The organism is Streptomyces sp. NPDC040405 (genome assembly GCF_055595765.1).
In genome coordinates this window covers 56,752-169,680 of record NZ_JBVIVI010000007.1, presented here as the reverse complement: position 1 = coordinate 169,680, position 112,929 = coordinate 56,752, and the positions used below count along the sequence as shown (strand labels likewise).

The following is a 112,929-nucleotide window of genomic DNA, read 5'->3' as shown; positions in this document are numbered from 1 at the left end:
GGATCCCCACCGAGCTGCCCGGGGCGGCGCCTGCCGATACAAGACCGCGCGCCACGTCGGTGACTGCCGCGTCGAGTGCGCTGTAGGTCAGTTCGCTGTCTTCGAAGACGAACGCGGGCTTGTCCGGATGTTCTGCGGCGCGGGCGGCGAGGAGGCCGCCGACCGTGCCGTCGGCGAGATCGGAGTAGTTTTCCAGGCCCGGGGCGCCACTGCCCCGAACGGCGGTCGGCGTCATCCCAGCTCCTTCTTGGCCCGGGCCAGGAAGCCTTCCAGCGACGGGTCCCAGGCCGCTTCCGCGCCGGTCGTCACGAGAAACGTGTCAATCCCGAGCTCCCGGTACCTGCCGAGGGTGTCCAGGATGCGCTCCTCCGTGCCCACCAGTGCCTGGGAGTTGGCGAAGCCGCCCAGGAGCTTGGTCAGCCCGGTCCAGAAGCAGTCGTCGTGCAACTCGTGGTCGGTGAGCGCGAGCGCCCGTTGCCGCCCAACGGAGGTGTCGGTCGACGACGAGCGCAGGAAGGTCGGCGTTCCGGCGGCCTCGGCGATCTGGCGTTCCACGGCACGGGCCCGGGCCCAGGCGTCGTCGTCGGTGTCACCGATGAACAGGCGCAGGCTCAGCGAGAACCGCATCGGGCGGTCATACCTCTGGGCTGCCGCGGTGACCTGGTCGACGCGTTCCTTCGTGCCGGCGAACGGTTCCCCCCAGAGCATGTACAGGTCGGCGTGCCGGGCGCCGAAGTCCACGGCGTCGGCGCTCTCGCCCCCCATGAAGATCGGCACCTGCCCCTGCACCGGCTTGGTCTGCAGCTTCACCGCCTCGGCCGTGTAGTACTCGCCGTGGTGGTCGAAGGGCTCGGGTTCGGTCCAGGCGCGCCGCACGAGGTCCAGGTACTCGACCGCCCGCTGGTACCGTCCGGCCTTGGGCAGGTCATCCGACTCGCGTCGCAGATCCTTGTCGGAGCCACCGACGACCACATTGACGGCGAGCCTCCCGCGGGCCAGCACGTCGAGGGTGGCGAAGTAGCGCGCGGCGGCCACCGGCGCCATAACGCCGGGGCGATGCGCGACGATCGGCGAGAACTTCTCCGACGCCGCCAGCGCGAACGGTGCGGTGGCGTGGTTATGCGGCCAGGTGGAGGAGTATCCGACGAGGACCCGGTCGATGGCCTTCGAGCGGTCCAGTTCCTTGATCCTGGAGATCATTCGGTCGGGATCGGTCTCGCCGGCCTGAAGGGGCTGCAGCCCGGTGAAGAATTCGATCATGGTGTCCTCGGCTTTCTGCGTGGAATCCGTTACGGGACAAGGGCCGGCGGGCGCCAGCGACTTCGTGACCAGCCGCGGTTCGACTCGTAGTGCGACGACGTTGAGCACGTCGTCGAACACTGAGGCCGTCCAACCGCCGTGCGAAGGCGTCGAGGTCCTCAGAGACCTCCGGCCTCCTGGCGCAAGGCCGTGACCACCGCTTCGGGCACATCGATGGTGCCGCGCCGGAGCGTCTCGTCGCGGCGGGTCACCGAGCGGTCGAACGGCACCCGGACCGGGCCGCCGCCCTCGATGGGCCGAGTGGCGCGGACCGATTCCGCGAAGGCCGTGACCCGCCGGCGGTAGTCGCCCGGGTCGGTGAGCACGCCGGGATCGAACAGCACGGCGAAGAAGCCGCAGTCCGAAACACCGGCCGGGTCGGCGGCCGCGCCGGTCATCATGCCGAGCAGTTGGACGACCAGAGCGAGCCCCGAGCCCTTGTGACCGCCCCACACGCCGAACGCGCCCTCGAGCGCCGCGGCCGGGTCGAGCGTCGGGACCCCGGCCGCGTCGTAGGCGTGGCCGGGCGCCAGCTTCTCCCCGAGCCGCGCCTTCAGCCTCACCTCCCCGTACATCACGGTGGAGGTGCCGATGTCCCAGATGACCGGAGCCGGGGTGGCCGGGAAACCGAAGGCGATCGGGTTGGTGCCGAACCGGCCTTCAGTGCCGCCGTGCGGGGCCACCATCGCCGGCCCGCTGCCTGCGATCATCCCGGCGAGCCCGGCTGCCGCGGCCTTTTCGAGGTAGTACGAGAACATCCCGGTGTACCAGGTGTTGCGCGCGCCGACGACCGCGATTCCCTGGGCGCGGGCCTTCGCCACGGCAAGCTCCAGTGCGTGCATGCCGACGAGGTAGCCCACTTGGTCGCCGCCGTCCACGGTGGCGGACACCGGTGTCTCGGCCACGATCCGGATCGGCTGCGGCGGCGTCTCGGTTGTGCGATTTCGCTCCGCTATGGACAGCGCGCGGGCGAGCCCGCCGAAGGACAGCCCGCGCAGTTCGCAGTCGAGCAGGTGGTCGGCGATGGTCTCGACGTCGGTGGCGGAATAACCGCACGTGGTCAGCGCGGCCGCGACGAGTGCGCGGGCGTCGGGCAGGGGCAGAGTCGTCATGGGCCGACCTTCGCGGTGAGGGAACCTGGAATTCGCCCGTCCGTAAGCATGCTTGGACAATATAAGCATGCGAAGTCGAATACAAGCATGCTGATAGCGCAGCCTCGGGCGGGTTCGCACCAGCGTCAGGCCCGCACGTTGCTGTGCCGACCGGACGTGTCACGCGCCGTGTGTCGGGCCCCGGAGCGAGGTCACATCACGGCGTCGGTCCGAAGCGGGCCCGCGGTGATGCGGAGCGTCCGGACGCGGACGGGCTCTTCCCGGTCGAGGTAGAAGATGTGCATGAACGGGGCTCGCACCACCTGTTCCGGATCGCTCTTCTTGGCCATCGTCGCCTCGCCTCGCAGCAAGCGGACACCGTCGCCCGCGGCCCAGAACTCCAGGACCTCATGGGTGATGATCAGCGGCTCGTCGATCTTGACGAAGAATGCCTTGATGGCATCGACACCGCGGATGTGCTCGGTGCCGAAGAACAAGTCGGTGTCCTCGGTCAGCGGCGCGAAGCCCTCGTCGAACCCCAGGGTGTCGATGGCATCCATGAACTTCAGGACCCAGCCGGGCACGGCCGTCACGTGTGCGTTGTTCTCCATGGTGGTGGTCTCCTGGTCAGGCCGCGGCGGGCAGGGTGGCGAGGAAGGCGTCGATCTCGGCGTTGACGCCGTCGGGGTTCTCGCGGGCGGCGAGATGGGCGGTGTGCTGGAGCACACGGAAGGTGCTGCCCTCGATGGCGTCTGCCATTTTCCGCACCACGTGCACAGGGAACTGGCTGTCCTCCTCGCCGGCGATGATCAGGGCGGGCACGTTCCTGATGGTGTTCAGGCGGCGGTGCTCGTCCTTGCGGCCTATGAGGATGCTGCGCAGCGCCCACGCCACCGACTTCGGGTCGTCCCGCAACACGAACTTGGTGAACTCCGTGAACTCCGGGTTGGTGGCCTCGGCGGTGGGGCCGGCGAAGGCGGCGTGGGCGGCCTTGGCGGCCAGCGGCGGCATCTTCGAGTGCAGTGAGAGGTACGTGGCCAGTGCGGTGGCCCAGATGCTCTCGATCGTCGTGGGCAGGGAGGCGGTGCAGTTGATGCCGATCGCCGCCGCGGTCCGCTGCGGGTAGTGGGCCGGGAAGACCCCGGCGAGCATGCCGCCCCAGCTGTTGCCCACCAGGACGCACTTGTCGATGCCGAGCTCGTCGAGGATCTCGACGAGTGTGTCGGAGCAGTCCTTGAGATCAATGATCTTGCGCAGCGCGTCGGACTTGCCGTGTCCGGGGCTGTCGATGAGCACTACGCGGTGGGTCGGGGCGAAGTGCTCGTACTGGTACTGCCACATGGTGCCGTCCATCATCAGGCTCGGCCACAACACCATGGCGGGGCCGTCGGAACGGCCGCCGACGCGCACGTTGATCAGGCCCAGTGAGGTGGGGATCAGCTTCTCGGTAACCCCTTCGAGCCAGTTCGTGGTCATGATCAGTCCTCTCCGTGACCAAGGAGGCGTTCTGTCACTAGTAGCGTAACGCTACTAGTTTCAAAACGCCACTAGCCTTGGGTCGCCCCGGACGAGGTGATCAGTGGGACCTCGAATCGAGGTCGACCGGCGCTGCGGGAGCCGACCCCCTCCGCTGACCGGCACCTCCTTCCTCGGTGGTCGTCGGCCGCAGAGTCGAGGCCTCGACCGGCTGGTGACAGCTGCTGCACGCGAGGTACGGATTGGTCGGGTTGCCGCACGTCGTGTGCATCAGCGGGTGGTGCGTGATGTCGGTATCGGTCGCATGGGTTTCGGCCCAGCGTGTGATGGCTGCGATGGCGGGGACGACGAGTTCGCGGGCGCTGTCGGTGAGCGCGTACTCGTACCACGGTTTGTCGGAGCGGTAGGCGCGCTTGGTGAGCAGGCCCAGCTCGGTCAGGCTGTTGAGCCGCGCGGTGAGGATGTTCGCCGAGATGCCCAGGGCTCGCTTGAGTTCGCCGAAGCGGCCAACGCCGAAGAACACCTCCCGCAGGATCTGGTAGTTCCAGCGCTCGGAGATCGCGGCCAGGTACTCCTGCCCATGCTGGAAGGTGACGTGGTCCCCATGGTCGGGCACGGCTTCTCCTCTCCGGTGATCCCGGTAGTAGTTCTCAATCAAAAGTAGTCCCGTGATGTTACTAGTCTCGATCCGAGCCCCGGTGTCGTCTCGGGTGGACGTCGGATTCCACTGCTCCGGGCTGGATCTGCTTCTCGGGCCCCTCGCGCCCTCCCGGCGGGGGATTGATTTGTGCTGCGGGCCGGTGAGGGCTGTTCGCGCACACGCGGCGGTAGCCGCAGATCGAAACAGTCCCGCGCCCCTTCCGGGGCGGCGCGCCGTCCGCCGGCTACTCCCCAGGGAGTAATCCGCACCCGCCGTCGCCCCCGGCAGTACGCGTCACCTCGCCCTCCCGCCCGACGAAAGCCGTGGTTCTCACCGGAAGTCTGGGGACCGAAGCAGACGTCACCCGGAGGGAGATCGGCCAATGGGGGCCGGAGAGACAACCACGACGAGGACGGGACGCGGGCGAGCCGTTCCATGGGCGGTGCTCGGGCTGTGGATTGCCGTGCTCGCGCTCGTCGGGCCGTTCGCGGCGAAGCTCGCCGACGTGCAGCAGGACCGGGTCACCGACTACCTGCCGGCGAGCGCTGACTCGACGCAAGCGGCGAAGATCGAGGACAAGTTGCCCGGGGGCGAGACCACCGAGATGGTGCTCGTCTACCACCGGGACGGCGGGCTCAGCGCCGCCGACCGGGAGACCGCGGCCGGGCAGGTCGCGGAGATCACCCGGCAGCACGAGCTGATCGGCGGTGCTCCCAAGGGGGTTCCGTCCAAGGACGGCACGACCCTGATGTACCCGGTCGCCAGCAACGAGCCCGGGGCGAACGAGGAGCAGCGGGACAAGCTCGTCAACGACGTCCGCGAAGTCGCCCAGGGCGAAGGCGGGTTGAGCGTCGATGTGGGCGGCACCGGCCCGCTGGACATCGACTCCGGCGCGGTCTACGACTCGCTCGGCGGACCGCTGCTCTACACCACCATCGCCGTCGTCGCCGTACTGCTGATCCTGATCTACCGCAGCCCCGTGCTGTGGTTCGTGCCCCTCGTCGTCGCCGGGATCGCCGACTACATGTCGATGGGTATCGCCTACGGCCTCAACCAGGCCTTCGGCACGACCATCTCGGGGCAGAGTTCGGCTGTGATGACGATCCTCGTGTTCGGGGCGGGCACGGACTACGCGCTGCTGCTCGTCTCGCGCTACCGGGAGGAGCTGCGGCGCATCGAGCGACCGTACGAGGCCATGGTCGCCGCCCTGCGCGGCTGCGGGCCCGCCGTGCTCGCCTCCTCCGGCACCGTCGCCGCCGGACTGCTGTGCCTGCTCGCCGCCGACCTCAACAGCAGCCGGGGCATGGGCCCGCTCGGCACCGTCGGCGTGCTGTGCGCGCTGATCGCGATGATCACCCTGCTCCCCGCCATCCTCGTACTGCTCGGACGGCGTGTGTTCTGGCCGCTCGTGCCCGCCTTCGGGAGCATGCCCAAGCAGCGGCGGAGCCTGTTCTCGGCGATGGGCAGCTCTGCCGGACGCAGGCCGCTGACCGTACTCGCGAGCGGTGCCGTACTGCTCGGCGCCCTCGCCCTGGGCTCGCTCAACCTGCCGGGACCGGTCAAGCAGGAGGACTCCTTCGTCGACAAGCCGGAGTCCGTCGTCGCGATGAAGACCCTTGCCAAGGCCTATCCCGAGCAGGGCAGCCAGCCCATCGACGTGATCACCCCGCAGGGCCGCGCCGACGAGACCCTCGCGGCCGTCCGCGGCACCCCGGGAGTCGGCAGCGCGGAGAAGGGGCGTACGGGAGACGGCTGGACCGAGATCTCCGTCTTCGCGAAGAGCGCACCCCAGTCGGCGGGGGAGATCGCCACCATCAAGTCCCTGCGGGACGAACTGAAGGGCTCCTACGTCGGCGGGGACAGCGCCCAGCAGATCGACCTGGAGGACACCAACGCCCGGGACACGAAGATCGTCGTGCCGCTCGTCCTCGTCTCCGTGATGCTCATCCTGATCGGGCTGCTGCGGAGTCTGGTCGCACCGCTGCTCCTGGTGGTCGCGGTCGTCGCGGTGTGGGGCGCCTCCCTCGGGATCGGCGGGCTGGTCTTCGAATCGGTCCTCGGCTTCGAGGGCACCGATCCGGGGCTCGGACTGCTGTCCTTCGTGTTCCTGGTCGCCCTCGGCGTCGATTACGGCATCTTCCTCATGCACCGGATGAGGGAGGAGTCCCTGGCGGGAGCGGAACCGGCCGCGGCGGCACTCACCGCACTGCGCACCACCGGCGGCGTCATCGCCTCCGCCGGACTGGTCCTCGCCGCGACCTTCGCCGTGCTGATGAACATGGGCTTGGTGCAGCTGGTCCAGCTCGGCTTCGTGATCGCCGTCGGCGTCCTGCTCGACACCTTCCTCGTACGGACGTACCTGGTGACCAGCGCCAGCGTCGCCCTGGGCCGGAAGGTGTGGTGGCCGGGCGTGCTCTCACGGGAGCCCGAGCCGGCCGAACGGACCGGACCGGGCGGACCGGCCGAGCCGCCCCGGCAGCCGGAAACCGTCAGTGCACCCTGAGCACGCTGATCGTGCACCTTGATCCGGCGGGCCCGCCCGGGTGCCTCTCCTTCCGGAGGGGCGCCCGGGTTCCCGCACGAGTACCGGAAGATGGAGCCGTGGAAGAACGGGGAACGACCACAGGGGTACGCGAACGGTCGGCGGCGGAGACGGCGGCCGGTGGCGGCGGGCGGTCCCGTCGCGTCGCGCGCATCATGTCCGCCATCAACCGCGAACCGCTGACCGCACCGCACCGCACCCGCAACGACGCGGTCCTCGCGCTGGGCGTCGCCGTGCTCGCCGTAGCCATCGCCCTGATGGGCGGCGAAGGGATCCGGCCCGGCCATCTCAGCTGGAAGCTGCTGCTCGCCGGGTACGTGCCCCTCGTATGGCGGCGCCGCAGTCCGTTGTTGGCCCTGCTCGGGGTGGTGGCCTGCATGGCTCCGTACTACGCCTTCGACTACAACCCCGCCCCGCCCGTCCCCGCGACCGTCCTGGCGCTCTACACCGTCGCGGCGACCGGCGCCGTACGCCGCACGCTGCTCACCGGTGTCGCCGTCCTCGGCCCGACAGTGATCAGCAACGGCCTCACCAACCAGGACGGGGCGCTGGAGTCCCTGGAGATCTCCGGCTGGATCATCGCGGTCCTGTTCGTCGGTATCGCCGTCCGCTACTACCGCTTGTACGTCGCCTCCATCGTCGAGCGGGCCGAACGGGCCGAACGCACCCGGGAGGAGGAGGCCAGGCGCCGCGTCGCCGAGGAACGGCTGCGGATGGCCCGTGACCTGCACGACCTGCTCGCCCACAGCATCACGCTCATCGGTGTGCAGACGTCCGTGGCGGCCCACATCCTCACCGCCGACCCCGAGCGCCTCGACCGCAAGGCCGTCGCCCAGGCACTGGACGACATCGCGGGGACCTGCCGGACCGCCCGGGGGGAACTGCGTACGACGCTGGAGGTGCTGCGGGCGCATGACACGGTCGTGGGAGTGGGCGCGGATCTGGGAGCGGGGGCCGGTTCCGTGTCCGGTTCTGTTTCCGGGGCCGAGGACATGCGGGGGCCGCTGCCCGGGATCGACGGACTGGCCGGTCTCGCGGAGTCCGGCCGGGTGGCCGGGGCCAAGGTCGAAATGTCCGTCCGTGCGGACGGCATACCGCCCTCCGTGGGCGCCGTCGCCTACCGGATCGTGCAGGAGGCGCTCACCAACGCCGTACGTCACGGTGGCCGCGAGGACCTCACCGTGCGGGTGGATCTGTGGACCGCGGACGGCGCACTGCGGGTGAGTGTCAGGGACGACGGGACGGGCGGCGGGGTGGGCCCGTCCGACGGCCCGCCGGGGTTCGGGCTCGTCGGAATGCGGGAGCGGGCCCGTAGCGTGGGCGGCACACTGGACGCCGGTCCGGGGCCCGCCGAGGGCTTCGAGGTGACCGCCACACTGCCGCTGTCCCGGGAGGACGAGGGTCGATGACCATCCGCGTACTGCTGGCCGACGACCAGAACCTCGTACGGGCCTCCTTCGCGATGCTCGTCTCGTCGGCCGGGGACATGGAGGTCGTCGCCGAGGCGGGCACCGGGCGGGAGGCCGTGGCGCTGGCCCGGTCGGCGCGGGCCGATCTCATCGTGATGGACATCCGCATGCCCGACCTCGACGGGATCGAGGCGACCCGGCTCATCGCCGCCGACGAGGATCTCGCGGGGGTGAAGGTGCTCGTCCTGACGACGTACGAGACCGACGAGCACATCGTCGAGGCACTGCGGGCCGGGGCGTCCGGCTTCCTCGTGAAGGACATCAGGCCGGCCGAACTCCTCGACGCCATCCGGACGGTGGCCGCCGGGGAGTCCCTCCTCTCGCCCGGTCCCACCTCGCGGCTGATCGCCCGCTTTCTGCGCGCGCCGGACACCGCGACGACATCCGCGGTGGGCGGGCCGAGCGGGCTGTCCGAACGGGAACGGCAGGTGCTCGCGCTGGTCGCCCGCGGTCTCAACAACTCCGAGATCGCCGACGCGTTGGGACTCAGCCCGCTGACCGCGAAGACCCATGTCAGCCGGATCATGGGCAAGTTGGGGGCGCGGGACCGGGCACAGCTGGTGATCGTGGCGTACGAGTCGGGGCTTGTGATACCCGGGACTGTCTGAGTCCGGGCCGACTCCGGGTCGGGTGAGCGTCTGCCGACGCCGACCGCCCCGCGGATACTGCCGCCCGGCTGCTCGGCGGGGTTGTCGCCAATGCCGTCGCCGGGGCGTGACCACACCACTGGTGGATGTGTCCACACGCAAAACACCCCCCTGCCCTGCGTTTTCGCAGTTCAGGGGGGTGATACGAGCGGTAGCGGTGGGATTTGAACCCATCCACGTGACCCGTTTCACCTGCGGTTTTTCCGGAGATCGGGACAAAGTATCCCTCTTCGATGCTCCTGGACGCTGCTGAATCCGGTTGCATCCGGGGTTGGTGTGGACGTGTCCACAGGGCGGTCCAGTGCATGTGCTTCGCTGTCTGCGGGCCCATGTTCGGACGTTTGGCGAACCGGCCGTCACCTGAGTGTGGCACTCCTGCGCCCGGACGTGGGAGCCATGCACATGCCATCTAGATAACTGAGTGTAACGGCCGGGCGGCTGGAGGAATGGACTGGCGACCCAGCTGACCGCGACCGCCGCCAGAGCGAACCGCGGTCTCCTGGTCGAGGGCGGCGGCGTGCACAGCGGCCCGGCCCTTGTCCGGGCCGTTCTGCTGTGCGCTCACAGCAGATCCCCGAGAGAGTCCCGGATCTGGCTGACCCAGTCCTCGGCCACCGGCCGGAACGAGGCGGTCCCCGGGGTAGTGAAGACGACGGCGCCTAGCTAGGACTTGTCCGGTCGATCATGTGACTGTTTCGTGCCTGGGTCGTTGATGTGGCATGGGGCGGGGTGATCTGACGGATGCGGAGTGGGAACGGCTACGGCCGTTCCTGCCGGTCAGTAATCGGCGTTGTGGCAGGTGGCGGGATCACCGGCAGGTGATCGACGGGATCCTGCACCGCGTGCGAACCGGGGTGCAGTGGCGTGATCTGCCCGAACGGTTCGGGCCGTGGAAGACCGTTTATGAACGCCACCGGCTGTGGTCGGCCGACGGCACCTGGGAACGTCTGCTGCAGCAGGTCCAGGCCGCGGCCGACGCCGTCGGCGACATCGACTGGGACGTCGCGGTCGACTCGACCATCGTGCGCGCTCACCAGCACGCGGCCGGTGCCCGCACCGATCCGCCACCGGCCACCGCGTCAAGGGGGGCCGAAACGGCAGAACACCAGGTCGAGCCGCCGTGGCAGAGCCTGCTCGCCCGCCTGGTGGAGGTGGTGCAGGAGGTGAGGGCCTGGGCCGCTCGCGCGGCGGGCTCACCAGCAAGCTCCACCTGAGCGCCGACGGCCGCTGCCGCCCACTGTCCCTGATCGTCGCCGGTGGACAGCGGGCCGACTGCACCCAGTTCCAGCCGGTGCTGGAGAAGATCCGCGTCCCACGGCCGGGGCCGGGCAGACCGCGCACGAAGCCCGACAGCCTCGCCGCGGACAAGGCCTACAGCAACGGGCCCTGCCGCGATTACCTGCGAGGCCGGGGCATCCGGCACACCATCCCAGAGAAGTCCGACAGCCAGGCCGCCCGCTTACGCAAAGGCTCACGCGGCGGACGGTCACCCGGCTTCGACAAGGAGCGGTACAAGAAGCGCAACACGGTCGAGCGGGCGATCAACAGGTTGAAGCAGTGCAGGGCCGTGGCCACTCGCTACGACAAACGCGGCTACGTCTTCCTCGGCACTGCCACTACAGCCGCCCTGGTCATCTGGCTTCGCACGTGATCGCCCGGACAAGTCCTAGTCGCCACTCTGTCGCACCGGCCTTGGGCGGATCGAGTCTCGCGCAGCTCTGTGGGGGCTGCTGTGCGGCTCTGTGCACTTCTGGGCTGTCACGACGCAGTGACTGTCCGTTCTCGGCCATTGTTGCCACAGGGCCCGCGTGGGTCGCGCGAAGAGCTAGGGCTGCGGCGAATCTCGTTCGCTGCCTGGCCCTGACCTGCAAGGATGCGCATTTCTCCCGCAACGTGGAGCAGTGTGGTCGATTCTGGATGTGTTCGAATAACGGATGTATTTGTGCGACACTCGAACGCTTTTGGTCGTTGTTTGACATGATCATCGCCGCGTACCGGCGGTGTGTGGATATCTTCATTCAGCGATCGCAAGCACGACAGCGCTGCACCCGGGGGGGAGAAGGCGAACAGTGCTTCCTCCGTCACGCCTGCATGGGCTTATGCCATGTACAGGACATAGGACGAGAGAATGAAGACGAACAGCAAGGTTGTCGGTCTCCTCGCAGGAGCGATGTTGCTGGGATTCGCCGGCGCCGTCCCGGCCCAGGCCGAGGGCAGCCGCACCACCTTCTTCACCGCCTGGCACCCCGGCAACGAGTCCTCGCGCTGGAAGGACAACAACAACGACAGCGTCAGCACCTCGGTGACCCTCAGCGGCTGCAGCACTGATGGCGGCAGCGGGTTCAGATTCGCTGACCTCAAGCTGTGGAAGGTCCGCGATCTTCTTCCCGACGACAACAAGCCCGCAGCAACTCCTGCGGGAAGTCGGCCTGGGGTGACCAGTCCTCCGGTAGCTACTACTTCGAGCTGTTCGGATTCGGCAGCGGGAACACCATGAGTGCCAGGAAGGTCGTCATTCGCTACTAGAACCAGCAGCCTGTAAGGCCCGTCTTCGCTGGTGCCCGGGTACAAGGCGCGATCCTTGTACCCGGGCACCAGACTGCCTTCGTTTTCTCTCTACCGCAGCCGCCTCGGATGTTCAGGCGGCGGAATGTGCGACTCATGGCCTTGGAATTCCGTAGCGTCACCTTCCGGTACAACCGGAACACGACCGTGCTAGACGGGTTCGACCTGCGCATCGACAGCCCGGCGACCGTACTGCTGGGCCCCAACGGGGCAGGCAAGTCCACGCTGATGGCGCTGGCCGCCTCCCAGCTCAAGCCCCTCAGCGGAACAGTCGGCTGGAAGGACCGCAGCCCGGCAAACCGCAAGGACCTGACGACGTACCGCAAGGCAGTCGCCTGGCTGCCGCAGCAGATCACGCCCGTCCCAGGTCTGACCGTACGCGAACAGGTCGCCTACGCCGGCTGGCTCAAGGGCATGAACCGCACCGACGCCTGGAACGCCTCCGCCGCCACCCTCGCCCGGGTGGGACTGAGCAAGCTCGCCGAACGCCGCAGCCACCAGGTCTCCGGCGGCCAACTGCGCCGCATGGGCATCGCCGGAGCCCTCACCCACCACAGCGAACTCATCCTCATGGACGAGCCCACCGCCGGCCTTGACCCCACCCAACGCAAGGTCTTCCGCTCCTTACTCGAGCAACTCGCCGACGACGTCCACATCATCGTCTCCACCCACCAGACCGAAGACCTCGCCGACATCTACCAGCACGTGATCGTCCTGGACCACGGCACCGTCCGCTTCCACGGCACCACCACCCAATTCCACGCCACCACCGATAGCGGCCAAGGCCCACGCGAACGCGCGGAAGCGGCCTACGCCCAACTCGTCGGCGAGGAGATCTGACCCGTGCTGCTACGCACCGTTCTCCGCCTCTCATCGGGTACCCGTCTCCTTCCGTTCCTGGTCGGCTTCGTCGTCATCGCTCTCGGTGACAACCTCTCCGAGTGGGTCACCCCCCACTACTGGCTTTCCGTCACCGGCAGCGCCAGCCTCGCCCTGACCTTCGTCGGACCCACGTGCGCCGCGGCCGGGGCCTGGGAAGGAAGCCGGATCAAACGCGCACGCCTCTCCGACCAGAGCACTGTCCGCTCACCACTGGCCATCGCCTTTCCCCTCCTGCTGCCCGTATGGGCCATGGGCGTGATCGCCATGGTTACGGCCCTGCTGGTCTCCGCGACGGCCGCAAACGTCGGCATCGGCATGCCGAACCTCGGCATCCTGGCCGCAGAAGCCATGCTGCTCGCAGCCAACACCTTGGTCGGCTACCTCCTTGGTCGTCTGTGGGCGCCCGCCATCGCCGTCCCGGCCACACTGATCACCAGCTTCGTCGCCAACGCCTACCCGGCCTCCTGGAGCATCCTGTGGATCCGCCACCTCATCGGTGGAGGACTCAGCGACTGCTGCGCGCTCGACCAGAGTCTCGACTCAGCAGCGGTGCTGAGCGCGGTCGTGTTCGGAGCGGGTATCTGCATGGCCGCCGCGGTGCTCATTCATCACGGCAAGACCATTCCGGCCATACTCGCGGCGTCCGCGCTGGTCACCGCTGGGTCCGCGCTCGGTGCGACCGCTTCACACGGTATGGGCGCCGATCCGGTGATCTCCCGGCCAACCAGCGGACTCGTTTGCGACCAGGGTCGGCCCCGGATCTGCCTATGGCCCGAGATGGACAGCCAAGCCGCAATGATCCGTGCGGAGGGGCGTAAGGCCGCCGACAAGCTCCGCCAGGCCGGAGTCACAGTGCCCGCCACGCTGACCATGGCCGACCGACCCGGCCGCAACGAGGCCAAGCTCGCCATCGGGCCCGACACCAATGCTGCTGCTGTACTCACCGACGTGGCGGCAGGGCTGCTCCCGCAATCCCCCACATGCGCGGATGACGGTGAACCTTACCCGGCCGCGGACGCCTACGGCCCTGTCGGGGCATGGCTCTCCCTCACCGCCGGCGCTTCGACCGACACCCTCATGCAGCGAGTCACACCGCCGGAACTGGCCCTCGCCCAGCGCGTCATCAAGCAGCCTCGAAGGGTCCAGCTCGCCTGGTACGACCGCAACACCCGGGCCATGCGAGCCTGCAACGTGCGCCCTCACCTGGCCCTCGACGGGAGCGACACATGATCTGGTGGGTCAAGGCCCGCGCCGTTCCCGCACTGGCTATGTCCATCGTCGCGACCACAGCGGTGGGATTACTCATGGGCAACGCCGAGCTTCCCGTACCGGTGCTGACCGGCCAGTCCGGACACTTCCTCGTCGGCCACCTCATCACCCTGCTGCCGGCGATCACGCTGCTCCACGGCATCGGACGTGGAGACCAGCGCACCGAAAGCGTCGCCTGCCGCCCCCTGCGCAGATGGGATGCCGCACTCGGCTCCACCGCCGCCGCCACCGGGGCAGGGACGGCAATCCTGTGCTACGCCCTTGGGGCCGATCGCATCTCCCTGGTACTGGGGCGCAACATCGCCGGATACATCGGCCTGGCGCTGCTGCTGTTCCCGTTCCTCGGCCACCGCCTGGCAGCCGTTACCGTCTCCGTCGTTCCACTGCTGTGCGCCGCGACCGGCTGGAGCGGCGGCCGCCCCGAGCCATGGGCGTGGATGCTTTACCCAGCCAACTCCCTGGCCGCTCCGCTCATCACCGCAGTCGTCGTCCTGACGGGCATTCTCGTATGCCTTACACGACAACACCCGCTGCGGTTCGCTGCATAGCTGTCCGCCCCGTAGGACGGGTCTCGCGTCGCCCCGCCCAGCCAGGATGTAGGGCAAGCGTTCCCGGAGACCGGGGGCGGCAGGTCTACGGTGTGCCGGTGAGCACCAGTAATGCACCGCAGCGAGGACATTGTGGTACCCGCGCTGACGGGACTTGCAGGGGCCGTTCTGGCGCTCGCTGGCGCCATGCGAACCGCTCACGATGCTCGGTGTCCGGAAGATGTCCGCCGTTGGTGTCCGAGGGGCGAGTTCTGTCCAAAAGAGCCACAGTTGAGCGCAGGTGGTCTACTATTTCACCTTTGGTGATCTAGGGGGCGGGATGCAGACAACGTCATTGCGCAAGGGGGAGAACACGGCGCTGATGGTGGGGCCGGTGGTGTTGTCGGTGGTGGTTCAGGGGCTGGCTGCGGATGTCTCGGCGCTGTTGCTGGGAGCGGATGGCAAAGTGCGCAGCGACAACGACCTGGTTTTCTACAATCACCGGGCCCAAGACGGTGTGTCGCTCGTCGGCTCGGCGGTCACTGCCGACTTGGCGCGCGTGCCGGGCAGTGTGGACCGTGTGGTGGTCGTGGCGAGCGCCGATCCGTTGCAGCCGGGCGCGGTCTTCACGCGCGCACCGCAGTTGACAGTCATCCAGTCAGGCTCGTCAGCCCTGTCGTTCATCTCACCGGACTTCACGTCGGGGGAGACCGTCGTGGTGCTGGCGGAGGTGTACCGCCGCGGCGGAGGCTGGAGGGTGCGTGCCGTGGGACAGGGCTACGCCTCCGGCCTGGCCGGTCTGGCCACCGACTACGGCGTTGATGTCGAATCCGACGAGCCGGTCGCGCCCTCTGCGCCTCTCCCTGCCCAGGCGTGCGGGACTGCGGGTTCTGCACGGCCTATGGCGGATTTGTCGAAAGTGGAGCGGCAAGCCCCCGGTCTGCTGACTCCCGCACGCCAGGCCAGCCAGGTACTCGTGGACCGGGGAATCGCGGACCGGCGAGCGGCGGTCTACCTGATTTTGGATCACGACTGGCATATGGAGGAGCTGTACGAGTCGTTCGCGGTGCAGGCCTTCGCCGAGCGGATGCTTGCGCTGTCGGCCAACCTCGACGACGACGGCACCGTCCCCGTGATCTTCTCCAGCGGGCAGGAGCCCTTCTTGGAAGAGATCCGGCTTGACAACTACCGCGGCCACATCGGGCAACTGCATACCCAGGTCGACTGGGGCTGGGGCAACGTCGCCGAAGCGATGCGTCGTGCGGTAGGCCACTACCAAGAATCGGGCGCCAGGGTTCCCGCCTTCATTGTCACCCAGGTCGGCGACGAGCCCTGGGACAAAGCCGAGGTCCGCTCACTGCTCCAGAACACTGCTTCACTCGGGGTTTTCTGGCTCTTCGTTGGGTTCGGCCGCGGCAAGCTTGCCTTCTACAAGAACCTCAACGCCTCCGTCTCGGCCACCTTCACGAACGTTGCCTTCTACGACGCGAGCAAGAACCCGGGATCCGTGCCAGGCGACAGGTTCTACACCGGTCTCGTTGATGCCTTCGCCGCCTGGATCCGACCGTGACCAGCAGCCTTGCCCAGCGAGCCAGTCTGGCTCAGCAGCGACCACAGAATCGCTGCCCAGTACGTGGCCGCGCTCAACAACCGCCTATCGGAGTAGCCAGTGTCCGTCCAGACTCAGTCTCTACCTCGTCGGTTGAACAAGCTCATCACCTCTGATCAGGCCGTCTTCGATCTGCGATGCTACTTCGGCATCGATCTGCAGCCAGGCGCCGTGCCTTTCACAGGAAGCCGTTTTGAGTACCTGGCCGGCGGGGGAGACTACCCGTCAACCGCAAACGTAGTGACCGCCGATGACCTCATCGCGGTGCAGACCTTGTCGGTCAGGATTCCGGTGCAGGTTTCTCTGGACCTCCTGGAACGCGACCTTGGTGATCAGATGTCCAAGCTGCTGCGCAGCATCCCTGGCGACGTTGACATGGCCGAAGTCGAGGTTGCCGAGCTGGCCCCTGGATCGCCGGCTGACGCCGCCTGGCACCTTCTCAACGCTCAGACCGGAATCGGGTGGGTCACGGCCGGCAAACTCCTCGCCCGCAAGCGCCCACGTCTCCTGCCCGTCTATGACCGGGTCGTTCGCTGCATCCTTGGCCGGCCCAAGTGCTTCTGGCTCGACCTGCATGCTGCGCTGCGGACCGACGACTTCGACCTGCACCGCAAGCTGATGGATTTGCGCCAGTCGGCCGGTGTGCCGGATACCGTCAGCGCTCTACGGGTCTGTGACGTCGTGCTTTGGATGCGCCACCACGGGGAGCATCGAGAAGCGGCGGGCTGCGCCTGGGAACGACCAGGCCGTACGCACGGCCTCCACGGCTAACGCGGTTGTCAGCGCTGTGCGCCACCATCGGCGTATGGTCCCTCGCGACTGGCTACGCGTCAGAAAATGGAGCCCGCGCTGAAACGCTCGGTAGGTGGCCCTCCGCTCCCGGTACGTCTGGGCCCGACAGCGTCATCGGTCACCCCGTCGTCTCAGGATGCTTCCCTGATGGCAGTCCAGCCAGCGCGGTTGAACTTTTTGTCCCCTGGAGCGGCCAGGGCGGGCCGCGACTCCCCATCGACCTGCTGCGCGGCACGGACGGTCGCCGCCGAGCTCATCTTCCAGTCATCCCCCTCCCATTCGGCCGCCATGAGAGTGCGGGTGTAGGAGCTGTGCTCCTTCTCGATCGCCCCGGCTTTCATGGTGACGCGGGCGAGGATGTAAACGCTGACCTCGTCCTTCGAATCCTCGATGACCTTGAAGCCGACAGTGCGAACACGTGAATAGGCGCCTGGCGGCATGTCGCCCTTGGCCGGTATCCCGAACTTCTCACGCAAGGCTGCATCCGTCTGGACGGCCCGCTGCTTGACCTTCTGTTCGTTCGCTGGCGTCTGGTCGGCCGCGGCCAGGTAGGAGTCGTAGGCCCGCATCTGCTCGTCCACCATGTCCCGGCTGCCTTCCGCGGTTGTTGAGTTCGCGGCGGACAGCATGCTGACGGCGCCCTCGACACTGTGCGGGAACAGAACTTCGTTGTCGTTGCTGTCGGTACGATGGCCGCGCGGCAGCACCGCCCGTTTCCCCGGCTCGGTCCACTCGTCGGGTGCGCTGTAGCCCGGCTTGGACTGGTGCGGCGAAGCAGTGGCGCCGCCGCTTTTCTCACCTTTGCTCGATGCCTCGGTGCCGTCGTCTCCACTAGATGCCGCACAGGCGGTCAGGGCGAGTACGGCAGTGGCAACGCCGCTGGTGCCCCAGATCATCGCCCGATTCGCCCCGTTCATACGCGACATCAGCACAACACTCCCTTAACCATCGAGATCAAGATCAGTGAACCGGACAACACGATGTCAGCTACACCGCCGCTCATCCAATTGAACGCCTCGCTTCCGCTGCGCCGCCGACCGTGGCCGATCGCCCGGCCATCGGTCGTGAATCCATCGGCCGCCTGCTGGCCACGTTCTCACCTGGCGGGTCTTCCGGGCTTGCTGTGGGACCCGCGGGGCCGGATCCCACGGTAAGCACCATCATCGACAGCCGTTTCAGCAGGTCAGTTGGGGTCAGACGGGCTCACGTGTCGGGACACGTCCACACAACTGGTGGACGTGTCCACACGCAAAACACCCCTCTGCCTGCGTTTCCGCAGGTCAGAGGGGCGATTCGAGCGGTAGCGGTGGGATTTGAACCCACGGAGGAGTTGCCCCCTCACGCGCTTTCGAGGCGCGCTCCTTCGGCCGCTCGGACACGCTACCGAGGCAGAGCCTAGCGGACGAAGGGCCGAGATCCGAAATCGGTTCCGGGTGGGGGTGGACCAGGGGGTGGTCAGTGGGTGCGGAAGAAGGCGGTGAGGGGGGCCGCGCACTCTTCGGGGAGGACGTCGTGGATGACCTCGGGGCGGTGGTTGAGGCGGCGGTCGCGGACGATGTCCCAGAGGGAGCCGACGGCGCCCGCCTTTTCGTCGATCGCGCCGTAGACCACGCGGTCGAGCCGGGACAGCACGATGGCGCCCGCGCACATGGCGCACGGCTCCAGGGTCACCACCAGGGTGCACCCGGTCAGCCGCCAGCCGCCGAGGCGGCGGGCCGCGGCGCGGAGGGCGAGGACCTCGGCGTGGGCCGTGGGGTCGCCGTGGGCCTCGCGCTCGTTGCGGCCGCGGCCGAGCACCGTGCCGTCCGGGCCGAGCACGACGGCGCCGACCGGGACATCCCCCGTCTCGGGTGCCCGTACGGCCTCCTCCAGCGCGAGGCGCATCGGCGCGCGCCAGGGGTCACGCAGGGGGTCGGGGTCGGGTCCGGGCAGGATGCCGGTCAGCGGATCGGTCATGACACCAGTGTGGCGGCGGTCAGCGCACCGCCTCCAGGCCCTCCATGCCGCAGCCCAGCATGTCGGCGATCGATTCGAGGGCGTCCCCGTCGAGGGACTTCAGCTCCTTCTCCTCCATGCCCAGGTCGGTCAGGATGTCGCCGTCGCCGAGCGGGCCGACCGGAACCGGCGCGTCGGGGTCGGTGTCGTCGTCCTCGTCGGGCTCGCCGTCCTCGGTGCCGTCCAGGTCGACGAGGCTGTCCAGGTCGTCGTCGGGGTCCCGGCCGAGCAGCTCGTCGGTGAGCATCGACCCGTACGAGGTGCGGGCGGCCGCGGCCGCGTCCGATACGTAGATGTGCGGGTCCTCCTCGCCGTCCACGCGGACGACGCCGAACCACGCGTCTTCGTGCTCGATGAAGGCCAGAACCGTGTCGTCGTCCTTGGCGGCCCCACGAGCCAGTTCGATCAAATCGGTCAGAGTCTCCACGTCATCGAGCTCTGTGTCGCTCGCTTCCCACCCTTCTGCGGTGCGCGCGAGCAATGCGGCGAAGTACACCGTGACTCTCCCACTGGTCATAGGCGTGCCGGGGCGGGCGGGACAGTGTCCCGCCCCAATCGGAATCGTGGCAGAAACCATCGCTTCGCGAGAGGTCTTCCGCGCTGCGTCGTGCACCAGTCCAAAGAGATGTGGCTCACGTGAAACGAAACGGACCGACCTGATCGCTCCATCGGCGGTGCGCCGGGTTCGGGTACATCAGCGGAACGTACGCAGCAGTATCGCCTCACGCATACGGGCGGCGCGGGTCAGCCGCGGCCGCACGCGGTCGCGCACCTGCCGGGCCTCGTTCAGCGCGCGCAGGAAGCTGTCTCGACGGCGGCGGCGGTCCGCGGCGCTCTCGCGTCCGGGCACGGCGCCCATCGTCCTGCCGGTGGGCATATCGGTGTCGGCCATGGCCTCACCCCTCGGGCCGAGGTCTTCGTCCGGGCGTCGGGCCCGGGCGCTCCTGCCCACTTTCCCCCGAAACAGCGGTTTGATGCCAGCACAGCGGCAGACTGTCCGCGCGCGCCGGGGTTACCGGCGGGAGCCGCGGGCGGACGGCTCGGTTAGTGTCGGTGCCATGCGGATCCATGTCGTCGACCACCCGTTGGTGGCGCACAAACTCACCACGCTGCGCGACAAGCGCACCGACTCCCCCACCTTCCGGCGGCTCGCCGACGAGCTGGTGACCCTGCTCGCCTACGAGGCGACGCGCGATGTGCGGACCGAGCGGGTCGACATCGAGACGCCGGTGACGGCGACGACCGGGGTGCGGCTGTCGCATCCGCGCCCCATGGTGGTGCCGATCCTGCGGGCGGGCCTCGGGATGCTCGACGGCATGGTGCGGCTGCTGCCGACGGCCGAGGTGGGCTTCCTCGGCATGATCCGCGACGAGGAGACGCTGCAGGCGTCCACGTACGCCACCCGGATGCCCGACGACCTCTCGGGCCGTCAGGTGTACGTGCTGGACCCGATGCTGGCGACCGGCGGGACGCTCGTCGCGGCGATCCGGGAACTCATATCGCGGGGCGCCGACGACGTCACCGCCCTGTGTCTGCTGGCGGCGCCCGAGGGCGTCGAGGTGATGGAGCGCGAGCTCGCCGGCGCGCCCGTGACCGTGGTCACCGCGTCCATCGACGAGCGGCTCAACGAGCACGGGTACATCGTGCCGGGGCTCGGCGACGCGGGCGACCGGATGTACGGGACCGCGGGCTAGCGAGACACCCCCGGTACCCGCCCGGGCTCGCTCAGCAGGGCGAGCCCGACGGGCGGGGCGAGGGCTTGGTCAGCGCGGTGAGCGCCTTGGTGGCGTCCTTCTGCCCGACCAGGTCCTTGAACTCCGAGCCGATGATCAGATCGACGTCCTTGCCGCGGCGGCCGTCGTTCTTGGTCTGGGTCCCGGCGAGCTGGGTGGAGAGCACCCGGAAGGCGCCGTCCGTGGAGCCCGGTGCGCCCAGGAGTATCCCCGGGCCCTTGACCTTCTTGTCGTACGCGTTCGGGGCGTTCCCCACGTCCCCGATCTTGAAGCCGCGCTTCTTCAGCTCGTCGGCGGTGTCCTTCGCGAGCCCCGAGCGCTTGGTCGCGTTGTAGACGTTGACGGTGATGTCGGAGGGCTTCGGCAGCTTCTTCGCCGCCGTACGGGACGACGACCCGGAGCCCTGGTCGTGGCCCTTGCCCGGCTCGCGCTTGCAGTCCGCGCTGCCGCGCGCCGCGCGCACCGTGTCGCCGCCCTTGCCGCCGCCACCGGAGAAGACGTCGATGAGCTGAAGCGTTCCCCAGCCGACCAGGCCGAGCGCCACGACGGAGCCGAGGGCCGCGAACACCAGGCGCCGGCGGCTCCGGGGCCGACGCATGCGCGGGTAACGGTCGCCCGTGATGCGGTACTTTCCGCCCATGCCGGGAGGGGTCAGCATGCTCATATGCGCAGCGTAGTGCGACCTGGTGACGATGCCTACTAAATGATCAATGGTTGGTGTGCAGTCCAACCCGAAAGGGCCAACGCGAAGGCCCCCCGACCCCGTGCGGGGGTGGCGTCAGTCGAGCTCCAGGACGCGCGCGTGCAGCACCTGGCGCTGCTGGAGCGCCGCGCGCACCGCGCGGTGCAGCCCGTCCTCCAGGTAGAGGTCGCCGTCCCACTTCACGACGTGGGCGAAGAGGTCCCCGTAGAACGTCGAGTCCTCGGCGAGCAACGTCTCCAGGTCGAGCTGCTGCTTCGTCGTGACCAGTTGGTCAAGACGTACCGGGCGTGGGGCGACATCCGCCCACTGGCGGGTGCTTTCCCGGCCGTGGTCGGGATAGGGCCGACCGTTTCCGATGCGCTTGAAGATCACACGGAAAGCCTACCGGGCAAGCGGCTTCCGGCGCAGCCAAGGCGCGGGAGTACCAGGCCCGGGGCCCGGGAGGGGGCTTCGGGGCGCGCTGGCAAAAGGGTGGAATTTTCTCGAAAAGGGACTAGTCGCCCAAGGAGGTCAGGAGTAACCTTAAAAGCAGCCTGCGGGGCGAGCGAGGGAGCTCGACCGGAGAGGCGTTCAGGACAGAGGACTTTGGTTCTCCGGAGCGCTTCGCTGATGGCCGGGCTGAGAGGCCGGAAGGTCGGGGAGACCGGAAGGCGACCTCCAGCACCTGATCCGGACAATGCCGGCGAAGGGAGCCCACCTCGCAGGTTTTGTGCTGCCCGATCCCTTGCCCGATCCCTTTCGGAAGCGCCCGGTTGCGGCGGCTTCTCGCGTGCTCAAGCATGGCTGCATGCGCTGTCTGGTCACCGGGGCCACCGGCTACATCGGCGGCAGGCTCGTGCCCGAGCTGCTGGCCGCGGGGCATGAGGTGCGCTGTGTGGTCCGCTCCCCGGGGAAGCTCCGCGATCACCCCTGGGCGGGGGAGGTCGAGACCGTACGCGGCGATGTGACCGACGAGGAGTCCGTCGGGGCGGCCATGGCGGGCGTGGACGTCGCGTACTACCTGGTGCACGCGCTGGGCGGCGGGCCCGGCTTCGAGGAGACCGACCGGCGCGCCGCCCGCGTCTTCGGCGAGCGGGCGCGGGCCGCCGGGGTCCGGCGGATCGTCTACCTCGGCGGGCTGACCCCGGCCGGGGTCCCGGACCGGGACCTCTCCCCCCATCTGCGCTCCCGCGCCGAAGTGGGGCGCGCGCTCCTGGACTCCGGGGTGCCGACCGCGGTGCTACGGGCCGGAGTCATCATCGGGTCGGGCTCGGCGTCGTTCGAAATGCTGCGCTATCTGACCGAACGGCTTCCGCTCATGGTCACCCCGCGCTGGGTACGTACCCGCACCCAGCCGATCGCCGTCCGCGATGTGCTCCGGCTGCTCGTCGGCTGCGCCGCGCTGCCGTACGAGGTGAGCCGGGCCTTCGACATCGGCGGCCCCGACGTCCTCACCTACCGGGACATGATGCGGCGGTACGCGGCCGTCGCCGGGCTGCCCCGGCGCGCCATCCTGCCGGTGCCGGTGCTCAGCCCGCGGCTCTCCAGCCTCTGGGTCGGCCTGATCACCCCCGTACCCGGCACCCTCGCCCGGCCCCTCGTGGAGTCCCTGCGGCACGAGGTGGTCTGCGCCGAGCGGGACATCTCGGACTACGTACCCGAGCCGCCGGGCGGCCTCCTCGGCGTGGACCGGGCCCTGGAGCTGGCCCTTCGGCGGATCGGCGAGGCCGACGTGGCCACCCGCTGGTCCTCCGCCGCCACCCCCGGCGCGCCCAGCGACCCGCTGCCCACCGACCCCGACTGGGCGGGCGGCACCCTCTACACCGACCACCGCCGTCGCGCCGTGAACGCCTCCCCGCAGGACGTGTGGCGGGTCGTGGAGGGGATCGGCGGCGAGAACGGCTGGTACGCGCTCCCCCTCGCCTGGGCGCTGCGCGGCTGGATCGACAGGCTGATGGGCGGCGTCGGTCTGCGCCGCGGCCGCCGCGACGCGGCCCGGCTGCGGGTCGGGGACAGCCTCGACTTCTGGCGGGTCGAGGAGGTCCTGCCGCCCCGTCTGCTGCGGCTGCGGGCCGAGATGCGGCTGCCGGGGCTGGCATGGCTGGAGATGCGGGTGGAGCGGGACGCGGCGGGCGGGACCGTCTTCCGCCAGCGCGCCGTCTTCCACCCGCACGGGCTGGCCGGGCACCTCTACTGGTGGGGCGTCTCGCCGTTCCACGCGCTGGTGTTCGGCGGGCTGGCCCGCAAGATCGCCGCCAAGGCCGAGTCGTCCGTATGCCGTTGACCGGGCGGCGGTGCTCGCTCAAGGTCGCGGCGGCCACCTAGCGCAGGCCGTCCGCGGCGATGGGGAGGTGGCGGGGGCCGCGGAGGACGGCGTTGCGGCGGTAGGGCGGCGGGTCTTCGAGCAGGCGGGGGTTCTCCAGGCGCTGGGCAAGCGCGGTCAGGGCCAACTGGGCCTCCAGCCGGGCCAGCGGGGCGCCGAAGCAGCTGTGGATGCCACTGCCGAAGCCCAGGTGCTGGTTGTCGCGGCGCTGCGGGTCGAAGCGGTCGGGGTCGAGGAAGCGCTGGGGGTCGCGGTTGCCGGAGGCCAGGACGAGCCAGACGGAGGCGCCCTTGGGGATGGTGACCCCGGCGATGTCGATGTCCGAGAGCGGGGTGCGCTGGGGGAGCAACTGGACGGGCGGGTCGTAGCGCAGCAGCTCCTCGACCAGGGGGACGGCCAGATGGGGCTTGGCGCGCAGCCGGGCCAGGACGTCGGGGTTGCGGAGCAGGACGAGCATGCCGTTGGTGATCAGGTTGACGGTGGTCTCGTGGCCCGCGACCAGCAGCAGCGCGGCGGTGCTCAGCAGCTCCGTATGGCTCATCGGGCCCTCCGGGCCGTGCCCGGCGACTAGGGCGGAGAGCATGTCGTCGCCGGGGGAGCGGCGGCGCTCCTCGATCAGTTCGGAGAGGTAGCGGCCGAGTTCGGTGCGGGCCCGCTGGGTGACGCGGCGGCGTTCCGCGGCGTCCTGCTCGGGGTCCGGGTCGAGGCTCGCGGCGAGGGTGTCGGCCCAGGTGTGGAAGCGCGGTTCGTCCTCGCGCGGCACGCCCAGCAGCCGGCAGATGACGGTGACCGGGAAGGGGTACGAGAAGTGGTCGACGAGGTCGATGCGGTCCCGGTCCTGGAAGCCGTCGATCAGTTCGTCGACGATGCGGGACAGCTCGCCGCGCATGGCGTGGATCCGCCGGGGGGTGTGCGGCGGGCCGAAGGGGGTCATGGCCAGGCGGCGCAGCCGGTCGTGTTCGGGCGGGTCGAGCTTCAGGAAGGCGGGCGGCAGCCCGGGGTCGTCCTCCTCGGCCCCGGCCGGTTCCCCGGCGGCCTGCGGGTCGAGGTTGCGCGCGTCGGAGCTGATGCGCGGGTCGTGCAGGAGGGCGTGGATCTCCCAGTAGGTGCTGACGATGTACGGGCCGTCCTCCTCGTGCACCACGGGTGTTTTGCGCAGTTCCGCGTAGATCGGGTACGGGTCGGCGCGGTTGGCGTAGTCGGTGATCTTCCGCAGGAGGGGGCCGTGGGCCATGGCGGAGTCCTTCCGGGGATCGGGCCGGGGAGCGGGGCGGTCACACGCGCGCGGGGGTGAAGGCGATCCGCCGGTCGGCGGGCGAGTAGCCGCTGAGCGTGACGGTCGGGCCGTGGGTGGGCAGCGTGGGGTCCGGGAAGTCGGCCGGGACCGGCCGCAGCCCTTCGGCGCGGCGGTCGACGGTGGTGAACGGCGGCGGGAAGGGGGCGGCTGTCTCGATCAGCCGCTGGTAGAACGCCAGCCACTTGCTCTGGTCGAAGGTGACGGCGGCGATGACGCGCCCCTGGTATCCGTAGACCGCCGTGAAGCGGTGCTCGGCGAGCGACCCCTGCGCGATCAGGATCTCCTCGCCCAGCGACGGCACCCCGACCGACTTGATGTTCACCCCGAACTGGGAGGACCAGAAGGCCGGGACCCACAGATGCGGCCGTCGGTCGGCGCTCGCGCTGATCATGTTGTGGGCGGCGGTCTCGGCCTGGGCGACCGCGTTGCCCCAGTGCTCCAGGGACAGGAACTGGTAGCCGAAGAGCGGATGCGGGGAGCGGGCCACGTCCCCGGCCGTGAAGACGTCGTCGGTGACGATGCCGCGCACGTCGAAGGCGCGGCAGCCCGCGTCGCAGGCGATGCCGCGCGGCCCGGCGCCGAGCCCGGAACCGGCCAGCCATTCGGTGTTGCGGGTGATGCCGAGGGAGACGACCGCGACATCGGCGTCGAGGGCGGTGCCGTCGGACAGATGGGCCCGCCGCAGCCGCCCGGCGGCGTCGCCCTCCAGCGCGGTGACCATGACGCCGCAGCGCAGGTCCACGCCGTGGGCGCGCTGGAGGTCGGCGGCGACCTCGCCGAGCACTCCGCCGAGGGCGCCGACCAGCGGGGTCGGGCCGCGTTCGGCGACGGTGACCGGCAGCCCCCGCTCCCGGCAGGCGGAGGCGATCTCCGAGCCGGTGAAGCCCGCGCCGATGACCAGCACCCGGCGCGGCCCGGCCGACAGCCGGCGGTGCAGCGCGGCCGCGTCCTCGCGGGTACGGAGCACGAAGACGCCGTCCAGCTCGGCTTCCAGGGGATGCGGCCAGGGCCGGGCGCGCACCCCGGTGGTGATCATGAGCCGGTCGTAGCCGACCTCGTCGCCGTCGGCCAGCCGCACCCGCTGGGCCGTCATGTCCAGCCCGGTGGCGGCGACGCCGAGCCGCCATGTCGCGTCCACCGCGCGGCGCCGGGGCAGCGCCGTCTGGTCGGCGGGGGACCTGCCCAGCAGCACCTGCTTGGACAGCGGCGGCCGGTCGTACGGCTCATGGGGCTCGTCGCCGATCATCGTGAGCGAGCCCGCGAACCCCTCCTCGCGCAGCGTCTCGGCGGCCCGCAGCCCGGCGAGCGAGGCGCCCACGATCACGATGCGCCCCTCGCGCCGCAGCGTGTGCGGCGCGCCGTCAGCGGACACCGGACAGGTCCTCGTCGTCGACCAGGATGGCCTGGACCGGGCAGGCCGCCGCCGCGCGCGCCACGTTCTCCCGCTGGGACTCGTCCGCGTGCGGGGCGTAGAGCAGCGCCTCCTCGCCGTGCAGGGTGAAGACGTCGGGGGCGAGGAACGCGCACTGCGCGTATCCCTGGCAGCGGTTGAGATCGACGACAAGCCTCATCGGGGCCCTGCCCTTCGCCACGCTCGGGTCGCCGGGTCACCCCCCACTGGCCCCCAGCATGGGCGAGGCGACCGGGGCCCGCGCGCACAGCCGGGCCAAAGGGGCGACGGGCGACGGGCGCGGGGGCGAGTGCGGGGGCGCAGTGTGCCAGTGGGGGCGGGGGCGTGACCCGTCGTGCGCAAGAGCTGAGCCATTCCGCCCGTGGCCGTGTGCCCGCCACTACTGTGCGTGGAATGTTCCACTCCGCAGCCCTCTCCTCAGCCCCACAAAGAGGCGGGATCGCCGCTGTCGGTTCCACGGGGTGGCGTATGTGATGAACATCTCGTCCTTACGTCGCGCGCAGCGCGCCCCCGCGCCCGCCTCCCCGGCCCCCGCGCCCGCCTCCCCCGTCCCCGCCTCTCCGACCCCCGTCCCCACTCCTCCCGCCGCCGCTCCCAAGCAGCGTGACGCGTTCTTCGACAACGCCAAGTACCTGGCCATCGTGCTGGTCGCGATGGGGCATTCCTGGGAACCGCTGCGGAACGGCAGCAGAGCGGCATCCGCCCTCTACATGTTCGTGTACGCGTTCCACATGCCCGCGTTCATCCTCATCTCCGGCTACTTCTCGCGGAACTTCGACCTCCGGCCGGACCGGCTGAAGCGCCTGCTCACCGGCGTCGTCGTCCCGTACGTGCTCTTCGAGACCGCGTACAGCCTGCTCAAGGGCTGGGCGGGCGGCGACGCCTCGTACCCGGTCAGCCTGCTCGACCCCTGGTATCTGACCTGGTTCCTGATCGCGCTCTTCGTGTGGCGGGTGACCACCCCGGTGTGGCGGATCGTGCGCCATCCCGTGCCGGTCGCGCTCGCGATCGCCGCGCTCGCCGCGTGCTCGCCCGACATTGGCGACGATCTCGACCTCCAGCGGGTGCTGCAGTTCCTGCCCTTCTTCGTGGCGGGCCTGCACATGCGGCCGGAGCACTTCCGGATGGTGCGGCGGCGGGAGGTGCGGCTGGCGGCCGTGCCCGTGGCGGCCGTCGCGCTGGTCTTCGCGTACTGGGCGGTGCCGCGCATGAACGCCGGGTGGTTCTACCACCGGGACAGCGCCCAGGAGCTGGGGGCGCCGTGGTGGAGCGGCATCGTGATGACGTTCGCCCTCTTCGGCTGCTCCATGGTGCTCACCGCGTGCTTCTTCGCCTGGGTGCCCGGGCGGACGATGTGGTTCACCGCGCTCGGCGCCGGAACGCTGTACGGGTATCTGCTGCACGGCCTCCTCATAAAGGGCTCCCACTTCGCGGGCTGGTACGAACCGTCCTGGCTGCACACCCCGGCGGGCGCGATCGTGGTCACGGTCATCGCCGCGGTGGTGGTGACGGCGCTGTGCTCCCCGCTCGTGCAGCGGATCTTCCGCTTCGCGATGGAGCCGCGGATGGAGTGGGCCTTCCGGTCCACGGATGCCGTGACGGCCGCGGCGGGGCCCGCCGTGGCCGGATCCGGGCCCGGGGCCGTCGTGGCCCGGTCCGCCTCGACGCCGCAGACGGCCGTCGTCCCGCCGCAGGCCACGAGACCGTCGCGCTAGCGCGTCAGCTGCCCGTTCCCGGCCCCGCCGCGGCCGTACCGCCGCGGCGGGGCCGGAAACGCTCGCACGCTTATGTGACTCGTCGGGCTGTCGGATAGGCCGTCTGGACGCTGGGTAGGGCCGAGCCGATCAGCCCGCGGGGCCCGTTGAACGGCCGCGGGCATCCGTCGCACGGAGAGGTCCCGGCGCACCAGTGACACAGCCCTTTCAACTCCCCGACTTCTACATGCCGTACCCGGCCCGGCTGAACCCCCGGGTCCAGGAGGCACGGGAGCACTCCACCCGGTGGGCCCGCGAGATGGGCATGCTCGAAGGCTCCGGGATCTGGGAGCAGGAGGATCTCGACGCCCACGACTACGCCCTGCTGTGCGCCTACACCCACCCCGAATGCTCCGGCGCGGAGCTGGCGCTGATCACGGACTGGTACGTGTGGGTGTTCTTCTTCGACGACCACTTCCTCGAGGAATTCAAGTACACGAACGACCGGGAGGGCGCCAAGGCGTATCTGGACCGGCTGCCGCTGTTCATGCCGATGGAGCCGATGGACCCGGCGGCCGGGATGCCGGAGCCGGTCAACCCCGTCGAGGCGGGCCTGAAGGACCTGTGGACGCGGACGGTGCCCGCGATGTCGCCGGACTGGCGGGCCCGGTTCCGGGAGTCCACGGAGAACCTGCTCAACGAGTCGCTGTGGGAGCTGTCCAACATCAACGCGGGGCGGACGCCCAATCCGGTGGAGTACATCGAGATGCGCCGCAAGGTCGGCGGCGCCCCGTGGTCGGCCGGGCTCGTGGAGCACGCGGTGGGGGCCGAGGTGCCTGCGGTGATCGCGGAGTCGCGGCCGCTGCGCGTGCTGCGGGACGCGTTCTCGGACGCGGTGCATCTGCGCAACGACCTGTTCTCGTACCAGCGGGAGATCGAGGAGGAGGGCGAGCTGAGCAACGGGGTGCTGGTCCTGGAGACGTTCCTGGACTGCACCACCCAGCAGGCGGCGGACGCCGTGAACGACCTGCTCACCTCGCGGCTCCAGCAGTTCGAGAACACCACGTTCACCGAGCTGGCCCCGCTCTTCGCCGAACACGGCCTGGACGCGGCGGCCTGCGCGGCCGTCATGGCGTACGTCAAGGGGCTCCAGGACTGGCAGTCCGGCGGCCATGAGTGGCACATGCGTTCCAGCCGCTACATGAACGGCGGCGGGGCCGGGAGCGAGCCCGCCTGGTCGCCGTTCGCCTTGAGCGGTCTCGGCGGCAGCGGCCTTGGCGTATCGGCCGCCGACATACGGCTCACCACCGGCCGGGCGGAGCGCGCCAGGGCGCGCACTTTCAGCCATGTGCCGCATCAGCGGATCGGGCCGTCCCGGCTGCCGGACTTCTTCATGCCGTTCACCGCCCGGCTCAGCCCGCATCTGGACCGGGCGCGCCGCAATCTGGTCGAGTGGTCGCACCGGATGGGCATTCTCGGGCCCCAGCCCGGCGTCCCCGGCTCGGACGTCTGGGACGAGCGCCGGCTGCTCGCCGCCGACCTGCCGCTGTGCGCGGCGGGGATCCACCCGGACGCGTCCCCCGAGGAACTGGATCTGACGTCGGGCTGGCTCGCCTGGGGGACGTACGCGGACGACTACTATCCGCAGGTCTTCGGCCGGAGGCGGGACCTCACCGGCGCCAAGGCGTGCAACGACCGGCTCAAGACCTTCATGCCCCTCGACGCGGGCCCCACCCCCGCCCCGGCCACTGGGCTGGAGCGCTCCCTCGCCGACCTGTGGTCGCGTACCGCGGGGCCGATGGAGGAGGGCGCGCGCCGCGAGTTCCGCACGACCGTCGACGACATGCTGGACAGCTGGCTGTGGGAACTGGCGAACCAGGCGCAGAACCGGATCCCCGACCCGGTCGACTACATCGAGATGCGCCGCCACACCTTCGGCTCCCACCTCACCATGAGCCTGTGCCGACTGGCCCAGGGCAAGCGCGTCCCGCCCGAGATCTACCGCAGCGGGCCGGTCCGTTCGCTGGAGAACGCCGCGATGGACTACGCCACGCTGCTCAACGACGTCTTCTCGTACCAGAAGGAGATCGAGTTCGAGGGCGAGGTCCACAACGGCGTCCTGGTCGTGCAGAACTTCTTCGACTGCGACTACCCGACCGGGGTGGCCATCGTCCATGACCTGATGGCGTCGCGGATGCGGCAGTTCCAGCATGTCGCGGTCCATGAGTTCCCGGTCCTGTACGAGGACTTCGGGCTGACGGCGGAGGGCCGGGCGGGCCTGGAGGGGTACGTACGCGACCTCCAGGACTGGCTGACCGGGATCCTGACCTGGCACCGGGAGGTCGCCAGGTACCGGGAGGAGGAGCTGCTGCACGAGGCCGGGGCGCCGCGGCTGCCGCGGCAGCTGTTCGGCCCGACGGGGCTGGGGACGTCGGCCGCCCGGCTTCCGATGGGCGCGGGCCGGTAGTCGCCTCTGAGGTCAGGGCCCCGTCTTGTCCCCGCGGACAAGGCGGGGCCGCCGCATGTTGGCCGCCCGTGACGATGCCGGACCCGGGGCCGGGTCTGTTGAATGCCGCGCAGTCCCCTCGCGCCCTGGAGGTACCGTGTCGCGGCGCAATCTGCTCGTACTCCTGCCCGTGGTCCCGGCGCTGGCCCTGCTCGCGTCGGTGTGGCTGCCGTTCGTCAACGCCGAGCGGCTGTGGTTCGGCATGCCCTCGCTGTACGTCTGGGTCGGCGGCTGGGTGCTCGCGCTCACCCCGGCGCTGGCCGCCGTCGAGTGGGGGCTGTTCCGGCACCGCGAGCGCGTGGCGGCGGGTGAGGGCCAGTGAGCGTCGTCCTCGCCGTATCGCTGCTGGGCATGTGCGCCCTCGCCCTCTGCGGCTTCCTCGGCCGGACCCGGCGCTCGGCCGACCTCGCCGAGTGGGCCGTCGGGCGGCGCAACTTCGGCACCGCCGCCATGTGGTTCCTCCAGGCCGGGGAGGTGTTCACCACCTTCAGCTTCCTCGGGGTCGCGGGGGTCGCGTACACCGGCGGCAACGCCGCCACGTACGCCGTCGTCTATCTGGCGCTCGCCTTCCTGCTGCTCTACTTCGTCCAGCCGCGGCTGTGGCGGCTCGGCAAGGACAACGGCTACCTCACCCAGGCCGACTACTTCGCCGACCGCTACCGCAGCCCGCTGTTCGGCAAGGTCGTCGCCGTCATCGGGCTGGTCTTCCTGCTCCCCTACATCCAGCTCCAGCTCACCGGGCTCGGCATGGTCGTCGGCCTGGTCACGGGCAGCACGGCGTCGGGGCGGCTGAGCATGGTGCTGGCCTCGGTGCTGACGGCGGCCTTCGTGCTGTGGTCCGGGATCCGCGGGCTGAAGAACAGCGCCTACTTCAAGGACGTGCTGACGGTCGGCGTCATGGCCGTGCTCGCCGTCGTCATCCCGCTGCACTACGCCGGCGGCGGGGTGGGCGAGGTGTTCCGGCGGGTTCATGAGGTGCAGCCGCAGCTGCTGACCGTGCACGGCGGGGCGCAGGACCAGGTGTGGTGGACGACGAGCGTGCTGGTCTCGGCCATCGCGGGCGGGCTGATGGCGACGCCGCACCACTGGCCGCCGCTGATGGCCGCGGGCGGGCCGCGGGCGATCCGTACGAACAACGTCTTCATGCCGCTGTACCAGGTCGCGCTGATGATTCCGATCATGGTCGGGCTCACGGGGGTGGTGGCGCGGGTCGACGGGGACGGCGACGGGGTGCTGCTCACCCTGGCCCAGGGCGCCCTGCCGGACTGGGCCACCGGGCTCGTCGTGGTGGCCGCCGCGGCCTCGGCGATGGTTCCGGCCGGGGCGATGTGCATCGGCATCTCCACCCTGGTCGCCCAGAACCTGCTGCCCCTGGGGCGGGAGTCGGCCCGGATGCGGGTCAACCACAGCGTCGTCGTGCTGGCCATCGGGCTCGCCCTCACCCTCGGCATCCTGCGGCCCGGGCTGCTGGCCGATCTGCAGCTGCTCACGGTGAGCGGCTTCATCCAGCTCGTGCCCGGGCTGCTCGCCGTCCTCGGCGGGCGTCGTCTGCTGACGGCGCGGGCCGCGTTGGCGGGGCTGGCGGCGGGGGAGGCCGTGGTGACGTGGCTGACGCTGGCCGAGGTGGATGTGGCGCATCTGAATGCCGGGCTGGTGGGGGTGGGGGTGAACCTGGTGGTGGCGGCGCTGGTGCAGTTGCTCTTCCCCCACCCCGCCCCTCCCCGACCGGAGTCCCGTGGGGTGCCAGGGGGCCCTGATTCGGGAAGGGGCGGGGTGGGGACAACATCGGTCAGATACGAGAGCGAGCTACCGTGACGGACCACGACGACGAGCTGTACTACAAGACCGCGCACGAGCTGAGCGCCCTGCTGCGGAGGCGTGAGGTGTCCGCGCGGGAGCTGGTGCGGGCGCATCTGGACCGGATCGAGAAGGTCAACCCCGACGTCAACGCGATCGTCACCCTCGTCGCGGACCGCGCGCTGGAGGCCGCGGCCGCGGCCGACGAGCGGATCGTGGCGGCGGGGGCGGACGGGGTGGGGGTGCTGCACGGGCTGCCCATCGCGCACAAGGACACCCACAACACCGCGGGCATCCGCACCAGCCACGGTTCGCCGCTGGCCGACGGCATACCGGACCAGGACGACCTGATCATCGAGCGGATCCGGGATGCCGGGGCGATCACCCTGGGCAAGACCAACGTGCCCGAGTTCGCCGCCGGTTCGCACACGTTCAACCCGATCTTCGGCGCCACCCACAACCCGTACGCACCCGACCGCAGCGCGGGCGGCAGCAGCGGGGGCGCGGCCGCCGCGCTCGCCAGCGGGATGATTCCGATCGCGGACGGCAGCGACACGGGCGGGTCGCTGCGCAATCCGGCCTCGTTCAACAACGTGGTGGGGCTGCGCCCGTCGCCCGGGCGCGTTCCGACCTGGCCCGCGGCGAACGCGTGGACCACGCTCTCGGTCAAGGGCCCGATGGCCCGTACGGTCGCGGACACCGCGCTGCTGCTGTCCGCGATGGCGGGCCCCGACCCCCGGTCGCCGATCGCGCTGGAGGAGCCGGGGGCCCGGTTCGCCCGGCCGCTGGACCGGGATCCGGCCGGGCTGCGGGTGGCGTGGTCGCCGGACCTGGGCGGGCTGGTGCCGGTGGAGCCGGAGGTGGCGGCGGTCGTGGAGGCGGCGGCGGGGGTCTTCGAGGACCTCGGGTGCGTCGTGGAGCGGGCGTGCCCGGACCTGTCGGAGGGCGAGGAGATCTTCCGTACGCAGCGGGCCGCGCTGTTCGAGGTCGCGTTCGGCCCGCTCATGGACCGTCACCCGGCGGAGCTGAAGCGGACGATCCGGGAGAACGCGGAGGTGGGGCGCCGCCTCACCGGGCCCGAGGTGGCCCGGGCCGAGGTGCTGCACACCGCGCTCTTCCACCGGGTCCGGGTCTTCTTCGAGGCTTACGACGTGCTGCTGCTCCCGGTCAGCCAGGTGCCGCCGTTCGACATCGGCATCGAGTACCCGACCGAGGTGGCGGGGGCGGCGATGGGGGACTACCTGGAGTGGATGCGTTCGGCGTACCTGGTCACGGCGACGGGCAGCCCCGCCCTGTCCGTCCCGGGCGGGTTCACCCCGGCCGGGCTGCCGGTGGGCGTCCAGATCGTGGGACCGCACCGGGCGGACTTCGCCGTTCTGCAGATCGGCCACGCCTTCGAACAGGCCACCAGGCACGGGCAGCGGCGCCCGCAGGCGATCGGGTAGCCGCGGGAGGGGATGGTCACCGGCCGTTCGGCCGTGGATAATCTCCGCCTCAGAGCATCGATACCGTCCGGCCCGGGGAGGCGCCCCCGGATCCGGCGGCGCGCTCATGAGCGGAGGAGCCATGTACGACGACTCCCCGGACGGCCTCCTCGCCTTGGCCAACAGCATCGCCGGGCTGGTCGGCGCACCGGTCACCATCGAGGACGACGCGTCCGAGCTGATCACCTACTCGCCCGGCCAGGAGAATTCGGACGACGCCCGCGTCGCGATGATCCTCAGCCGCCGGGTGCCCGACCGGTACCGGCCGCTGCTGCGCAGCCAGCGGCTGGACGTGCGGCTGGCGGGCTCGTCCGCCCCGCTGTACGCGGACTTCCGCGCGTCCGGGGTGCTGCCACGGGCGATCATGCCGATCCGGGTGGACGACCTGTCCGTGGGGTCCATCTGGGGGATCGTGCCGAACGAGCCCTCCGCGGGGCAGCGGGCGGCGCTGGAGGAGGCGGCCGCGCTGGCCGCCCCGGTGCTGGCCCGGCGGATCGCGCGTCGGCGCGGGGAGGAGGCGCGGCGGGCCGCGGCCGTACACGCCCTGCTGGGCGGCGGGCCCGCGGCGGTGGAGGCCGCCGCCGAACTGCCGCTGGCGCCCGGGCCGCTGGCCGTCGTCGCGCTGCGGCCGGTGGCCGCGGCCCCGTCCGGCGGCGAGCCGCTGCGGCGCGCGTTCGCCGGGCTCGACGCGGTGGCCGGACCGGCCGGGGCGGCGTACGACGGTGTCCACGCGGAGGCCGACGGCGCGGGCTACGCCGTGCTGCCGGTGCGCGACGAACAGCGGCTGGCGCGCGTGGTCGGGGAACTCCGGGGCCGGGCCGGGCTGGTGGCCGGGGTGGGCCGTACCGTCCCCGGCCCCGACGGACTGGACCGCTCACGGGCCGACGCCGACCTGGTCGTCCGGCTGCTCACCCGGCGGGGCGGCACGGGCGGCGCCGCCGCCCACATCCGCGATGTCCATCTGGACGCGCTGCTCATGCAGACGGTCGACCTGGCCGACGAGGCCGGACAGGACCCGCTGGGCGCGATCGCCGACCTGGAGCGGTACGACCGCGAGCGCGGCACGGACCTGCTCGACAGCCTGGCCCGCTACCTGGCCGCCGGTGAGGACGCCCGGCTGGCCGCCCGGGAGTTGCACATCCACCCCAACACGCTGCGCTACCGGCTGCGGCGGGCGCATGAGATCGCCGGGCTCGATCTCGCCGACCCGGCCGCCAAGTTCGAGATCCAGCTCCGCCTGCGCCTGCGCGCCCTGCGCATCCGGTAGCCCCCGCCGTACCGGTACGCCGCCCTCGCCGCGGGTGACGCCCCGCCCGGCGTGGGTGACGCCGCGCCCTGACGGCGCGCCCGGCGTGGTGACGCCCGTCTTCCGGCTGCCCCGCCCCGAGCACGACCCGTTGACGGCCGAGCACCCCACACGGCGGACGCCGCTGAGGCCGGGCGTCCCCTCGCCGAGCGTCCTTGCGGCGGAGGCCCCACGGCGGTTCCCCCCCCGCCGCGGGCTCCGCGGGCGCGTGGTCCGTGCCGCCTTGTCCCGTGCGACAACACCCGCCCCCGCGCAATCGGTCCCGCGGACAGTGCGGCGCACACCCCTGCCCGCCCATGATGCGTACGCAGTGCGCGAAACCGGGGGAAGCCGTGGAAAGCCAGGGGAAGGGGAACGCCACCGTGTCCACACCACGCAGTGCCGTCGTCGTCGGTGCCGGGATGGTCGGGCTCGCCACCGCTTGGGCCCTTCAGGAGCGTGGCGTCGAGGTCACCGTCGCCGAGCGGCGGCAGCCCGCGGCCGGGGCCTCGTGGGGGAACGCGGGGTGGCTGACCCCGGCGCTCGCCCTGCCGCTGCCCGAGCCCGCCGCGCTGCGGTACGGGGTGCGCAGTCTGGTCACGCCGACCTCGCCCGTCTACATCCCGCCCCGGGCCGATCCGCGGCTGGCCCGCTTTCTGCTGTCGTTCACCCGGCACTGCACCCCGCGCCGCTGGCGGGTGCTGGCCACCACCCTCGCCGCGCTGAACCGGCACGCGCTCGCGGCGTACGACGACCTCGCGGCCGGGGGCGTCGCGGAGCCGACGGTCCCCGTCGACCCGATGCTGCTCGCCTTCGGCACGGCGGCCGAGCGCGCGGGGATGGTCGAGGAGCTGGAGCATGCCCGGGCGGCGGGCTACGAGATTCCGTACGAGACCGTCGACGGCGACCGGGCCCGTTCCCTGGAGCCGGTGCTCAGCGACGCGGTGGGCGCGGGCATCGCGCTGCACGGGCAGCGGCGGCTGAACCCCGGCAACTTCGTGCGGGCGCTGGCGGAGGCGGTGCGGGAGCGCGGCGGGAAGGTCGTGGAGCGGGCCGAGGTGACCGGGATCCGCGATCTGGGCACGGGCGTCGCGGTCGGCACGTCCCAGGGCGATCTGCGCGCGGACGTCGCCGTCGTCTCCACCGGGACCTGGCTGAACCGGCTGGTCCGCCCGTTCGGGGTGCGGGTGCCCGTACAGTCCGGGCGCGGCTACAGCTTCAGCGTCCCCGCCGCGGGCGCACCGGCGCGCCCGACGTATCTGGCCGCCCAGAAGGTGGTGTGCACCCCGCTGGGCGACGGCCGGGTGCGGGTCGCCGGGATGATGGAACTGGCGGCTCCGGAGCGGCCGGTCGATCCGCGCCGCATCCAGGCGATCATCGCCGCGGCCCGTCCGCTGCTGCGGGACGTCGACTGGGACGCCCGCCGGGACGAGTGGGTCGGCTCGCGCCCGTGCACCGCCGACGGGCTGCCGCTGGTCGGCCCGACCGCCTCGCCGCGGGTGTACGTGAACGGCGGCCACGGCATGTGGGGCGTGGCCCTCGGCCCCCTCACCGGGCGGCTGCTGGCCGACGCCATCACGACCGGCACCGCCCCCGCCGAACTGGCCGCGCTGCATCCGCTGCGCTGACGTCGCGCGCCGACGTTTTACGGCCGCCGAGTCGGTTACCCGGTGCGGTGACAGCGTCGAAAGGAGTCACCGATGAGCACCGTGCGGGAGACCGTCGAGGTTGAGGTTCCGCTGCACACGGCCTACAACCAGTGGACGCAGTTCACCGAGTTCCCGCGGTTCATGGAAGGCGTGGACCAGGTGACGCAGGTGGACGACCGGCACAACCACTGGTCGACTTCCATCGCCGGTGTGCACCGGGAGTTCGACACCGAGATCGTCGATCAGCTGCCCGACGAGCGCATCGCCTGGCGCACGACCTCGGGCGATGTGCAGCAGCAGGGCCTGGTGACCTTCCGGTCCCTGGACGGCGGCCACACCGAGGTCAATCTGGCCATGGTGTTCGAGCCGACCGGCATGGCGGAGAAGGCCGCGGACATGACCGGCACGCTCGACCGCCGGATCAAGGGCGATCTGCACCGGTTCAAGGACTTCATCGAGCACCGGGGTCAGGAAGAGGGCGGCTGGCGGGGCCGTATCAGCCCCGGCTGACCCCGTCCGCGTACGCCCCGTCCCCGAGGGCGTCGGCCCCGATCATCTGAGCGGGCCGACGCCCTCGTTCGCGTACGTCCCGGCCCCGCGTGCGCCCCGGCCCCGTACGCCCTTGCCCGGCCGCCGTACCGGGCGCAAGCTGGTCCTATGGGGACTCCAGGAGGCCCTACGCTCATCACCTCCGTGCAGCGAGCCTTCCGCCTGATGGAGGCCGTGGGCGCACATGAGGGCGGTGCGCCGGCGAAACGGCTGGCACGGGAGGCGGGGCTGCCGCTTGCCACCGCGTACCACCTGCTGCGGACCCTCGTCCACGACGGCTATGTGCACCGGCTGCCCGACGGCGGCTTCGTCGTCGGCGACAAGCTGCACACGCTCCAGGTCGGCAGCCGGGGGCAGGCGCTGCTCAACCGGGTGCGGCCGACGCTGGCCGGGCTGCGGGACGCGCTGTCGACGGCCGCGTATCTGACCTTCTACGAGGACGGCGAGATCCGGGTCGCGGAGATCGTCGACAGCCCGCGGGCGCCCCGGGTGGATCTGTGGGTGGGGTTCGAGGACGCCGGGCACGCCACCGCGCTCGGCAAGTGCGTCCTGCGCGAGCTGGACGACGAGGCCCGCAGCGAGTATCTGTCCCGGCATCCGCTCGCCGACCTCACGCCCCACACCGTCACCAGCTCCGCCGAGCTGCTGCGGCGGCTGGACGCCACGGCCGCCGACGCGCCGGTCGCCGACCTGGAGGAGTACGCGCTCGGCACGGTCTGCCTCGCGGTGCCCGTGTACAGCGGGGACCGGCTCGGCTCGCTCGGGGTGTCGCTCCAGGCCGGGCGGGCGGACCGGGTCGCGGGGCTGGAGGAGATACGGGAGCGGCTGCTGCCGACGGCCGACCGTGTGACCAGGAGCCTTTCGCTCACTATCTGAAATTCCGGCCCTTGTCGCCCGCCGTGAACCGCTGGTTCTCTGGACGTAACGGACAAGACGTCGCAATCGCCCGGCGAACGGGCCCAGCGAGCGAGAGAGAGCAGTCGACCCGGACATGATCCAGGCCCGCACCCATCTGGACCAGCCCTATCCCCCCGCGCCGTTCGCGGCCGGGGTGCCCGTACTCATCCTGGGGGCGGTCGCGGTGATCGCCTTCGTCACCGGAGACGGAACGAGCTGGCTGCCGCTGCTCGCCGTCGGCCCCGCGCTGGCTGCCGCCGCGTGCCGCCCGTGGGCGGTGCTGCGGATCGGGTTCCTCGCCGTCGCGCTGGGCGCGGTGCTCGGCGCGTGGCTGGGCGCGCCGGTCCACGGGCAGGCGGTCGTGCTGTCGACGCTCGTCGCAGTGACCCTGGCGAGCTGCCTGGCCAGCGTGTTGCGCAGGCGCCGGGAACGGGTGCTGGCCGCGGTCCGCTCGGTCGCCGAGGCCGCGCAGAACGCGCTGCTGCGGCCGGTGCCCGCCCGGGTCGGCCAGTTCCAGGTGGCGGTCCGCTACAGCGCCGCCGCGGCGGAGGCCCGGGTGGGCGGCGACCTGTACGCGCTGGTGTCCACCCCGTACGGGGTCCGGCTGATCGTCGGCGATGTGCGCGGCAAGGGGCTGCCCGCCGTGTCCACCGCCGCGCTGGTGCTCGGCGTGTTCCGGGAGGCCGCGTACGACGAACCGGACCTGCTGGACGTCGTCGGCCGCATCGAGCGCAGCCTCGCGCGCAATCTCGCCCCGGACGACTTCGTCACCGCCGTCGTCGCCGGATACCCCGCCGACGGGCGCATGGAGCTCGTCAACTGCGGCCACGCGCCGCCGCTGCTGATCGGCCCGGCCGGTGCGGTCGTGCCCGTCGAGCCGGTGCTTCCGGCGCCGCCGCTGGGCCTGGCCTCGCTGGGCGGCGAGGCGCCGAGCCTCCAGGTGGTGCCGTTCGCCGACGGCGACCAGATGCTGCTGTACACCGACGGGGTCATCGAGGCGCGCGACCACGCCCGGGCGTACTTCCCGCTGGCCGACCGGGTGCCCGGGCAGGTGTGCGACGACCCGTCCCGGACCGTCGCCGGGCTGCACGACGAACTGCTGGCCCACGTGGGCGGGCGGTTGCACGACGACGCGGCGCTTCTGCTGCTGCGCAAGCCCGCCGCGGGCCGGGCGGGGGTCGCGCCGGTCGGCGAGCCCGCCCGTACCGGCGCGGACGGCTAGCCGAAGTCGGCGATCAGTTCATGGAACAGATCGTGCACGGCGTGGGCGGGTTCCGACAGCGGCTGGTGGTCGGACGTACACAGGGAGAGCTTGACCGGGATGGTCGGGTTCACGATCCGGCGCACCACCAGGTTCCGCACGTCGAGGATCGCGCGCGCCGCCGACCACGGCAGCACCGTCGCGCCCAGATCCGCGCCGACCGCGCTGACCAGCGTCAGGACGGACTCGATCTCGCCGATCACCCGCGGCTGCAGTGAGGCGTGCTGGAACGCGGCGTCCACGACCTGGCGGATGGTGTGGATCCGGCTGGGCAGCAGCAGCTCCACGTCCGCCAGCTCCTCCAGCGGGACGTCCGCGCCGCCGCCCGGCTCCGTCGCCCTGCCCGGCGCCGCGATCAGGAACAGGTCCTCGGTGCGCAGCGGCTCGAACTGCACGCCCCGCAGCGGCCCCGCCCCGTAGATGAACGCCATGTCCATCCGGCCGGTCATGATCGCCTCGCTGATCACCCCGCCGAAGTTCTCGTTGATGTGCAGCAGGATGTCCGGGTAGCGCTCGCGCACGCTGGTGAGCAGCGGCAGCGCGAGCGCCGCGCCCATGCTGTACGGGGCCAGGCCCACCGAGACGCTGCCCGCGGGCGCCCGCCCCGACACGTCGACCGCGGCCTGTGCCAGCTCGACCTGGCGCAGGATGAGCTGGGCATGCCGGTACAGCGCCCGGCCCGCCTCGGTCGGCGCCACCCCGCGCTTGCTGCGGATCAGCAGCTGCTGCTTGAACTGGGTCTCCAGCATCGAGAGCTGCTGACTGAGGGCGGGCTGCGCGATGTGCAGGATGTCGGCCGCGCGCGTGATGCTCCCGGCGTCGACGATCTTCACGAACGAGTACAGACGCCTGGTGTCCACTGCACGTTCCTCCAGCCTCGGGCGGGCCCTCATGGTAGGCGCCGCGCCGACCGCCGGTCGGCGGCCGGTGTGGCCCAGGTCATAACCAGAGGCGATTACGTCACACGCAACGCATATTTGCCGCCTTCTCTCGTTCGGATTACGTTCACCGGAACGCGAATTTCTCCCCCCGCGAAGATCCCTCTCCCGCAGCTCCCTTTCGCCGAATGGCGACCACGCCGCTTTCTTCTATTTCCGGAGGCACGTCATGCAGCATGCCGTCGATCTCGTGGCCGACCTCGGCGAGGGGTTCGGTGCCTACACCATGGGCGACGACGAGGCGCTGCTGGACGTGCTGACATCGGCCAATATCGCGTGCGGATTCCATGCGGGCGATCCGAGAATCATGGACGCGACGGTCCGCCGCTGCGCCGAAATCGGTGTCGCCGTGGGCGCGCATCACAGCTTTCCCGATCTCGTCGGATTCGGCCGCCGCGCGATGGATCTGACCCCGGACGAGGTCCGCACCGACACGCTGTACCAGCTGGGCGCGCTGCACGCCTTCGCGACCGCGCACCGCACCGGGGTACGGCACATCGCGCCGCACGGCCGCCTCGGCAACCTGGTCGCGACCCGCCCCGACTACGCCGAGGCGGTGGCCGGGGCCGTGGCGTCCTACGACCGGTCGCTGATCGTCCTGGCCCAGGACGGCGAACTCGCCGACGCCGCCCGCGCCCTGGGCCTGCGGGTCGGCATCGTCGGCATCGCCGACCGGGCGTACCGCGACGACGGCACGCTGGTGCCCCGAAGCGAGCCCGGGGCGGTGCTCCACGACGCGGGGGAGATCGCCGAACGGACGGTCCGGATGGTCACCGAGGGCGTGATCCGCACGGTCGGCGGCCGCGACCTCCCGGTCGCATGCGACACCGTCCTGCTGCACGGCGACACCCCCGGCGCCATCGCCCTCGCCCGCCGCATCCGCGAGGAACTGCTCACCGCCGGTGTGAAGATCGCGCCGCTCACCGAGGTCCTGGACCTCAAGGCCGACGCCAAGGCCGACGCCACCGCCGTCGGGAGCGCCTGACATGGCGGGCGAGGTCACCATCGCGGACTGCGGCGACTCGGCCGTCGTGGTCAGGGCCGTGGGTTTTCCGCCGGACCGGGCCTGGCAGACCGTCCACGCCCTGGCCGACGCGGTCGAGGCCGTCCGGCCCGGCGGGGTGTACGGCATCGTGCCCACGTACGACACGCTGCTCGTCGAGTTCGACTGCGCCACCACCGACCACACCACGCTCCGGCGGCTGCTGCGGTACGAGAGCGGCCGCCTCGCCGAGGGCCCGCGTCCCGGTCCCGCGCCCCGGCGCTTCGTCGTACCGGTGGTGTACGGCGGCGAGTACGGCCCCGACCTGCCCGTCGTCGCCGAGCAACTGGGGCTCACCGAGGCCGAGGTGGTGGAGCTGCACTCGCGCGCTCCGCTCACCGTCCGCTGCTTCGGCGCCCCGGCCGCGGCCCCGATGATGGACGGCCCGGCGTTCCCGCGGCCGGTGCCGCGGCTCGCCTCGCCGCGGACCAGCGTCGTACCCGGGTCGGTCGCGGTGGCCGGACGGCAGGCCGTGATCTCTCCGATGCCGTCCCCCGGCGGCTGGCCGCTGCTGGGCCGCACCCCGCTGCGGGTGCTCGACCTCGACGCCCGGCCGCTGACCCCGTACCGCCCCGGGGACACGTTCCAGTTCGTACCGATCGCCCCCGAGCAGTGGGACGAGCACGCGGGCGCACCGCTGGAGGCGTGTCATGGCTGATGTCCTCACCGTCCACCGGGCGGGGCTGGCGACCGTGCAGGACCTCGGCCGGTTCGGCCACTCCCGCTACGGCCTGCCGGTCAACGGCGCGCTCGACCAGCACTCCGCCCGCGTCGCCAACGTGCTGGCCGGAAACGACGAGGGCGCTCCGCTGCTGGAGATCACCGCCCTGGACTTCGGCTGCGTCCCGTCCACCGACATCCTCATCGCGGTCACCGGCGCACCCGCCGATGTCACCGTGGACGGTGTGCCGCGGCCGCAGTGGGAACCGCTGCCGGTACGGGCGGGCGAGACCATCGCCGTCACCGGCATCCGGCTGGGGCTGCGCGTCTACGTGGCCGTCCTCGGCTCGGTGGACACCCCGTCCCTGCTCGGCTCCTGCGCCCCCGACACGATCCTCGGCTTCGGACGCACCCTGCGCGACGGCGACGAGCTGGGCTTGCGGGCCACCTGCCCGCCGGTCGACCACCCGGTTTTCGGCATCCCGCTGTTCCGGGTGCACGCCCCGGTGGCGCACTTCGCCGAGTCCTGGACGATCGACGTGACCGACGGGCCCGATCTCGCCGAGTTCGGCGACACCGCCCAGCGGCTGTTCCGGTCGCCGTTCACCGTGACCCCGCGGAGCAACCACATCGGCCTGCGGATGAGCGGTGACGTACCGCGGCGGGTGGCGACCGGCGAGGTGCTCTCGCGCGGTGTGCCGGTCGGCGCGGTGGAGGTGCCCGCGGGCGACGAACTGCTCGTCCTGCACCGCGGCCGCGGCGTCACCGCCGGATATCCGGTGCTCGCCGTGGTCACCGCGACCGGGCTGTCCGCGCTCGGGCAGGCCCGGCCCGGCCAGTCGGTCCGGTTCCGGCACCGGACGGTGGAGGAGGCGGTGTCCGCGTACCGGGCCGAGCGCCACACCGTCCGCGCCCTGGCCACCCGCGTCCGCACCGTCTTCGACGAGCTGCGCATCCCCGACCCCTCGGCCACCGGGCCCGTCCCGTCCACCGTCTGAATTCCCGGCCCCATCCGAATCCTCTTCTGAATTCCCTTCCGAACCCCGCCCCTTCTCCTTCCCGTCCCCTGCCGAATTCCCGTCCCCTCCCCCGCTGTGAGTGATCCGCCCCCGCCTGCCTGACCCCGCTCCAGAAAAGAGACATCATGACCGCCGTCGCCGCCGCACAACCAACACCCAACGTCGTCGATCCGAGAACCGCGCGAAAGGTGACCCTCGCCGGATGCGTGGGGATCTTCGCCGAGCTCTACGACAACGGCATCTTCGGTTTCATGGCGGGCACCCTCGGTGTCGTCTTCTTCCCCGACGCGTCCAACGCGGTGCAGGTGCAGCTCGTCTTCCTCGGCTACGCCGTCTCGTTCTTCTTCCGCCCGCTCGGCGGCATCATCTGCGGCCACCTGGGCGACCGGATCGGCCGCCAGCGGATGCTGGTCTTCGTGATCATGCTGATCAGCGTGGCGACCGCGGCGATCGGCATGCTGCCGACGTACGCGAGTATCGGCATAGCGGCCCCCGTCCTCCTCATCCTGCTCCGGGTGCTCCAGGGCTTCTCCGTCGGCGGTGAGGCGTCGGGCGCGATGAGCTTCCTCGCCGAGCACGCCCCCGAGGGCAAGCGCGGCCTGTACACCAGCTACGCCCAGATCGCCTCGTTCCTCTCGCTGCTCACCGGCACGCTGGTCGCCGCGGGCATGACCAGTGGCCTCGGGTCGGACGCCATGGAGTCGTGGGGCTGGCGCATTCCGTTCCTGCTCGCCGTCCCGCTGGGCGTCGCGGGCCTCTACATCCGCAAGCGCATCAGCGACACCCCGAACTTCAACCGGCTGAAGGAATCGGGCGGGCTGTCGAAGAACCCGCTCAAGGAGGCGTTCACCTCCTCCGAGCACCGCCGCGCGATGCTGCTCGCCCTGTTCATCCCGCTGATGAACGGCTCCGGCTACTACGTGCTGTTCGGCTACATGCCCACGTTCATGAGCACCGAGCTGCACTTCAGCAAGGTGCAGGGGCTGCTCGTCACCTCGGCCAGCCTGGTGGCCATCTCCCTCGCCATTCCGTTCATGGGCAAGCTGTCCGACCGGATCGGGCGGAAGAAGGTCCTGTCGGGGGCCGCCATCGCCATGGCCGCCCTGGGCATTCCCTGTTACCTGCTCATCGGCACCGGCAATGTGGCGCTGGCCGTTCTCGGCGCATGCGTCATGGCCGTCGTCTTCGCGGGCCACACCGGCGTCATCCACATCCTGCTGGTCGAACTCTTCCCGACCCGGGTGCGCTATTCCGCCTACGGCCTCGGCTACAACGTCTCCTCAGCGCTCTTCGGCGGTACCGCGCCCCTGCTGATGACCTATCTCATCGCCCAGACCGGAAACGTCAACATGCCCGCCTTCTACGCGGTCGTCACCGCCCTCGGCACGCTCATCGCCGTATCCCGGGTGACGGACAAGGCGCATCTGCCGCTGCGTGACGCGTAACTCCGTAACCCCCACCCGATTCTGACGAAGGAGCGCACTCCCGATGCCCTTTTCCGACTACAAGACCGCACTGGTTACCGGTGCCTCCACCGGAATCGGCGCCGTGGTCGTCGAGCGGCTGGCCAAGCAGGGCCTGGAAGTCCACGCCGTCGCCCGCAACGCCGACCGGCTCGACGACCTCGCCCGGCGCACCGGCTGCGTCCCGCACGCCGTCGACATCACCGACACCGCCGCGCTCACCGCGGAACTGCGCGACCTGAAGGTCGACATCCTGGTCAACAACGCCGGGGTCTCGCGCACCGGAAACATCCTCACCGCCGACGAGTTCGCGGTGGACGAGCAGGTCGCCGTCAACATCCAGGCGGTGCTGCACCTGGTGCGGCTGGTCATGCCGGGAATGGTGGAACGCGACCTCGGCCACATCGTCAACGTCAGCTCCATCGCCGGCGTCTACAACTTCGGCGGAAACACCATCTACCACGCCACCAAATCGGCCGTGCACACCCTCTCCCGCCAGCTGCGGGTGGATGGATACGGGCGCCGGATCCGGGTCACCGAAATCTGCCCCGGGCGGGTCGAGACGGAAATCTTCGGACGGCTGCTCGGCGACATGGAAGAGGCGCAGCGCCAGTTCTACGACGGCTACGAATCGCTCAAGCCGGAGGACATCGCCGACGCCATCGAATTCGCCGTCTCCTCGCCGCGCCACGTCAACATCGGCCATGTGGAGATCCTGCCCACCTTCCAGGTGCCGGGCGGGCTCAACTTCGAGCGAAGGGCCGACTGAATGAGCACCGCACAGCGTGTGGGCCGCATCAAGCCGTCCCCCAGCACCGCGGCCGCCCAGCGGGTCCGCGAACTGAAGGCACAGGGCCGGGAGATCCTCGATCTCACCGTCGGAGAACCCGACTTCGACACCCCCGACCATGTGAAGGACGCCGCCATCGAGGCGATCCGGCAGGGCGCCACCAAATACACCCCGGTCAACGGCACCCCGCAGCTGCGGGCCGCCATCGCCGACCGGCTCCGGCGGCGCCACGGGCTGGAGTACCCCGACGGCCGGATCGCGGTGGGCGGCGGCGGGAAGCAGATCATCTTCCTCGCCCTGATGGCCACGCTGGACGCGGGCGACGAGGTCGTCATCCCGGCCCCGTACTGGGTGTCGTACCCGGACATGGTGCTGGCCAACGACGGCACCCCGGTGATCGTCCCCTGCCCGGAGGCGGACGGCTTCAAGCTGACCCCCGACCGGCTGGCCGCCGCCCTCACCGACCGCACCCGCTGGGTCGTCCTCAACTCCCCGTCCAACCCGACCGGCGCCGTCTACACGGCGGACGAGCTGCGCGCCCTCGCCGAGGTGCTGCTCGACCACCCGCACGTCCACGTGCTCACCGACGAGATCTACGACGAGATCTTCTACGGGACGGGCCAGGTCCACAGCCTCGCCGCGGTCGAACCCCGCCTGGCCGACCGGGTGTTCTACACCAACGGCGTCTCCAAGACGTACGCGATGACCGGCTGGCGCATCGGCTACGGCGCGGGCAACGCCGAGCTGATCCGGGCCATCAACACCCTCCAGTCCCAGATCTCCTCCTGCCCCTCCTCCGTCAGCCAGGCCGCCGCCACCGCCGCGCTCGACGGCGACCAGGGGTTCGTCCGCGACAGCGTCGCCGTCTACCGCGGCCGCCGCGACACCGTCGTGAAGCTGATCAACGACATCCCCGGGCTGTCCTGCACCCCGCCGGACGGCGGCTTCTACGCCTTCGTCAACTGCACCGGCGTCCTGGGCACCCGCACCCCGTCCGGCCAGGAGATCCGCACCGACGAGGACGTCGCGGCCCATCTGCTGGAGGCGCAGTCGGTCGCGGTGATCCACGGCGCCGCGTACGGCTCGCCGGGCTACTTCCGTATCTCCTTCGCCACCTCGAACGACGTCCTCACCGCGGCCTGCGAGGCCATCGCCCGCGCCCGCGCCGTCCTCTCCTGACCTTTTCCGAAGGAGCACGATGATCCGCGTCAACACCGCTTTCGACCGGCCCGATCCGGACCTGGTGAAGCGCCTGAGCGGCTACTCCGCCGCCACCATCCACGAGGCCCAGGGCCGCCTCGGTGCCCTCGACTCGACCATCAAGCCGGTCGACCCCGCGATGTCCCTGTGCGGCCCCGCCTTCACCGTGCGCTGCGCGCCCCGCGACAACATCATGCTCCAGGTCGCCATCGCCCACGCCAGCCCCGGCGACGTCATCGTGGTCTCCGCCGGGGAGTACGCCGAGGCGGGCTCCTTCGGCGACGTTCTGGCCAACGCCTGCGTGGCCAAGGGCCTGGGCGGCCTGGTCACCGACACCGGCGTCCGCGACACCCGCGAGCTGCGCGAACTCGGCTTCCCCGTCTTCTCGTTCAGCGTCTGCATGAAGGGCACGGTCAAGGAGACCGTCGGCCCGATGGCCGAACCCGTCCTCATCGCCGGCGAGATCATCCGCCCCGGCGACGTGGTCCGCGCCGACGCCGACGGCGTCGTGGTGGTCCGCCACGAGGACTTGGAGGACGTCATCGCCAAGTGCCAGGAGCGGGTGGAGGCCGAGGACGCCTTCATCGCCGCCTACCGCTCCGGCAAGAGCGTCATGGAGGTCTGCGGCCTCGAACCGGTCCTGAAGGCCAAGGGGCTGGTCATCGACTAGCCGCGGCGCGGCGGGCCCACCTCACCACCCGTTGCGCTTCCGGACACGGGTTGCGATCATCCGGTTACGGTTCTCGCGACGCAGGGCGGGAAGCACGGCGGGACGCACGGCAGTGGGGGAAGCGGCGGTGGGGCTGCAGGTGGGGCGGCGATACTTCATAGCGCTCGGCAGCGGGCGGTACTGCCATCTGCCCGAGGACGAACAGCTGCCCCAAGTGCCCGCGGACGTCGCCGCGATGACCGGCCTCTTCGAGGAGTTCGGCTACCAGGCCGTCCTGCCCGGGCTCGGCGACTACGACGGCGCCGAGCAGATCCGGCAGAAGCTGCGCCACTGGTCGGCCGACACCCGGCTCACCCCGGACGACGTGGTGGTCGTGTACTTCGCCGGGCACGGCCTGGTCCTCGACCGCCTCCTGCCCCCGCCCGCGCCCCCGCTGGCCTGCACCCGTCGCCCGCTGGACCAACATCGCCGACCGCGCCGACGCCGTGGCCCTCACCAAGACCCTCGCCCCCGCCTTCGGCCCCCGCGTCACCGACCTCCTCGTCCACAACGGCCCCCGGGCCCACGACGTCCGCCCTTACCTCACGGCCCGCGAAACCGGCGCGGCCGTCGCGGAGGCGCTGGCCGTGTAGCGCTGGCCGTGTAGCACGGGCCGTGTAGCACGGGCCGTGTAGCGCGGGCCCGCACAGGACAGGGTCGTTGCATGAGCGACTTCGCATACGGCTCCGTGGGAGAGCCCGGCGGCACACCAGGCGAGACGTTGCGGGATCTCGCGGGGGACACGATCTGGAAGGAACTGGTCCGGCAGTCGTACGCGCGCTGGCATCCGCCCGGCGAGTTGCTGCTGCAACAAGGCGAGCCGGGCACCCTGGTGCTCTCCGTACTCAGTGGCGTGGCCAAGGTCGTGCGCACCTCGCGGGGCGGCGCGCCCACCCTGCTGGCCTTCCGCGGCCCCGGAGAGCTGCTGGGCGAGGTGGCGGTGCGGGGCGGGGGCGTACGGCTGGCGAGCGTGGAGACGCTGTCCCGCTGCAAGGTGGCGGTCATGCGGGCCGCGGAGTTCACCCGTTTCGTCGACGAGCACGGGCTGTCCCCCGTTCTGGAGCGCTACGCCCTCGCGCGGCTGCGCGAGTCGACGCAGGCCCGCGGGAGCGGCGATGTGCTGCACCGGCTGGCGGTGACCCTCGTGAAGTTCGCCGACATCTCGCGCTCCCAGGAACTCGCCGTCACCCACGACGAGCTGGCGCAGCATCTGCGGTGCTCGCGCAACACCGTCACCCGGCTGCTCCGTGAGCTGGAGTCCTGTCGGGTGTGGACCCGGCGCAAGCGCATCGTGATCGACGATCTGCCCGCCTTGCGCCATGTCGCCGCCACCGGCGGGGGATGAACGGACGGCCCCCGGAGACATCTGTGGCGCCCGTCACCCGTTATCCGCACCGAGAGAGCGGAAGGCGAGGGGCCGGTTCGCGAACCTCGAAGGGCACGGCGGTCCGAGCGGCTGAGGAACAGACGCCCGGACCGCCGCTCCCTCCGTACCCGTTCGCCGACTCCTCGAAGGAGCCACGATGTCCGAGTTCTCCGCGCCCCGCCCCACGCTCCCCCGGGCCACCGCCGCCCCGTTCACCCGCAGCCGTCCGCTGCCGCCCTACCGGGGCATCGTGGCCGTCGACGCCAAGGACTTCACCGGCTATCCGGCCATCGAGCACGACGTCATCAGCCGGGCCATTCCGCAGCTGCTCCGCACGTCGTTCGAGCGCGCGGGGATCGCTGAGGTGTGGAACGACCGGCGCTTCCCCGACTCCACCGGCGACGGGTTCGTGTTCGGCTTCGACCCGACCGCGATGCCGTTCGTCGTCCACCCCTGGCTGAGCACGCTTCAGGACGTGCTCACCGAGTTCAACGTGCACTCCATGGGCACCATGAGCATCCGGCTCCGGGTCAGCCTGCACGTCGGTCCGGTGACCGACGCGGGGGATCCGGAGGACGGCAAGGGCACCGCGCGCAACGACACCCACCGGCTGCTCGACTCCCGCCCGGTCAAGGCGATGCTGGCCGCCTCCAGCGAGAACATCACCCAGGTGGCGGCCATCCTCTCCGACCGCTGCTACCAGGACGCGGTGGCGAGCGGCTACACGGGACGCCATCTCGACCACTTCACCGAGGTTCCGGCGACCGTGGAGGGCAAGTCGTTCGCGCAGCGCGCGTGGCTGTACGTACCCGCCCCCTCGGGCACCCTGTACGACCGCCGCATCCTGGGGGACCAGGTGATCGAGGACCAGGAGGCCCGGGCGGCCCGTGATGACGAGGCCGGGCCGGAGGGGGCCGGAAGCGCGACGGCTCCCCGTACGGTGACGAACCGGGCCGACTACGGAAACGTGAACTCCGGGACCGTGCACGGCGGCCAGAGCGTCAGCAATTCGCATATCGGCGGTGACAGCTTCGGCGGCAGCAAGGCGGGCACGGTCCACGGCCAACAGGGCGACACGGTCGGGGGCGACAAGAACGTGGGCCGCTGATGAGCACGCGGGGAAGGCGGCCCGAACTCCCGGCCGCTCCGGCTGCTTCGCCCGGCAAGGACGAAACCGACGGCGCGACGCCGGAGAAGCCGGAGGAACCGGAGCCCACGGCCACCCCCTCCGCATCCGGCCGGGACGAGCCCGACCGCTTCGACGACGACGAGGACGGCTTCGGCTACTACGGCCTCTACGGCGCCTTGGACGACATGGCCGGAGCCCGCCCGGCGGACGGGCGGACGTACGTCATCCACGCCCCGTACGGAAACTTCAACTCCGGCTCCGTGCACGGCGATCAGCGCGTGCGCAACGAAGGCCCCGCGTCCGGAACCGGCGGTCGGCGCGTGGAAGCGCGCGAGGGCCCCATTTCCGCGGACGAGATCCTGGACGCGGGCCGGGGCTTCGCCGAGCCCGACTGGTTCCCCACGGCGCTCCGGAAACTCCACACCCGCGTCCTGTTCCTCACCGGGGCACCCGGCACCGGCCGCCGCACCGCCGCGCTGAACCTTCTGCACCGGCACAGCGGCGGCAGCATGGCGCTGCGCGCGGTCGACAGCGACATGAACCTCGCCACCTGGCGGCCCACCCACCCCGAGGCCCGCGGCTATCTCGTGGACGGGCTGCTGGCCAAGTACCCCCTGAGGCCGGGCATGGTGGGCAATCTGCGGCGCCTGCTGGACGACGCCGACGCCCGCATGGTGATCGTGCTGCCGGACGACCCCGCACTCGTACGGAGCCTGGAACGCGAGCTCCATGTGACCCCCGTGCCCTGCCGGCCGGCGCCGCCGCGCGCAGTGTTCGAGGCCCGCATGGAGGCCGCGGTGCCGGATGAGGCGCGGCGGGACCGGCTGCTCGGAAACCTGGAGCCGGGGCTGCTGGAGCAGCTGCTGGTCCCGGAGCTGGTCCCCGCCGAAGTGGCCGAGCTGGTCGCCACGGTGGTCGCCTCCGGCGAGGACGGCACGGACCCGGCCAGTCTGCGGAACCGGCTGAGCTTCCTCGCCGAGGGCGAGGTGCCGGATCTGATCAGAAAGCTGCTCGACGACGCCGACGGGCTGGCCTTCCTGCTGGCGACCTGTGTCTTCGAGGGGCTGGACCACCGGATCGTCAGGGAGGAGTCCGAACGGCTCCTGGAACTCGCCGAAGGCCGCCTCAGCTCCGTCCTGCCACCGCCCGACGACTCCTCCGGTGACCGCTCGGATGGCCAAGGCCCGCGGCAGCCGCGTCCCAACCCGCACTTCGTCTTCCGGCGCTCCCTGGAGGACCTGCTGCGCTCCGTACGCGCGCAGTGCGCACCCAAGGAGACCCGGACGACCTCGGGCTACAGCTACGCGGTGGAACCGGTGCGCTTCACCCGGCACCGGCAGGCCGAGACCGTCCTGCGGTACGTCTGGCGGGAGTACGGGCAGCTGTCCGGGGTCCTGACGGCCTGGATGGACGAGGTCAAGAACGAACGGGAACTGACCCGGCCGGTCGGCAGGGTCATGGGTCTGGCCGCGGGCTGGGGCGGCGGCCGCAGGGCCCTGCAGCACATCGGCACCCTCGCCCAGTCCGGCCACCACAGCAGCAGGGCCATCGCGGCGCACGCGATGGGCGTGGCGGCGAAGGACCCCGTACTGGCCTCGGAGATCAAATACCGCCTCCGCGGATGGAGCGGGGCGCGGAGCCAGGAGCTGCGGTCCACCGTCGCGTACACCTGTGGCACGGACTTCGGGCTCGCCCGGCCGGACCTCGCCCTGCAACTGCTGAGAACGCTGTACAGCGGCCTCGGCGACGAGCAGGAGGCGACCCTGCGCTGGGCGGTGCGCTCCGCCCTGCTCGACCTCTTCACCTCCGGCAACCAGGCGCTGGTCTTCCGGCAGCTGGCCGAGTGGGCGGGCCGGGACGGGGCCGACGCGGATCTGGCGCTCCGGAACTTCCCGCATCTGCTGCGGGACGCCGCCTGGTTCCAGGGCGAACTGCTCCACGACGGCGAGGCCGCCCGCCAGATCATCGATCTCGTCCGCCGGTCGCTGGACGACGACGACACCTTCGATACGACCTGCCGCCACCTCATCCAGTGGTGCGCCATGGCCACCTGGAGCGAACCGCAGAAGGAGGCCGTGGAAGCCCTGCTCACCACGCTGGCGGGGGACATGCGGCACGGAGTGCTGCGCCTGTTCGTCGTGATCGACCGGCATGAGGACACCGAACTGGCCGGACGGGACATCGCCCGCGAAGCGCTGGCCGCCTGGCGCGCGGGCACCCCGGCGCCGCCGCCCCCGGACAGCGACCGCACCCCTACGGGAGAACACCATGACGTCTGAGACCGGCACCCCCGTCTACACCCTCGCCCCCCACGCCCCCTGGCGGGAAATCCTCCGCCAGCGCTGGTCCGGCCGACGCGACCGGGCCCTGGTCCTGAGAGACCGGTACGGCTCCTACCAGGTGCTCGGCACCAAACGCCCCCGCGGCGAACGGGCCCTCCTGCCGACCGTCGAGGAGACGCCACCGTCCCCCGGGCTGTTCGGCGGATACGAGGAGGCGTTCCGCGTCCGGCTCGGCGAACAGCCGGAGGTCCGCGGCGTGGGCCTGCCGACCGCATATGGAACCGTGTCGGTGAACGTGCGCGTGCTGTGGTGGGTGCACGACCCGGCCCAGGTCGTGCGCTCGCGAACGGTCTACGGATGGGACGCGGTGCGCGAAAGCCTCGACCGGTGCCTGCACCGGCTGGAAGAGGACCAGACCACCGCGGGAGGCAGCCTCGGCGCCCCGGAGATGCTGCACCACTTGGCCCCGCCCCAGCGTCTGGAGAACGTCGGCCTCACGTACCGCGTCACGGATGTCCACGCCCGCGACACCGACGGCGAACTGCGCCTGGGCCAGTCCGGGGACGCCGGACTCCCGTTCTCCTGGACCGCCCACCGCCCCGAGGAGTACGACTTCTGCGTCCAGGCCCTGCGCAACGGCCCGGTCTCCCTGGCCGCCCTCTGGCTGCTCAAGCATCCGGACCAGGTCAGCCAGGTGCTCGACTGGTCGGTGCAGAACCCGGGACTCGTCCGGGGCGACACCGACTGGCAGGACGAGATGGCCGGACTGCTCGGCAAGCTGACGGCCCAGGAACAGCAGGAGCTGTCCGAAATGGTGCGCGACCGACTCATCGCCCTGGGACGCCGCGTCCCGGGCCCCCGGAACGCGGGGATGAACGGCAGCGCACCCCGGACGCCCGCGGTGTGAGCGAACCGCCCGCCGGGTGCTCATCGGCAGGCGTTCCGACGCCGCAACTCCGATACGGCCGTTCCGGCGCCTGCCGCCCGGGTGGAATCCGGGTGGGCCGGTGGCGTGGTGCGGGCCAGGGTGGGGCGGGGGTTTCTAGGGTCGGACCACGGCCATGGGCCGACCGTCCAGAAACCACAGGTGGGTGTGGAATGAGCCGCTTCTCCGTACGGCACCGACTGACCGCGCTGGCAGGAATCCTGACGCTGTGTGCGGCGGGACTCGTGTCCGGCCTGGTACCGGTGGCCACGGCCGCGCCGCGCGCCCCGCGCGTCGCGCAGCTGTACGTCTCCGAGTACACCGACAACACGGTGCTGGAGGTCGCCGCCGACGGCAGCGGCCAGGCCACCGTCCCGACCACCGGCCTCACCCGCCCGACCGGCCTCGCCCTCGACAACGACGGCAACCTCTACGTCTCCGACACCGGCAACAACCGGGTGGTGACGGTCCCCGCGGACGGCAGTGGCCAGGACACGGTCCCCGCCAGCGGTCTCGACCGTCCGATCGGGCTGGCCGTCGAAACCGACGAGGGCCACGACGGTGAAGGCGACCTGTTCATCGCCGACAGCTTCAACGACCAGGTGGTGACGGTCCCCGCGGACGGCAGCGGGCAGGCCACCGTGCCCACCAACGGCCTCGTCCACCCGGACGGCCTGGCGCTCGACGCCCACGGCAACCTCTACATCGCCGACCTCGTCAACGACCGCGTCGTGGTGGTGCCCGTGGACGGCGGGCCGCAGCTCACCGTGGCAACGGCGGGGCTCTCCGAGCCCACCGGGCTTGCGTTCGACCACGCCGGGAACCTCTACGTGGCCGACTCGGGCAACGACCGGGTGGTGAAGGTGCCCGCCCGCGGCGGCCCGCAGACGACCGTTCCCGCGACCGGCCTCAACACCCCGCAGGGGCTCGCGGTCGACGCGTACGGCAACCTCTTCGTCGCCGACTTCGGCAACGACCGGGTGGTGGAGATCCCCGCGGACGGCGGCGAACAGACCACCGTGCCCATCGCCGGGCTGAGCAGCCCGGTCGGACTGGCCATCCCGCCGTCCCACCCCGCGTCCACCCGCCTCAAGGCGAGCGCGGCCACCGTGGAACGGCACACGTCGCCCGCGTCGCTGCGGGTCAAGGGGCTGTCCGCCACGCTGACCACCGCCGGTGGCGCCCCGCTGCGCGGGCAGACGGTCGGGTTCACCGACTCCACCGGCGCCCACAAGCTGTGCACCGCGGTGACGAACGCCCAGGGCAAGGCGCGGTGCGACGCCACCCTCCGTACCGGATCGCGGGCCCGCTACGACGCTCTGCGCCAGAACGGCTACCGCGCCACGTACGCGGGCACCGCCCCGTACCGGCCCAGCTCGGGCGCCGCCCCCGTACGCGTCGCGAAGCACCGCGGCGGAGGGCACCGCGGCTGAGGGCACCGTGGTTGAGGCCCCGCCACCGGCCGGTCAGCCCGCGGCGCGGCGGCCCAGCAGCTCCGGGCGAGGACCGTCACCGACCGCGGCCCCACCTCGATCAGGCCGTCGCGGCGCAGCCGGGCGAGGGCGCGGTTGACCGTGACCCGGGTGACGCCCAGCAGGTCGCCCAGGTCCTGCTGGGTGCCCGGCAGCGGAACCCGGCCCCCGGCCGCCGTCGCGGACTCCTCCAGCAGCCAGGCCGCGAGCCGTGCCTCGGCGGACCCGGTGGCGGTGGCCATGAACCGCTCCTGCTGCCGCCGGGCCTGACCGGCGAGGACGCGCAGGACATGGCCGCGCACCGGGGCGGCGTCCGGGGCCGCGTCGTCGATCAGCGCCAGGAAGCGGTCGCGGCGCAGCCGACGGACGGTGCAGGGGGTGAGCGCGGTGAACGTCGCGCTGTGCCCCCGGCCGTCGATCACGGCGATCTTGTCGAGGGCGCACGGACCGGACCACTGGCCGAACCGGACGACCCGCCCCGAGGCCGTCGTTCCGGTGGCGGCCACCGATCCCCGCAGAAGCAGCGGGAGGTACGCGGCCGGTTCGCCCGCAGCGGCCAGCACCTGCCCGGCCGGGCAGGTGCGCTGCGCCGAGGCGGCCCACAGCGCGCGCAGCCGCTCCTCCGGCAGCCCGGCCAGCAGCGGCACCTCGCCGAGCAGCCGCCAGCCCGCAGCGCTTGCCGTGCCCGCAGCGCCAGACATGCCCGCCGCCGGTGCACAGCCCGCCGGTGTATCGGCCGATACAGACCCGCCCATCCTCACCCGCCTACCTTCGCCGCATGCTGATCCTGGAACTGGCCTTCACGCCGACGCCGGAACGTCTCGCCGCCCGCCCGGCCCACCGCGCCCTCCTCGGCGACCTCTACGCGGACCGCCGCCTCGTCGCCGCGGGCCCCTGGGCGGACGATACGGGCGCCCTGCTGGTCTTCGACGTCGAGCGGGAGGAGCTGGACCGTATCCTCGCCGCCGATCCGTACTACCGCACCCCCGGCGTCGACATCGCCTCCCTCCGCACCTGGACCCCGGTGGTCGGCCCTCGGTCCTGACCCCCGGACACCCTGCCCCTACGCTGCCCCCGTGATGTCCGAGGAACGCCGCACCGGGGCCGCCGTGCCCGACCAGGACCGTGGCTGTGCGCGGTGGGTCCTGGGCGTCCCGCTGGTGCTCCTGCACCTGGTCGCGGCCTTCTTCTGCTACGCGGCGCTGGTCACCGTGCCGTCGGGAAGCTGGGACGATGACGCGCGCGCCGCCATCGTCCTGGCGTGCGTACTCACCCTCGGGACGAGCGCCCTCGCCGCGCTGATCACCGTGATGCCCTCGGTGTGGCGGGTCATGGGGCCATGGTGGCTGGCACCGCCGCTCGTGCTCGGCGCGGTCGCGGCGGTGCGGTGGGGGCTGATGGAGGCGTAGCGGTGCCGCGGGCGTGCCGAACGGCGCCCGGCCGCCCCCGTGATCGGAGGCGGCCGGGTCCGGGTGCGGCTATCCGCTCCCCACGTCGTGTTCGCGCCACCACGGGCTGTCCGGGGCGTCGGCGCGGATGATCCTGGCCCGCTCCAGGATCCTGGCGTCGAGGGACCACACCAGCACACGCAGCTCGCGTGCGCTCTTCCTGGGCAGAGCGTGGATCACGGTTTCGAGGCGGTCGCGGAAGAATCCGGGGTCGCAGCCGCATTCGGGGATGCCGCACCGGGGTGTCGCGGACGGCTGCGTCACACGTCGGAGAGGGCCGTACGCCAGCGCCCTCCAGTGCCAGAAGGCTTCCGCGACCGCCTCGGGCCACAAGCGCGTTCGTTCGAGACGGCGCAGAGCGGCGACGCAGGATCCGGAGAGACGGTCGATCGGTGGATGCCGCGGGCGGTGGTGGACACGTACCGGGATGTCACGCCGCAGGGCTGACGGGCGCCTACGCGGCATTGCCCTTTCGGTTGTCGTTCATGGGAGCAACGTACCCGCGCGGGACACTCCTCGTCAGGTCGATTGGGCGGCGTAGCCCGTCACCTGTCCGATCCACGTCATGAAGGCGGCCGCGTCCTCGTTGGCTCCGTGTCCGGCGTCCCAGTACATCAGGGCGTTGACGTCGTCGCCCAGGTTCTCCAGACCGGCGGCGAGGTTGCCGACGACGGTGAGCGCGGTGTCGCTGTCCTTGGTGCCGACGCGGATCCACCAGTGCTTCGCCCGGCCGGGGTTGCGCTGCTCGATGAAGAACATGGGGTTCATCTGGTCGAGCTTCCGGGGCAGGTCGGCGTCGAGGCGTGCGCTGTCGTTGCCGGTGGCGTGGCGCAGGCTGTAGAGGGTGAAGTGGCGGGACTTGGTGGTACCCGTGCCGAACAGGTTGTTCTCCGGCGCGGAGAGGTCGAAGGGGTCGAAGGCGGGGGTGTTCTTCTTCCGGGCCCCGACGTGGGTGAGGAAGTCGGCCCACGCGAAGGCGGCCCGGCCGCCGGACCAGGTGAGCCAGGGGTTGCTGGCCAGATAGGCCGAACGGCTCGCTGCCGTAAGGGCCTTGAGATAGGTGGTGGCCGCCGGTTCGAGGTAGGTCGTCACCAGGTAGGCGTCGTAGTTGCGGGCCGTGAGGGGGCCGAAGCCGTTCTTCCCCCGCAGCTTCAGCGACGCCTGGTATTCGGCGAACGCGGAGCGCAGCTCCTTGGAGAGGGTCTGGTCGACGGCGTCGCCGGAACTCAGCTTGTTGCCGCCCCAGTTCCACTCGTACGCCATGTCGGCGTGTTCGAGGTCGGCGATGGGGCACCAGCCGCCGCTGGCGAAGATGGCGTCGCTCGCGGGGGCCGCGCCCAGTTCCCCGAGGTCCGCCGCGTACAGGGGGCTGTCCCCGGAGGCGCCGAGCAGCGCGGACAGGGCGCCTCCGGCGCTGGTTCCGGAGGAGACGATCCGGTCGGTGTTCCCCGGTATGCGGCCCTTGTTGAAGCGTACGTAACGGACCGCGGCCTTCAGGTCCACGATGGCGGTCGGCGCCGTGCCGTAGTACGTACCGTCCGCGTCGACGAGGGTCCGGCCGCGGGCGCCCGGTTCCACGACGACGTAACCGGCGGCCACGGCCAGCCTGGCGTTGCTGACCATGCCGCCCCCGCCCCCGCCACCGCCGCCGCCGGGCGGGGTCATCGGGGAACCGCCGACCCCGGTGGCGTCCGCGACGGACGACGGCATGTAGCCGCCCACCGAGTTGGCGAAGAGGATGGGCGCGCGGGTGGCGTCGACCGCCTTGCCGTCGATCTCGACGGGAACGCTGACGTTCAGGCACTGGTACTTCGCGTCCACCGGGGTCGTGACGTACGGGACGGCCTTGTAGAAGTGGTACGTCACGTCCCTGTCGCCGCCGTCCGTGGCGACGGTCGTCGTCAGGACCGCGTAGTCGTCCTTGTCGAAGACCAGCGCGTCCGAGGGCTTCCGCGAGCGGGCGGCGGCGGTGCCGACCCCCGCCGTCGACACCGCGGCGGCCGCGGCGAGTCCCATGACCATGGTCCTGCGCTTCACTGACATCTCCTCTGCGTCGGCCCCCGTCGGCTTGTGAACGTATGGATCGTCCGCAAAATCGTCAACAATTTCCGCGGCATTCATGGCCAACGCACAGCCCGCGCGGAGCGGGTTCGATGCCTGGGTCTCCCGCGCCGGAACCGGCGGCGTTCGTCTGTCCGGTCGATCGTGGGGGAGAGGCGCTTCGGCCAGCCCTGTCGATCCCGTAGATCACTCGCGGGAGCGGTTAGCGTGCGATCCGGCCGGATCCGGCCGTCGTCCGACGCCTGCCGGTCCACCGGGCCGGGCCGGAATGGAGCGCACCATGACCACGTCGTCCTCGCCCCGGAACGGGATCCGGACCTTCCTCCTCCTGCTGGCGGCCCTGGGCATGGCCGTCGCCGGGGGCTCCGCCGAGGTGGGTGCCACGCCGCCGCCCGGGAAACCCGCACCCCACAGCCCCTTGCTCGCCGAGGTCGCCGAACAGATCGACCTGCCGGAGCGCGCCTGGACGGCGTGGGGGACCCACACCGCCAAGGGATATACGACGGAGGCGGCGGAGACCACCGACATCGAGGGCATGAGGGCCGACTGCGAGAACATCAACCTCAACAAGAAGCTGGCCGCCGACTTCCGGAGCGATGTGTTCGGCCCCGGCGTGAAGGGCTTCTTCTACCGATGCGAGCGCATCGCCCGGGACACCAACAAGTACTGGTTCACCATCAGCTCCGCCGACCGGGCCCAGATCGACGAACTCTGCGACCCGGACACCGAGTACCCGATCGTCTACGACGAGCAGCACGACACCTACTGGCTCGACGAACCGTTCATGTGCACGCGGCGCGCCGCCCCCGCGTAGGGAAGCGGGTCTCTCGGGGGAAGCGTCACCAGGCAGGGGTACGGTCCACACGGACCCGGGGCACATGCGGCCGGAACCGAGCCCTCCGAGACCGGAACCCGGCTACTGCTCGTTCTGCGGCAGATGGGCCTTGGCGTCGTCGTACGTGGCGTCGCCGGCCGCCTCGGCCAGGGCGTAGACCAGGTACAGCACACCCGTGCGGAACGTCTTGGACGACAGCAGCCGCAGCGGCATCGTGCTCTCGCCCTCGTCGAACAGCCGCATGCCCTTGCGCACGGCGATCGGATGCACCAGCAGATGCAACTCGTCCAGCAGCCCGTGCGCCAGCAGCTCCCGGACGACCGAGACCGAGCCGCTGATCGCGATGTCCCCGCCCGGTTCTCTCTTCAGGGCGGCGACGGCGTCCACCAGCCCGCCCTTCAGCTGCTCGGAGTTCCGCCAGGTGAACGACAGGTCCCGGCGCGACACGACGATCTTGCGGGCGTCGCCGAGCTTCTTCGCGAAGTCGGCGTCCTCGCCCCCGGCCGCCTCCCGCTCCGGCCACGCCCCGGCGAAGCTGTCGTAGGTCTCGCGGCCCAGGAGGAGGGTGTCGGTCATGCTGAAGGTCGCGTCGACGGCGGCGCCCATCTCGTCGTTGAAGTAGGGGAAGTGCCACTGGTCGGGCGCTTCCACGACGCCGTCGAGCGAGATGAACAGGCTGGCGATGATCTTGCGCATGATGCCCTCCGGGCGGGTGCGGTGAACCCTTCTTCCTTTCAGACCGAGGACCCCGCACAAACTCATCGGCGACGCCTCGGCCGATTCGGAGCCGGGCCGTACGCTGTGGGCGCAGCCGGTGCGATCCCCTGACGGGGGTAGGCGTCGGCCGTAGCTCAGCCGAAGGAGTTCCCATGTCGATGGTCGGCAACCTCCGGAAAGTCGCGCGCCTGGCCCGTCGGCGCCGCCGCGTCGATCTCAACCACCACGCCCGCTCGCCGCTCGGCACGTCCGTGGTCAACTGCGTGGCGTACGTCGACGGAAAGCGGCAGCCCGGCGACTGCCCGGCCGAGGAGGCGATCGAGCGGGTGCGCCGCGCGGGGCGCGGCTTCGTGTGGATCGGGCTGCACGAACCCACCGAGCGCGAGTTCGCCGGGATCGCCGAGCTGTTCGCCCTCCACCCGCTGGCCGTCGAGGACGCGGTCCAGGCCCATCAGCGGCCGAAGCTGGAAACCTACGGCGACACGCTGTTCACCGTCGTCAAGACGGTCCGGTACGTCGATCACGACGAGCTGACCACGACGAGCGAGGTCGTGGACACCGGCGAGGTCATGGTCTTCACCGGGCCCGACTTCGTCGTCACCGTCCGGCACGGCCGCCACGGCTCGCTCGGCCCGCTGCGCGAGGAGCTGGAAGCCGACCCGGACCAGCTGGCCAAGGGTCCCTCCGCGGTGCTGCACGCCATCGCCGACCACGTGGTCGAGGACTACCTCGCGGTCGCCGACTCCGTCCAGGACGACATCGACCAGGTCGAGACCGAGGTCTTCGCCCCCGAGTCCGCCTACCGGGTCGACCCGGGCCGCATCTACCAGCTCAAGCGCGAGCTGCTGGAGCTGAAGCGCGCCGTGGCACCCCTGGACCGCCCGATGGAACGGCTCTCCACCCAGCGCCTCCCCGCGGTCGACCTCGACATCCAGAAGTACTTCCGGGACGTCGCCGACCACCTGGCCCGGGTCACCGAACAGATCGCGGCCTTCGACGACCTGCTGAACTCCATACTCCAGGCCCACCTCGCCCAGGTGACCGTCGCCCAGAACGAGGACATGCGCAAGATCACCGCCTGGGCGGCCATCATCGCCGTACCCACCATGGTGTGCGGCGTCTACGGCATGAACTTCGACCACATGCCCGAGCTGCGCTGGCGCTTCGGCTACCCCTTGATCATCGCCGTCATCGCCACGGCCTGCTTCGCCATGCACCGAGGCTTCCGCCGCAGCGGCTGGCTGTGACCGCCGGTCCGTAACTCCTCGAACGTCAACCTCTTGAGCGTCACCGGTGAGGTTCAGGGGCTTGACGGTCAGGAGGCTGGTCCAGCGGCCCGTGGCCCGGCAGCCGGCGGCGAGTCCGTCCAGGTTCCACAGCTCGCCCAGGGGCAGGCCGAGTTTGGCGATCAGCTCCTGGTGCATCATGCCGCTGTCCTCGGGCGCGCTGTCGTGGAAGTCGCTTTCGGGCACCACGGGGAGGACTTCGACGGCGAAGGTGTCCGTGGCCAGCAGCGCGATGCGGTGGTCCCAGCACCAGGCGGCGACGTCGCGCGACTGGACGAATCCGGTGGCGCGTCGCTCGGCGCGGACCGTGGCGCGTTCGCCGGGTCCGGCGGTGAGGTACCAGTGGGCCCAGCCGGTGTGGACGAGAACCAGATCGCCCGGTTCCACACTTCTCGTGATCGGGTACGGCGTTGTAGAAGCCGTGCCCGGACGCGCGGCGGTGGCGCAGGCCGTCGATCTGGGTGCTCGCCTGGAGGAAGAACTTGTCCAGCACATCGTCGCGGGCCTGGTCGTGCTTGGCGGTGATGCGGTGACGGGGTATGCCGCGGGCCCGGGACATGGGCGGGTCGAAGGCATCGAGGGCGTAGTCGAGGTTGAAGGCACGGCCGTCCCGGACCTCGCCCGCCGCTCGCCGGATCTGTTCGGGGCCCGCGAAGTTGGCCATGCCGCGTTCGGGCTGGTCGGGGAAGAGGTGCCAGCTGGAGCCGGGCGGGGCGTCGGTACGCCGTAGCAACGCGTCGTAGGTGGGGTACGGCAAGGGTGTGGCTTTCTGCTCAGGGGCTTCAGCTGTTCACCGCGGTGGATGGCGGCGCTGATGGCGGTGACGTCGAGGACGGTCCTCGCTCGCCGCGACAGCCCTCGGCATGGTTAAAGTAGGTAGACCGACCTACCTACTCCGAGGGGCACGATGAGCGACATCGGCAAGGGGGCGACCGGAGCCGGGAGGCGTACGGGGGCCCGGGAGCGGCTGCTGGCGGCCGCGGCGCGGCGCTTCTACGCCGATGGCGTGTCGGCGACCGGGATCGACACCATCACGACCGAAGCGGGCGTGGCGAAGAAGAGCCTGTACAACAACTTCTCCTCCAAGGCCGATCTGGTGCGGGCCTACCTCGAGGAGCGGCATGAGGAGTGGCGGGGGCTGTACCGGGCGCGGCTGGAGCGGGTGCGGGACGCGCGCGGCGGCGTGCTCGCCGTCTTCGACGCGTACGCCGATCACGCGGCGTTCGCCTACGAGCGCGGCTTTCGCGGGTGCGGGCTGCTGAACGCGGCCGCCGAGCTGCCCACCGGGGACGAGGGGCGGGCCGTGGTGCGCCGCCACAAGGAGGAGGTCGAGGGCCTGCTCACCGGTCACCTGGAGGAACTGCTGCCCGACCGCCCCGAGCAGGCACGCGCGATGGCGGAGCATCTGGCGTTCCTGCTGGAGGGCGCGATGGCACGCGCCGGTCTGGAGGGCGAGGACACCCGTCTGCGGCACGCCCGCGCGATGGCCGCGGACCTGCTGGACCGGCTGTGAGGCGGCCCGGCGGAGGTGCGGCCGGTTCGGTGGGCGCGGGATCGCTGTGCGTGCTGGCGGCGTCCGTGCTGTGGGGCACCACGGGGACCGCGGCGACCTTCGCCCCGGCCGTGGGGCCGCTGGCCGTCGGCGCCGTCGCGATGGGGTTGGGCGGACTGCTCCAGGCCCTGGTGGCCGCGCCCCGGATCGCCCGCCACGCCCCGGAGATACGTACGCGAAGGGGCATCGTGCTGCTGGGCGCGGTGGCGGTGGCGGTCTACCCGCTCGCGTTCTACAGCTCGATGCGTCTGGCCGGAGTCGCCGTGGGAACGGTGATCTCCATCGGTACGGCCCCAATGGCCTCGGCCGTGATCGAGCGCGTCGCAGACCGGCGGAGGCTCACCCGCCGCTGGATGTTCGGCGCCGCCCTCGGCCTGCTGGGCACCGTCATGCTGTGCGCGGCGGAGGCCGCGCGGGCGCACGACGACCCGGGAACGTTCTCCGTGGGCGCCACCGTGCTCGGCGTGGCGCTGGGCCTGGTCGCCGGTGTGACGTACGCCCTGTACTCCTGGGCGGCTCACCGGCTGATCAGCCGCGGGATCGCCTCGCGCGCGGCGATGGGCACGATCTTCGGGCTGGGCGGGCTGCTGCTCGTACCCGTCCTGCTGGCCACGGGCGCCCCGCTCCTCAGCTCCTGGCCGAACGCGGCCGTCGGCGTCTACATGGCGCTGGTGCCCATGTTCGTGGGCTACGTCCTGTTCGGCTGGGGGCTGGCGCATGTCCCCGCCAGTACGGCGACCACGCTCTCCCTGCTCGAACCGGCCGTCGCGGCGGTGCTCGCCGTGCTGGTCGTCGGCGAACGCCTGCCCGCCTTCGGCTGGGTCGGCATCGGCCTCGTCGTCGGCTGCCTGGCGGTCCTCACGGTGCCGACGCGATCCGTACGGCCCGTACGGCTGCCGCGGCAGCACGAAGTACGAGAGGCGGCCGTGCCCGCTCCCGAACAAGGCCACTAGAGAGCGGCGCGGTTGCCCGCCCGGCGGCGCGGAGGGTCCACCGGGCGTGCGCGGCGCGGGGCTTACGGGTGGTACTTCTCCTCGACCGTCTCGGCGCCGCCGGACTTGGTGTCCATGGTGACGCGGACGCTCACACTGTTGGTCTTCGCAGCCTTGTCCAACTCGTCCACGGTGCACTCCGAGGTGCCGAAGCCGTCGTCGCCGATGGTCACGCTGCCGGAGTCGCCGGAGCAGATCGCGGCCGCGCCGAGGATCTTCGTCGCGTTGGACACCAGGAACGCCTGCTCCGTGGCGCCGCCCTCGGGCTTGACGGTCAGCTTGCCGGGCGCGAGGTACGCCAGGGTGCCGACGATCGAGTGGCGGTTACCCGCGTTGGCAACCCCGCCCCCGGCGGACTCGCCGCCGTCCCGGCCCTGCGACGCGGACTTGCCCGAGGTGGAGCCGTTCGCGGACTGGGTCGAGGCCGAATCGGAAGCGGCCGAAGAGGCGGAGGAGGCCGAGGAACCCGCCGCGTCGTCCTCGGGACCACAGGCCGTGGACCCCAGGCCCAGCGCCGCGGCGACGACGACGGCGGCGGCGAAGCGGCGACCGGCGCGTCCGCGGAAGCGGTTGGTGGCGGTGTTCATCGTGTTCTCCAGTCGCTCTGTTCACTCGTCTCGGTGCCGGACGACAATCAGCTTCGAAGATCACGTTGGTGTTCCACTAACAGACAACTAATGCGGCGCGGCCGCGCACAGCGGCGCGCATGCCCCGGCGACATCAAGGGGCACTGGCGGAGATCCTCGTTGCTCGACGGTGGTCCAGCCCCACGGCCTCGAAGATCGGGCTGACGGCTCGAGAGAACCGCAGAGGAGACGGGGAACGTCGAAGGCGCGGCGGAGGATGCGGTCAGTTCCTGCTCACACTCCGCGCCAAGCGCTGAGCAGTTCCTCAGGGCCGTATACCGCCTGAAGACCGGAACAACCGACCCCGCTGCGGGAGACCGCCACGAGCGGTACCGGCTCGTCGGTGATCGCTGCCCGGTGCTTCTGCAGCGCGGCCAGGTCATGGCTGTCGAACACGGAGTTCTCCAGCCACTTGACCGAGCCGAGGAAAAGCAACTGTTTGGCCACTGGCTGCCGGTCGGCCCCGACCAGGTCGATTTCGATGTCGTTGCTGCGGGTCCAGTACCCGCCGATCGCCGGGGCGGCGGGCAGGGGCCCGTCCGGAAGAAGGCGGGCGAGGGATTCCCGGACCAGCGGCTCGATCGCACGGCCACGCCAGCTCGTCCACTGCTCCTTGATCCGGCTCAGCGTGAGATCTCCCCGCATCCGCTCGATCTCCGCCATGTGCGGATCCAGAAACGCGAGCCAGAAGCGCAGGTAGGGGTCGGCCACCCGGTAGCGGCGTTCCTTCGACGGCCTCAGTGAGAGCGGCAGCTCTGCGGCCACGACCCGCTTCTCGGTCAGGACGTCAGTGGCTCGGCTAAGTGTGGTGTGGGCGATGCCGCCGGCCGCGCGAGCGATGTTGGTGAAGGTTCGCTCCCCCGCTCCGATGGCCCGCAGGACCTCCCTGCTCATCGCCTGCGGTGGAAACTCCGCGGCCAGTGAGCGCTCGGCGGAGACCAGCAGTGCCGAGATCGGGTTGTCCAGGGAATCGCGGAGGAATTCCCAGACATCCGCTCCGGCCCGCCACTCGGCGCAGACCAGGGGGAGACCCCCCGTGATCAGAGTGGCGTCGAACGCGGCCGCCGGTGACAGGTCGAGCATCTCGCCGATGTCGGCCGGGTTCAGCGGTCCCACGATCATTTCCCGGCCCCTCTGGTGAAAGGGACGGTCGTAGTCGTTCAGCGCCTCCATCATCGACAGATCGGACCCGACCAGGAGGAGAAGTACCGGCTTGCGGCTGAGCAGCCGGTCCCATGCCCGCTGGAGCATGCCCTCGAAGGCGTCGACGCGGTCCATGAGATACGGAACCTCGTCGATGACGACGACGCTGGGAGAGTCGTCGGGCAGGATCTCCGCAAGCAGCCTGAGTGCCGCATTCCACTGATCGGGGGTCTCCTCGCGGAACAGCTCCCGCTCCGGCAGGGTGGACCTGGCGACGGCGTCGAGCAGCTCCGTCAGCTCGTCCTCCGCCGATCCGCCCGCCGCGGTGAAGAAGAGGCAGGGGGTCTCGGTGCGCCGGAGGAACTCCTCGACGAGGCTGGACTTGCCCACCCGCCGTCTTCCCCGCATGAGGATGCACTGCCCCGGTTTCCCCGACCCGGCGGCGTCCTGAACCGCCTGCAAGGCGTTCCGGAGCACGTTCAGCTCGCGCTCCCGCCCGATGAAACGACGCACCGACAAGCCTCCCGACGACGATAGTCTTGTTAGAGATACTATCGCTATCGATACTAAACTGCCCCTCGTCCTCAGTCGGGCATGAAGCTCATGACGCTGTGGATGCGGGAGAGGGTGAAAACGCGCTCGGCGTTGCGCAGGTGGCACCAGGCTTCGAGGTAGGGCGGGTCGAGCATGAGGCGGCTGAGGGTGCGCACGGTCCGGTTCCCCGCGGTGGCGACGTACTCGACGGTGATGGGTTCACCGGCATCGACCGCATGGGCGAGCTGGCGGACGTCGCTGTACGGCAGGTGCTTCGCCCCTCCCGCGACGATCTCCTCGGTGTCCGTGGCGAAGGGCACTCCCCCGTCGAACGGCGCGGGTTCGGGCGTGGTCGGCGGGGCAGCCAGCAGTCGGGCGGCCAGGGCGTCGGGGTCGACGGCGGGTGCCTTCGGCGTACGCGTGGCAGCGTTCCGGCCGCCGTCCCTCGTCCTGGTGGAGCGCGGAGCGGGTACGGGAGCGGCGGCCCGCCGAGGCCGGGCCTTTTCGATGCGTACTGTGCCGTCGTCCGTCTCCGCGACAGGGGCATATCCCTCGTCCCGGAGCGCGGCGAGAGTCGTGTCGGCCGGGCTGCGGCTGATCAGCACCGTCGGCGCCAGCTGCCGCAGTCCGAGCCCCGCGAGTCGGCGGTGGGCGGCCAGCTCGGCCAGCAGGGCGGGCTCGTCGCTGTGGAGGACGCAGGCGGCAGGGGCGATGCGTACGCGCCCGTGACCGCGCGCGGTGTCGGCGATCAGGTATGACAGCGGCTGCGGCAGGGGTCCGGCGGCGACAGTGGCCAGGTCGGTCGTGATGTCGTCCGGGATTCGGCCGGCGTCCAGCGCCCGGCGGAGGCTGCCGGCGCTGAACCGCCACACTGATGCGGTGCCGCCGGTCTCCCGGTCGGCGACGGAGTCCAGGAGCGAGGCCAGCCGCGCGGACGGTGTGCCGGTGACGACGGCGGTGAGGTCGACGCCGATCCGTGCCGTCGTGGTGGGCGAGGGCAGCAGCCGTCGGCACTCGACGCTCAGACCTTCCGCGTCGCCGGTCCGCAGGTGGATGCCGAAGGCGGACAGGGCACCGCGCGCGAGCACGCCCAGGAGCTCTGCCTCACGGACCACGGCGGCGAACGACGTTTCCCCCTGGGGCGATGAGTCGGCGAACGGACGGTGCCAGGTGATCAGGGGCCCCAGATCCGAGGTGACGCTGGTGCCCTGTCTTGCGGGAAGCTGCGCGGCTGCGTCCAACAGCCCATGGCGTGCCTGCACACAGCCGTTGCGAGGCGGTGCGCCGGCGAGAGCGGGGAGCGCCTTGTTGTCCTCGTCGCGGGCCTGGGTGGGGGCGAGCGGCAGGTTCCACCACGCCTCAAGCAGTACGGCGAACTGCTCCGGAGGTTCCTGTTCCGCCCAGGCGTCGTACGCCTCGGTGGGGACCACACGATCGCCGTCCCGCGCCAGGAGCCCAGCGGCGTACGCCGTCTCGAGAGCAAGACGCACGACGGCGTCACCGGCCTGGGCGGTCTTTCCGATCCGGGCCAGTTCACGCGCACCGATCCCGCCGGACTTCAGCCGGGCCGGCGCGGCCGCCGAGCAGGCCGACAGGACCGAGGCGGCACGCGAAGCGAACTCCGTGGCCGCGGCAGACGCTTCGCGGTCCACATCCACCGGGCTGACAGTCGCCAAACGTACGAGGGGCGGGACGGGTTCGAACGGGGCGTGCCAGCCCGGCCCGCGCAACGCGAGCGCCACCTCGGCCGGCATACGGGCCGGGCCGTAGCCGTGACGCTCCTGGACCAGGAGCCCCCGCTCCAACGCCCATCGCTCGCCCGTTTCGAGGCCGGGACCAGCAGTGCCGACCACAATGAACCGCGGCTCCCTCGGCACAGTCTCCGCTCGGCGTCCGAGCAGCTCCCGGGCCGCCGCAGGGGCCTTGGCGACCACTGAGGCGACCTCCTCCGGGTCGCTGTGGTGTGCCACCAGCACGGCCAGTCGCCGCTGCTTGGTGCCCGGCGGCTTGACGCCCAGTGCCGCCAGCATGCCGCGCAGCTCGTCGGAGGTCGCGCCCGCGAGCAGTTGCTCCAGCGGAGCATCCAGCCCCAGGGGCGCGTCCCATGCCTGCCGCAGCGGCCCGGCCATGTGGAGCTTCCCCGCGCCGTCCGGCCAGACCAGAGCGTGATCGGCCAGCACTTCCAGCGCGGCCTCCAGCTCACGAGTCGTTCCGTCGTCCGCCACTCCCAGCAGCTCCGCCAGCGCATCACGCGATACGGGCGCCCCCAGCGCCGCCAGCGCCTCGGTCACCTGGAGGTACGGCAGCGCGAGCCGCGGCAGGACCAGCGCCACCGATCCCGGGCGCTGAAGACGGTCCGACAGTTCCCCCACCGAGCGCGGTTCCGGAGGGGACACGGCGTCTTTGCGCGCTCCGAGTACACGTGCCAGACGAGAGCCGTCGAGGGCGCCCAGCCACGTCGCCAGCGTTGATCGGGACTTCACGCGGGGTGCACCTCGTCAGACCAGGGAGCGTCACAGCGGAGCCGGAACCCGGCGCCGGTTCAAGAATGGCGTATGCCCGCGGTCGGCTGGCGCCGAATGAGGTGAGGTTCCCCCTTGGCGGGCAGGGGCGGCTCAAGGGCTGCCTCAGTTCGATGTGAGAGCACCGCATCGACCGCTTGAAGCCCGACACCTGGAGAGCCTGTACCTCTCGGTGAGGCGGCAGGGCGGGGCACATGGCGAAGAACGTCGCTGCGTTGGCGAGGCCGCCATGGGTGGAAACGGATGGAAGAGGACGAAGCAGAGGTTGAGCGCTACTCCCTGGAAGAGGCGCAGCGTCTGCTGCTCGAAGTCAACAAGCGCCGGAACGCACCCCCTGTGGACAAAATCCAGAACAACGAGGGCTGAGGACACGTCGAAGGGCCCCACCGCGAGCGGTGGGGCCCTTCGACGTTGTGCCCGGTGAAGGCACGGCGGAGGATACGAGATTCGAACTCGTGAGGGGTTGCCCCCAACACGCTTTCCAAGCGTGCGCCCTAGGCCTCTAGGCGAATCCTCCGCTGGAGACTGTACAAGACGATCGGGAGTGCTCGCGAACTCGTTCCCACCCCGATCTATCCGCTAGGGTGGGGGCCAGCCCCTCACGTGGCGCTATCTCACCGAACTCCCCCAGGGCCGGAAGGCAGCAAGGGTAAGTGAGCTCTGGCGGGTGCGTGGGGGGCCCTTGCGTTGTGGAGGGGGACCCGGGCGGCGTCCGGATGTCGGTGGGCCCCGATATCGTCGTAAGCGTGTCGTCCCTCGCGCTGTACCGCCGCTACCGCCCCGAGACCTTTGCGGAGGTCATCGGGCAGGAGCATGTCACCGATCCCCTGCAGCAGGCGCTGCGCAACAACCGGGTCAACCACGCGTATCTGTTCAGTGGTCCGCGCGGCTGTGGCAAGACGACCAGTGCGCGCATCCTGGCCCGCTGTCTGAACTGTGAGAAGGGCCCCACCCCGGCGCCGTGCGGGGAGTGTCAGTCCTGCCAGGACCTCGCGCGGAACGGGCCCGGGTCGATCGATGTCATCGAGATCGACGCCGCCTCGCACGGTGGCGTGGACGACGCGCGGGAGCTGCGGGAGAAGGCGTTCTTCGGGCCCGCGTCGAGCCGCTACAAGATCTACATCATCGACGAGGCCCACATGGTCACCTCGGCGGGGTTCAACGCCCTGCTGAAGGTGGTCGAGGAGCCGCCGGAGCATCTGAAGTTCATCTTCGCGACCACCGAGCCGGAGAAGGTCATCGGCACCATCCGGTCGCGTACGCACCACTATCCGTTCCGGCTGGTGCCCCCGGGGACGCTCCGCGACTATCTGGGCGAGGTCTGCGGGCGCGAGGACATTCCGATCGAGGACGGGGTGCTGCCGCTGGTGGTGCGGGCGGGCGCCGGGTCCGTCCGGGACTCGATGTCGGTCATGGACCAGCTGCTCGCGGGCGCGAGCGAGGACGGCGTGACGTACGCCATGGCCACCTCGCTGCTCGGTTATACGGACGGCTCGCTGCTCGACGCGATCGTGGAGGCGTTCGCGGCGACCGACGGCGCGGCGGCCTTCGAGGTCGTGAACCGGGTGATCGAGGGCGGCAACGACCCCCGGCGCTTCGTCGCCGACCTGCTGGAGCGGCTGCGCGATCTGGTGATCCTCGCCGCCGTGCCGGACGCGGCGGACAAGGGGCTCATCGACGCCCCGGCCGATGTGGTCGAGCGGATGCAGGCGCAGGCGTCGGTCTTCGGCGGGGCCGAGCTGGGCCGGGCGGCCGATCTCGTCAACGAGGGGCTGACGGAGATGCGCGGCGCCACCTCGCCGCGGCTGCAGCTGGAGCTGATCTGCGCGCGGGTGCTGCTGCCCGCCGCCTTCGACGACGAGCGGTCCGTCCAGTCGCGGCTGGAGCGGCTGGAGCGGGGTGCCCTGGCGGGCGGCCTTGGTGGTGTCGGCGGCGCTGGCGGGGGTGCTGTCGGCGGTGGGCCCGGGCCTGCTGTGGGGTACGTACCGGGGCCGGACGCCCACGTTCCGGCCGGGCCCGCCGGCCCGGCGGCCGCCCGCGCGGCGATGGGGCGCGGGCCGGGCGCGGGTGCGCCTGAGGTACCCGAGGAGCCTGTGGTGCCTGAGGCGCACAGGGTGCCTGAGGTGCAGCCCGGCGGACAGGACGACGGGGCCGCAGGCGGGCCGCCCGTCGGTGGTGGTGCGCAGCCTGTCTCGGCTGACGGCCCCGGAGACAGTGGCGGTACGGACAGTGGGGCGCGGCGCCCCGGCGCCTGGCCTTCGGCGGGCGGCGGCGGAGGCGGCGGTACGGCCGGGCAGGCGGCGCCAAGCGGCGGGCAGCGGCCCGGTGCCTGGCCCACCAGCGCACAGCCCGGTGCGGGCGGCGGTGGGCAGCAGCCCGGCGGTTCGCCCGCGGCGGGCGGCGGGCAGCGGCCGGGGGCCTGGCCCACGAGCGCACAGCCTGGTGCGGGGGCGTCCACGCCCGCTCCCGCTCCCGGACCCGCGCCCGCGGCCGGACCGGGGGCGGCCGGGCAGGGGCGTCCCGCCGGTGGACCCGGCCAGCCGCAGCCGACTCCGGGCATGGCGCAGGGCGCCATGCAGGTGCGGCAGATGTGGCCGGACATCCTGGAGGCGGTCAAGAACCGCCGCCGCTTCACCTGGATCCTGCTGAGCCAGAACGCCACGGTCTCCGGCTTCGACGGCACGACCCTCCAGATCGGGTTCCCCAACGTGGGCGCCCGCGACAGCTTCGCCAACGGCGGCAGCGAGGACGTCCTGCGGCAGGCCCTCAGCGAGGCGATCGGCGTGCAGTGGCGCATCGAGGCGATCGTCGATCCCTCCGGTGGGCCGGGCGGGCCAGGCGGTCCGGGCGGCGGGCCCGGCGGGTCCGGGCCGGGAGCGTCCGGCGGTCCCGGCGGCTTCGGCGGCGGCGGAAGCGGAAGCGGCGGCTTCGGCGGAGGCGCAGGCGGCGGCCAGCCCGCACCGCCCCGGCAGCCCGCCCCCGCGCCCCCCTCCGCCCCCGCACCGGCGGCCCCGGCCCCGGCTCCCGCCCCCGCCGACGCGGGGCCGCCCCCCGAGGCGTCCGCGTACCGGGAGCCCGAGCCTCCGCCCGTCTCGCCGTACGACGACATGCCCGCCGAGGACGACCCGGATCTGGACGAGACCGCGCTGAGCGGGCACGACCTGATCGTGCGCGAGCTGGGCGCCACGGTCATCGAGGAGATCGCCAACGACTAGGCCGGGTGGGCCAGCGGCGTAGGACGAGCGGCCCGGATCCCGGGTGCGGATGTCTCCTCCGTACGGCGTAGGGCAAGGCGCCGTGGGAGCACGTAGGCTCGGGCTATCGAAGAGAACCGCAGTCGACAGCCAGGAGCGAACTCGTGATTCCCGGTGGTGGCCAGCCTGACATGCAGCAGCTGCTGCAGCAGGCGCAGAAGATGCAGCAGGACCTCGCCGCGGCCCAGGAGGAGCTGGCCCGTACCCCTGTCGAGGGGTCCTCGGGTGGTGGGCTGGTGAAGGCGACCGTGACCGGTGCCGGTGAGCTGCAGGGTCTGGTGATCGACCCGAAGGCGGTGGACCCGGAGGACACCGAGACCCTCGCGGACCTCGTCGTCGCGGCCGTCCGCGACGCGAACCATGTGGCGCAGGAACTGCAGCAGACGAAGCTCGGCCCGCTGGCGCAGGGGCTGGGCGGGATGCCGGGTCTGCCCTTCTGAGGCCGAAGGCCCGAGACTGAAGGTCTGAGACCGAGGGTCCGTATCCGGTCCGCCCCATGGGCCGGACGGGCCCGGGCGGCAGGGCCGGACGGACCGGCCCGACGGGCGCTGTGCCCCGTTTCGACCGGTGCAACCGAAAATTCATATGCAGTACAGCCACCGCGCGGCGGCGCGAGATTGGATGCAGGCGTGTACGAGGGCGTGGTCCAGGACCTCATCGACGAGTTGGGCAGGCTGCCCGGCGTCGGTCCCAAGAGCGCGCAGCGGATCGCCTTCCACATCCTCCAGTCCGAGCCCACCGATGTCCGCCGCCTCGCTCACGCGCTGACCGAGGTCAAGGAGAAGGTGCGGTTCTGCGCGGTGTGCGGGAACGTCGCCGAGGCCGAGCAGTGCCGGGTCTGCCAGGATCCGCGCCGCGACCCCGCGGTCATCTGCGTGGTCGAGGAGCCCAAGGACGTGGTCGCGATCGAGCGGACCCGCGAGTTCCGCGGCCGCTATCACGTGCTCGGCGGGGCGATCAGCCCCATCGAGGGCGTGGGTCCGGACGATCTGCGGATCAGGGAGCTGCTGGCCCGGCTCGCGGACGGGACGGTCACCGAGCTGATCCTGGCCACCGATCCGAATCTGGAGGGTGAGGCCACCGCCACGTACCTCGCGCGCATGATCAAGCCCATGGGCCTGAAGGTCACACGCCTGGCCAGTGGTCTTCCCGTCGGGGGAGACCTGGAGTATGCCGACGAGGTCACGCTGGGTCGTGCCTTCGAAGGGAGAAGACTTCTCGATGTCTGACGCAACGTTGCACGACGCCCACCCGGACCCCGACGACTTCGCGGTCCAGATCGCCGATCAGATCGAGAGTTTCATCGTCGCGGTCACCGAGGTCGCCAAGGGCGACGAACCGGCCAGCGCCGTGCCGTTCCTGCTGCTCGAACTCTCCCAGCTGATCCTCGCCGGCGGGCGGCTCGGCGCGCACGAGGACTTCGTACCGGATGAGCGGTACGAGCCGGACGCCGGTCCGGAGCCGGACGTCGACGAGCTGCGGGAGCGGTTCGCCCGGCTGCTGGAGCCGGTGGACGTCTACTCGGAGGTCTTCGACCCGTACGTACCGCGCAGCGAGCCCGTCCCCTGCCGCATCTCCGACGACCTCGCCCTGATCATCACGGATCTGCGGCACGGCATGGCGCACTACCGCGAGGGCAGGGTCAGCGAGGCGCTGTGGTGGTGGCAGTTCTCGTACCTCTCCAACTGGGGTACGACCGCCTCCGCCGCCCTGCGCGCGCTCCAGTCGCTCGTCGCGCACGTACGGCTGGACAGCCCGCTGGACGAGCTGGACGGGCTGGACACGGACAGCAGCGCGGGCGGTGACGAGGCGCTGGCGGAGGAGGCCGGCCGGGTCATGGCCGCGGAGATCGCCGAGCCGCTGGGACTGCGCTCCCTGCGCCCCTGAGAGCCCACCGGGAGGTCCGCGGGGCGCCCGCGCGCCCTGTGAGCTGGGTTACGTTCCCGTGTGCTTCGCCAGGAAGCGGGCAGGGTTCGTCGCTGAACGAGTGGTACGGGATGCCAGGAGTATCCGCGGTACGGGGACGTTGTGCCGCATGATCCCCCGGGTCCGTCTGGTCCGTCCTGGTCAGGTGGTGAGGCGTGTGTCTCGCTATCTGATATCGGGAGGGTACTTTCCGGCCGCTCGCTAAACTGAGCCGACCGCATTATTGAGATCTGCGAGGAGCGCACGTGGGCCTTGTCGTGCAGAAGTACGGAGGCTCCTCCGTTGCCGATGCCGAGGGCATCAAGCGGGTCGCCAAGCGAATCGTCGAAGCCAAGAAGAACGGCCACCAGGTGGTCGTCGTGGTTTCCGCGATGGGCGACACGACGGACGAGCTGATCGATCTCGCCGAGCAGGTATCCCCGATTCCTACTGGGCGCGAGTTCGACATGCTGCTGACCGCGGGAGAGCGAATCTCCATGGCGTTGCTGGCCATGGCGATCAAAGACCTCGGTCACGAGGCGCTGTCGTTCACCGGCAGCCAGGCAGGAGTCATCACCGACGCGGTCCACAACAAAGCGCGGATCATCGATGTCACGCCCGGGCGCATCCGCGATGCGCTCGAACTGGGCGCCGTCGCGATCGTCGCGGGCTTCCAGGGCGTGTCCCAGGAGAGCAAGGACATCACCACCCTCGGCCGGGGCGGCTCGGACACCACCGCGGTGGCCCTGGCCGCGGCCCTGGAGGCCGAGGTGTGCGAGATCTACACCGACGTGGACGGGGTTTTCACCTCCGACCCGCGTGTGGTGAAGAAGGCTCGCAAGATCAACGAAATCCCGTACGAGGACATGCTGGAGCTCGCCGCGAGCGGCTCCAAGGTGCTGCATCTGCGCTGTGTGGAGTACGCGCGCCGGTACAACATCCCCATTCACGTACGGTCGTCGTTCTCCGGCCATCAGGGCACCTGGGTGCGCAATCGGCAGGAAGCGGGAGAAGGAGAAGAAGGCATGGAGCAGGCGATCATCTCCGGGGTCGCACACGACACGTCCGAGGCCAAGGTCACGGTCGTCGGGGTGCCGGACAAGCCGGGTGAGGCCGCGGCCATCTTCCGCACGATCTCGGACGCCGAGATCAACATCGACATGGTGGTGCAGAACGTCTCCGCCGCGTCGACCGGGCTGACCGACATCTCCGTCACGCTGCCCAAGACGGACGGCCACCGGGCGATGGAGGCGCTGACCAAGGCGAAGCCGCAGATCGGCTTCGACTCGCTGCGCTACGACGACCAGATCGCCAAGATCTCGCTGATCGGTGCCGGGATGCGGACCAACCCGGGCGTGACCGCGACCTTCTTCGAGGCGCTGTCGAACGCCGGGGTCAACATCGAGCTGATCTCGACCTCCGAGATCCGGATCTCGGTCGTCACCCGCGCCGACGACGTGAAGGACGCGGTCCGCGCCGTGCACAGCGCGTTCGGGCTGGACAGCGACAGCGTCGAGGCAGTTGTGTACGGAGGGACCGGCCGATGACCCGGGCCGGCGGTGCCGGTGGCCGGAAGCCGACGCTTGCCGTCGTCGGTGCGACCGGTGCCGTCGGCACCGTCATGCTCTCGATCCTGTCCGAGCGGGCCGACGTCTGGGGCGAGATCCGGCTGATCGCGTCCCCGCGTTCGGCCGGCCGGAAGCTGACCGTCCGGGGCGAGCAGGTCGAGGTCGTCGCGCTGGGCGAGGAGGCCTTCGAGGGCGTCGACGTCGCGATGTTCGACGTCCCCGACGAGGTCTCGGCCCAGTGGGCGCCGATCGCGGCCAGCAAGGGCGCGGTCGTCGTGGACAACTCCGGCGCCTTCCGGATGGACCCGGACGTGCCGCTGGTCGTGCCCGAGGTGAACGCGCACGCGGCGCGCGTCCGGCCGCGCGGCATCATCGCCAACCCGAACTGCACCACGCTGTCGATGATCGTCGCGATGGGCGCGCTGCACGCCGAGTTCGGGCTGAGCGAGCTGATCGTCTCCTCGTACCAGGCGGTCTCCGGCGCGGGCAAGGAGGGCATCGACGCGCTGCGTGAGCAGATCGCGCTGGTGGCCGGTACGGAGCTGGGTACGCACCCGGGCGACGTACGGCGGGCGGTCGGCGAGACGGGGCCGTTCCCGGCGCCGATGGCGCTCAACGTGGTGCCGTTCGCGGGCTCGCTCAAGGAGGACGGCTGGTCCTCGGAGGAGCTGAAGGTACGGAACGAGTCCCGCAAGATCCTGGGGCTGCCGGGCCTGCGGGTCACCGCGACCTGTGTGCGCGTGCCCGTGATCACCACCCACTCGCTGACCGTGCACGCGCGGTTCGAGAACGACGTCACGGTGGAGGCGGCGCACGAGATCCTGGCCGGTGCGCCGGGTGTGGTGCTGTGCGACAACCCGGCGGAGGGCGAGTTCCCGACGCCCGCCGATGTCGTGGGCACCGACCCGACGTGGGTCGGCCGGGTGCGGCGCTCGATGGACGACCCGAAGGCGCTCGAACTCTTCGTGTGCGGCGACAACCTCCGGAAGGGCGCGGCGCTCAACACCGCGCAGATCGGTGAGGTCATCGCGGCCGAGCTGACCGCCGCGTAGCGCCCCCTCCGCACGTGGCGCACCGCACAGGGTGCACGCCCCGGATAATGTGAATATCCTGTGATCTGGTCAATGGCCTGGACCAGTTGGTCCGGGCCGATGGCCCGTCCGACGTACCGCTCCCCGCTTGCTGCAACCGACAGCGAGCGGGGAGCGTCTTTCTGGTCGCCCACCCGTGGGCGCTGTGAAAACTGGGCATTGGGGAGAGTTGGGGCGCATGGGGGGATCTGGTGCAGCGTCAAAAGCGGTGCCTCGCGCGTACAACCCTGACGGGGGGCAGCGTGTCCAACAGACGTGGCAGAGGCATTCGGCATCGCAACGGTTCCAGGGCGCGGCGGCACGGCAGTGCGGCCCCCGCGTCCGCGCACATCAGGCGGCATGCCGGTGATCGCGCCATGGTCGACCGCCCGCCCTGCGCCCCTCGCGGCAGGGCGCGAGGACGCTGACGACGCGATGGCGATGGCAGCGGGGACCACAGTCGATCACCTCACCGAGACCTACCGCGCCCATTACCGGTCGCTGCTCGGGCTCGCCGCGCTCCTCCTCGACGACACCGCGTCCTGCGAGGACGTGGTGCAGGAGGCGTTCATCCGCGTGCACTCGGCGCGCCGAAGAGTCCGCGATCCGGAGAAGACCCTCGCCTATCTGCGGCAGACCGTCGTCAACCTCTCCCGCTCCGCGCTGCGCCGCCGCATCCTCGGGCTGAAGCTGCTCTCCAAGCCGATGCCGGACATGGCCAGTGCCGAGGAAGGCGCGTACGACCAGCTGGAGCGCGACCAATTGATCAAGGCGATGAAGGGGCTGCAGCGCCGCCAGCGCGAGGTCCTTGTGCTGCGCTACTTCGCCGACATGACCGAGGCCCAGGTGGCCGAGACGCTGGGCATATCGCTCGGCTCGGTCAAGGCGTACGGCTCGCGCGGCATCGCGGCCCTCCGCGTCGCCATGGAGGCTCCCGCATGAACCACGAGAACGACACGCCGGGCCCGGAGGACCCCGACCGGAAGGCCGGCCGCGAGCCGCTGAAGGCCGTCCCCGACGGCACGGGTTCGGACGACGCGGGTTCGGGCGGCACGGGTTCGGGCGACACGGGTCGGGACGGCGCGGGTTCGGGCGACACGGGTCGGGATGGCACCGGTCCGGACGGCACCGGTACGGACGACGCGGGTGACGTGGACGAGCAGGCGCTACGGCGGATGCTGCACCACGCGGTGGACGACCTGGAGCCGACCGCGCGCTCCCTGGAGCATCTGCGGCGCGCCGTGCCCGCCCGCCGGGCGCGGCGCCGCCAGGCCCTGGTCGGGGCCGTGGCGGCGGTGGTGCTGGGCGGCGCCGCGCTGCCCGCCCTGGTGCACGTCACGTCCGCGAGCAACGCCTCGAACGACCGCCCGGCCAACGCGGCCAGCAGCCATCGCACCCCCCATGAGGGCGACAGCAGCGGGCGCGGTGAGGGCAGCGGCGGCAAGGACCCCGACGGGCCCTCCGACAAGGCCCGGACGGACGGCCACGGCGACAAGGGCAAGGACGGTAAGAAGGGCGAGGACCAGCCGTCCAAGGGCGCCCAGGGCGGCGACTCGGGCGGCACCGCCCCCGACCCCTCCAGCACGCTGAACGCGACCTCGCCCACCTGCTCCCGCACCCAGCTCGGCGGCAGCGGCGGTTCGACGGGGACGGCGGACGCCGAGGGCCGGATCTACGGCTCGTTCCGCGTCGCGAACACCTCCGGTCAGGCATGCATGGTCGAGGGCGACGGCGCCTTCGGCGTGGCCGCGCAGGGCGGAGCGGACCCCGCGAAGGTCTTCTTCGTCGATCACACGGCGGGGGACGCGGCCAGCGGGCTGCCCGACCCGGCCACCGAGCCGGGCACGCTGATCCTCCAGCCCGGCCAGGCGTACGAGGTCCGGTTCGCGTGGATCCCGGCGTCGGGCGGCGGCACCAGCGGATGCCCCACCTCCGGCGACGGCACACCGACCGCCAGCCCCTCCCCGAACGCCGGCGACGGCCCGGCGGACCAGCCCGGCTCGGGCGACCCGAGCGGCTCCCCGGGTGGCGGCGGTGGCGAGCAGCCTGCCGCGAGTGTCCAGGTCAGCTATACGCCGGAGGCGGGCGAGCCCGCGGTCGGCAGCGTGACCCTGAGCGGCGCCTGCGCGGGGACGGTCTACGGCACCGGCCTGCTGGCCTCCTCCTGAGCCTCCGCCCGGCGGTGTGAAGCCGGGGCCCGCCGCCGGGGGCCCGCCGTGGGGCCCGTACCGTGGGGGTGTGTATCGGTTTCTGCTGACACCCCGCTGGTGGGTGATCAACGTGTTCACCGTGGTGGCGATCCCGTTCTGCCTCTTCATGGGCAGCTGGCAGCTCAGCCGCTTCGAGGCGCGCATCGACACGCACGAGCAGCAGCAGCGCGATGCCTCCGGGGCCGAGGAGGCCGCGGCGAAGCCGCTGCGCGACCTGCTGCCGGTCACCACGGAGACCTCCGGGCGGCGGGCGACCGCCACCGGCCGGTACGACACCGAACACCAACTCCTCGTTCCCGACCGGCGGCTCGGCGACCGGACCGGCTTCTATGTGCTGACGCTGCTGCGCGTCGATGGGGGCAAGGCGCTGCCCGTCGTCCGCGGCTGGCTGCCCGGGGACGCCTCCGCCAAGGCCGACACCGCCGGGGTGCCCGCGCCGCCGTCCGGCCGGGTCACGGTCACCGGGGCACTCCAGGCGACCGAGCACGAGGGCAGCGGCGGGGTGAGCACGAGCGGCGCCCTGCCACGCGGTCAGCTGGGCATGATCAGCGATGCCTCGCTGGTCAATCTGGTGCCGTACACGGTGTACGACGCGTGGATCACCTCCTCCCAGGCGCCCGGGGCCCTCAAGCCGGTGCCCCCCGTCGTGGCGGCGGGCACCGGGCTGGACCTCAAGGCGTTCCAGAACCTCGGCTACACCGGTGAGTGGTTCGTCTTCGCGGGCTTCGTGGTCTTCATGTGGTTCCGGCTTTTCCGGCGCGAGGTCGAGGCCGCCCACGACCTCGCGCTGGGCATCACTCCGGACGGGCCCGCGGCTCCTCCGGCCGGGCCGCGGCCGGACCGCGCCCCGGACCCGCAGGACTCAGATGACGCTGAGCGAAATCGATCTCCAAGCGCAACTGCTTGATCCGCTCCTCGACCACGAGCGAGCCGTGGCCCGCGTCGTAGCGGTACACCTCGTGCGGGGCGCCGCGCTGCTGCAGCCGCTCCACATAGTTGTCGATCTGCCGTATCGGACAGCGCGGATCGTTCACCCCGGCCGAGATGTAGACCGGCGCCCGTACCTGGTCCACGTAGGTGAGCGGGGAGGACGCCGCGAAGCGCTCCGGGACCTCCTCCGGGGTGCCCCCGAGGAGCGTGCGGTCCATCGCCTTCAGGGCCTCCATCTCGTCGTGGTAGGCCGTCACATAGTCCGCGACCGGGACCGCGGCCAGGCCCAGCGCCCAGACCTCGGGCTCGGTGCCCACTCCCAGGAGCGTCAGATAGCCGCCCCAGGAGCCGCCGGACAGCACCAGCCGCTCGGGGTCGGCCAGCCCTGAGGCCACCGCCCACTCCCGGACCGCCGCGATGTCCTCCAGCTCGATCAGCCCGACCCGGTGCTTGAGCGCGTCCGTCCAGGCCCGTCCGTACCCGGTGGAGCCGCGGTAGTTGACCCGGACGACGGCGAAACCGTGGTCGACCCAGGCCGCCGGGCCCGCCGCGAACGAGTCGCTGTCGTGCCAGGTCGGCCCGCCGTGGATGTCGAAGACGGTGGGGAAGGGGCCCTCGCCCTCGGGCTTCTGCACCAGCGCGTGCACCCGCCCGCCCGGTCCGTCCACCCAGGCGTCGGTGACCGGCACCGATACGGGGGCCTTGAGCCCCGGCGGGTCGAGCACGGTCCGCCCGCTCGTCGACCGCACCTGCGGCGGCTGCTCGGCCGAGGACCACAGGAACTCGATCGTGCCGTCCGGCCGCGCGGAGGCCCCCGCGATCGTCCCGGCCGGGGTCTCGACGCGGGTCAGCTCGCCGGAGGCCAGCTCATACCGCCACAGCTCGCCGCGCGCCTGGTGGTCGTGGGAGACCAGCAGCGCCGAGCCGTCCGGGAACCAGTCCGCGCCGACGTCGCCCGGCAGGTCGATGGCCAGGGCCGTCTCCACCCCCGTCAGCGGATCCCACACCATCGGCTCCCACCGGCCCCGCCGCTGGTGCCCGACCAGCAGCCGGGTGTCCCCGGCGACCGGCGCGAAGCCCATGATGGACAGGCCCAGCTCCTCGGTGCCGCCCTTGGTGTCGTCCAGCTCCGCGACCGCCGTGCCGTCCAGCCGGACGACCCGGAGCGCCGAGTGCATGGCGTCGCCGTGCTCGGTGTGCTCGACCGCGATCAGCGTCCCGTCGTGCGACAGGTCGCCCACTCCGGCCGACTCCCGGTGCCGGTAGATCTCCCGGGGCTCGGCCCCCGGCGCCACCACATGGATCGTCGAGCCCTCCTCGTCCGTGGACCGGCCGACGACCGCCGTGCCGTCCCGGCCGAGCACGAGGCCCGCCGGATAGGAGGGTTCGAGACCGGGCGCCGCGGGCTCGTCCGCCCCCTGGCTCCCGCCCTCGCCGCCTTCGGCGCCCTGGCCGCCGTCGCCGCCTGCGCCGCCTTCGAAGGGCTGGCGCAGCCACACCCCGAACTCATCACCATCGGTATCCGAGAACCACCAGATCCACCGGCCGTCCGGCGTCAGCACCCCGTCCGTCGTCCCGTTCGGCCGGTCCGTCACCTGCCGTTGCGCGCCGGTCGCGCGATCCCATGCGTACAGCTCGTATGTGCCCGTGGCGTTCGAGACGAACAGCGACCGGTCCGGGGCGTCCTCCGCCCACTCCGGCAACCCCACTCGCGGTGCCCGAAACCGCTTTTCCCAGTCCGGCATGGACTCCGTGCTCTCAGTCATGACCCCATTCTGCGCCGCACCCCGACATCCGCGCTGGCGTCCCCTCGCGCCTGTGGATAACGTTCGCGGCGGGCATGGACAGACGGGCCGCAGACGGAGGGGGAGACGATGAGCGACATAGCCGCGACTGTGGAGACATACTGGGCGACGGCCCAGGCCAGAGACTGGAGGGCGTTCGGCGCGACCCTCGCCGACGACGTGCGCTACGAGCTTCCGCAGACCCGGGAGCGGGTGGACGGCCGGGATGGCGTGGTCCGCTTCAACGCCGAGCAGCTCGGCGAGTGGAGCCTGGAGGTCGAGCGCGTTGTCGCCGACACCAACCAGGCGGTCTCCTGGGTCGAGTTCAGCGACGAGGAGGAGGAGATGCAGGGCATCAGCTTCTTCACCTCGGCACCGGACGGCAGGATCCAGACCATTACCGAATTCTGGCCCCGTGCGGATGAGCCGCCGGCCGGGCGTGAGCAACTCACCGAGCGCTTCTGACGGATCCCCAAGCCCCCGTCTCCCCGTAACCACCCCGTGAATTCCCCGCCCTCGCCCCCTTCTCTCCCCGCCCCTTCCCGTCCCCTTTCCTTCCCCGATCCCCTCCCGCCCCTCCCGCGCTCGCCTAACGCAGTGTCACCGGCAGCGTGTCGACGCCGTAAACGATGGACAGCTTCCGGAACTTGAGCTTCTCGGCATCCGTGGCCAGCCGCATCTCCGGGAATCGCCGGACCAGAGCGGGATAGGCCGCCCGGAGTTCCATCTTGGCCAGTTCGGCACCGATGCAGCGGTGAATTCCGTGGCCGAAGGCCAGGTGGGACGGCGTCTGCCGGTGCGGATCGACCCGTTCCATATCCGGCCCCAGCTTCTCGTCGCGATTCGCTCCGCTCAGCGAGCACAGCACCAGATCACCGGCGGAAATCTTGGTGCCCGCTATCTCCATGTCCTCGCGCGCGAACCGCGGGAACGCCACCTGGACGACGGAGAGATAGCGCAGCAGCTCATCCACGAAACGGTCGACGACCTCGTCCTGGTCGCGTATCGCCGCGAACTGTTCGGGGGCCTGGAGCAGCACGAGCGTGCCCAGCGCCAGCATGCTCGCGGTGGTTTCCAGACCGCCGGTCAACACCCCGTCGGCCAGCCCCGCCAGCTCCTGGTCGTCGATTTCGTCGCCGTGCTCCTTCACCAGCATGCCGAGCAGCCCGTCACCCGGTTCTTCGCGCTGCTTGCGAACGATTCCGTGCAGATACGCCAGTGAGTCCGACATGGCGCCGAAGGACGCGTTCGCGCCGCCGAACAGATCGAACCGTGCGGTGCTGTGCCGCTGGAAGTCGTCGCGGTCCTCGTACGGAACGCCGAGCAGTTCGCAGATGACGAGGGCCGGAATGGGGAGCGCGAACATCTCCACCAGGTCGACCGGGCCCTCGGCCGCGGCCATCTCGTCCAGGCGCTCCTCCACGATGGCGTGGATGCGCGGGGTGAGCCTGCTGAGCCGCCGCATGGTGAATTCGGGCGTCAGCAGCCGTCGCAGTCTCGTATGCGTCGGTGGATCGCTGAAGCCGAGACCACCGGGGTTCTGCTGTTCGGCGACACCGATGTTCTTCTCGGCGAGGTTGGTGAAGTCGGAGCTGAATCCCTTCGCCTTTCCGAGCACCTCCTTGGTCTCGTCATAACCGGTGACGAGCCAGCCGTTGATCCCGAAAGGGAGCCATATCTTGCTGATGGGTTCCTTTGCCCGGGTTTTGGCGAGATCGGCCACGGGGTCGAGTCCGTCGCGCTTCAGCGGTGCCAGCGTGGCATCCGGAAGAAACGACATCTTGGACAGATCGAACCCGTTCTTCTGAATCTTCGTGAAGTACTTGCGGCCAAGCCACGTGACGATGTTCGAGCGGAGATTCGACATGGGCGCAATACTGCCCTGCCGTGGCGGGTCGTCCGTGACACGTTGGCGGACGCGCCCCGGTGTGATGTACCACAGCCGTGCCGCGGCCGCTCTCCGGGGCGCCCGGCGAACAGTGCGGTGGCGCGGGTCGGGGGATCGGAGGAAAGTGAAGATATCGGGCGTGACGCGCGGGCGATGACGGCTGCTCGCGGAATTGCCGGGCGTGGCGAGGGACGCGGAGTGAGCGGAGTGAGGTGAGCGGCTTGCGGGAGAGGTTCCGCGCTGTCCAGGGAGCACCCTGCTGGGTGAGCCTGATGGCAGCCGATCTGGACCGCGCGCACGCTTTCTACGGAGATCTCTTCGGCTGGACGTTCCGGCCCACGCGGTACGGGCACGGCCGCTACACGATCGCCTGCACCGACGATGGCGTAGCGACGGTCGGCATCGGCGCGTCGGCCCCGTCGGCGGATGTGACGCTTCCCGTCACCTGGACGACGTACTTCGCGGCGGACAGTGCGGACGAGGTGGCCTGGCGCGTCCAGGAACGCGGGGGCACGGTGGCGGTCGGGCCGCTGGAATTCGGTAATGGCCGGGTGGCCTGGGCGGCCGATCCGGACGGCGCCGTCTTCGGTATCTGGGAGGGTGATCTCACCTCCGCCTGGTGGGGCGAGCGCAGGCCGGGCGCGCCCGTGTGGCTGGAATTGCGTACGCGTGACGCGTTCGAGGCGGCGCTTTTCTACGGCCATGTCTTCGGCTGGGACGCCCAGGCGCGGGAGCGGTGCGACGTCCGCTTCGAGCATGACCGGGTGGTCCTGCATATCGACGGGAAAGCGGTTGCCGGGCTGCGCGGCGGCGCCCTGGAGGCCGCCCCCGATCCGAATGTGCGGCCCCGCTGGCATGCCTATTTCCAGGTCGAGGATGTCGATCGGGTCGCCGAACGCACCGTGGAACTGGGCGGAAGCGTCGTTTCCCCGCCCGTCGACACCCCCTATGGCCGCATCGCGGCGCTCCGTGACGCGGAGGGCGGAATCTTCAGCGTGGCGGCGGGCCGGAGGGACTCGACGGGTGAGCGGGACGGTGCCTAGGATCGGAGATACGGCATCGCGTGTCGGTCACCGGCTGGGTGAGGCATGGAGGTGCCCGTGAGATTGCCTTAATTGGAGGCATTCCACAGTGTCAGTCGAGCTCAATCACACGATCGTCCACTCCCGGGACAACCGGGAATCCGCCGAATTCCTGGCCGGCATTCTGGGCCTGGAGGTGGGGGACGCCTGGGGCCCGTTCATACCGGTCTCCACCAGCAATGGGGTCACCCTGGACTTCGCCAGTATCCCCGCCGAGTCGATCACCATGCAGCACTACGCGTTCCTCATCTCCGACGAGGAGTTCGACGCGGCGTTCCAGCGGATACGGGAGCAGGGCATCACGTATTACGCCGATCCGCACGGTAAGCAGCCGGGCGAGATCAACCACCACTACGGCGGCCGCGGGCTGTACTTCATGGACCCGGCCGGTCATGGCATGGAGATCATCACCCGGCCCTACGGCAACGAGGAGTAGCCCTCCCGAGGGCGGTCCGGTGTGGCCGGGGCCCTGCGCCCCGGCCACACCGGCACGGTCGGCCCTGGTCAGCCCTGTTCTTCCGGCTGCCGCTCCCGCCACTTCCGGACGATCTCGTCGGCGTCGAAGGGCGCCAGATTGAGCGGGGGACCTGGGGGAGGGCGCCGGATCGCTGCGCGGATCTTGTCGTTGACCTCCGAGATGATCTTCCGTACGGCCTGCTCCGACGGTGCATCCGCGGCGGCCGCGAGCGCGTCCTCCGCCTCCTTGCGCAGCACGAGTGTCGGTGGCAGGAACGACAGACCCTCGCGGCTCATCTTGTCCTTGACCCACCACAGTTCGTCATACGGCCTGTTCAGGTGGGGGAGTGGCTTGCCGATGCCCGGCAGGCCGGCGAAGTCTCCGCGCTCCTCCGCTTCCCGGATCTGCCGGTCGGCCCATGTCTCGAAGCTGATGCCCGGTGGCTTGCGCTCGGTCATGGTGCCATTGTTCCCCCGAGCCGGGCTTCGCGGAACGCGGCGCCCGGCCGTCGTCACGACCCGGCCCCCGCTCAGCGGTCGCGCGGCGTGATGCGCCGGTAGCCCGCCCGGGCGTTGACGACGCGGGCGCAGGCCGTGCCGACGACGGTCGCGCCGAGCAGACACCCGAGCCAGGTGGAGTCGCGGTCGCCCGCCCAGGTCAGCTCCCCCGAGGGCGGGATGGCGAAGGCGTTGAGGAACAGCCAGCACAGCACCGCAGTCCCCGGCGCCGCCACGAACCGCGCGCACAGCCCGAGCACGGCGGCGAACAGGGACAGCGCGATCAGGGCGAGCGTCGGTCGGCCATGGCCGCCGAGCGAGTTGAGGACGGCCACCAGCAGCAGCGCCCCGGCGAAGGCCGCCGACCAGACGACCGGGGTGGCGACGGGCTCGGGAACGGGCCTCATACCGACGCTGAGCTGCCGCCACTCGATCATGATCACCGTCTTTCTCGCGCGTCTCCCGGGCGTACGGACACCCGAACGCGGATTGTTCCACCGGGCCTCCGAGCACTTTCCGCCATTACTTACTCTTTACCATTTGTTACGGTGGGCGAACGACACTACGACCCGCGCGACCAGCACCAAGGCGCGCACGAACGAGGGGATCGCTGTGGGTGTTCCGCGGTTGAGCAGTACGCCGTTGCCGGGCATTGGAGTCCGTTACGACCTGACGACGCGGGACCAAGGGCGGCTGTCGGTCGTCGCGCACCGCGACGGCGGGCGGACGCTGAGCGCGTACCGCCGGGAGGATCCCGACGAATGCGCCCTGGCCACGCGGCTCACCCCGGGCGAGGCGGAGGCGCTCATCAGCGCGCTGATGCCCGCGCACCACAGCCCCACGCTGCTGTCCACGACCGAGCTGGGGCTGGTCGCCGAGCGGATCGAGCTGTCCCCGTACTCGTACTGGAACGGGCGGGTGCTGGGCGAGACGCGGACGCGCACCGAGACCGGCACCTCCATCGTGGCCGTGCTGCGCCGGGCGGACGCCATCCCGTCCCCGGCCCCGGACTTCCGGCTGGCGGGCGGCGACATTCTGATCGTGATCGGCACACGCGAGGGCGTGGAAGCCGCCGCGGCGATATTGGGGCGGGAGTGACAGACGGATGCACTCTTCTGCCGTCTTCCTGATCGAGTTCGGTGCGGTCATCCTTGGCCTCGGACTGCTGGGCCGACTCGCCGGACGCTTCCAGTTCTCGCCCATCCCCCTCTATCTGCTCGCCGGGCTGGCCTTCGGCGAGGGCGGGCTGCTGCCGCTCGGGGCCAGTGAGGAGTTCGTCGCGATCGGCGCCGAAATCGGCGTCGTCCTGCTGCTGTTGATGCTCGGGCTGGAGTACACCGCCAGCGATCTGGTCAGCAACCTCAAGACCCAGTACCCGGCCGGGCTGGTCGACGCCACGCTCAACGCCCTGCCCGGCGCCGTCATGGCGCTGCTGCTGGGCTGGGGCCCGGTGGCTGCCGTGGTGCTGGCCGGGGTCACCTGGATCTCCTCGTCCGGCGTCATCGCCAAGGTCCTCCGCGACCTCGGCCGCCTCGGCAACCGCGAGACCCCGGTCATCCTGTCCATCCTGGTCCTCGAAGACCTGGCGATGGCCGTCTATCTGCCGATCGTCACCGCCCTGCTGGCCGGTGTCGGGCTGGCCGCCGGAAGCGTCACCCTGGCCATCGCGCTCGGCGTCGCGGGCTTCGTCCTCTTCGTCGCCGTCCGCTTCGGCCGCCACATCTCCCGGTTCGTCTCCAGCGACGACCCCGAGAAGCTGCTGCTCGTGGTGCTGGGCCTGACCCTGCTGGTGGCCGGGATAGCCCAGCAGCTCCAGGTCTCCGCCGCCGTGGGCGCCTTCCTGGTGGGCATCGCCCTCACCGGATCGGTCGCCGAGGGCACCCACAACCTGCTCAGCCCGCTGCGCGACCTGTTCGCGGCCGTCTTCTTCGTCTTCTTCGGCCTGCACACCGACCCCGCCAGCATCCCGCCGGTCCTGCTGCCCGCCCTGGCCCTGGCCGTCGTCACCACCTGCACCAAGATCGCCACCGGCTACTGGGCCGCGCGGCGCGCCGGGATCTCCATCAAGGGACGCTGGCGCGCGGGCGGCACCCTGGTCGCCCGCGGTGAGTTCTCCATCGTCATCGCCGGACTCGCCGTCACCGCGGGCATCGAACCGTCGCTGGGCCCCATGGCCACGGCGTACGTCCTGATCCTGGTCATCATCGGCCCCCTCACCGCGCGCTGGACCGAGCCCCTGGCGCGCCGCCTCATCCGCCCCAAGCCCGCCGCGGCTCCCGCCGCCGAAACCGCCGCCACCGAGCCGAAAGCCCGCGAGACACAGCGCGGTTGACACCCCGGACGCGCCGCGACACGATCCCGCCGGTGGAGATCACGCACCTGACACCGGCGGAGCGGCGCGTCTGGCGGGCCTTCCCACTCGACGAGAGCGTCGACTTCCGCGAAGGCGCCGACGACGACCCCGAAGACGGCGGCTCCTGGGGACCCGAGCGGACCATACGAGCCGAGGTGCTGCGCGCGCTGTTGCTCGACGGGCCCACCCGCGACGGCGAGGTGGCGGGCCTGAAGCTGACCGGCGCGCGCATCACCGGGGAGCTGCGCCTGAAGTACGGGGTGGTCGAGCACGCCGTACGGCTGCGGTCCTGCCACTTCGAGCGCACCCCGCAGCTGTACGGGGCCCGGCTGCGCGTCCTGGTGCTCAGCGACTCCACCCTCCCCGAGCTCACGGCCGGGGCCCTGCACACCGAGGGGGTCCTGCGGATGAGCAGGTGCCGTACGACCGGCCCGGTGCGGCTCGCGGGGGCGCAGATCACCGGCGGGCTCTTCCTCGAAGGGGCACGTCTGGGCACCCCGGACACCCGCTGCGAACAGCCGTTGCTCCAGCTCAACAACGCCGCCATCGGCACCGACATCCAGGCCAAGGGCCTCGTCGCCCACGGCCGGATACGGCTCAACGAGGCCACCGTCACCGGCCAGGTCAACCTCGACGACAGCGAACTCCACGACCCCGGCGGCACCGCTCTGCACGCCGAGAACCTGACCGTCGGCACCGATCTGCACGCCATGCGGCTGCGTGCCCACGGCCGCGTCAACCTCCGCGGCGTACGGGTGCCCCGCCACCTCAACCTCGCCCACGCCCGGCTGTCCCACCCCGGCGGCCAGGCCCTGCGCGCCAGCAGCTGTGTCGTCGGCGAGCTGTGGCTACGCGAAGCCGCCCCCATCGAGGGCGAGGTGAACCTGCGCGGCTCCCAGATCGACCTGCTGCACATCCGTCCCGAGGTCTGGCCCGACCGCGTCAGGATCGACGGCCTCGCCTACCGCAGCCTCGCGCCGCACCTCCCCGCCGAAGAGCGGCTGCCGCTCCTGGAACGCGAGGCGGACGGCTATCTTCCGGCCCCCTACGAGCAGTTGACCACCGCCTATCGCGCCGCGGGCGACGAGGCCGCCGCCCGTACCGTCCAGCTCGCCAAGCTCCGCCGCCACCGCCGCACCCTGCCCCGCCACGCCCGCGCCTGGGGCCACCTCCAGGACGTCACCGTCGGCTACGGCTTCCGCCCCCTGCGCGCCGCGGGCTGGCTCTTCGCCCTGCTGCTCACCGGCACTCTGGCCTTCGCGCTCCACCACCCGCGGCCGCTGAAATCCGGCGAGGCCCCCGATTTCAACCCGGCCTTCTACACCCTCGACCTGCTCCTCCCCATCATCGGCTTCGGGCAGGAGAGCGCCTTCGCCCCGCAGGGCTGGTACCAGTGGCTCTCGTACCTCCTGATCGTCACTGGCTGGATCCTGGCCACCACCACCGCGGCGGGCGTCAGCCGCTCCCTGAGCCGTCAGTAGGCCGACCTGTCCGCCTCACTCCTCGGCGAGCACGACGATCGCGTCGCCCTCGTCCAGGACCAGCGGCGCGGCCTTGTCGGGGTTGAGGAAGACACCGTAGGCGGGCGGTACGTCGGCGTGGCGCGCCAGCCGGTAGCCGACGGCCGTCTCGCCGCGCCGCCGTGCGGCCTCGACGACCGTCGCGAAGTTGGCCTCGGCCCCGGGCACCAGGTAGTTGGTGGCCGGTTTGAGGTAGATCTCCGAACCCTCCGGGTCGAAGAGGTCGATGAACACCGTGTAGAGGTCGCGGTTCTCGGTCAGCTGGGTCAGCAGCAGGCTGATGACCTTGGTGCTGACGATGAAGTCGTCGGCCTTGGTGACCTGGGCGATCTCCCGGTTGCTGTCGTCGTTCATCTCCGTGACGATCGAGTACGGGTCGCCGAGCCGCACTTCGATGTCGCGCAGGTGCAACAGCGTCACCAGCGTCCGGTCATCGGCGCGCTTGGGGTCGATGGTGTCGTCGGACAGCACCACGATGTGCTGGTAGCCGCCGAGGTCGAGCGCCTCCAGGGACGACCGGCGGGTGGGTTCGCACCGCTTGTGGCCGACCGTCAGGTTCTTCAGCCCCTCTGGCGCCGCCTTCCGCGGCCGCCGCGGCGCCGCGACGTCCACCGCCGAGCCAGGTTCGACGAAGCTGTCCAGCAGCGTGATGAGCTTCGGCGCCCGGGAGTTCCAGCCGATCAGCAGGGTGCGGTCCGGTACCGGCGGCCGACCCGGCGCGGTGGTGATCGCGGACGGGACGATCTCGGGCCGGGTCTCGGCGCGCCGTATCAGCAGATCGTCCTCGGCCATCACCAGCAGCTGGTCGTCGGCGCGGACGACGGTGTCCATCGGCGGGTTGAGCAGCACCTCACCGTCGCTTCTGCGCAGCCCGGCGGCCATGCCCAGCGCGTAGTGGGCCAGGGTGTCCGCGTACGTCGAGCCCGCCAGCGCGGGCTGGTCCTGGAAGTAGAACTCGTTTCCCTCGAAGCTGAGCAGTTCGTTGAAGACGCTGGACAGCCCCGACTGCCGGTGCGCCTGGGCGATGAGCCGTACGGCGATGTCGTCGGCGTCGATGATCAGCGCGTCCGTACCGGCGGCGAGACGGGCCGCGGGCAGGTTGTCCGAACTCTCCACGGCCGCCACGATGTTCGGCCGCGGGCCCTTCCACTTCCGGCTGTTGAGCAGCAGAAGCACCTTGATGACGTCCGTGTCGGTGTCGTCCCCGACCGGGGGCAACACCATGATTGACTTGGCGGTGTCGGGGCTCACCAGCTCCAGATCGCGCCGCTCCAGCGGGCTTCCGGAACGGCAGACCACCCGGGTGCGGCCGGTCGCGGGGATCCGGTCGCGGATCTGGTCCTCCATGTCGACCTTGTCGTGGTCGGCGAGGATCACCACACAGGAGCGGCGGGCGCTCTGGTTGGCCTCCACCAGCTCCGCGATCACCGTGAACACCTGGTCCGACCAGCCCAGTACGACCGTGTGGCCGCGCTCGATCAGCCGCGACCGGCCCTTACGGAGCATCTGGATCCGGTTCTCCAGGCCCGTGGTGAGCACACCGATGAGCGCGCTGACGATGAAGATGCCGCCGATCGTGACCGTGAGCATCAGCACCAGGAACAGCGGTCGGCCCGTGTCCCCGCCCATGGTGCCCGGATCGAGCGTACGCAGCAGACTCATCCACACCACGCCCGACCAGCCGCCGCTCTTCCGGGTGTCCTCGTGGCTGAAGGCGACCACCAGCGTGGAGACCGCGGCTATCAACGCCAGCGAGGCGAGGCCGAGCCAGCCGATGAGGGCGGGCGTCCCCCGGTCCATCGTGCCGTCGAACCAGTACCGCAGCCGGTCCCGCAGCCTCATCGCACGTCCCCATCCCTCCGGCCACCCACCGGTCTTACGGTCTCCCAGAGCAGTTGATCATTCTCGCAGGGTTACGCGGGTCCACCGGCCGGGCGCCGACCGGACGGCCTGCGACGGGGGCGTACGGTCACCAGGCGGCGTGGGCCTGCGGGCCGGAATCGACGGACGGCTCGCCGCCCGCCTCGGCGAACGCCTGCAGCGCCTCGATCAGATGACGCCGCTGACCGGCGGGCATGACGCCGACGATGCGCGCGATCTCCCGGCGGCGCCGATCGGTGACCTCGGCCACGACGCGCCGACCGCCCTGGGTGAGCGAGATCATGCTGGTACGCCGGTCCTCGGGAGACTCTCCGCGCGCGACCACGCCCGTCGTGACCAGGCGGTCGATCATGCGCATCGCGGTCGACGGCTGGACGCCCAGCTCCCCGGCCAGCCCGGACAGGCTCAGCGGCCCTCCGGCGTCCAGGACGACCAGCATCCGGAACTGCGGCAGCGTCAGGGATTCCTCCACCGCGGCCAAGGACCGGGCGGAGACGGCGACGAGCAGCCGGGACGCGGTCAGCACGGCGGTGACCATCGCCTCGGCGTCGGAGCCGGGGGTTTCTGTTTCCGGGGCTTCGGTAGACGAGACCTCGGTATCGGGCTGGGAGGAGCCTAAGCGGCGGCGCGGCATACGCCCTTTCTACCCTTCGCCGCACCCGGCCGCGTACGCCGCGGTCCTGCCCACCGTCCGCCCGCGGCTTGCCGGTCGCGCGCGGGCGGGGGGTGCCCCGATCCGGCGGCACGGCCTAGGCTGGGTCCCGCAGCTGGTTCGCCCTGTCCGCCAGGCAGGCGCGTCGTAAGAGGGAACCCGGTGGAAATCCGGGACTGCCCCGCAGCGGTGAGCGGGAACGACCGCCGTCACACGCACTGGGTCCGACAGACGGACCCGGGAAGCGACGGCCAGTAGGTGCCTCGTACGTCACGAGGCGTGCCCGCGAGTCCGAAGACCTGCCCGTTGCCCGCGCGCGACCGATCGCGCGCGGACATCCCGGTGACCTCGAGGGCGGGTCGGCGTACCTACCAGGCGGACGCGCGCGTATCGGACGCGCGGTCGACCCGCCCGGTTCGTCGCTCCTTCGCGCCCCTGAGCCCGCCGGGATCCTCAGGAGAGCACGCTCGCGAAGGAGAGCTACGTGACAGCGACATCCGCGGCCGCGGCGGCACGGGCCACCGTGTACGGCTACCCCCGCCAAGGACACCACCGCGAACTGAAGAAGGCCGTCGAGGGCTACTGGAAGGGCCGGATCGGCGCCGACGCCCTCCGGGAGACCGCCGCGAACCTGCGCCGGGAGAACTGGCGGCAGCTGGCCGACGCCGGTATCCACGAGGTGCCCACCGGTGACTTCTCCTTCTACGACCATGTACTGGACGCCAGCGTCATGGTCGGCGCCGTCCCGGACCGCCACCGCTCCGCCGTCGAAGCCGACGCGCTGGACGGCTACTTCGCCATGGCGCGCGGCACGCAGGAGGCCGCGCCGCTGGAGATGACCAAGTGGTTCGACACCAACTACCACTACCTGGTGCCCGAACTCGGCCCCGATACCGTCTTCGCCGCCAACTCGGCGAAGCAGGTCGCCGAGCTGTCGGAAGCGGTCGCACTCGGTCACACCGCCCGGCCGGTCCTGGTCGGTCCCGTCACGTACCTCCTGCTCGCCAAGCCCGCCCCCGGCGTCGCGCCGGACTTCGAACCGCTCACCCTGCTGGACCGGCTCCTGCCGGTGTACGCGGAGGTGCTGGCCGATCTGCGGGCGGCCGGGGCGCGGTGGGTGCAGCTGGACGAACCCGCGCTCGTCCAGGACCGCACCGCCGCCGAACTCAACGCCGCCGCCCGCGCGTACCGCGAACTGGGCGCCCTCACCGACCGCCCCCGGCTGCTGGTCGCCTCGTACTTCGACCGCCTCGGCCAGGCCCTGCCGGTGCTGGCCAAGGCCCCCGTGGACGGGTTGGCGCTCGACTTCACCGGGCCCGCCGCCGCCAACCTCGACGACCTCGCCGCCGCCGGCGGTCTGCCCGGCAAGCGCCTGGTCGCGGGCGTCGTGGACGGCCGCAACGTGTGGATCAACGACCTCGCCGCCTCGCTGTCCACGCTCGGCACCCTGCTCGGCCTCGCCGACCGGGTCGACGTCGCCGCCTCCTGCTCCCTGCTGCACGTGCCGCTCGACGCCACCGCCGAACGCGACATCGACCCCCAGATCGCCCGCTGGCTGGCCTTCGCCCGCCAGAAGACCGCCGAGGTCGCGACCCTCGCCCGCGGCATCGCCCAGGGCACCGGCACCATCGGCGCGCAACTCGCCGCCAACCGGGCCGACCTGGCCTCCCGGGCCACCTCCGCGCTCACCCGCGACCCGGCCGTACGCGCCCGCGCCGAGGCCGTCACCGACGCCGACGTCCACCGCCCCGAGCCGTACGCCGAGCGCGCCCCGGCCCAGCGCGCCCGGCTGCGGCTGCCCGCGCTGCCGACGACCACCATCGGCTCGTTCCCGCAGACCGCCGAGCTGCGCACCGCCCGCGCCGACCTGCGCGCCGGACGCATCGACACCGCCGGATACGAACAGCGCATCGCGGCCGAGATCCAGGACGTCGTCTCCTTCCAGGAGAAGACGGGCATCGACGTCCTGGTGCACGGCGAGCCCGAACGCAACGACATGGTCCAGTACTTCGCCGAACAGCTCACCGGCTACCTCGCCACCCAGCACGGCTGGGTCCAGTCCTACGGCACCCGCTACGTCCGCCCGCCGATCCTCGCCGGTGACATCTCCCGCCCCGAGCCCATGACGGTGCGCTGGACGACGTACGCCCAGTCCCTCACCGACCGCCCGGTCAAGGGCATGCTCACCGGCCCCGTCACCATGCTCGCCTGGTCCTTCGTCCGCGACGACCAGCCCCTCGCCGACACCGCACGCCAGGTGGCGCTCGCCCTGCGCGACGAGGTGACCGACCTGGAGTCCGCGGGCACCCCGGTCATCCAGGTCGACGAACCCGCCCTGCGCGAAACCCTCCCCCTGCGCACCGCCGACCGCCCGTCCTACCTGGCCTGGGCCACCGAGGCGTTCCGCCTCACCACCGGCGGCGTACGCCCGGACACCCAGATCCACACCCACATGTGCTACGCCGAGTTCGGGGACATCCTCCCGGCCATCGACGACCTCGACGCCGACGTCATCAGCCTGGAGGCCGCCCGCTCCCATATGCAGGTCGCCACCGAACTCGCCGAAGCCCACTACCCCCGCGAGGTCGGCCCCGGCGTCTACGACATCCACTCCCCCCGCGTCCCCGGCCCCGCCGAAACCGCCGCCCTGCTCCGCACGGCCCTCGCCGCCATCCCCGCCGAACGCCTCTGGGCCAACCCGGACTGCGGCCTGAAGACCCGAGCCTGGCCCGAGGTCCGCGCCTCCCTGGACCACTTGGTCGCGGCGGCCCGCGAGGTCCGGTCCACGCTGTAGCCACTATTGCGAATTACTTGCAATAGCATCATCCATGCAGCAAGCTGAACATGTACGGGGTCGGCCCGACCGCCTTTCGGTACGTCCTTCCCGAGAGGTGATCGCCTTCTCACACGGCACCCGCCGGACGTTGGCCGACCCCGTCGTCAGCACCGCGGCTCGCGCTGTCGGCATCCGCCGCAACCGCACGCCCGCGCCGGATGCGGCCAGCACCGTGTGCAGCACGGCGAGTTCGCCTTGGGCCATTGCCGTTGCCATCCCCGTCCAGCCATCGCGACGCCAGCGATGCGGTGTCCCCAAGGTGGCCCAGAAACGAGTCAGGGGCCTGATCCGCTTTCGCGGATCAGGCCCCTGACCTGGTGTTCCTTCAGTCGGGGTGGCGGGATTTGAACCCACGACCTCTTCGTCCCGAACGAAGCGCGCTGCCAAGCTGCGCTACACCCCGAAGCAACGAGCTCTACTTTAGCGGACCTGTGGCCAGACACGAAATCCGGTTTCCGGGGGCTCGCAGGTCGGGGCGGGGGAGGTGGGTCAGGGGGCCTGGGGGGTGAGGGTGAGGAGGGTGGCCTCCGGGGGGCAGGCGAAGCGGATGGGGGTGTAGCGGTTGGTACCGCAGCCTGCGGAGACGTGGAGGTAGGAGGTGTGGTCCCCGGCGTCGTGGGTGGAGAGGCCCTTGACGCGGCGGGTGTCCAGGTCGCAATTGGTGACCAGGGCGCCGTAGAAGGGGATGCACAGCTGGCCGCCGTGGGTGTGGCCCGCGAGGATCAGGGGGTAGCGGTCGGCGGTGAAGGCGTCGAGGACGCGGAGGTACGGGGCGTGGACCACGGCGAGGGAGAGGTCCGCGCCGGATTCGGGGCCCCCGGCTACCTCGGCGTAGCGGTCGCGCTTGATGTGCGGGTCGTCGAGGCCGGTGAGGGCGATCTCCACGTCGTCCAGCTTGAGCCGACCGCGGGTGTTCGACAGGCCGACCCACCCGGCCGCGTCGAAGGCGTCGCGCAGCTCCGTCCACGGGTTGTGGATGGCGCCGACGGCCGGGGCGTTGCCGTTCAGACCGTGGCGGCCGCTGGCCTTTTCCAGCAGGTAGCGGGCGGGGTTGCGCAGCTTCGGTCCGTAGTAGTCGTTGGAGCCGAAGACGTACGCGCCGGGGAACTCCATCAGCGGGCCGAGCGCGTCGAGGACCTCGGGGACGCCTTCCGGATCGGAGAGGTTGTCGCCGGTGTTCACGACGAAGTCGGGGCGCAGGCCCGCGAGCGACTGGAGCCAGCGCTGCTTCTTGCGCTGCCCGCTCACCATGTGGATGTCGGAGACCTGCAGGACGCGCAGCGGCCGCATGCCGCGCGGGAGCACGGGCACGGTGATGCGGCGGAGCCTGAAGGACCGCACTTCGAAGCCGACGGCGTAGGCGAGACCGGCTGCGCCGACCGCCGTGATTCCCAGAGGTACTCCGTATCGCGCGCGCATGCTCTCCATGGTCGCAGAACGCCGCGGGGGGAGAAATCTTCGGGTGATTCCCGGCCAGTGCTGGCAGACTCGGCGCCATGACCACCACGCTCAAGTCCAGGCTGCATGACGATCTCACCGCGGCGATCAGGGCGCGCGATGAGCTGCGCTCCTCCACGCTCCGGCTCACCCTCACCGCGATCTCGAAGGAAGAGGTCGCGGGGGAGCGGGCGCGGGAGCTGTCCGACGCCGAGGTGGAGAAGATCATCGGGCGCGAGGCGAAGAAGCGCCGCGAGGCGGCCGAGGCGTTCGAGAAGGCCGACCGGGCGGCGCAGGCCGAGCGGGAGCGGGCGGAGGGCGAGGTGCTCGCCGGGTATCTGCCGCAGCCGCTCACGGACGACGAGCTGGACGCGCTGGTCGCGGAGGCGGTGCGGGAGGCCGTCGCGGGCGGCGCCGAGGGGCCGCGGGCGATGGGCGCCGTGATGAAGATCGTGAACCCGAAGATCGCGGGTCGGGCCGAGGGCGGCCGGGTCGCCGCCGCGGTGAAGCGGCAGCTCGCGGGCGGGTAAGGGTCAGTACAAGGGGCCGCACGGAAACAAGGGCCGCACAGAAACAGGGGACGGAGAAGGGGCCCGGACGGTCGTCCGGGCCCCTTCCGCGCTCAGTCAGCCGCGCGTACCGCTACCGCGGCCACTCGAAGCCGCCGTTCCCGTTCCCGCCGTTCCCGTTGCCGCCGCCGATCACGCCCGGCGGGAGGGAGATGTCCGGCCAGGGCTTGTTGTCCCGGCCGCCGCCGTTCCCGGGCTTGTCGCGGCCGGGCTTCTCCCGGCCCGGCTTCTTGCCCGGGGTGGGCTTGCGCGCGTTGGGGTCCTTGATCGGCACGGTGACGAATTTCGGCGCGGGCTTTCCGTTCAGCGCGCCGCTCATCGCGTCCTTCCAGATGGGACCGGGGGTGTCCGCGCCGTAGACCTTCTCGTGGGGAACACCGCCGATGGTGATGTTCTCCATCTTGAGGTCGCTGGCGCCGGGGCCGCCGCCGACCCACACCGCCCCCGCGAGGTTCGGCGTGTACCCGACGAACCAGGCGGCCCGGCGCTCGTCCGTCGTACCCGTCTTGCCCGCGCTCGCCCGGCTCTGCAGACCGGCCTGCTTGCCGGTGCCGTCCTCGACCACACCGCGCAGCAGGGTGTTGATCGTGTCCGCGGTCTTCTCGGACATCGCGCGCGAGCACTTCGACTGCGGCACCTTCAGCTTCTTGCCGCCGGGGCCGGTGATCGAGTCGATGAAGACCGGGGAGCAGTAGACGCCGCGGTTGGCGAAGGTCGCGTACGCGTTGGCCATGGTCAGCGGGGAGAAGCCCTCGGTGCCGAGGGTGAGGGAGGGCACCTGGTGGTGCTCCTTGCCGTCGGCCCGCTCGACGCCCATCTTGTCGGCCAGCTCGGTCACCGGGCAGACGCCGATGTCGCTGATCATCTGGACGAAGTAGGTGTTGACCGACTTCGCGGTCGCCTCCTTCATCCCGTACGGGCCGCGCTCCGACTCGTTCTCGTTCTCGACCGTCGCGCCCTCGCTGTTGCTCCAGGTGCCCTTGCAGGTGTTGACCGGGCTCGGGTACTCCATCTTGTACGGCGAGGAGTAGCTCTTGTACGGCTTCATGCCCCGCTCGAGGGCGGCCGCCGCGGTGATCGGCTTGAACGTGGACCCCACCTGGAAGCCGTAGTTCGAGCCGCCCATGGAGTGGTCCGCGGAGAGGTTGATCTGGGTCTGGTCCGTGCCGAAGCCGTACGGCTTGGACTGGCCCATGCCCAGGACCTTGCCGGTGCCCGGCTCGACGAGCGAGACGGCGGTGGCGGCCTTGTCGGACTGGTACACATGGGACTTGATCGACTTCTGGACCGACTCCTGCGCCTGCGGGTCCAGCGTCGTACGGATCGTCAGGCCGCCCTGGTTCCAGCGCTTGGCGCGCGTCGCCGCCGTCTTACCGAAGACCGGGTCGTTGAGGAAGATCTGGCGGACGTAGTCGCAGTAGAAGCCCGCGCCCTTGACCGCCGTGATGCAGCCGCTGCGCGGCATGCTGACATCGAGGCCGAGCGGCTTCTTCTTGGCGGCCGCGGCCTGGTCCGCGGTGATGTCCTTCGTATCGGCCATGCGCTGCAGCACGGTGTTGCGGCGGGCCTTCGCGGTCTCCGGGTTGGTGACCGGGTCGTAGCGGCTCGGCGACTGGACGAGACCGGCCAGCAGCGCGGCCTGCTCCACCTTCAGGTCCTTGGCGGGCTTGCTGAAGTAGCGCTGGGCGGCGGCCTCGATGCCGTAGGCCTGCTGCCCGAAGTACGTGATGTTGAGGTAGTTCTCGAGGATCCGCCGCTTGCCCAGTTCCTTCTCGACCTGGATCGCGTACTTCAGTTCCTTGATCTTGCGGCCGATGGACTGCTGGGTGGCCTCGGCGAACTTCTCCTTGCTGTTCCCCGCCTCCTCGACGAAGACGTTCTTCACGTACTGCTGGGTGAGGGTGGAGGCGCCCTGCGAGACGCCGCCGCTCTGCGCGTTCCTGTTGGCGGCGCGCAGCACGCCCTTCAGGTCGACCGCCCCGTGCTCGTAGAAGCGCGCGTCCTCGATCGCGACGATCGCCTTGCGCATGTACGGGGAGACGTCGTCCAGCTTCACGATGGTGCGGTCGCGCGAGTAGACCTTCGCGATCTCGCCGCCCTTCGCGTCCAGGATCGTGGTCCGCTCACTGAGCGGCGGCGTCTTGAGATTGGCCGGAATATCGTCGAATTCCTGGACCGTTTCCTTGGCGGTGAGGCCGAATGCCCCGACAGCGGGAAGCGCGAGCCCGGCCATCACGGCGCCGGCCAGCGCGCTGACGCCGAGGAACTTGGCGGCCTGTTGAGCGGTGGACAGCCCTCCGCCCGAGCGCGTGTAACCCATAAGAGGCAGCCTACGTGGCGAATCGCCGGACAGGGGACCGCGTGTTCGCATACGCTGTTTCACGCCAGCCACGCATGTGCTGCCGCGCCACATCGCACCGCATTCCCCTCCCCACTCGAGTGAGTGATGAGACGTGCCCGGATTGTGGTCCCGTGTCCCGAGCTGTCCGGCGTTCGCCGCGTGAACTGCCCTGGTTTGCACCAGTAATCGCAAATGTCGTCAGCTCACTCCGTTGGGTGATCTGCCGCGTACCCATAGTCCGTTCGGGCCATCCAAGATTGGGCCTGCAGGGGGTGTTGCGGCTTGCTCGCCTTCCGTAACGTCCTCAACTGGCGACGGTGAATATGCCGTTTGTCGCCGTGGGGGAGCTCCGATTCGGGAGAGGACGGCGCCAGCATGGGCTGGGTAACCGACTGGAGTGCGCAGGCCGCCTGCCGCACTACTGATCCAGATGAACTGTTCGTCCAGGGCGCGGCACAGAACAGGGCCAAAGCGGTCTGCACCGGATGCCCGGTGCGCACCGAGTGCCTTGCGGATGCTCTGGACAACCGTGTCGAGTTCGGTGTGTGGGGAGGGATGACCGAGCGCGAGCGGCGGGCGTTGCTGCGCCGCCGCCCGACGGTGACCTCCTGGCGAAGGCTGCTGGAGACCGCACGCACCGAGTACGAGCGCAGCGCGGGCATTCTGCCCTTCGACGACGAAGAGTACGAGCGCTTCGCTGCCGTCGGATAGCGGTCGGCCGCCAGGCCGGTACGCGACGACGTCGCATCGCATCACAACTACATCACCCGCCCCTCGTCACGGGCTTGTTCTCTCATCTACGACGGGACGAGGAAGGGTGCACGACACGAGTACGGCCGCGACTGTGGTCGCGGCCGGTCGTGGCCGGGCGAAGGTGGTTCACGGGCTGGGGGCCTGCGGACCTTGGGGCAGCCCGCCACGCCATGCACGACGATGTGCATGGAACGACGGCATGCATGGACGGATGGGCAGAGCGCGACGGTGCGGACGATTGGGGATCCGCGGCGGGCGCTGTGACCGTTCCGGCCGTGCGCCGTGCCGGGCGTACCTGGGGTACGTCGGTATGCCGGGGCCTGGGCTCCGGGCTCGCGTGCCATGCGTACGCGTCGCTATGCGTACGCATCGCCATGCCTGCGCGGGCGTCGCCATGGGCACGTCGCCCCATGTCGTCCTGGGCACTTCGTACGCGGGCGCCATGGGCACCTGGGTAGGCGTCAGCCTGCCCTGACGGCCGTCGTGTCTGCCGTCCTCACCGCAGCGCCGCCGCCCGGGCCGGGCGTCAGCCTGCCGTGCGCTCGGACTGGTCCGCCGGGGTCGCCGCGAGGCGCTCGCCGATCGCCCGCAGCCCTGCCAGGTCGTGTACGTCTCCAGGGAGAGCGGCCACTTGGGCCACCGGCACTTCGGGGTGCAACGCCGTGAAGCGGTCGTGTGTGCGCTGCTCGCGTCCGAGCACCTGCATACGCTCCGCGTGCAGTCGAAGCAGTCCCGCGGCCAGCCGCTCCGCCGACGTGGGGGAGACGTCGGGGTCCGCTACCGAGGAATTGTCCGCTGCTGAGGCGTTCCGGGCTTGAGCATTCCCTGAGTCGGGATCGACAAATCCGTCGGCCTCAAGATTTTCCGCGCCGTCCCCGTGGTTGGCCGGAACGCTACCCTCCCCCGGCGGATCCGGAACGGCCGCGCTCTTCAGGGACAGCGTCTCCGCCGCAGCCAGGGCCCGTTCCGCCGAAAGCTGTTCGGCGCCGCTGCCGTGCACCCGGTTCAGTACGAGACCGGCCAGCGGCATCTGATCCGCGGCCAGCCGCTCGACGAAGTAGGCCGCCTCCCGCAGGGCGTCCCGCTCCGGGGCGGCCACCACCAGGAAGGCCGTACCGGGCGCCTGCAGCAGCCGGTAGGTGGCCTCGGCGCGGGTGCGGAACCCGCCGAACATGGTGTCCATCGCAGCCGCGAACGTTTGCACATCGCGCATCAGCTGCCCGCCGAGGACCTTGCTGACCGTGCCCGTCATCATGGACACGCCCACGTTCAGGAACTTCATCCCGGCCCGGCCGCCGACCTTCGCCGGGGCCATCAGCACCCGGATGAACTTCCCGTCCAGAAACGACCCGAGCCGCTTCGGGGCGTCCAGGAAGTCCAGCGCCGACCGGCTCGGCGGCGTATCGACGATGATCAGGTCCCATTCTTCGCGGGCCCGCAGCTGGCCGAGCTTCTCCATGGCCATGTACTCCTGCGTACCCGCGAACCCGGCCGACAGCGATTGGTAGAAGGGGTTCGCCAGGATCGCGCGGGCGCGCTCGGGGTCGGCGTGGGCCTCGACGAACTCGTCGAAGGTCCGCTTCATGTCCAGCATCATGGCGTGCAGTTCGCCGCCCGCCTCGTCCCCGACGCCCTCCACCCGCCGCGGCACGTTGTCGAGCGCGTCGATGCCCATGGACTGCGCGAGCCGGCGGGCCGGGTCGATCGTGAGGACGACGACCTTACGGCCGCGCTCGGCGGCCCGTACGCCGAGGGCGGCGGCCGTGGTGGTCTTGCCCACGCCGCCGGAGCCGCAGCACACCACGATGCGGGTCTGCGCGTCGTCCAGCAGCGCGTCGGTCTCCAGCCGGGGTGCCACGTCCATGCTCATGCCGCCTCCTGCGTACGGCGGGTGCCGCTTGTGCCGCTTCTGCCACCTGTGCCGTTCGTGCTGCCTGTGCCGTCCGTGCCGTCCGTGCCGTCCGTGCCGTCCGTGCCGTCCGTGCCCGTCCCGGGGCCGGTGCCGCGGCCCGGCCCCCTCACGACGGCCACTGCTTGCGCAGATCCGCCGCCAGCCGGTACAGCCCGGCCAGGTCGACGCCGTCCGTCTGCAGCTCCAGCTCGTGCAGCGGCAGGTCGAGACCGGCCAGCTCGGACCGCTGCGCCCGCTCCAGGGCGACGCGCTCCGCGTGCTCGCGCGCCTGCTCCAGCAGCGGGTCGACCAGCCGCTCGGCCAGGCCGCCGCGGCGCGCGCCGCCCAGCCCGGCCTGCGAGAGCGCCTTGGCCACGGCCGTGCGACGGCCGTTGGCGGCGGCGTCGACGGCCTCGTGGTCGAGGATCGCGGGCCGGACCATGTTGACGATGACCGCGCCCGTCGGAAGGCCGTCGGAGCGCAGCTCCGCGATGCCGTCCGCGGTCTCCTGGACCGGCATCTCCTCCAGCAGCGTCACCATGTGGACGGCCGTCTGGGGCGACTTCAGGACGCGCATCACGGCCTGGGCCTGGTTGTGTATCGGGCCGGTCCTGGCCAGCCCCGCCACCTCGTGGTTGACGTTCAGGAAGCGGGTGATCCGGCCGGTCGGCGGGGCGTCCATGATCACGGAGTCGTAGACGAAGCGGCCGTCCTTGCCCTTGCGGCGCACGGCCTCGCACGCCTTCCCGGTCAGCAGGACGTCCCGTAGCCCCGGCGCGATCGTGGTCGCGAAGTCGATCGCGCCGAGCTTCTTCAGGGCGCGCCCCGCCGACCCCAGCTTGTAGAACATGTGGAGATAGTCCAGGAGTGCGAACTCCGGATCGATCGCGAGGGCGTGGACCTCCCCGCCGCCCGGCGCGGTCGCGATCTTGCGTTCCTCATAGGGCAGCGATTCCGTTTCGAAGAGCTGCGCGATGCCCTGGCGGCCTTCGACCTCGACCAGCAGTGTGCGCCTGCCTTCGGCCGCGAGGGCCAGCGCGAGTGCGGCGGCGACCGTGGTCTTGCCGGTTCCGCCCTTGCCACTGACGACATGGAGCCTGCTCACACTGGGGAGCCTAACCAGTCCCCCCACGGGCTACGCACCAGGCCCCAGGAGTCAGGTATTACAGTCGGCTCCATGACGAAGTGGGAATACGCGACCGTGCCGCTGCTCGTACACGCCACGAAGCAGATTCTGGACACCTGGGGCGAGGACGGCTGGGAGCTGGTTCAGGTCGTTCCCGGGCCGAACAACCCCGAGCAGCTGGTGGCCTACCTGAAGCGGGAAAAAGCATGACCGCCGTCGAGGAGAAGCTCGCCGGGCTCGGCCTGACGCTGCCCGAGGTCGCGGCGCCGCTCGCCAGTTACGTCCCGGCGGTGCGCACCGGGCCGTACGTCTACACCGCGGGCCAGCTGCCGCTGGTGGACGGGAAACTGGGCGTGACCGGCAAGGTCGGCGCGGAGGTGACGCCGGAGGAGGCCAAGGAGCTGGCGCGCACCTGTGCGCTGAACGCGCTGGCCGCCGTGAAGTCGGTGGTCGGCGACCTCGACAAGGTCGTGCGGGTGGTGAAGGTCGTCGGCTTCGTCGCCTCGGCCCCGGACTTCACCGGGCAGCCGGGCGTCGTCAACGGTGCGAGCGAGCTGCTGGGCCAGGCGCTGGGCGACGCGGGCGTGCACGCGCGCAGCGCGGTCGGCGTGGCGGTGCTGCCGCTGGACGCCCCGGTCGAGGTCGAGATTCAGGTCGAGGTCGCCGACTAGCCCTTCCGTGTGGCCCGGGCCCCGGCAAGGGCCCCTCGAACATCCGCCCGCAAACGCATAGCATCCGGCCATGTCCACTACGAATGGCCAGTGGTATCCACCCGAGTGGCCAGAGCGCATCCGGTTGTTGTCGGCCGGTGAGCTGAAGCCGGTGACGCCGCGCCGGGCCGCCACCGTGCTGCTGCTGCGGGACGGACCGGACAGTGCACCGGGCGGGCAGGACGGGGAACACGGGGCGCACGGGGAACAGTACGGAACGGACGGCGACGGCGACCGCGGCAGCCACGCGGCCGGGCTCGCCGTGTACATGCTGCGCAGACGCGCCTCCATGGCTTTTGCCGGAGGCGCGTACGCCTATCCGGGTGGCTCGGTGGACCCGCGCGACGAGCGGATGGTCGCCTGGGCCGGGCCCTCGCGCGCCCAGTGGGCGCGGCGGCTGGGCCTCGACGAGAGCGACGCGACCCAGGCTCAGGCCATCGTTTGCGCGGCGGTCCGGGAGACCTTCGAGGAGGCCGGCGTGCTCCTCGCGGGCCCGACCCCGCACACGGTCGTCGCGGACACCACGGGCGACGACTGGGAGGCGGACCGGCTGTCGCTGGTCGCCCGGGATCTGTCGTTCGCCGAATTCCTCGACCGGCGCGGCCTGGTGCTCCGCTCGGACCTGCTCGGCGGCTGGGCGCGCTGGATCACGCCCGAGTTCGAACCGCGCCGCTACGACACCTGGTTCTTTGTGGCTGCGCTGCCGCGGGGGCAGCGCACGCGCAACGCCTCCACGGAGGCGGACCGTACGGTCTGGATCCGCCCCGGGGACGCGGCCGACGGCTACGACGGGGGCGAGCTGCTGATGATGCCGCCGACCATCGCGACGCTGCGCCAGCTGCGGCGGCACGGCACGGTCCACGACGCCCTGGTGGCCGCCGCGGACCAGGACCTCACCCCCGTGCTCGCACAGGCCCGGCTGGAGGGCGACGAGCTGGTGCTGAGCTGGCCGGGCCACGACGAGTTCACCAAGCACATCCCGGGTGCCGCGGGGGAGCCGGAAGCATGACGTACGCAGCCGCCCTGCCGGGCCAGCCGCGCGGGGGTGCGATCGGCGGCCCGGCGACCGACCGCGCCGTATGCGTCCTCGCGCCGAATCCGTCGCCCATGACGCTGGACGGCACCAACACCTGGATCGTCGCCGAACCGGACTCCGACCTCGCCGTCGTCATCGACCCAGGACCGCTGGACGACGGGCACCTCCGGAACGTGATCGCGACGGCGGAGCGGGCCGGGAAGCGGATCGCGCTGACGCTGCTGACCCACGGCCACCCGGACCATGCGGAGGGCGCGGCCCGCTTCGCCGAGCTGACCCGGACGCGGGTCCGGGCGCTGGATCCGGAGCTGCGGCTGGGGGACGAGGGACTGGAACAGGGGGATGTCGTCACCACCGGCGGTCTCGAACTGCGGGTGGTGCCCACGCCCGGCCACACCGCCGACTCGCTCTCCTTCCACCTCCCGGCCGACGGCGCCGTCCTGACGGGCGACACGGTGCTCGGACGCGGCACCACGGTCGTCGCGCATCCGGACGGGCGGCTGGGCGACTACCTGGACTCGCTGCGGCGGCTGCGGTCGCTCACGGTGGACGACGGGGTCGGCACGGTGCTGCCCGGCCACGGCCCGGTGCTGAACGACGCCCAGGGCGTCGTGGAGTACTACCTGGCGCACCGCGCCAACCGCCTCGCGCAGGTGGAGACGGCGGTCGAGGGCGGCCACCGCACGCCCGAGGACGTCGTGGCGCATGTGTACGCGGACGTGGACCGGTCGCTGTGGCCCGCGGCCGAGCTGTCGGTGCGGGCTCAGCTGGACTATCTGCGCGAGCACGGGCTGATCTGAGAATCGCCGGGCTGATCTGGGAATCGTCGGTGTAGACCGGTCTACATGGCGAAGGGCCCCGGCCGGGATTCCGGCAGGGGCCCTTTCGGCGTCTTACACGCTGTTCGGCGTCTTACGCGCGGTGCGTCAGCGGGACCGCTTGGCCAGCCGCTCGACGTCCAGCAGGATCACGGCGCGCGCCTCCAGCCGCAGCCAGCCACGGCCCGCGAAGTCGGCGAGTGCCTTGTTGACGGTCTCGCGGGAGGCGCCGACCAGCTGGGCCAGCTCCTCCTGGGTCAGGTCGTGGACGACGTGGATGCCCTCCTCCGACTGCACGCCGAAGCGGCGCGACAGGTCGAGCAGAGCCCGGGCGACCCGGCCGGGCACGTCCGAGAAGACGAGGTCGGACATCTGGTCGTTGGTCTTGCGCAGGCGCCGGGCCACGGCGCGCAGCAGCGCGGAGGCGACCTCGGGGCGGGCATTGAGCCACGGCTGCAGGTCGCCGTGGCCGAGGCCGAGCAGCTTGACCTCGGTGAGGGCGCTGGCGGTGGCTGTGCGCGGGCCGGGGTCGAAGAGCGACAGCTCGCCGATCAGCTCGCCGGGGCCGAGCACGGCAAGCATGTTCTCGCGGCCGTCGGGAGAGGTGCGGTGGAGCTTCACCTTGCCCTCGGTGACCACGTACAGGCGGTCGCCCGGGTCCCCTTCGTGGAAGAGGGCGTCACCCCGCGCGAGGGTGGCCTCTCCCATGGAGGCGCGCAGCTCAGCGGCCTGCTCGTCATCGAGCGCCGCGAAAAGCGGGGCGCGCCGCAGAACGTCGTCCACGAGTCTCTCCTTGTCGACATGCACAGGGGACCGTCGTCCCCATGATGCCGGACGGTAAAACAGTGCGATCAATCACAAGTTTGACGCACTGGCCTGCCGGACCGTGCGGCAGGGGTCCGATTGGGCGGGGTCTCGCCGGTGGCCCGGCCCGATGTCGGTGGCTGGGCTTAGGCTGGCCGGGTGTCCAATACGCCGGTGAGAGCACGGGGCAAGGGGGCCGAACGGGTGACCGCATCTCGTAATTCTGCTGTGGGCGAACAAGCGCCTGTCGAGCCGACGAAAGCGGCGAAGACGTCCAAAGTGGCCAAGCCAGCCACATCCGTCGAACCCGTAGAGACGGCGACGCCCGCGAAGCCCGCCGACGCCGCGAAGACGGCGAAGTCCGCAAAGGCCGCGAAGCCCGCTAAGGCGACGAAGACCGCCAAACCGGAATCCCGGACCGCGCTCGTCCGCCGTGCCCGGCGCATCAACCGCGAGCTGGCCGAGGTCTACCCGTACGCCCACCCCGAGCTGGATTTCAAGAACCCGTTCCAGCTCCTGGTCGCCACGGTGCTGTCCGCCCAGACCACCGACCTGCGGGTCAACCAGACCACCCCCGCGCTCTTCGCCGCCTACCCGACCCCCGAGGACCTGGCGGCCGCCGACCCCGAGGCGCTGGAGCAGCTGATCAGGCCCACCGGCTTCTTCCGCGCCAAGGCCAAGTCCCTGCTGGGCCTCTCCGCCGCGCTGCGCGACCGCTTCGACGGCGAGGTGCCGGGCCGCCTGAAGGACCTGGTCACGCTGCCCGGCGTCGGCCGCAAGACGGCCAACGTAGTCCTCGGTAACGCGTTCGGGGTGCCGGGGCTCACCGTGGACACCCACTTCGGGCGGCTGGTGCGGCGCTGGAAGTGGACCGACCAGGAGGACCCGGAGAAGGTCGAGGCGGAGATCGCCGCGCTCTTCCCGAAGAGCGAGTGGACGATGCTCTCGCACCGCATCATCTTCCACGGCCGTCGCGTCTGCCACGCCCGCAAGCCCGCCTGCGGCGCCTGCCCGATCGCCCCGCTCTGCCCGGCGTACGGGGAGGGCGAGACCGATCCGGACAAGGCGAAGAAGCTGCTGAAGTACGAGATGGGCGGCCAGCCGGGGCAGCGGCTGAGCCCGCCCGCCGACTATCCGGGGAGCCCTGCCGCCCCGCTGGGAGCCGCCCGGTGACGAGCACGTACGGCGGAGGCGTGGGGGTCAGCTCACAGGGGCTGCCCGAGTGGCTGCTCCCCGTGGCGCGGGCGGCCGAGACGATCGAGCCGCACCAGCTGAGCCGGTTCCTGCCGCCGCCGCAGGGCGGTGGCCGCCCCTCCGCCGTGCTGGTGCTCTTCGGGGACGGCCCAGGCGGCCCCGAGCTGCTGCTGATGGAGCGGTCCGGGTCGCTGCGCTCGCACGCGGGCCAGCCGTCGTTCCCCGGGGGCGCGCTCGACCCCGAGGACGGCGATCCGGACGGGGCCGGTCCGCTGCACGCCGCGCTGCGCGAGGCCGAGGAGGAGACGGGGCTCGACCCCGCGGGCGTCCAGGTCTTCGCCGTTCTGCCGCGCCTGTACATCCCGGTGAGCGGCTTCGTCGTGACGCCCGTCCTGGGCTGGTGGCGGCAGCCGAGCCCGGTCGGGCCGGTGGACCCCGCGGAGACGGCCCGGGTCTTCACGGTTCCCGTGGCGGATCTCACGGATCCGGAGAACCGGGCGACGACTGTTCACCCCAGTGGTCACCAGGGGCCGGCGTTCCTGGTCGAAGGGGCTCTGGTCTGGGGTTTCACGGCGGGTGTGATCGATCGCATACTGCACTACGCAGGCTGGGAACGACCATGGGACCGCGCGAAGCACGTCCCACTCGACTGGCGCGCGTGAGACGGTGTTCCGGTGAATGTGCTGGACATCCTGCTGCTGCTCGCCGCCGTATGGTTCGCGATCATCGGCTATCGCCAGGGCTTCGTCGTCGGCGTGCTGTCGGTGATCGGATTCATCGGCGGTGGCCTGGTGGCGATCTATTTGCTGCCGGTCATCTGGGACGGCACCACCGACCGGGCATCGCCCGGCACCTTCGGTGCCATCGTGGCGATCGTGCTGGTGATCGTCTGCGCCTCGGTCGGTCAGGCGGCCACGACCCACCTGGGCAACAAGCTGCGCCGGTACATCACGTGGTCACCGGCGCGCGCCCTGGACGCGACCGGCGGGGCGCTGGTGAACGTCCTGGCGATGCTGATGGTCGCCTGGCTGATCGGCTCCCTCGTGGCCGGTACCTCGCTCCCCACGGTGAGCAAGGAGGTCCGCGAGTCCAAGGTGATGTACGGGGTCTCCCAGGTGGTCCCGGAGGAGGCCAACACCTGGTTCTCCGACTTCTCCACGGTGCTCGCGCAGGGCGGCTTCCCGCAGGTCTTCTCGCCGTTCTCGAACGAGCCGATCCCCTCGGTGCCGCAGCCCGACCCGGCGCTCGCGCAGTCCCCGGTGGCCACGCAGGCCCAGAAGAGCATCGTGAAGGTCGTCGGCACCGCCCCGAGCTGCGGCAAGGTCCTGGAGGGCACCGGCTTCGTCTACGCGCCGAACCGGATCATGACCAACGCCCATGTGGTGGGCGGGGTCGACGACCCGACCGTGCAGATAGGCGGCGAGGGCCGCCTGTACGACGCGAAGGTCGTGCTCTACGACTGGAAGCGCGACATCGCGGTCCTCGACGTGCCCTCGCTGCAGGCCCCCGCGCTCCAGTTCACCCAGGGCGACGCGGACAGCGGCGACGACGCGATAGTGGCCGGGTTCCCGGAGAACGGCGCGTTCGACGTGCGCGCGGCCCGCGTCCGCGGCCGCATCACGGCCAACGGCCCGGACATCTACCACCGTGGCACCGTGCAGCGCGATGTCTACTCGCTGTTCGCGACCGTGCGCCAGGGCAACTCCGGCGGCCCGCTGCTCACCCCGCAGGGCAGGGTGTACGGCGTGGTCTTCGCCAAGTCGCTCGACGACGCGGACACGGGGTACGCGCTGACGGCGGACGAGGTGCGCAAGGACGCCGAGAAGGGGCGTACGGCCGACCAGCAGGTGGACAGCCAGGGTTGTGCCCTCTAGCCCCTGTTCCCCGGTGTGATCCAGGCGTGCGTGATCCCGGAGTGAATCCCTGCGTGAGGGGGATACGACGCCGGTAGGCGCTGCCTACCGGCTGCGTGGATGGCGCAGCCGCGCCGAGACCCAGCGGGCCCGGCGGCGGATGATGCGGGGAATCCCGACGATATTGGGATCATGGCCTTGGGTAGGCCCGGAACCGCCCCGCTCGGAAACGCTCAGTGCGGTATTGGCAGCAGCGGCGGCTTCGGGGCCGCGGCCGCTTGGTGCGTCACGGTAGTCGTGCGTCCAGCCCATACTCCGGACTTTGCCCCTGGCCCAAGGTCGGTAATCGCCGGTGACTGCGGCAATTGGCCTATGCGCCGGGCAAGTGGCTGTTCGAGAAACGTATGTTCGTATAACGTCGCCGCGGCGGTGGGCTCAGCGGTCCGGTTCCGGGTCCTTGAGCCAGTTGATCAGCTCGGTGGAGAAGGCTTCCGGGTCCTCCTCGTGCGGGAAGTGGCCGAGGCCGTCGAAGAGCCGCCAGCGGTACGGGGCCTCCACGTACTGCCCCGACCCCGCCGCGCTGCGGGTGCGCATCACCGGGTCGAGCGACCCGTGCAGATGCAGGGTCGGCACCCGTACCGGCCGCTTCATCCGGCGGTTGAACTGGAAACCGTCCGGCCGCCCCAGCGACCGCACCATCCAGCGGTACGGCTCGATCGAGCAGTGCGCGGTGGAGGGGATGGCCATCGCCCGCCGGTAGACGTCCACCGCCTCGTCCTCGGGCAGCCGCGGCCCGGACCACTCCCGGATCAGCCGCCCCACGGCCGCCGCGTCGTCCGCGACCAGCTGGCGTTCGGGCAGCCACGGCCGCTGGAAGCCCCAGATGTGGGAGCCCGCGGCGCTCTGCCTGACGTCCCCGAGCATCGCCGAGCGCCAGCGCCGCGGATGCGGCATGGACGTCACCGCGAGCCGCCGCAGCAGCTTCGGCCGCATCACCGCTGCCGTCCACGCCAGATATCCGCCCAGGTCATGGCCGACCAGGGCGGCGTCCGGCTCGCCGAGCGAGCGGATCACACCGGTGATGTCGAGGGCGAGGTTGGCCGGGTCGTACCCCCGCGGCGTACGGTCGCTGCCGCCCACTCCGCGGAGGTCCATCGCGACCGCCCGGTACCCGGCGTCGGCGAGCGCGGTCAGCTGGTGCCGCCAGGTCCACCAGAACTGCGGAAACCCGTGGAGCAGCAGCACCAGCGGGCCGTCGCCCAGCTCGGCGATGTGGAAGCGCGCGCCGTTGGCCGCGACGTCCCGGTGGGTCCAGGGGCCGTCCAGCCGAACGACCGACGCGGAGCTATCAGGGACGGTCATGCCGACGAGCGTGTCACATCCCGTACGGAGCGGCCGCCGTTCCCCGCTGCCCGCGGATGCGGCTTGACGTTCCCGAGGACGGCCGCCGTCTCCTTGGACGAGGCCATGGACCGCTTCGGCGCCTTGACCTTCTTGAACTTCAGCAGTGCGAGCAGGCCCAGGATCCCGGCGATCAGCCAGTAGATGCCGCCCACGATCAGGAAGCACCAGGCGAGGCCGAGGCCGGTCCAGGAACGCATTCCATAGGCGAGGGCGAAACTCAGCACCGGAAGCGAGAACAGGATCAGCACCCCGGCCGCCACGCCGGCACCGCTGCCGACCGCCGCCTTCTTGGCGCCCACCCGGAGCTCGGCCTTGGCCAGCGCGATCTCGTCGTGCACCAGCGCGGACAGATCGGTGGTCGCCGTGGCCACCAGCTGGCCGAGGCTGCGGTTGCCGCCGTCGTCGGCTGCGCTCATCGCCATCTCCCTCTGCTCTTGTACGTCTTCCAGTCGTCTTCTGCGCTGTTCTGCGGCTTTCAAGCCTCTCAGATCATGGCGTCTCAGATCATGCCGGACCATCGTCACCGGAGTCGTCTGCGGCGACCACTTCGGCAAGCCGCCGGTGCTCCGCGGCCTTGGCCTCATGGAGGGCGGCCATCCGGAGGTGGTATTCGGGGGTGTCGAGTTCATAGACGTCGGGGATGCCGTCCATGTCCTCGTCCCGCTCCTCGTCCTGATACAGCCGCTGGTAGCGGTTGTTGCGCAGCTTGACGAGGATGCCCGCGAGCAGCGCGGCGCACAGCGAGCCGATGAGCACGGCCGACTTCACCTCTTCGGCGAGCGCCGGATCGTCGGGGAAGGCCAGTTCGCCGATGAGGAGGGAGACGGTGAAACCGATCCCGGCGAGCGTCGCGACGGCGAACACATCCGCCCAGGCCAGATCCTCGTTCAGCTCGGCCCGGGTGAACCGGGCGGCGCACCACGAACCCCCGAACACCCCGACGGCCTTGCCCACCACCAGGCCGAGGACGACGCCGAGCGTCTCGGGACGGGTGAAGACGTCCGCGACGGCGCCGCCCGAGATCGGGACCCCTGCGGCGAAGAGAGCGAACACCGGCACGGCGAGCCCGGCCGACAGGGGGCGCACCCGGTGCTCGATGCGCTCGGCGGGGGAACGGTCCTCGCCCTCCCGCACGGTGCAGCGCAGCATCAGGCCCATCGCGACGCCCGCGACGGTGGCGTGCACTCCGCTCGCGTGCATCAGCGCCCAGATCACCAGGCCGAGCGGGAGGTAGATGTACGCGCCGCGTACGCCCTTGTGGTGCAGCAGCCGGAAGAGGGCGAGCCCGGCGAAGGACAGGCCGAGGGCGAGGAAGTTGATGTCCTTGGTGAAGAAGATCGCGATGATCAGGATCGCGCCGAGGTCGTCGACGACCGCGAGGGTGAGCAGGAACGCGCGCAGGGCGGCGGGCAGCGCGGTGCCGATGACGGCGAGCACGGCGAGCGCGAAGGCGATGTCGGTGGCGGTCGGTACGGCCCAGCCCTTCAGGTTGCCGCCGCCGGTCGCGTTGACGGCGACGTAGACGAGGGCGGGGGCGGCCATGCCGCACAGCGCGGCGATCACGGGCAGCGCGGCGGCCTTCGGATCGCGCAGCTCGCCCGCTACCAGCTCGCGCTTCAGCTCGATGCCCGCGACGAAGAAGAAGACGGTGAGCAGGCCGTCCGTGGCCCAGGACTCGACGGACAGATGCAGATGCAGCGCCTGGGGGCCGAACGAGAAGTCCTTGATGTCGCCGTAGACGCCGCTGAGCGGGGTGTTCGCCAGAATCAGCGCGGCGATCGCGGCGACAAGAAGGATCATGCCGCCGACGGTCTCGGTGCGTAGCGCGTCGGTGATGAATGTCCGCTCGGGCAGCGAGAGGCGGCCAAGAAACTTGCGGTTGGTGGGCGCGGCCACGGGCGGGGCCTCCTGGGTCGTCGGGCGGGTGCGGACACACGTGTGGTGTGTGCCGACCAGACTTCCCGGCGCGCCCTCGTCATCTTGTCGCGTCGTTAACGCGGCAGGTACTCACCTTAACCGGAACGGACGAGGGGCGCCCCCGCATGGCGGGAGCGCCCCTCAGCCGAGGGCTGCACGGCTGATACGGCCGCTGCGCGGGCTCCAGTTACGGCCGCTGGTCAGTCCTCGCTGGGCGCGGACGGCAGCTTGCTCTGGATCAGCTCCATGACGGAGGAGTCGGTGAGCGTGGTGACATCGCCCAGCGCGCGGTTCTCGGCGACATCGCGCAGCAGCCGACGCATGATCTTGCCGGAACGGGTCTTGGGCAGCTCGCCCACCGGCAGGATCCGCTTGGGCTTGGCGATCGGGCCGAGCTGCTTGGCGACATGCGCCCGCAGCTCCTCGACCAGACTCTCGTCCTCGGTCACGCCGCCGCGCGTGATCACGAAGGCGCAGATCGCCTGGGTGGTCTGCGGGTCGGTGGCCCCGACGACGGCGGCCTCGGCGACGTTGGGGTGCGAGACGAGCGCCGACTCCACCTCGGTCGTCGAGATGTTGTGGCCGGACACCAGCATCACATCGTCGACCCGGCCGAGCAGCCAGATGTCGCCGTCGTCGTCCTTCTTGGCGCCGTCGCCCGCGAAGTAGCGGTTCTCGAAGCGGGACCAGTAGGTGTCCAGGTAGCGCTGGTCGTCGCCCCAGATGGTGCGGAGCATCGATGGCCACGGCTCGGTGAGCACCAGATAGCCGCCCGCACTGTTCGGCACCTCGTTCGCCTCGTCGTCGACGATGGTGGCGGCGATGCCGGGAAGCGCCACCTGGGCCGAACCGGGCTTCGTGGCGGTGACGCCCGGCAGCGGGCTGATCATGATGCCGCCGGTCTCGGTCTGCCACCAGGTGTCGACGACGGGCGTGGTGTCCGCGCCGATGTTCTTGCGGTACCAGACCCACGCCTCGGGGTTGATCGGCTCGCCGACCGAGCCGAGGACGCGCAGCGAGGACAGGTCGAACTTGGCCGGGATGTCGTCGCCCCACTTCATGCACGCGCGGATCGCGGTCGGGGCGGTGTACAGGATGGTGACCCCG

The 112,929-nt window shown here is 71.0% G+C and carries 105 protein-coding genes, 3 tRNA genes, 1 other RNA gene, 3 pseudogenes and 1 riboswitch (2 of these 113 cut by a window edge); of the genes and pseudogenes, 69 read left to right on the top strand and 43 right to left on the bottom strand.

Annotated elements, in window-relative coordinates; genetic code table 11:
- The 6 genes from ACZ59A_RS27505 to ACZ59A_RS27480 form a co-directional block, all read right to left on the bottom strand.
- A protein-coding gene (locus ACZ59A_RS27505) for an AMP-binding protein (protein WP_470963553.1) crosses the window boundary here: on the bottom strand, positions 1-235 show its beginning. 1,409 nt of this gene lie to the left of the window's left edge; the window shows 235 of its 1,644 coding nt (coding positions 1-235); it begins with the start codon at positions 233-235; its stop codon lies beyond the left edge, outside the window.
- Positions 232-1,380, bottom strand: a complete 1,149-nt coding sequence (locus ACZ59A_RS27500) for an LLM class flavin-dependent oxidoreductase (protein ID WP_470963550.1) — start codon at positions 1,378-1,380, stop codon at positions 232-234. Before ACZ59A_RS27500 ends, ACZ59A_RS27505 begins: the two co-directional genes overlap by 4 nt.
- Positions 1,381-1,418: 38 nt before the next feature.
- On the bottom strand, positions 1,419-2,411 hold the full coding sequence (locus ACZ59A_RS27495) for an Ldh family oxidoreductase (protein ID WP_470963547.1): 993 nt from the start codon (positions 2,409-2,411) through the stop codon (positions 1,419-1,421).
- Between the two features lie 191 nt (positions 2,412-2,602).
- Positions 2,603-3,001, bottom strand: a complete 399-nt coding sequence (locus ACZ59A_RS27490; protein WP_470963544.1) for a nuclear transport factor 2-like protein — start codon at positions 2,999-3,001, stop codon at positions 2,603-2,605.
- A 16-nt stretch (positions 3,002-3,017) separates the two neighbouring features.
- Entirely contained in the window at positions 3,018-3,866 is an 849-nt protein-coding gene (locus ACZ59A_RS27485) for an alpha/beta fold hydrolase (RefSeq protein ID WP_470963541.1), read from the bottom strand.
- A gap of 100 nt (positions 3,867-3,966) precedes the next feature.
- A complete protein-coding gene (locus tag ACZ59A_RS27480) occupies positions 3,967-4,482 on the bottom strand; it encodes a winged helix-turn-helix transcriptional regulator (RefSeq protein ID WP_470963538.1) in 516 nt (171 codons plus the stop codon).
- Between the two features lie 406 nt (positions 4,483-4,888).
- Between ACZ59A_RS27480 and ACZ59A_RS27475 the strand changes: the two genes are divergently transcribed.
- The 10 genes and pseudogenes from ACZ59A_RS27475 to ACZ59A_RS27430 all read left to right on the top strand — a co-directional run bounded on the left by ACZ59A_RS27475 (position 4,889) and on the right by ACZ59A_RS27430 (position 16,787).
- The gene (locus tag ACZ59A_RS27475; RefSeq protein WP_470963535.1) at positions 4,889-7,009 is read left to right on the top strand and encodes an MMPL family transporter; all 2,121 of its coding nucleotides are present in this window, start codon (positions 4,889-4,891) and stop codon (positions 7,007-7,009) included.
- A gap of 98 nt (positions 7,010-7,107) precedes the next feature.
- Positions 7,108-8,457, top strand: coding sequence for a sensor histidine kinase (locus ACZ59A_RS27470; RefSeq protein ID WP_470963532.1), 1,350 nt, complete (start codon positions 7,108-7,110; stop codon positions 8,455-8,457).
- Positions 8,454-9,125 (top strand): response regulator, encoded by a 672-nt coding sequence (locus ACZ59A_RS27465; protein ID WP_398314019.1) that lies wholly within the window; start codon positions 8,454-8,456, stop codon positions 9,123-9,125. Before ACZ59A_RS27470 ends, ACZ59A_RS27465 begins: the two co-directional genes overlap by 4 nt.
- Before the next feature lie 758 nt (positions 9,126-9,883).
- A pseudogene (locus tag ACZ59A_RS27460) lies at positions 9,884-10,815 on the top strand (IS5 family transposase).
- Between the two features lie 477 nt (positions 10,816-11,292).
- Positions 11,293-11,661 (top strand): hypothetical protein, encoded by a 369-nt coding sequence (locus ACZ59A_RS27455; protein WP_470963528.1) that lies wholly within the window; start codon positions 11,293-11,295, stop codon positions 11,659-11,661.
- Positions 11,662-11,825: 164 nt separating this feature from the next.
- Entirely contained in the window at positions 11,826-12,569 is a 744-nt protein-coding gene (locus tag ACZ59A_RS27450) for an ATP-binding cassette domain-containing protein (protein WP_470963525.1), read from the top strand.
- A 3-nt stretch (positions 12,570-12,572) separates the two neighbouring features.
- Entirely contained in the window at positions 12,573-13,841 is a 1,269-nt protein-coding gene (locus ACZ59A_RS27445; protein ID WP_470963523.1) for a DUF7224 domain-containing protein, read from the top strand.
- Positions 13,838-14,428: a hypothetical protein gene (locus ACZ59A_RS27440; RefSeq protein ID WP_470963521.1), complete on the top strand. Its 591-nt coding sequence runs from the start codon at positions 13,838-13,840 to the stop codon at positions 14,426-14,428. The genes ACZ59A_RS27445 and ACZ59A_RS27440 overlap by 4 nt, the downstream gene beginning before the upstream one ends.
- A gap of 280 nt (positions 14,429-14,708) precedes the next feature.
- Entirely contained in the window at positions 14,709-15,977 is a 1,269-nt protein-coding gene (locus ACZ59A_RS27435) for a VWA domain-containing protein (protein WP_470963519.1), read from the top strand.
- Positions 15,978-16,109: 132 nt separating this feature from the next.
- Positions 16,110-16,787 (top strand): DUF6308 family protein, encoded by a 678-nt coding sequence (locus tag ACZ59A_RS27430; RefSeq protein ID WP_470963516.1) that lies wholly within the window; start codon positions 16,110-16,112, stop codon positions 16,785-16,787.
- Positions 16,788-16,939: 152 nt separating this feature from the next.
- Here ACZ59A_RS27430 and ACZ59A_RS27425 read toward each other — a convergent pair whose 3' ends face one another.
- From ACZ59A_RS27425 to ACZ59A_RS27405, 5 genes are all read right to left on the bottom strand, one after another.
- Positions 16,940-17,734, bottom strand: coding sequence for a hypothetical protein (locus ACZ59A_RS27425; protein ID WP_470963513.1), 795 nt, complete (start codon positions 17,732-17,734; stop codon positions 16,940-16,942).
- Between the two features lie 372 nt (positions 17,735-18,106).
- Positions 18,107-18,193 (bottom strand) — tRNA-Ser (locus ACZ59A_RS27420).
- Positions 18,194-18,263: 70 nt separating this feature from the next.
- Positions 18,264-18,764, bottom strand: coding sequence for a tRNA adenosine(34) deaminase TadA (tadA, locus tag ACZ59A_RS27415; protein ID WP_468043403.1), 501 nt, complete (start codon positions 18,762-18,764; stop codon positions 18,264-18,266).
- 19 nt (positions 18,765-18,783) lie between these two features.
- Positions 18,784-19,320, bottom strand: coding sequence for a tRNA adenosine deaminase-associated protein (locus ACZ59A_RS27410; protein WP_470963510.1), 537 nt, complete (start codon positions 19,318-19,320; stop codon positions 18,784-18,786).
- 177 nt (positions 19,321-19,497) lie between these two features.
- A complete protein-coding gene (locus ACZ59A_RS27405) occupies positions 19,498-19,695 on the bottom strand; it encodes a hypothetical protein (protein WP_468043406.1) in 198 nt (65 codons plus the stop codon).
- A gap of 166 nt (positions 19,696-19,861) precedes the next feature.
- Here ACZ59A_RS27405 and upp point away from each other — a divergent pair, with 166 nt between their 5' ends.
- Complete coding sequence (gene upp, locus ACZ59A_RS27400; RefSeq protein WP_470963507.1) at positions 19,862-20,497, top strand: uracil phosphoribosyltransferase; 636 nt, start codon at positions 19,862-19,864, stop codon at positions 20,495-20,497.
- Positions 20,498-20,528: 31 nt separating this feature from the next.
- On the opposite strand, the gene ACZ59A_RS27395 is transcribed toward upp, so the two are convergent.
- Together ACZ59A_RS27395 and ACZ59A_RS27390 are read right to left on the bottom strand one after the other, a co-directional pair.
- Positions 20,529-21,200, bottom strand: coding sequence for a LytR C-terminal domain-containing protein (locus ACZ59A_RS27395; RefSeq protein WP_470963504.1), 672 nt, complete (start codon positions 21,198-21,200; stop codon positions 20,529-20,531).
- 114 nt (positions 21,201-21,314) lie between these two features.
- Entirely contained in the window at positions 21,315-21,611 is a 297-nt protein-coding gene (locus ACZ59A_RS27390; RefSeq protein ID WP_009716657.1) for a type II toxin-antitoxin system VapB family antitoxin, read from the bottom strand.
- Positions 21,612-22,026: 415 nt separating this feature from the next.
- Here ACZ59A_RS27390 and ACZ59A_RS27385 point away from each other — a divergent pair, with 415 nt between their 5' ends.
- A complete protein-coding gene (locus ACZ59A_RS27385; protein WP_470963501.1) occupies positions 22,027-23,502 on the top strand; it encodes an SDR family oxidoreductase in 1,476 nt (491 codons plus the stop codon).
- Between the two features lie 37 nt (positions 23,503-23,539).
- Here ACZ59A_RS27385 and ACZ59A_RS27380 read toward each other — a convergent pair whose 3' ends face one another.
- Genes ACZ59A_RS27380 through ACZ59A_RS27370 form a run of 3 tightly spaced genes read right to left on the bottom strand, consistent with a single transcriptional unit; the run spans position 23,540 to position 26,409 of the window.
- Positions 23,540-24,775, bottom strand: a complete 1,236-nt coding sequence (locus tag ACZ59A_RS27380; protein ID WP_470963498.1) for a cytochrome P450 — start codon at positions 24,773-24,775, stop codon at positions 23,540-23,542.
- Positions 24,776-24,815: 40 nt separating this feature from the next.
- Entirely contained in the window at positions 24,816-26,210 is a 1,395-nt protein-coding gene (locus ACZ59A_RS27375) for an NAD(P)/FAD-dependent oxidoreductase (protein WP_470963495.1), read from the bottom strand.
- Positions 26,200-26,409 carry a ferredoxin gene (locus ACZ59A_RS27370; protein ID WP_470963492.1) on the bottom strand — a complete coding sequence of 70 codons (210 nt, stop codon included), beginning with the start codon at positions 26,407-26,409 and terminating at the stop codon, positions 26,200-26,202. The genes ACZ59A_RS27375 and ACZ59A_RS27370 overlap by 11 nt, the downstream gene beginning before the upstream one ends.
- A gap of 313 nt (positions 26,410-26,722) precedes the next feature.
- On the opposite strand from ACZ59A_RS27370, the gene ACZ59A_RS27365 reads away from it, so the two are divergent.
- The 10 genes from ACZ59A_RS27365 (at position 26,723) to ACZ59A_RS27320 (ending at position 39,332) form a co-directional block, all read left to right on the top strand.
- The gene (locus ACZ59A_RS27365) at positions 26,723-27,964 is read left to right on the top strand and encodes an acyltransferase family protein (RefSeq protein WP_470963489.1); all 1,242 of its coding nucleotides are present in this window, start codon (positions 26,723-26,725) and stop codon (positions 27,962-27,964) included.
- Between the two features lie 193 nt (positions 27,965-28,157).
- Positions 28,158-30,410: a family 2 encapsulin nanocompartment cargo protein terpene cyclase gene (locus ACZ59A_RS27360; RefSeq protein WP_470963486.1), complete on the top strand. Its 2,253-nt coding sequence runs from the start codon at positions 28,158-28,160 to the stop codon at positions 30,408-30,410.
- A gap of 136 nt (positions 30,411-30,546) precedes the next feature.
- Complete coding sequence (locus ACZ59A_RS27355; protein ID WP_468043423.1) at positions 30,547-30,771, top strand: hypothetical protein; 225 nt, start codon at positions 30,547-30,549, stop codon at positions 30,769-30,771.
- Positions 30,768-32,264 (top strand): sodium:solute symporter family protein, encoded by a 1,497-nt coding sequence (locus ACZ59A_RS27350; protein WP_470963482.1) that lies wholly within the window; start codon positions 30,768-30,770, stop codon positions 32,262-32,264. The genes ACZ59A_RS27355 and ACZ59A_RS27350 overlap by 4 nt, the downstream gene beginning before the upstream one ends.
- Complete coding sequence (locus ACZ59A_RS27345) at positions 32,261-33,691, top strand: amidase (RefSeq protein ID WP_470963479.1); 1,431 nt, start codon at positions 32,261-32,263, stop codon at positions 33,689-33,691. The genes ACZ59A_RS27350 and ACZ59A_RS27345 overlap by 4 nt, the downstream gene beginning before the upstream one ends.
- A gap of 121 nt (positions 33,692-33,812) precedes the next feature.
- Complete coding sequence (locus tag ACZ59A_RS27340) at positions 33,813-34,997, top strand: PucR family transcriptional regulator (protein WP_470963476.1); 1,185 nt, start codon at positions 33,813-33,815, stop codon at positions 34,995-34,997.
- Between the two features lie 401 nt (positions 34,998-35,398).
- The gene (locus ACZ59A_RS27335) at positions 35,399-36,643 is read left to right on the top strand and encodes an NAD(P)/FAD-dependent oxidoreductase (RefSeq protein ID WP_470963473.1); all 1,245 of its coding nucleotides are present in this window, start codon (positions 35,399-35,401) and stop codon (positions 36,641-36,643) included.
- 72 nt (positions 36,644-36,715) lie between these two features.
- The gene (locus tag ACZ59A_RS27330; protein ID WP_468043433.1) at positions 36,716-37,174 is read left to right on the top strand and encodes an SRPBCC family protein; all 459 of its coding nucleotides are present in this window, start codon (positions 36,716-36,718) and stop codon (positions 37,172-37,174) included.
- 147 nt (positions 37,175-37,321) lie between these two features.
- Positions 37,322-38,089, top strand: a complete 768-nt coding sequence (locus tag ACZ59A_RS27325; protein ID WP_470963470.1) for an IclR family transcriptional regulator — start codon at positions 37,322-37,324, stop codon at positions 38,087-38,089.
- A 115-nt stretch (positions 38,090-38,204) separates the two neighbouring features.
- Entirely contained in the window at positions 38,205-39,332 is a 1,128-nt protein-coding gene (locus ACZ59A_RS27320; RefSeq protein WP_470963467.1) for a PP2C family protein-serine/threonine phosphatase, read from the top strand.
- On the opposite strand, the gene nac is transcribed toward ACZ59A_RS27320, so the two are convergent.
- The gene (gene nac / locus ACZ59A_RS27315) at positions 39,329-40,231 is read right to left on the bottom strand and encodes a nitrogen assimilation transcriptional regulator NAC (RefSeq protein ID WP_468043439.1); all 903 of its coding nucleotides are present in this window, start codon (positions 40,229-40,231) and stop codon (positions 39,329-39,331) included. The two genes, ACZ59A_RS27320 and nac, sit on opposite strands and share 4 nt — an antisense overlap.
- A 247-nt stretch (positions 40,232-40,478) precedes the next feature.
- On the opposite strand from nac, the gene ACZ59A_RS27310 reads away from it, so the two are divergent.
- From ACZ59A_RS27310 to ACZ59A_RS27245, 14 genes and pseudogenes are all read left to right on the top strand, one after another.
- Positions 40,479-41,294, top strand: coding sequence for a LamB/YcsF family protein (locus tag ACZ59A_RS27310; protein WP_470963464.1), 816 nt, complete (start codon positions 40,479-40,481; stop codon positions 41,292-41,294).
- 1 nt (position 41,295) lies between these two features.
- A complete protein-coding gene (locus tag ACZ59A_RS27305) occupies positions 41,296-42,009 on the top strand; it encodes a 5-oxoprolinase subunit B family protein (RefSeq protein ID WP_470963461.1) in 714 nt (237 codons plus the stop codon).
- Entirely contained in the window at positions 42,002-43,009 is a 1,008-nt protein-coding gene (locus tag ACZ59A_RS27300) for a 5-oxoprolinase subunit C family protein (RefSeq protein WP_470963458.1), read from the top strand. The genes ACZ59A_RS27305 and ACZ59A_RS27300 overlap by 8 nt, the downstream gene beginning before the upstream one ends.
- Before the next feature lie 146 nt (positions 43,010-43,155).
- On the top strand, positions 43,156-44,475 hold the full coding sequence (locus ACZ59A_RS27295) for an MFS transporter (protein WP_470963455.1): 1,320 nt from the start codon (positions 43,156-43,158) through the stop codon (positions 44,473-44,475).
- A 43-nt stretch (positions 44,476-44,518) separates the two neighbouring features.
- Positions 44,519-45,262, top strand: coding sequence for an SDR family oxidoreductase (locus tag ACZ59A_RS27290; protein WP_468043449.1), 744 nt, complete (start codon positions 44,519-44,521; stop codon positions 45,260-45,262).
- Positions 45,263-46,462: an aspartate transaminase gene (locus ACZ59A_RS27285; protein ID WP_470963451.1), complete on the top strand. Its 1,200-nt coding sequence runs from the start codon at positions 45,263-45,265 to the stop codon at positions 46,460-46,462. It begins immediately after the preceding gene.
- Positions 46,463-46,481: 19 nt separating this feature from the next.
- Positions 46,482-47,153, top strand: coding sequence for a 4-carboxy-4-hydroxy-2-oxoadipate aldolase/oxaloacetate decarboxylase (locus ACZ59A_RS27280; protein ID WP_470963448.1), 672 nt, complete (start codon positions 46,482-46,484; stop codon positions 47,151-47,153).
- Between the two features lie 235 nt (positions 47,154-47,388).
- Positions 47,389-47,493, top strand: a pseudogene (locus ACZ59A_RS27275) (hypothetical protein); the annotation flags it as partial.
- Between the two features lie 145 nt (positions 47,494-47,638).
- On the top strand, positions 47,639-47,785 hold the full coding sequence (locus ACZ59A_RS27270; RefSeq protein ID WP_470964476.1) for a hypothetical protein: 147 nt from the start codon (positions 47,639-47,641) through the stop codon (positions 47,783-47,785).
- Positions 47,786-47,856: 71 nt separating this feature from the next.
- A complete protein-coding gene (locus ACZ59A_RS27265) occupies positions 47,857-48,537 on the top strand; it encodes a Crp/Fnr family transcriptional regulator (RefSeq protein WP_470963445.1) in 681 nt (226 codons plus the stop codon).
- Positions 48,538-48,715: 178 nt separating this feature from the next.
- Positions 48,716-49,666 carry a hypothetical protein gene (locus tag ACZ59A_RS27260; RefSeq protein WP_470963442.1) on the top strand — a complete coding sequence of 317 codons (951 nt, stop codon included), beginning with the start codon at positions 48,716-48,718 and terminating at the stop codon, positions 49,664-49,666.
- The gene (locus tag ACZ59A_RS27255) at positions 49,666-51,966 is read left to right on the top strand and encodes a hypothetical protein (RefSeq protein ID WP_470963439.1); all 2,301 of its coding nucleotides are present in this window, start codon (positions 49,666-49,668) and stop codon (positions 51,964-51,966) included. The genes ACZ59A_RS27260 and ACZ59A_RS27255 overlap by 1 nt, the downstream gene beginning before the upstream one ends.
- Positions 51,956-52,876: a hypothetical protein gene (locus tag ACZ59A_RS27250; RefSeq protein ID WP_470963436.1), complete on the top strand. Its 921-nt coding sequence runs from the start codon at positions 51,956-51,958 to the stop codon at positions 52,874-52,876. The genes ACZ59A_RS27255 and ACZ59A_RS27250 overlap by 11 nt, the downstream gene beginning before the upstream one ends.
- A gap of 191 nt (positions 52,877-53,067) precedes the next feature.
- Positions 53,068-54,327, top strand: a complete 1,260-nt coding sequence (locus tag ACZ59A_RS27245; protein ID WP_470963433.1) for an SMP-30/gluconolactonase/LRE family protein — start codon at positions 53,068-53,070, stop codon at positions 54,325-54,327.
- Here ACZ59A_RS27245 and ACZ59A_RS27240 read toward each other — a convergent pair.
- Complete coding sequence (locus tag ACZ59A_RS27240; RefSeq protein WP_470963430.1) at positions 54,228-55,067, bottom strand: Crp/Fnr family transcriptional regulator; 840 nt, start codon at positions 55,065-55,067, stop codon at positions 54,228-54,230. The two genes, ACZ59A_RS27245 and ACZ59A_RS27240, sit on opposite strands and share 100 nt — an antisense overlap.
- 77 nt (positions 55,068-55,144) lie before the next feature.
- Between ACZ59A_RS27240 and ACZ59A_RS27235 the strand changes: the two genes are divergently transcribed.
- The gene (locus ACZ59A_RS27235; protein WP_470963427.1) at positions 55,145-55,411 is read left to right on the top strand and encodes a YciI family protein; all 267 of its coding nucleotides are present in this window, start codon (positions 55,145-55,147) and stop codon (positions 55,409-55,411) included.
- A gap of 34 nt (positions 55,412-55,445) precedes the next feature.
- Positions 55,446-55,775 (top strand): hypothetical protein, encoded by a 330-nt coding sequence (locus ACZ59A_RS27230; RefSeq protein WP_470964434.1) that lies wholly within the window; start codon positions 55,446-55,448, stop codon positions 55,773-55,775.
- 69 nt (positions 55,776-55,844) lie between these two features.
- Here the strand turns inward: ACZ59A_RS27230 and ACZ59A_RS27225 are convergent, their stop codons facing one another.
- The gene (locus ACZ59A_RS27225) at positions 55,845-56,078 is read right to left on the bottom strand and encodes a hypothetical protein (RefSeq protein WP_470963424.1); all 234 of its coding nucleotides are present in this window, start codon (positions 56,076-56,078) and stop codon (positions 55,845-55,847) included.
- 255 nt (positions 56,079-56,333) lie between these two features.
- Entirely contained in the window at positions 56,334-57,857 is a 1,524-nt protein-coding gene (locus ACZ59A_RS27220; protein WP_470963421.1) for a subtype B tannase, read from the bottom strand.
- Positions 57,858-58,155: 298 nt separating this feature from the next.
- On the opposite strand from ACZ59A_RS27220, the gene ACZ59A_RS27215 reads away from it, so the two are divergent.
- Positions 58,156-58,689 (top strand): hypothetical protein, encoded by a 534-nt coding sequence (locus ACZ59A_RS27215; RefSeq protein ID WP_470963418.1) that lies wholly within the window; start codon positions 58,156-58,158, stop codon positions 58,687-58,689.
- Positions 58,690-58,791: 102 nt separating this feature from the next.
- Here the strand turns inward: ACZ59A_RS27215 and ACZ59A_RS27210 are convergent, their stop codons facing one another.
- Positions 58,792-59,406, bottom strand: coding sequence for a dihydrofolate reductase family protein (locus tag ACZ59A_RS27210; protein WP_470963415.1), 615 nt, complete (start codon positions 59,404-59,406; stop codon positions 58,792-58,794).
- Between the two features lie 173 nt (positions 59,407-59,579).
- On the opposite strand from ACZ59A_RS27210, the gene corA reads away from it, so the two are divergent.
- Entirely contained in the window at positions 59,580-60,674 is a 1,095-nt protein-coding gene (gene corA, locus ACZ59A_RS27205; protein ID WP_470963412.1) for a magnesium/cobalt transporter CorA, read from the top strand.
- Between the two features lie 297 nt (positions 60,675-60,971).
- On the opposite strand, the pseudogene ACZ59A_RS27200 reads toward corA, so the two are convergent.
- A pseudogene (locus tag ACZ59A_RS27200) lies at positions 60,972-61,208 on the bottom strand (hypothetical protein); the annotation flags it as partial.
- A 412-nt stretch (positions 61,209-61,620) separates the two neighbouring features.
- On the opposite strand from ACZ59A_RS27200, the gene ACZ59A_RS27195 reads away from it, so the two are divergent.
- The gene (locus tag ACZ59A_RS27195) at positions 61,621-62,226 is read left to right on the top strand and encodes a TetR/AcrR family transcriptional regulator (protein WP_470963409.1); all 606 of its coding nucleotides are present in this window, start codon (positions 61,621-61,623) and stop codon (positions 62,224-62,226) included.
- A gap of 50 nt (positions 62,227-62,276) precedes the next feature.
- Positions 62,277-63,218: a DMT family transporter gene (locus ACZ59A_RS27190; protein WP_470964431.1), complete on the top strand. Its 942-nt coding sequence runs from the start codon at positions 62,277-62,279 to the stop codon at positions 63,216-63,218.
- A 62-nt stretch (positions 63,219-63,280) separates the two neighbouring features.
- On the opposite strand, the gene ACZ59A_RS27185 is transcribed toward ACZ59A_RS27190, so the two are convergent.
- From ACZ59A_RS27185 to ACZ59A_RS27175, 3 genes are all read right to left on the bottom strand, one after another.
- Positions 63,281-63,844: a hypothetical protein gene (locus ACZ59A_RS27185; RefSeq protein ID WP_470963406.1), complete on the bottom strand. Its 564-nt coding sequence runs from the start codon at positions 63,842-63,844 to the stop codon at positions 63,281-63,283.
- A gap of 273 nt (positions 63,845-64,117) precedes the next feature.
- Complete coding sequence (locus ACZ59A_RS27180; protein ID WP_470963403.1) at positions 64,118-65,539, bottom strand: ATP-binding protein; 1,422 nt, start codon at positions 65,537-65,539, stop codon at positions 64,118-64,120.
- A 71-nt stretch (positions 65,540-65,610) separates the two neighbouring features.
- Positions 65,611-68,043: a helicase-associated domain-containing protein gene (locus tag ACZ59A_RS27175; RefSeq protein WP_470963401.1), complete on the bottom strand. Its 2,433-nt coding sequence runs from the start codon at positions 68,041-68,043 to the stop codon at positions 65,611-65,613.
- A gap of 282 nt (positions 68,044-68,325) precedes the next feature.
- Here ACZ59A_RS27175 and ACZ59A_RS27170 point away from each other — a divergent pair, with 282 nt between their 5' ends.
- Entirely contained in the window at positions 68,326-68,448 is a 123-nt protein-coding gene (locus ACZ59A_RS27170) for a hypothetical protein (RefSeq protein ID WP_470963397.1), read from the top strand.
- Positions 68,449-68,514: 66 nt separating this feature from the next.
- On the opposite strand, the gene ACZ59A_RS27165 is transcribed toward ACZ59A_RS27170, so the two are convergent.
- Positions 68,515-68,599: transfer RNA gene (locus ACZ59A_RS27165), tRNA-Ser, on the bottom strand.
- Positions 68,600-68,673: 74 nt separating this feature from the next.
- Here ACZ59A_RS27165 and ffs point away from each other — a divergent pair.
- From ffs to ACZ59A_RS27115, 10 genes are all read left to right on the top strand, one after another.
- An RNA gene (ffs, locus tag ACZ59A_RS27160) (signal recognition particle sRNA small type) lies at positions 68,674-68,768 on the top strand.
- Positions 68,769-68,828: 60 nt separating this feature from the next.
- Positions 68,829-71,297, top strand: coding sequence for a DNA polymerase III subunit gamma and tau (locus ACZ59A_RS27155; RefSeq protein WP_470963394.1), 2,469 nt, complete (start codon positions 68,829-68,831; stop codon positions 71,295-71,297).
- Between the two features lie 143 nt (positions 71,298-71,440).
- Complete coding sequence (locus ACZ59A_RS27150) at positions 71,441-71,776, top strand: YbaB/EbfC family nucleoid-associated protein (RefSeq protein ID WP_009716707.1); 336 nt, start codon at positions 71,441-71,443, stop codon at positions 71,774-71,776.
- Positions 71,777-71,965: 189 nt separating this feature from the next.
- A complete protein-coding gene (gene recR / locus ACZ59A_RS27145) occupies positions 71,966-72,565 on the top strand; it encodes a recombination mediator RecR (RefSeq protein ID WP_009716708.1) in 600 nt (199 codons plus the stop codon).
- On the top strand, positions 72,558-73,223 hold the full coding sequence (locus ACZ59A_RS27140; protein WP_470963389.1) for a DUF5063 domain-containing protein: 666 nt from the start codon (positions 72,558-72,560) through the stop codon (positions 73,221-73,223). The genes recR and ACZ59A_RS27140 overlap by 8 nt, the downstream gene beginning before the upstream one ends.
- A 284-nt stretch (positions 73,224-73,507) precedes the next feature.
- Positions 73,508-74,788 (top strand): aspartate kinase, encoded by a 1,281-nt coding sequence (locus ACZ59A_RS27135; RefSeq protein ID WP_009716710.1) that lies wholly within the window; start codon positions 73,508-73,510, stop codon positions 74,786-74,788.
- Positions 74,785-75,861 (top strand): aspartate-semialdehyde dehydrogenase, encoded by a 1,077-nt coding sequence (locus ACZ59A_RS27130; RefSeq protein ID WP_470963386.1) that lies wholly within the window; start codon positions 74,785-74,787, stop codon positions 75,859-75,861. The genes ACZ59A_RS27135 and ACZ59A_RS27130 overlap by 4 nt, the downstream gene beginning before the upstream one ends.
- Positions 75,862-76,239: 378 nt before the next feature.
- Positions 76,240-76,821, top strand: coding sequence for a SigE family RNA polymerase sigma factor (locus tag ACZ59A_RS27125; protein ID WP_468043513.1), 582 nt, complete (start codon positions 76,240-76,242; stop codon positions 76,819-76,821).
- Positions 76,818-78,047 (top strand): hypothetical protein, encoded by a 1,230-nt coding sequence (locus tag ACZ59A_RS27120; protein WP_470963383.1) that lies wholly within the window; start codon positions 76,818-76,820, stop codon positions 78,045-78,047. The genes ACZ59A_RS27125 and ACZ59A_RS27120 overlap by 4 nt, the downstream gene beginning before the upstream one ends.
- Positions 78,048-78,117: 70 nt before the next feature.
- Positions 78,118-78,996, top strand: coding sequence for an SURF1 family protein (locus tag ACZ59A_RS27115; RefSeq protein WP_470963380.1), 879 nt, complete (start codon positions 78,118-78,120; stop codon positions 78,994-78,996).
- On the opposite strand, the gene ACZ59A_RS27110 is transcribed toward ACZ59A_RS27115, so the two are convergent.
- Entirely contained in the window at positions 78,884-80,764 is a 1,881-nt protein-coding gene (locus ACZ59A_RS27110) for a S9 family peptidase (protein WP_470964428.1), read from the bottom strand. The two genes, ACZ59A_RS27115 and ACZ59A_RS27110, sit on opposite strands and share 113 nt — an antisense overlap.
- Before the next feature lie 129 nt (positions 80,765-80,893).
- Between ACZ59A_RS27110 and ACZ59A_RS27105 the strand changes: the two genes are divergently transcribed.
- Entirely contained in the window at positions 80,894-81,268 is a 375-nt protein-coding gene (locus ACZ59A_RS27105) for a nuclear transport factor 2 family protein (RefSeq protein WP_470963377.1), read from the top strand.
- Between the two features lie 124 nt (positions 81,269-81,392).
- Here the strand turns inward: ACZ59A_RS27105 and ACZ59A_RS27100 are convergent, their stop codons facing one another.
- A complete protein-coding gene (locus tag ACZ59A_RS27100) occupies positions 81,393-82,670 on the bottom strand; it encodes a cytochrome P450 (RefSeq protein ID WP_468043521.1) in 1,278 nt (425 codons plus the stop codon).
- A gap of 293 nt (positions 82,671-82,963) precedes the next feature.
- Here ACZ59A_RS27100 and ACZ59A_RS27095 point away from each other — a divergent pair, with 293 nt between their 5' ends.
- Both ACZ59A_RS27095 and ACZ59A_RS27090 read left to right on the top strand, forming a co-directional pair.
- Entirely contained in the window at positions 82,964-83,734 is a 771-nt protein-coding gene (locus tag ACZ59A_RS27095; RefSeq protein ID WP_470964425.1) for a VOC family protein, read from the top strand.
- Between the two features lie 88 nt (positions 83,735-83,822).
- Positions 83,823-84,209: a VOC family protein gene (locus ACZ59A_RS27090; RefSeq protein ID WP_470963374.1), complete on the top strand. Its 387-nt coding sequence runs from the start codon at positions 83,823-83,825 to the stop codon at positions 84,207-84,209.
- A 68-nt stretch (positions 84,210-84,277) separates the two neighbouring features.
- Here the strand turns inward: ACZ59A_RS27090 and ACZ59A_RS27085 are convergent, their stop codons facing one another.
- Together ACZ59A_RS27085 and ACZ59A_RS27080 are read right to left on the bottom strand one after the other, a co-directional pair.
- Positions 84,278-84,688 (bottom strand): DnaJ family domain-containing protein, encoded by a 411-nt coding sequence (locus ACZ59A_RS27085; RefSeq protein ID WP_470963371.1) that lies wholly within the window; start codon positions 84,686-84,688, stop codon positions 84,278-84,280.
- A gap of 71 nt (positions 84,689-84,759) precedes the next feature.
- A complete protein-coding gene (locus ACZ59A_RS27080) occupies positions 84,760-85,164 on the bottom strand; it encodes a hypothetical protein (RefSeq protein ID WP_470963368.1) in 405 nt (134 codons plus the stop codon).
- Between the two features lie 175 nt (positions 85,165-85,339).
- Here ACZ59A_RS27080 and ACZ59A_RS27075 point away from each other — a divergent pair, with 175 nt between their 5' ends.
- From ACZ59A_RS27075 to ACZ59A_RS27065, 3 genes are read left to right on the top strand one after another with little or no spacing between them, the layout of a single operon-like run.
- The gene (locus tag ACZ59A_RS27075) at positions 85,340-85,825 is read left to right on the top strand and encodes a cation:proton antiporter regulatory subunit (RefSeq protein ID WP_470963365.1); all 486 of its coding nucleotides are present in this window, start codon (positions 85,340-85,342) and stop codon (positions 85,823-85,825) included.
- A gap of 7 nt (positions 85,826-85,832) precedes the next feature.
- A complete protein-coding gene (locus ACZ59A_RS27070; protein WP_470963362.1) occupies positions 85,833-87,059 on the top strand; it encodes a cation:proton antiporter in 1,227 nt (408 codons plus the stop codon).
- Positions 87,060-87,091: 32 nt separating this feature from the next.
- Positions 87,092-88,561 (top strand): membrane-associated oxidoreductase, encoded by a 1,470-nt coding sequence (locus tag ACZ59A_RS27065; protein ID WP_470963359.1) that lies wholly within the window; start codon positions 87,092-87,094, stop codon positions 88,559-88,561.
- Positions 88,562-88,576: 15 nt separating this feature from the next.
- On the opposite strand, the gene ACZ59A_RS27060 is transcribed toward ACZ59A_RS27065, so the two are convergent.
- Together ACZ59A_RS27060 and ACZ59A_RS27055 are read right to left on the bottom strand one after the other, a co-directional pair.
- The gene (locus ACZ59A_RS27060; protein WP_470963356.1) at positions 88,577-90,442 is read right to left on the bottom strand and encodes a CASTOR/POLLUX-related putative ion channel; all 1,866 of its coding nucleotides are present in this window, start codon (positions 90,440-90,442) and stop codon (positions 88,577-88,579) included.
- A 127-nt stretch (positions 90,443-90,569) separates the two neighbouring features.
- On the bottom strand, positions 90,570-91,115 hold the full coding sequence (locus tag ACZ59A_RS27055) for a MarR family winged helix-turn-helix transcriptional regulator (protein WP_470963353.1): 546 nt from the start codon (positions 91,113-91,115) through the stop codon (positions 90,570-90,572).
- A 117-nt stretch (positions 91,116-91,232) separates the two neighbouring features.
- Positions 91,233-91,454: riboswitch (cobalamin riboswitch) on the top strand.
- Positions 91,455-91,617: 163 nt separating this feature from the next.
- On the opposite strand from ACZ59A_RS27055, the gene metE reads away from it, so the two are divergent.
- Entirely contained in the window at positions 91,618-93,927 is a 2,310-nt protein-coding gene (gene metE / locus ACZ59A_RS27050) for a 5-methyltetrahydropteroyltriglutamate--homocysteine S-methyltransferase (RefSeq protein WP_470963350.1), read from the top strand.
- A 371-nt stretch (positions 93,928-94,298) separates the two neighbouring features.
- On the opposite strand, the gene ACZ59A_RS27045 is transcribed toward metE, so the two are convergent.
- Positions 94,299-94,372, bottom strand: a tRNA-Pro gene (locus tag ACZ59A_RS27045).
- A gap of 86 nt (positions 94,373-94,458) precedes the next feature.
- A complete protein-coding gene (locus ACZ59A_RS27040; protein WP_470963347.1) occupies positions 94,459-95,388 on the bottom strand; it encodes a metallophosphoesterase in 930 nt (309 codons plus the stop codon).
- A gap of 77 nt (positions 95,389-95,465) precedes the next feature.
- Here ACZ59A_RS27040 and ACZ59A_RS27035 point away from each other — a divergent pair, with 77 nt between their 5' ends.
- Positions 95,466-95,936 (top strand): GatB/YqeY domain-containing protein, encoded by a 471-nt coding sequence (locus ACZ59A_RS27035; protein ID WP_468043598.1) that lies wholly within the window; start codon positions 95,466-95,468, stop codon positions 95,934-95,936.
- A 112-nt stretch (positions 95,937-96,048) separates the two neighbouring features.
- Here the strand turns inward: ACZ59A_RS27035 and ACZ59A_RS27030 are convergent, their stop codons facing one another.
- Positions 96,049-98,295: a transglycosylase domain-containing protein gene (locus tag ACZ59A_RS27030; protein ID WP_470963344.1), complete on the bottom strand. Its 2,247-nt coding sequence runs from the start codon at positions 98,293-98,295 to the stop codon at positions 96,049-96,051.
- 396 nt (positions 98,296-98,691) lie between these two features.
- Here ACZ59A_RS27030 and ACZ59A_RS27025 point away from each other — a divergent pair, with 396 nt between their 5' ends.
- Positions 98,692-99,027 (top strand): WhiB family transcriptional regulator, encoded by a 336-nt coding sequence (locus ACZ59A_RS27025; protein ID WP_030829787.1) that lies wholly within the window; start codon positions 98,692-98,694, stop codon positions 99,025-99,027.
- Positions 99,028-99,595: 568 nt separating this feature from the next.
- Here ACZ59A_RS27025 and bagB read toward each other — a convergent pair.
- The gene (bagB, locus tag ACZ59A_RS27020; protein WP_470963339.1) at positions 99,596-100,939 is read right to left on the bottom strand and encodes an ATPase BagB; all 1,344 of its coding nucleotides are present in this window, start codon (positions 100,937-100,939) and stop codon (positions 99,596-99,598) included.
- A 148-nt stretch (positions 100,940-101,087) separates the two neighbouring features.
- Positions 101,088-102,065, bottom strand: coding sequence for an ATPase BagA (gene bagA / locus ACZ59A_RS27015; RefSeq protein ID WP_470963336.1), 978 nt, complete (start codon positions 102,063-102,065; stop codon positions 101,088-101,090).
- A gap of 72 nt (positions 102,066-102,137) precedes the next feature.
- On the opposite strand from bagA, the gene ACZ59A_RS27010 reads away from it, so the two are divergent.
- The 4 genes from ACZ59A_RS27010 to ACZ59A_RS26995 all read left to right on the top strand — a co-directional run bounded on the left by ACZ59A_RS27010 (position 102,138) and on the right by ACZ59A_RS26995 (position 104,632).
- A complete protein-coding gene (locus tag ACZ59A_RS27010; protein ID WP_003967454.1) occupies positions 102,138-102,296 on the top strand; it encodes a DUF4177 domain-containing protein in 159 nt (52 codons plus the stop codon).
- Entirely contained in the window at positions 102,293-102,757 is a 465-nt protein-coding gene (locus tag ACZ59A_RS27005; RefSeq protein WP_470963332.1) for a RidA family protein, read from the top strand. The genes ACZ59A_RS27010 and ACZ59A_RS27005 overlap by 4 nt, the downstream gene beginning before the upstream one ends.
- 70 nt (positions 102,758-102,827) lie before the next feature.
- Positions 102,828-103,805: an NUDIX hydrolase gene (locus tag ACZ59A_RS27000; protein WP_470963329.1), complete on the top strand. Its 978-nt coding sequence runs from the start codon at positions 102,828-102,830 to the stop codon at positions 103,803-103,805.
- On the top strand, positions 103,802-104,632 hold the full coding sequence (locus ACZ59A_RS26995; protein ID WP_470963326.1) for an MBL fold metallo-hydrolase: 831 nt from the start codon (positions 103,802-103,804) through the stop codon (positions 104,630-104,632). The genes ACZ59A_RS27000 and ACZ59A_RS26995 overlap by 4 nt, the downstream gene beginning before the upstream one ends.
- A gap of 126 nt (positions 104,633-104,758) precedes the next feature.
- On the opposite strand, the gene ACZ59A_RS26990 is transcribed toward ACZ59A_RS26995, so the two are convergent.
- On the bottom strand, positions 104,759-105,433 hold the full coding sequence (locus tag ACZ59A_RS26990) for a Crp/Fnr family transcriptional regulator (RefSeq protein WP_009716739.1): 675 nt from the start codon (positions 105,431-105,433) through the stop codon (positions 104,759-104,761).
- Between the two features lie 300 nt (positions 105,434-105,733).
- On the opposite strand from ACZ59A_RS26990, the gene nth reads away from it, so the two are divergent.
- The 3 genes from nth to ACZ59A_RS26975 are packed head-to-tail and all read left to right on the top strand — an operon-like array spanning position 105,734 to position 108,522.
- Positions 105,734-106,627, top strand: coding sequence for an endonuclease III (nth, locus tag ACZ59A_RS26985; protein ID WP_470963323.1), 894 nt, complete (start codon positions 105,734-105,736; stop codon positions 106,625-106,627).
- A complete protein-coding gene (locus ACZ59A_RS26980; RefSeq protein WP_470963320.1) occupies positions 106,624-107,310 on the top strand; it encodes an NUDIX hydrolase in 687 nt (228 codons plus the stop codon). The genes nth and ACZ59A_RS26980 overlap by 4 nt, the downstream gene beginning before the upstream one ends.
- Before the next feature lie 12 nt (positions 107,311-107,322).
- Entirely contained in the window at positions 107,323-108,522 is a 1,200-nt protein-coding gene (locus tag ACZ59A_RS26975; RefSeq protein WP_470963317.1) for a MarP family serine protease, read from the top strand.
- Between the two features lie 84 nt (positions 108,523-108,606).
- On the opposite strand, the gene ACZ59A_RS26970 is transcribed toward ACZ59A_RS26975, so the two are convergent.
- From ACZ59A_RS26970 to acs, 5 genes are all read right to left on the bottom strand, one after another.
- Positions 108,607-108,813 carry a hypothetical protein gene (locus tag ACZ59A_RS26970; RefSeq protein ID WP_470963314.1) on the bottom strand — a complete coding sequence of 69 codons (207 nt, stop codon included), beginning with the start codon at positions 108,811-108,813 and terminating at the stop codon, positions 108,607-108,609.
- Positions 108,814-108,936: 123 nt separating this feature from the next.
- Complete coding sequence (locus ACZ59A_RS26965) at positions 108,937-109,863, bottom strand: alpha/beta fold hydrolase (RefSeq protein ID WP_468043620.1); 927 nt, start codon at positions 109,861-109,863, stop codon at positions 108,937-108,939.
- Positions 109,860-110,321 (bottom strand): phage holin family protein, encoded by a 462-nt coding sequence (locus ACZ59A_RS26960; protein ID WP_468043621.1) that lies wholly within the window; start codon positions 110,319-110,321, stop codon positions 109,860-109,862. Before ACZ59A_RS26960 ends, ACZ59A_RS26965 begins: the two co-directional genes overlap by 4 nt.
- Before the next feature lie 88 nt (positions 110,322-110,409).
- A complete protein-coding gene (nhaA, locus tag ACZ59A_RS26955) occupies positions 110,410-111,801 on the bottom strand; it encodes a Na+/H+ antiporter NhaA (RefSeq protein ID WP_470963310.1) in 1,392 nt (463 codons plus the stop codon).
- Between the two features lie 221 nt (positions 111,802-112,022).
- A protein-coding gene (gene acs / locus ACZ59A_RS26950) for an acetate--CoA ligase (RefSeq protein ID WP_470963307.1) crosses the window boundary here: on the bottom strand, positions 112,023-112,929 show its end. 1,055 nt of this gene lie beyond the right edge of the window; only the last 907 of its 1,962 coding nucleotides appear in the window; the start codon falls outside the window, past its right edge; the stop codon is at positions 112,023-112,025.

Excerpts from the sequence above, each read along its gene's own strand:
- ACZ59A_RS27280 (WP_470963448.1), top strand. The coding sequence starts at position 46,482 with ATGATCCGCGTCAACACCGCTTTCGACCGGCCCGATCCGGACCTGGTG.
- ACZ59A_RS27405 (WP_468043406.1), bottom strand. The coding sequence starts at position 19,695 with ATGGCCGACACCGATATGCCCACCGGCAGGACGATGGGCGCCGTGCCC.
- ACZ59A_RS27035 (WP_468043598.1), top strand. The coding sequence starts at position 95,466 with ATGACCACCACGCTCAAGTCCAGGCTGCATGACGATCTCACCGCGGCG.
- ACZ59A_RS27055 (WP_470963353.1), bottom strand. The coding sequence starts at position 91,115 with ATGCCGCGCCGCCGCTTAGGCTCCTCCCAGCCCGATACCGAGGTCTCG.
- ACZ59A_RS27265 (WP_470963445.1), top strand. The coding sequence starts at position 47,857 with ATGAGCGACTTCGCATACGGCTCCGTGGGAGAGCCCGGCGGCACACCA.
- ACZ59A_RS27085 (WP_470963371.1), bottom strand. The coding sequence starts at position 84,688 with ATGACCGAGCGCAAGCCACCGGGCATCAGCTTCGAGACATGGGCCGAC.
- ACZ59A_RS27170 (WP_470963397.1), top strand. The coding sequence starts at position 68,326 with ATGGAAGAGGACGAAGCAGAGGTTGAGCGCTACTCCCTGGAAGAGGCG.
- ACZ59A_RS27385 (WP_470963501.1), top strand. The coding sequence starts at position 22,027 with ATGCGCTGTCTGGTCACCGGGGCCACCGGCTACATCGGCGGCAGGCTC.
- ACZ59A_RS27325 (WP_470963470.1), top strand. The coding sequence starts at position 37,322 with ATGGGGACTCCAGGAGGCCCTACGCTCATCACCTCCGTGCAGCGAGCC.
- ACZ59A_RS27060 (WP_470963356.1), bottom strand. The coding sequence starts at position 90,442 with ATGAGGCTGCGGGACCGGCTGCGGTACTGGTTCGACGGCACGATGGAC.
- ACZ59A_RS27185 (WP_470963406.1), bottom strand. The coding sequence starts at position 63,844 with ATGAACACCGCCACCAACCGCTTCCGCGGACGCGCCGGTCGCCGCTTC.
- ACZ59A_RS27450 (WP_470963525.1), top strand. The coding sequence starts at position 11,826 with ATGGCCTTGGAATTCCGTAGCGTCACCTTCCGGTACAACCGGAACACG.
- ACZ59A_RS27290 (WP_468043449.1), top strand. The coding sequence starts at position 44,519 with ATGCCCTTTTCCGACTACAAGACCGCACTGGTTACCGGTGCCTCCACC.
- ACZ59A_RS27215 (WP_470963418.1), top strand. The coding sequence starts at position 58,156 with ATGACCACGTCGTCCTCGCCCCGGAACGGGATCCGGACCTTCCTCCTC.
- ACZ59A_RS27240 (WP_470963430.1), bottom strand. The coding sequence starts at position 55,067 with ATGTCTGGCGCTGCGGGCACGGCAAGCGCTGCGGGCTGGCGGCTGCTC.
- ACZ59A_RS27320 (WP_470963467.1), top strand. The coding sequence starts at position 38,205 with ATGATCCAGGCCCGCACCCATCTGGACCAGCCCTATCCCCCCGCGCCG.
- ACZ59A_RS27285 (WP_470963451.1), top strand. The coding sequence starts at position 45,263 with ATGAGCACCGCACAGCGTGTGGGCCGCATCAAGCCGTCCCCCAGCACC.
- ACZ59A_RS27245 (WP_470963433.1), top strand. The coding sequence starts at position 53,068 with ATGAGCCGCTTCTCCGTACGGCACCGACTGACCGCGCTGGCAGGAATC.
- ACZ59A_RS27140 (WP_470963389.1), top strand. The coding sequence starts at position 72,558 with ATGTCTGACGCAACGTTGCACGACGCCCACCCGGACCCCGACGACTTC.
- ACZ59A_RS27100 (WP_468043521.1), bottom strand. The coding sequence starts at position 82,670 with ATGTCGAATCTCCGCTCGAACATCGTCACGTGGCTTGGCCGCAAGTAC.
- ACZ59A_RS27130 (WP_470963386.1), top strand. The coding sequence starts at position 74,785 with ATGACCCGGGCCGGCGGTGCCGGTGGCCGGAAGCCGACGCTTGCCGTC.
- ACZ59A_RS27030 (WP_470963344.1), bottom strand. The coding sequence starts at position 98,295 with ATGGGTTACACGCGCTCGGGCGGAGGGCTGTCCACCGCTCAACAGGCC.
- ACZ59A_RS27300 (WP_470963458.1), top strand. The coding sequence starts at position 42,002 with ATGGCTGATGTCCTCACCGTCCACCGGGCGGGGCTGGCGACCGTGCAG.
- ACZ59A_RS27195 (WP_470963409.1), top strand. The coding sequence starts at position 61,621 with ATGAGCGACATCGGCAAGGGGGCGACCGGAGCCGGGAGGCGTACGGGG.
- ACZ59A_RS27310 (WP_470963464.1), top strand. The coding sequence starts at position 40,479 with ATGCAGCATGCCGTCGATCTCGTGGCCGACCTCGGCGAGGGGTTCGGT.
- ACZ59A_RS27440 (WP_470963521.1), top strand. The coding sequence starts at position 13,838 with ATGATCTGGTGGGTCAAGGCCCGCGCCGTTCCCGCACTGGCTATGTCC.
- bagB (WP_470963339.1), bottom strand. The coding sequence starts at position 100,939 with ATGAGCATGGACGTGGCACCCCGGCTGGAGACCGACGCGCTGCTGGAC.
- ACZ59A_RS27070 (WP_470963362.1), top strand. The coding sequence starts at position 85,833 with ATGCACTCTTCTGCCGTCTTCCTGATCGAGTTCGGTGCGGTCATCCTT.
- ACZ59A_RS27340 (WP_470963476.1), top strand. The coding sequence starts at position 33,813 with ATGTACGACGACTCCCCGGACGGCCTCCTCGCCTTGGCCAACAGCATC.
- ACZ59A_RS27005 (WP_470963332.1), top strand. The coding sequence starts at position 102,293 with ATGACCGCCGTCGAGGAGAAGCTCGCCGGGCTCGGCCTGACGCTGCCC.
- ACZ59A_RS27120 (WP_470963383.1), top strand. The coding sequence starts at position 76,818 with ATGAACCACGAGAACGACACGCCGGGCCCGGAGGACCCCGACCGGAAG.
- ACZ59A_RS27475 (WP_470963535.1), top strand. The coding sequence starts at position 4,889 with ATGGGGGCCGGAGAGACAACCACGACGAGGACGGGACGCGGGCGAGCC.
- ACZ59A_RS26960 (WP_468043621.1), bottom strand. The coding sequence starts at position 110,321 with ATGAGCGCAGCCGACGACGGCGGCAACCGCAGCCTCGGCCAGCTGGTG.
- ACZ59A_RS27365 (WP_470963489.1), top strand. The coding sequence starts at position 26,723 with ATGAACATCTCGTCCTTACGTCGCGCGCAGCGCGCCCCCGCGCCCGCC.
- ACZ59A_RS27295 (WP_470963455.1), top strand. The coding sequence starts at position 43,156 with ATGACCGCCGTCGCCGCCGCACAACCAACACCCAACGTCGTCGATCCG.
- ACZ59A_RS27040 (WP_470963347.1), bottom strand. The coding sequence starts at position 95,388 with ATGCGCGCGCGATACGGAGTACCTCTGGGAATCACGGCGGTCGGCGCA.
- ACZ59A_RS27260 (WP_470963442.1), top strand. The coding sequence starts at position 48,716 with ATGTCCGAGTTCTCCGCGCCCCGCCCCACGCTCCCCCGGGCCACCGCC.
- ACZ59A_RS27490 (WP_470963544.1), bottom strand. The coding sequence starts at position 3,001 with ATGGAGAACAACGCACACGTGACGGCCGTGCCCGGCTGGGTCCTGAAG.
- tadA (WP_468043403.1), bottom strand. The coding sequence starts at position 18,764 with ATGACCGATCCGCTGACCGGCATCCTGCCCGGACCCGACCCCGACCCC.
- ACZ59A_RS27230 (WP_470964434.1), top strand. The coding sequence starts at position 55,446 with ATGTCCGAGGAACGCCGCACCGGGGCCGCCGTGCCCGACCAGGACCGT.
- ACZ59A_RS27380 (WP_470963498.1), bottom strand. The coding sequence starts at position 24,775 with ATGGCCCACGGCCCCCTCCTGCGGAAGATCACCGACTACGCCAACCGC.
- ACZ59A_RS27485 (WP_470963541.1), bottom strand. The coding sequence starts at position 3,866 with ATGACCACGAACTGGCTCGAAGGGGTTACCGAGAAGCTGATCCCCACC.
- ACZ59A_RS27455 (WP_470963528.1), top strand. The coding sequence starts at position 11,293 with ATGAAGACGAACAGCAAGGTTGTCGGTCTCCTCGCAGGAGCGATGTTG.
- ACZ59A_RS26970 (WP_470963314.1), bottom strand. The coding sequence starts at position 108,813 with ATGGGCTGGACGCACGACTACCGTGACGCACCAAGCGGCCGCGGCCCC.
- ACZ59A_RS27220 (WP_470963421.1), bottom strand. The coding sequence starts at position 57,857 with ATGTCAGTGAAGCGCAGGACCATGGTCATGGGACTCGCCGCGGCCGCC.
- ACZ59A_RS26965 (WP_468043620.1), bottom strand. The coding sequence starts at position 109,863 with ATGACCGTCCCTGATAGCTCCGCGTCGGTCGTTCGGCTGGACGGCCCC.
- ACZ59A_RS27025 (WP_030829787.1), top strand. The coding sequence starts at position 98,692 with ATGGGCTGGGTAACCGACTGGAGTGCGCAGGCCGCCTGCCGCACTACT.
- ACZ59A_RS27125 (WP_468043513.1), top strand. The coding sequence starts at position 76,240 with ATGCCGGTGATCGCGCCATGGTCGACCGCCCGCCCTGCGCCCCTCGCG.
- ACZ59A_RS27330 (WP_468043433.1), top strand. The coding sequence starts at position 36,716 with ATGAGCACCGTGCGGGAGACCGTCGAGGTTGAGGTTCCGCTGCACACG.
- ACZ59A_RS27255 (WP_470963439.1), top strand. The coding sequence starts at position 49,666 with ATGAGCACGCGGGGAAGGCGGCCCGAACTCCCGGCCGCTCCGGCTGCT.
- ACZ59A_RS27395 (WP_470963504.1), bottom strand. The coding sequence starts at position 21,200 with ATGAGCATGCTGACCCCTCCCGGCATGGGCGGAAAGTACCGCATCACG.
- upp (WP_470963507.1), top strand. The coding sequence starts at position 19,862 with ATGCGGATCCATGTCGTCGACCACCCGTTGGTGGCGCACAAACTCACC.
- ACZ59A_RS26995 (WP_470963326.1), top strand. The coding sequence starts at position 103,802 with ATGACGTACGCAGCCGCCCTGCCGGGCCAGCCGCGCGGGGGTGCGATC.
- ACZ59A_RS27010 (WP_003967454.1), top strand. The coding sequence starts at position 102,138 with ATGACGAAGTGGGAATACGCGACCGTGCCGCTGCTCGTACACGCCACG.
- ACZ59A_RS27210 (WP_470963415.1), bottom strand. The coding sequence starts at position 59,406 with ATGCGCAAGATCATCGCCAGCCTGTTCATCTCGCTCGACGGCGTCGTG.
- ACZ59A_RS27000 (WP_470963329.1), top strand. The coding sequence starts at position 102,828 with ATGTCCACTACGAATGGCCAGTGGTATCCACCCGAGTGGCCAGAGCGC.
- ACZ59A_RS27095 (WP_470964425.1), top strand. The coding sequence starts at position 82,964 with ATGGCAGCCGATCTGGACCGCGCGCACGCTTTCTACGGAGATCTCTTC.
- ACZ59A_RS27370 (WP_470963492.1), bottom strand. The coding sequence starts at position 26,409 with ATGAGGCTTGTCGTCGATCTCAACCGCTGCCAGGGATACGCGCAGTGC.
- ACZ59A_RS27235 (WP_470963427.1), top strand. The coding sequence starts at position 55,145 with ATGCTGATCCTGGAACTGGCCTTCACGCCGACGCCGGAACGTCTCGCC.
- ACZ59A_RS27425 (WP_470963513.1), bottom strand. The coding sequence starts at position 17,734 with ATGTCGCGTATGAACGGGGCGAATCGGGCGATGATCTGGGGCACCAGC.
- ACZ59A_RS27410 (WP_470963510.1), bottom strand. The coding sequence starts at position 19,320 with ATGACCAGTGGGAGAGTCACGGTGTACTTCGCCGCATTGCTCGCGCGC.
- ACZ59A_RS27305 (WP_470963461.1), top strand. The coding sequence starts at position 41,296 with ATGGCGGGCGAGGTCACCATCGCGGACTGCGGCGACTCGGCCGTCGTG.
- ACZ59A_RS27250 (WP_470963436.1), top strand. The coding sequence starts at position 51,956 with ATGACGTCTGAGACCGGCACCCCCGTCTACACCCTCGCCCCCCACGCC.
- ACZ59A_RS27080 (WP_470963368.1), bottom strand. The coding sequence starts at position 85,164 with ATGATCGAGTGGCGGCAGCTCAGCGTCGGTATGAGGCCCGTTCCCGAG.
- ACZ59A_RS27465 (WP_398314019.1), top strand. The coding sequence starts at position 8,454 with ATGACCATCCGCGTACTGCTGGCCGACGACCAGAACCTCGTACGGGCC.
- ACZ59A_RS27495 (WP_470963547.1), bottom strand. The coding sequence starts at position 2,411 with ATGACGACTCTGCCCCTGCCCGACGCCCGCGCACTCGTCGCGGCCGCG.
- ACZ59A_RS27110 (WP_470964428.1), bottom strand. The coding sequence starts at position 80,764 with ATGCCGGACTGGGAAAAGCGGTTTCGGGCACCGCGAGTGGGGTTGCCG.
- corA (WP_470963412.1), top strand. The coding sequence starts at position 59,580 with ATGTCGATGGTCGGCAACCTCCGGAAAGTCGCGCGCCTGGCCCGTCGG.
- ACZ59A_RS27105 (WP_470963377.1), top strand. The coding sequence starts at position 80,894 with ATGAGCGACATAGCCGCGACTGTGGAGACATACTGGGCGACGGCCCAG.